Origin of the sequence: Paenibacillus thiaminolyticus, assembly GCF_007066085.1 — a bacterium.
In the GTDB taxonomy this organism is placed as follows: Bacteria; Bacillota; Bacilli; order Paenibacillales; family Paenibacillaceae; genus Paenibacillus_B; species Paenibacillus_B thiaminolyticus.
Window position 1 is genome coordinate 5385687 of sequence record NZ_CP041405.1, and the last position, 99314, is coordinate 5485000.

General features: G+C 55.3%; 94 protein-coding genes, 1 tRNA gene and 2 other annotated features (1 of these 97 only partly in view). Of the genes, 79 read left to right on the forward strand and 16 right to left on the reverse strand.

Going from position 1 to position 99314, the window contains the following annotated elements; genetic code table 11:
- The 11 genes from rfbB to FLT43_RS23905 form a co-directional block, all read left to right on the forward strand.
- Positions 1 to 432 carry the end of a dTDP-glucose 4,6-dehydratase gene (rfbB, locus tag FLT43_RS23855; protein ID WP_087441188.1) on the forward strand. 561 nt of this gene lie to the left of the window's left edge, so only the last 432 of its 993 coding nucleotides appear in the window; its start codon lies off the left edge, out of view; its stop codon occupies positions 430 to 432.
- Complete coding sequence (locus FLT43_RS23860; protein WP_244194080.1) at positions 432 to 581, forward strand: GT-D fold domain-containing protein; 150 nt, start codon at positions 432 to 434, stop codon at positions 579 to 581. The genes rfbB and FLT43_RS23860 overlap by 1 nt, the downstream gene beginning before the upstream one ends.
- 15 nt (positions 582 to 596) lie before the next feature.
- Positions 597 to 1973: a glycosyltransferase family 2 protein gene (locus tag FLT43_RS23865; protein ID WP_087441187.1), complete on the forward strand. Its 1377-nt coding sequence runs from the start codon at positions 597 to 599 to the stop codon at positions 1971 to 1973.
- 197 nt (positions 1974 to 2170) lie between these two features.
- Positions 2171 to 2332, forward strand: coding sequence for a hypothetical protein (locus FLT43_RS31010; protein WP_479691903.1), 162 nt, complete (start codon positions 2171 to 2173; stop codon positions 2330 to 2332).
- Positions 2333 to 2446: 114 nt separating this feature from the next.
- Positions 2447 to 2716: a hypothetical protein gene (locus tag FLT43_RS23875; protein ID WP_244194079.1), complete on the forward strand. Its 270-nt coding sequence runs from the start codon at positions 2447 to 2449 to the stop codon at positions 2714 to 2716.
- Positions 2717 to 2932: 216 nt separating this feature from the next.
- Positions 2933 to 4072, forward strand: coding sequence for a CgeB family protein (locus FLT43_RS23880; RefSeq protein WP_164776617.1), 1140 nt, complete (start codon positions 2933 to 2935; stop codon positions 4070 to 4072).
- 95 nt (positions 4073 to 4167) lie between these two features.
- Positions 4168 to 5709, forward strand: a complete 1542-nt coding sequence (locus FLT43_RS23885; RefSeq protein WP_244194078.1) for a glycosyltransferase family 4 protein — start codon at positions 4168 to 4170, stop codon at positions 5707 to 5709.
- Between the two features lie 150 nt (positions 5710 to 5859).
- Positions 5860 to 7017 carry an ABC transporter ATP-binding protein gene (locus FLT43_RS23890; RefSeq protein WP_087441186.1) on the forward strand — a complete coding sequence of 386 codons (1158 nt, stop codon included), beginning with the start codon at positions 5860 to 5862 and terminating at the stop codon, positions 7015 to 7017.
- Positions 7010 to 7723 (forward strand): ABC-2 transporter permease, encoded by a 714-nt coding sequence (locus tag FLT43_RS23895; protein WP_087441185.1) that lies wholly within the window; start codon positions 7010 to 7012, stop codon positions 7721 to 7723. Before FLT43_RS23890 ends, FLT43_RS23895 begins: the two co-directional genes overlap by 8 nt.
- Positions 7724 to 7730: 7 nt before the next feature.
- Positions 7731 to 9113 (forward strand): GldG family protein, encoded by a 1383-nt coding sequence (locus FLT43_RS23900; protein WP_087441202.1) that lies wholly within the window; start codon positions 7731 to 7733, stop codon positions 9111 to 9113.
- A complete protein-coding gene (locus FLT43_RS23905) occupies positions 9110 to 10081 on the forward strand; it encodes a DUF4340 domain-containing protein (RefSeq protein WP_087441184.1) in 972 nt (323 codons plus the stop codon). The genes FLT43_RS23900 and FLT43_RS23905 overlap by 4 nt, the downstream gene beginning before the upstream one ends.
- 66 nt (positions 10082 to 10147) lie before the next feature.
- Here FLT43_RS23905 and FLT43_RS23910 read toward each other — a convergent pair whose 3' ends face one another.
- Entirely contained in the window at positions 10148 to 11149 is a 1002-nt protein-coding gene (locus tag FLT43_RS23910) for a ketoacyl-ACP synthase III (protein WP_087441183.1), read from the reverse strand.
- Between the two features lie 238 nt (positions 11150 to 11387).
- On the opposite strand from FLT43_RS23910, the gene FLT43_RS23915 reads away from it, so the two are divergent.
- Together FLT43_RS23915 and FLT43_RS23920 are read left to right on the forward strand one after the other, a co-directional pair.
- Positions 11388 to 12557: a YhcN/YlaJ family sporulation lipoprotein gene (locus FLT43_RS23915; RefSeq protein WP_164776616.1), complete on the forward strand. Its 1170-nt coding sequence runs from the start codon at positions 11388 to 11390 to the stop codon at positions 12555 to 12557.
- 235 nt (positions 12558 to 12792) lie between these two features.
- Positions 12793 to 13017 (forward strand): helix-turn-helix domain-containing protein, encoded by a 225-nt coding sequence (locus FLT43_RS23920; protein WP_006288225.1) that lies wholly within the window; start codon positions 12793 to 12795, stop codon positions 13015 to 13017.
- A gap of 246 nt (positions 13018 to 13263) precedes the next feature.
- On the opposite strand, the gene nagA is transcribed toward FLT43_RS23920, so the two are convergent.
- The 4 genes from nagA to FLT43_RS23940 all read right to left on the reverse strand — a co-directional run bounded on the left by nagA (position 13264) and on the right by FLT43_RS23940 (position 17164).
- Entirely contained in the window at positions 13264 to 14448 is a 1185-nt protein-coding gene (gene nagA / locus FLT43_RS23925) for an N-acetylglucosamine-6-phosphate deacetylase (protein ID WP_087441181.1), read from the reverse strand.
- Complete coding sequence (nagB, locus tag FLT43_RS23930) at positions 14441 to 15169, reverse strand: glucosamine-6-phosphate deaminase (protein ID WP_087441180.1); 729 nt, start codon at positions 15167 to 15169, stop codon at positions 14441 to 14443. The genes nagA and nagB overlap by 8 nt, the downstream gene beginning before the upstream one ends.
- A gap of 10 nt (positions 15170 to 15179) precedes the next feature.
- Positions 15180 to 16037, reverse strand: a complete 858-nt coding sequence (locus FLT43_RS23935) for a MurR/RpiR family transcriptional regulator (RefSeq protein ID WP_087441179.1) — start codon at positions 16035 to 16037, stop codon at positions 15180 to 15182.
- A gap of 269 nt (positions 16038 to 16306) precedes the next feature.
- Positions 16307 to 17164 carry an AraC family transcriptional regulator gene (locus tag FLT43_RS23940; RefSeq protein WP_087441178.1) on the reverse strand — a complete coding sequence of 286 codons (858 nt, stop codon included), beginning with the start codon at positions 17162 to 17164 and terminating at the stop codon, positions 16307 to 16309.
- Between the two features lie 209 nt (positions 17165 to 17373).
- Between FLT43_RS23940 and FLT43_RS23945 the strand changes: the two genes are divergently transcribed.
- The 8 genes from FLT43_RS23945 to FLT43_RS23980 all read left to right on the forward strand — a co-directional run bounded on the left by FLT43_RS23945 (position 17374) and on the right by FLT43_RS23980 (position 24502).
- On the forward strand, positions 17374 to 18132 hold the full coding sequence (locus FLT43_RS23945) for a sugar phosphate isomerase/epimerase family protein (protein ID WP_087441177.1): 759 nt from the start codon (positions 17374 to 17376) through the stop codon (positions 18130 to 18132).
- Positions 18133 to 18215: 83 nt separating this feature from the next.
- Positions 18216 to 19298, forward strand: coding sequence for a Gfo/Idh/MocA family protein (locus FLT43_RS23950; RefSeq protein ID WP_087441176.1), 1083 nt, complete (start codon positions 18216 to 18218; stop codon positions 19296 to 19298).
- A gap of 69 nt (positions 19299 to 19367) precedes the next feature.
- On the forward strand, positions 19368 to 20336 hold the full coding sequence (locus tag FLT43_RS23955; protein WP_087441175.1) for a sugar phosphate isomerase/epimerase family protein: 969 nt from the start codon (positions 19368 to 19370) through the stop codon (positions 20334 to 20336).
- Between the two features lie 123 nt (positions 20337 to 20459).
- Positions 20460 to 21182, forward strand: coding sequence for a ThuA domain-containing protein (locus FLT43_RS23960; protein WP_087441174.1), 723 nt, complete (start codon positions 20460 to 20462; stop codon positions 21180 to 21182).
- Positions 21183 to 21351: 169 nt separating this feature from the next.
- Positions 21352 to 21885, forward strand: coding sequence for an ABC transporter permease family protein (locus FLT43_RS30300; RefSeq protein ID WP_174818229.1), 534 nt, complete (start codon positions 21352 to 21354; stop codon positions 21883 to 21885).
- 26 nt (positions 21886 to 21911) lie between these two features.
- The gene (locus tag FLT43_RS23970; RefSeq protein WP_087441173.1) at positions 21912 to 22646 is read left to right on the forward strand and encodes a class I SAM-dependent methyltransferase; all 735 of its coding nucleotides are present in this window, start codon (positions 21912 to 21914) and stop codon (positions 22644 to 22646) included.
- Positions 22647 to 22787: 141 nt separating this feature from the next.
- Positions 22788 to 23810: an MBL fold metallo-hydrolase gene (locus FLT43_RS23975; RefSeq protein WP_087441172.1), complete on the forward strand. Its 1023-nt coding sequence runs from the start codon at positions 22788 to 22790 to the stop codon at positions 23808 to 23810.
- A gap of 485 nt (positions 23811 to 24295) precedes the next feature.
- Positions 24296 to 24502, forward strand: a complete 207-nt coding sequence (locus FLT43_RS23980) for a hypothetical protein (protein ID WP_140399028.1) — start codon at positions 24296 to 24298, stop codon at positions 24500 to 24502.
- 630 nt (positions 24503 to 25132) lie between these two features.
- On the opposite strand, the gene FLT43_RS23985 is transcribed toward FLT43_RS23980, so the two are convergent.
- Entirely contained in the window at positions 25133 to 25702 is a 570-nt protein-coding gene (locus tag FLT43_RS23985; protein ID WP_087441170.1) for a phosphatidylglycerophosphatase A family protein, read from the reverse strand.
- 238 nt (positions 25703 to 25940) lie between these two features.
- On the opposite strand from FLT43_RS23985, the gene FLT43_RS23990 reads away from it, so the two are divergent.
- From FLT43_RS23990 to FLT43_RS24005, 4 genes are all read left to right on the forward strand, one after another.
- Positions 25941 to 27011, forward strand: coding sequence for a GerMN domain-containing protein (locus tag FLT43_RS23990; RefSeq protein ID WP_244194077.1), 1071 nt, complete (start codon positions 25941 to 25943; stop codon positions 27009 to 27011).
- 85 nt (positions 27012 to 27096) lie between these two features.
- Positions 27097 to 27870 (forward strand): ribonuclease PH, encoded by a 774-nt coding sequence (rph, locus tag FLT43_RS23995; RefSeq protein WP_087441169.1) that lies wholly within the window; start codon positions 27097 to 27099, stop codon positions 27868 to 27870.
- Positions 27867 to 28550, forward strand: a complete 684-nt coding sequence (locus tag FLT43_RS24000) for an XTP/dITP diphosphatase (RefSeq protein ID WP_087441168.1) — start codon at positions 27867 to 27869, stop codon at positions 28548 to 28550. The genes rph and FLT43_RS24000 overlap by 4 nt, the downstream gene beginning before the upstream one ends.
- Positions 28551 to 28727: 177 nt before the next feature.
- Positions 28728 to 30023: a homocysteine synthase gene (locus FLT43_RS24005; RefSeq protein ID WP_087441167.1), complete on the forward strand. Its 1296-nt coding sequence runs from the start codon at positions 28728 to 28730 to the stop codon at positions 30021 to 30023.
- A gap of 140 nt (positions 30024 to 30163) precedes the next feature.
- Here the strand turns inward: FLT43_RS24005 and asnB are convergent, their stop codons facing one another.
- Positions 30164 to 32011, reverse strand: a complete 1848-nt coding sequence (gene asnB / locus FLT43_RS24010; RefSeq protein ID WP_087441166.1) for an asparagine synthase (glutamine-hydrolyzing) — start codon at positions 32009 to 32011, stop codon at positions 30164 to 30166.
- A 192-nt stretch (positions 32012 to 32203) separates the two neighbouring features.
- Between asnB and FLT43_RS24015 the strand changes: the two genes are divergently transcribed.
- The 3 genes from FLT43_RS24015 (at position 32204) to FLT43_RS29485 (ending at position 33105) form a co-directional block, all read left to right on the forward strand.
- Positions 32204 to 32512, forward strand: a complete 309-nt coding sequence (locus tag FLT43_RS24015) for a hypothetical protein (protein ID WP_244194076.1) — start codon at positions 32204 to 32206, stop codon at positions 32510 to 32512.
- 27 nt (positions 32513 to 32539) lie between these two features.
- Entirely contained in the window at positions 32540 to 32887 is a 348-nt protein-coding gene (locus tag FLT43_RS24020; RefSeq protein ID WP_087441165.1) for a carboxypeptidase, read from the forward strand.
- A 77-nt stretch (positions 32888 to 32964) separates the two neighbouring features.
- Positions 32965 to 33105: a hypothetical protein gene (locus FLT43_RS29485; RefSeq protein WP_164776523.1), complete on the forward strand. Its 141-nt coding sequence runs from the start codon at positions 32965 to 32967 to the stop codon at positions 33103 to 33105.
- Between the two features lie 71 nt (positions 33106 to 33176).
- On the opposite strand, the gene FLT43_RS24025 is transcribed toward FLT43_RS29485, so the two are convergent.
- Positions 33177 to 33479: a magnetosome magnetite crystal formation protein family gene (locus FLT43_RS24025; RefSeq protein WP_087441164.1), complete on the reverse strand. Its 303-nt coding sequence runs from the start codon at positions 33477 to 33479 to the stop codon at positions 33177 to 33179.
- Positions 33480 to 34055: 576 nt separating this feature from the next.
- Between FLT43_RS24025 and FLT43_RS24030 the strand changes: the two genes are divergently transcribed.
- The 3 genes from FLT43_RS24030 (at position 34056) to FLT43_RS30305 (ending at position 34801) form a co-directional block, all read left to right on the forward strand.
- Positions 34056 to 34166 (forward strand): XkdX family protein, encoded by a 111-nt coding sequence (locus tag FLT43_RS24030; RefSeq protein ID WP_087441163.1) that lies wholly within the window; start codon positions 34056 to 34058, stop codon positions 34164 to 34166.
- Positions 34167 to 34279: 113 nt separating this feature from the next.
- Positions 34280 to 34660, forward strand: coding sequence for a peptidoglycan recognition protein family protein (locus FLT43_RS24035; RefSeq protein ID WP_307719717.1), 381 nt, complete (start codon positions 34280 to 34282; stop codon positions 34658 to 34660).
- An 18-nt stretch (positions 34661 to 34678) separates the two neighbouring features.
- Entirely contained in the window at positions 34679 to 34801 is a 123-nt protein-coding gene (locus tag FLT43_RS30305) for a YjcZ family sporulation protein (protein ID WP_244194075.1), read from the forward strand.
- Between the two features lie 835 nt (positions 34802 to 35636).
- On the opposite strand, the gene FLT43_RS24040 is transcribed toward FLT43_RS30305, so the two are convergent.
- Positions 35637 to 35984: a ChbG/HpnK family deacetylase gene (locus FLT43_RS24040; protein ID WP_087441161.1), complete on the reverse strand. Its 348-nt coding sequence runs from the start codon at positions 35982 to 35984 to the stop codon at positions 35637 to 35639.
- Between the two features lie 292 nt (positions 35985 to 36276).
- Positions 36277 to 36353 (reverse strand) — tRNA-Arg (locus FLT43_RS24045).
- A 572-nt stretch (positions 36354 to 36925) separates the two neighbouring features.
- On the opposite strand from FLT43_RS24045, the gene FLT43_RS24050 reads away from it, so the two are divergent.
- The 5 genes from FLT43_RS24050 to ispG all read left to right on the forward strand — a co-directional run bounded on the left by FLT43_RS24050 (position 36926) and on the right by ispG (position 42687).
- Entirely contained in the window at positions 36926 to 37873 is a 948-nt protein-coding gene (locus FLT43_RS24050; protein ID WP_087441160.1) for a hypothetical protein, read from the forward strand.
- Positions 37874 to 38072: 199 nt separating this feature from the next.
- Positions 38073 to 39356 (forward strand): trigger factor, encoded by a 1284-nt coding sequence (gene tig, locus FLT43_RS24055; protein ID WP_087441159.1) that lies wholly within the window; start codon positions 38073 to 38075, stop codon positions 39354 to 39356.
- A 335-nt stretch (positions 39357 to 39691) separates the two neighbouring features.
- A complete protein-coding gene (clpP, locus tag FLT43_RS24060) occupies positions 39692 to 40288 on the forward strand; it encodes an ATP-dependent Clp endopeptidase proteolytic subunit ClpP (RefSeq protein ID WP_087441158.1) in 597 nt (198 codons plus the stop codon).
- A gap of 12 nt (positions 40289 to 40300) precedes the next feature.
- Positions 40301 to 41548, forward strand: a complete 1248-nt coding sequence (clpX, locus tag FLT43_RS24065) for an ATP-dependent protease ATP-binding subunit ClpX (RefSeq protein WP_087441157.1) — start codon at positions 40301 to 40303, stop codon at positions 41546 to 41548.
- 41 nt (positions 41549 to 41589) lie between these two features.
- Positions 41590 to 42687: a flavodoxin-dependent (E)-4-hydroxy-3-methylbut-2-enyl-diphosphate synthase gene (gene ispG, locus FLT43_RS24070; RefSeq protein ID WP_087441156.1), complete on the forward strand. Its 1098-nt coding sequence runs from the start codon at positions 41590 to 41592 to the stop codon at positions 42685 to 42687.
- A 61-nt stretch (positions 42688 to 42748) separates the two neighbouring features.
- Here ispG and FLT43_RS24075 read toward each other — a convergent pair whose 3' ends face one another.
- Together FLT43_RS24075 and FLT43_RS24080 are read right to left on the reverse strand one after the other, a co-directional pair.
- The gene (locus FLT43_RS24075; RefSeq protein WP_087441155.1) at positions 42749 to 43162 is read right to left on the reverse strand and encodes a bactofilin family protein; all 414 of its coding nucleotides are present in this window, start codon (positions 43160 to 43162) and stop codon (positions 42749 to 42751) included.
- Between the two features lie 38 nt (positions 43163 to 43200).
- Positions 43201 to 44220, reverse strand: coding sequence for a M23 family metallopeptidase (locus FLT43_RS24080; RefSeq protein ID WP_087441154.1), 1020 nt, complete (start codon positions 44218 to 44220; stop codon positions 43201 to 43203).
- Positions 44221 to 44494: 274 nt separating this feature from the next.
- Between FLT43_RS24080 and lonB the strand changes: the two genes are divergently transcribed.
- The 12 genes from lonB to hemB all read left to right on the forward strand — a co-directional run bounded on the left by lonB (position 44495) and on the right by hemB (position 59335).
- On the forward strand, positions 44495 to 46225 hold the full coding sequence (lonB, locus tag FLT43_RS24085; protein ID WP_087441153.1) for an ATP-dependent protease LonB: 1731 nt from the start codon (positions 44495 to 44497) through the stop codon (positions 46223 to 46225).
- 89 nt (positions 46226 to 46314) lie between these two features.
- Entirely contained in the window at positions 46315 to 48642 is a 2328-nt protein-coding gene (gene lon / locus FLT43_RS24090; RefSeq protein ID WP_087441152.1) for an endopeptidase La, read from the forward strand.
- Between the two features lie 1009 nt (positions 48643 to 49651).
- Entirely contained in the window at positions 49652 to 50275 is a 624-nt protein-coding gene (gene yihA / locus FLT43_RS24095) for a ribosome biogenesis GTP-binding protein YihA/YsxC (protein ID WP_087441150.1), read from the forward strand.
- A 239-nt stretch (positions 50276 to 50514) separates the two neighbouring features.
- Complete coding sequence (locus FLT43_RS24100; RefSeq protein ID WP_087441149.1) at positions 50515 to 51096, forward strand: non-ribosomal peptide synthetase module; 582 nt, start codon at positions 50515 to 50517, stop codon at positions 51094 to 51096.
- Between the two features lie 303 nt (positions 51097 to 51399).
- A complete protein-coding gene (gene speD / locus FLT43_RS24110) occupies positions 51400 to 51798 on the forward strand; it encodes an adenosylmethionine decarboxylase (protein ID WP_087441148.1) in 399 nt (132 codons plus the stop codon).
- 155 nt (positions 51799 to 51953) lie between these two features.
- On the forward strand, positions 51954 to 52493 hold the full coding sequence (locus FLT43_RS24115) for an S-adenosylmethionine decarboxylase (RefSeq protein ID WP_087441147.1): 540 nt from the start codon (positions 51954 to 51956) through the stop codon (positions 52491 to 52493).
- 189 nt (positions 52494 to 52682) lie between these two features.
- Positions 52683 to 54068, forward strand: coding sequence for a glutamyl-tRNA reductase (gene hemA / locus FLT43_RS24120; RefSeq protein WP_087441146.1), 1386 nt, complete (start codon positions 52683 to 52685; stop codon positions 54066 to 54068).
- Positions 54069 to 54095: 27 nt separating this feature from the next.
- Entirely contained in the window at positions 54096 to 54911 is an 816-nt protein-coding gene (locus FLT43_RS24125) for a cytochrome C assembly family protein (RefSeq protein WP_087441145.1), read from the forward strand.
- 15 nt (positions 54912 to 54926) lie between these two features.
- Positions 54927 to 55568 (forward strand): precorrin-2 dehydrogenase/sirohydrochlorin ferrochelatase family protein, encoded by a 642-nt coding sequence (locus FLT43_RS24130; protein WP_087441144.1) that lies wholly within the window; start codon positions 54927 to 54929, stop codon positions 55566 to 55568.
- 157 nt (positions 55569 to 55725) lie between these two features.
- Positions 55726 to 56646, forward strand: coding sequence for a hydroxymethylbilane synthase (gene hemC, locus FLT43_RS24135; RefSeq protein WP_087441143.1), 921 nt, complete (start codon positions 55726 to 55728; stop codon positions 56644 to 56646).
- 15 nt (positions 56647 to 56661) lie between these two features.
- Complete coding sequence (gene cobA / locus FLT43_RS24140; protein WP_087441142.1) at positions 56662 to 58227, forward strand: uroporphyrinogen-III C-methyltransferase; 1566 nt, start codon at positions 56662 to 56664, stop codon at positions 58225 to 58227.
- A gap of 103 nt (positions 58228 to 58330) precedes the next feature.
- Positions 58331 to 59335: a porphobilinogen synthase gene (gene hemB / locus FLT43_RS24145; protein ID WP_087441141.1), complete on the forward strand. Its 1005-nt coding sequence runs from the start codon at positions 58331 to 58333 to the stop codon at positions 59333 to 59335.
- An 86-nt stretch (positions 59336 to 59421) separates the two neighbouring features.
- On the opposite strand, the gene FLT43_RS24150 is transcribed toward hemB, so the two are convergent.
- Positions 59422 to 60099, reverse strand: a complete 678-nt coding sequence (locus tag FLT43_RS24150; protein ID WP_087441140.1) for a Crp/Fnr family transcriptional regulator — start codon at positions 60097 to 60099, stop codon at positions 59422 to 59424.
- Positions 60100 to 60180: 81 nt separating this feature from the next.
- Here FLT43_RS24150 and hemL point away from each other — a divergent pair, with 81 nt between their 5' ends.
- From hemL to FLT43_RS24165, 3 genes are all read left to right on the forward strand, one after another.
- Positions 60181 to 61482, forward strand: a complete 1302-nt coding sequence (hemL, locus tag FLT43_RS24155) for a glutamate-1-semialdehyde 2,1-aminomutase (RefSeq protein WP_087441139.1) — start codon at positions 60181 to 60183, stop codon at positions 61480 to 61482.
- A gap of 155 nt (positions 61483 to 61637) precedes the next feature.
- Positions 61638 to 62525 (forward strand): RluA family pseudouridine synthase, encoded by an 888-nt coding sequence (locus FLT43_RS24160; RefSeq protein WP_087441138.1) that lies wholly within the window; start codon positions 61638 to 61640, stop codon positions 62523 to 62525.
- 143 nt (positions 62526 to 62668) lie between these two features.
- Positions 62669 to 64633 (forward strand): LysM peptidoglycan-binding domain-containing protein, encoded by a 1965-nt coding sequence (locus tag FLT43_RS24165; RefSeq protein ID WP_087441137.1) that lies wholly within the window; start codon positions 62669 to 62671, stop codon positions 64631 to 64633.
- Positions 64634 to 64718: 85 nt separating this feature from the next.
- Here FLT43_RS24165 and FLT43_RS29490 read toward each other — a convergent pair whose 3' ends face one another.
- Positions 64719 to 64883, reverse strand: a complete 165-nt coding sequence (locus FLT43_RS29490) for a hypothetical protein (RefSeq protein WP_164776601.1) — start codon at positions 64881 to 64883, stop codon at positions 64719 to 64721.
- 157 nt (positions 64884 to 65040) lie between these two features.
- Positions 65041 to 65325, forward strand: a binding site (T-box leader).
- Between the two features lie 35 nt (positions 65326 to 65360).
- On the opposite strand from FLT43_RS29490, the gene FLT43_RS24170 reads away from it, so the two are divergent.
- The 4 genes from FLT43_RS24170 (at position 65361) to FLT43_RS24185 (ending at position 72464) form a co-directional block, all read left to right on the forward strand.
- The gene (locus tag FLT43_RS24170) at positions 65361 to 68030 is read left to right on the forward strand and encodes a valine--tRNA ligase (RefSeq protein ID WP_087441136.1); all 2670 of its coding nucleotides are present in this window, start codon (positions 65361 to 65363) and stop codon (positions 68028 to 68030) included.
- Between the two features lie 91 nt (positions 68031 to 68121).
- The gene (locus tag FLT43_RS24175; RefSeq protein WP_087441135.1) at positions 68122 to 69507 is read left to right on the forward strand and encodes a bifunctional folylpolyglutamate synthase/dihydrofolate synthase; all 1386 of its coding nucleotides are present in this window, start codon (positions 68122 to 68124) and stop codon (positions 69505 to 69507) included.
- A gap of 6 nt (positions 69508 to 69513) precedes the next feature.
- Positions 69514 to 70890, forward strand: coding sequence for a UDP-N-acetylmuramate--L-alanine ligase (murC, locus tag FLT43_RS24180; protein WP_087441134.1), 1377 nt, complete (start codon positions 69514 to 69516; stop codon positions 70888 to 70890).
- Between the two features lie 245 nt (positions 70891 to 71135).
- Positions 71136 to 72464 (forward strand): SPOR domain-containing protein, encoded by a 1329-nt coding sequence (locus tag FLT43_RS24185; RefSeq protein WP_087441133.1) that lies wholly within the window; start codon positions 71136 to 71138, stop codon positions 72462 to 72464.
- 74 nt (positions 72465 to 72538) lie between these two features.
- Here the strand turns inward: FLT43_RS24185 and FLT43_RS24190 are convergent, their stop codons facing one another.
- Positions 72539 to 73489: an aldo/keto reductase family protein gene (locus FLT43_RS24190; RefSeq protein WP_087441132.1), complete on the reverse strand. Its 951-nt coding sequence runs from the start codon at positions 73487 to 73489 to the stop codon at positions 72539 to 72541.
- Positions 73490 to 73819: 330 nt separating this feature from the next.
- Here FLT43_RS24190 and FLT43_RS24195 point away from each other — a divergent pair, with 330 nt between their 5' ends.
- From FLT43_RS24195 to obgE, 16 genes are all read left to right on the forward strand, one after another.
- The gene (locus FLT43_RS24195) at positions 73820 to 74422 is read left to right on the forward strand and encodes a Maf family protein (protein ID WP_087441199.1); all 603 of its coding nucleotides are present in this window, start codon (positions 73820 to 73822) and stop codon (positions 74420 to 74422) included.
- Between the two features lie 74 nt (positions 74423 to 74496).
- On the forward strand, positions 74497 to 75183 hold the full coding sequence (gene radC / locus FLT43_RS24200; RefSeq protein WP_087441131.1) for a RadC family protein: 687 nt from the start codon (positions 74497 to 74499) through the stop codon (positions 75181 to 75183).
- A gap of 42 nt (positions 75184 to 75225) precedes the next feature.
- Positions 75226 to 76260: a rod shape-determining protein gene (locus tag FLT43_RS24205; protein ID WP_006676686.1), complete on the forward strand. Its 1035-nt coding sequence runs from the start codon at positions 75226 to 75228 to the stop codon at positions 76258 to 76260.
- Between the two features lie 87 nt (positions 76261 to 76347).
- A complete protein-coding gene (mreC, locus tag FLT43_RS24210) occupies positions 76348 to 77247 on the forward strand; it encodes a rod shape-determining protein MreC (protein WP_174818221.1) in 900 nt (299 codons plus the stop codon).
- Complete coding sequence (gene mreD / locus FLT43_RS24215; RefSeq protein WP_087441129.1) at positions 77247 to 77768, forward strand: rod shape-determining protein MreD; 522 nt, start codon at positions 77247 to 77249, stop codon at positions 77766 to 77768. The genes mreC and mreD overlap by 1 nt, the downstream gene beginning before the upstream one ends.
- Positions 77769 to 77987: 219 nt before the next feature.
- Positions 77988 to 78644 (forward strand): septum site-determining protein MinC, encoded by a 657-nt coding sequence (minC, locus tag FLT43_RS24220; RefSeq protein WP_087441127.1) that lies wholly within the window; start codon positions 77988 to 77990, stop codon positions 78642 to 78644.
- A gap of 7 nt (positions 78645 to 78651) precedes the next feature.
- Complete coding sequence (gene minD / locus FLT43_RS24225; RefSeq protein ID WP_006676691.1) at positions 78652 to 79446, forward strand: septum site-determining protein MinD; 795 nt, start codon at positions 78652 to 78654, stop codon at positions 79444 to 79446.
- Between the two features lie 6 nt (positions 79447 to 79452).
- The gene (locus FLT43_RS24230) at positions 79453 to 80604 is read left to right on the forward strand and encodes an FtsW/RodA/SpoVE family cell cycle protein (RefSeq protein ID WP_087441126.1); all 1152 of its coding nucleotides are present in this window, start codon (positions 79453 to 79455) and stop codon (positions 80602 to 80604) included.
- Between the two features lie 1135 nt (positions 80605 to 81739).
- Positions 81740 to 82696, forward strand: a complete 957-nt coding sequence (locus FLT43_RS24235) for a M23 family metallopeptidase (protein WP_087441124.1) — start codon at positions 81740 to 81742, stop codon at positions 82694 to 82696.
- Positions 82689 to 83549: a M50 family metallopeptidase gene (locus tag FLT43_RS24240; protein WP_087441123.1), complete on the forward strand. Its 861-nt coding sequence runs from the start codon at positions 82689 to 82691 to the stop codon at positions 83547 to 83549. Before FLT43_RS24235 ends, FLT43_RS24240 begins: the two co-directional genes overlap by 8 nt.
- 135 nt (positions 83550 to 83684) lie before the next feature.
- Entirely contained in the window at positions 83685 to 84932 is a 1248-nt protein-coding gene (locus FLT43_RS24245) for an Rne/Rng family ribonuclease (protein ID WP_087441122.1), read from the forward strand.
- A gap of 73 nt (positions 84933 to 85005) precedes the next feature.
- Positions 85006 to 85091: a sequence feature (ribosomal protein L21 leader region), on the forward strand.
- 13 nt (positions 85092 to 85104) lie between these two features.
- Positions 85105 to 85416 carry a 50S ribosomal protein L21 gene (gene rplU / locus FLT43_RS24250; protein ID WP_087441121.1) on the forward strand — a complete coding sequence of 104 codons (312 nt, stop codon included), beginning with the start codon at positions 85105 to 85107 and terminating at the stop codon, positions 85414 to 85416.
- A 10-nt stretch (positions 85417 to 85426) separates the two neighbouring features.
- Complete coding sequence (locus FLT43_RS24255; RefSeq protein ID WP_087441120.1) at positions 85427 to 85762, forward strand: ribosomal-processing cysteine protease Prp; 336 nt, start codon at positions 85427 to 85429, stop codon at positions 85760 to 85762.
- 14 nt (positions 85763 to 85776) lie between these two features.
- Positions 85777 to 86088, forward strand: coding sequence for a 50S ribosomal protein L27 (rpmA, locus tag FLT43_RS24260; RefSeq protein ID WP_006284685.1), 312 nt, complete (start codon positions 85777 to 85779; stop codon positions 86086 to 86088).
- Between the two features lie 153 nt (positions 86089 to 86241).
- Positions 86242 to 86997 (forward strand): Spo0B domain-containing protein, encoded by a 756-nt coding sequence (locus tag FLT43_RS24265; protein WP_087441119.1) that lies wholly within the window; start codon positions 86242 to 86244, stop codon positions 86995 to 86997.
- A 12-nt stretch (positions 86998 to 87009) separates the two neighbouring features.
- Positions 87010 to 88323 carry a GTPase ObgE gene (obgE, locus tag FLT43_RS24270; RefSeq protein ID WP_087441118.1) on the forward strand — a complete coding sequence of 438 codons (1314 nt, stop codon included), beginning with the start codon at positions 87010 to 87012 and terminating at the stop codon, positions 88321 to 88323.
- A gap of 51 nt (positions 88324 to 88374) precedes the next feature.
- Here the strand turns inward: obgE and FLT43_RS24275 are convergent, their stop codons facing one another.
- Positions 88375 to 89235, reverse strand: a complete 861-nt coding sequence (locus FLT43_RS24275; RefSeq protein WP_087441117.1) for an aldo/keto reductase — start codon at positions 89233 to 89235, stop codon at positions 88375 to 88377.
- 246 nt (positions 89236 to 89481) lie between these two features.
- Here FLT43_RS24275 and FLT43_RS24280 point away from each other — a divergent pair, with 246 nt between their 5' ends.
- The 8 genes from FLT43_RS24280 to FLT43_RS30310 all read left to right on the forward strand — a co-directional run bounded on the left by FLT43_RS24280 (position 89482) and on the right by FLT43_RS30310 (position 98903).
- Positions 89482 to 90621, forward strand: a complete 1140-nt coding sequence (locus tag FLT43_RS24280) for a GntR family transcriptional regulator (protein WP_087441116.1) — start codon at positions 89482 to 89484, stop codon at positions 90619 to 90621.
- A 254-nt stretch (positions 90622 to 90875) separates the two neighbouring features.
- On the forward strand, positions 90876 to 91313 hold the full coding sequence (locus tag FLT43_RS24285; protein ID WP_087441115.1) for an ACT domain-containing protein: 438 nt from the start codon (positions 90876 to 90878) through the stop codon (positions 91311 to 91313).
- A 117-nt stretch (positions 91314 to 91430) separates the two neighbouring features.
- Positions 91431 to 92717 (forward strand): homoserine dehydrogenase, encoded by a 1287-nt coding sequence (locus FLT43_RS24290; RefSeq protein ID WP_087441114.1) that lies wholly within the window; start codon positions 91431 to 91433, stop codon positions 92715 to 92717.
- Positions 92718 to 92770: 53 nt separating this feature from the next.
- The gene (gene thrC, locus FLT43_RS24295; protein WP_087441113.1) at positions 92771 to 93838 is read left to right on the forward strand and encodes a threonine synthase; all 1068 of its coding nucleotides are present in this window, start codon (positions 92771 to 92773) and stop codon (positions 93836 to 93838) included.
- Entirely contained in the window at positions 93838 to 94803 is a 966-nt protein-coding gene (gene thrB / locus FLT43_RS24300) for a homoserine kinase (protein ID WP_087441112.1), read from the forward strand. Before thrC ends, thrB begins: the two co-directional genes overlap by 1 nt.
- Before the next feature lie 16 nt (positions 94804 to 94819).
- Positions 94820 to 95680 (forward strand): prephenate dehydratase, encoded by an 861-nt coding sequence (pheA, locus tag FLT43_RS24305; protein ID WP_087441111.1) that lies wholly within the window; start codon positions 94820 to 94822, stop codon positions 95678 to 95680.
- A gap of 27 nt (positions 95681 to 95707) precedes the next feature.
- Complete coding sequence (ilvE, locus tag FLT43_RS24310) at positions 95708 to 96586, forward strand: branched-chain-amino-acid transaminase (protein WP_087441110.1); 879 nt, start codon at positions 95708 to 95710, stop codon at positions 96584 to 96586.
- A 163-nt stretch (positions 96587 to 96749) separates the two neighbouring features.
- A complete protein-coding gene (locus FLT43_RS30310) occupies positions 96750 to 98903 on the forward strand; it encodes a LysM peptidoglycan-binding domain-containing protein (RefSeq protein ID WP_244951364.1) in 2154 nt (717 codons plus the stop codon).
- The last annotated feature ends 411 nt before the right edge of the window (positions 98904 to 99314 follow it).

Consider the following 99314-nt stretch of genomic DNA (forward strand, 5'->3'; position numbering starts at 1 on the left):
CCGGAGAAGCTTATCCCTACCATTATTACGCAAGCGATCCGGGATCAGCCGATTCCCGTGTATGGGGACGGCTCCCATGTGCGTGACTGGCTCTTCGTCAACGATCATTGCGCAGCCATTGACGCAGCGCTGCGGCATGGGCAGCCGGGCGAGGTCTATAATATCGGCGGCCACCAGGAGCGCACGAATCTGGAGGTTGTCCGAATGGTGCTGAACGAGCTGGGGAAGCCAGAGTCGCTGATTGCCTTCGTCTCCGATCGCCCAGGTCATGATCGGCGTTATGCGATTGATCCTGCCAAGACCGAATGCGAGCTCGGCTGGACTCCGAGCGTAAGCTTGGCCGAAGGGATGAAGCAGACAATATCTTGGTATGTGAACAACCGCCCGTGGTGGGAACGTGTCCTGTCCGGAGCGTATTTGGAAGGAAGATAGTGTTTGATTTGGCTGTTGTCGCTGCAGGCATTCCTGCCGTCATTCTGGTTCAGCGCCTTGCCGAACAGTTCTGCAAGGCCGCCATTGATTTTGGACATTTGGCGAATCTCATAGTAGAAGGCAATATTCAAATTTCTTACTTCAAATGAAGGAGGTGCGCCGAGATGCCACCAGTGCGTTCCCGCCGTGACATTCGCCGTGTACACGCAGGCAAGCGGCGCGTCCCCGCATCTTCCATGCGGGCTGCATCCGGACGGAGCAGACAACAACGATACGATCGAGGATATGCCCGCGGCTATGCGGAAGGGTTACGTGTCGGGCAGGCCCAATACGGAGTTCCCTTCGACGGCACGAGCATCATCATCCCGACGTATAACAAGGCCGACCTGTTAGAGCAGTGTATTGCCAGCATCGAGGACCATACATCGATCCCCCATGAAATCATCGTCGTCGACAACGCCTCGACAGATGGCACCGCTGCCTATCTTCACCGGAATACCGGGAAGCTTCGCTTCCATATCCATGAGCATAACCGCGGCTTCGCTGGAGCGGTTAATACGGGGCTGATGATGGCGAAGGGACAGACGATCTGTATTCTGAACAACGATATTCTCGTAACTCCGAACTGGCTCAACAATCTTCTTGACTGCCTCCAGAGCGATGACAAAATCGGAATGGTCGGGCCGGTGACGAATTTCATCAGTGGAGAACAACTGATTGAAGTTCCTTATCAAAGCATTGAGGATATGTATTCGTTCGCAGCGACACATAATGTGCCGAATGCGGGAAAATGGCAAGGAACGGATCGGATCGTCGGGTTTTGCCTCATATTCCGCCGGGAACTGTTCGAGGCGACCGGCTATCTCGACGAAGGCTTCGAGATCGGCAATTTCGAAGATGAAGATTATGTGCTTCGTGTTCGCCTGAACGGACGCAAGCTCGTGATTGCGCGGGATACGTTCATCCATCATTACGGCAGCGTAACGATTAGGGAGCTCGGGGACCAGATTGAGAGTATCAATGACAAAAACGCGGCATTTTTCCGTGACAAATGGGGAAATTCATTCAACTTGGTGCAGCGCGCGAGGGAAGCGAACGGTGGTTCGGGACTTACCCGATGCCATGATTTCTACCCGACGCATGTTGCGGTCACCGGATTGACCGATACGGTCTATTGGGTTGAGCACGGCACGAAATATCCGCTTGCCGGCCATATCGGTGTCCCGATCGTAACCGTCTCGCAAATCGATCTGCGGGGCTGGCCGACAGGACCGGTCATGGATGCAGGGGTTGCCCGTGACAAATGGCAGCGCCAATCCGAACCGAATGGGGATATCGCAGATGGGGCCGTCTTCACGACCGATGCGGGAAAATGGTACCAGCGTCAAGGAGAGAAGTACCGCGAAATTATTAGCGAGCATGCCCTCCGCAGATGGCAGTTGGAGAACCGGGTGCAGCCGCGAACGGATAAAGAGAGAGACGAATTGAAAGAGGGGCCTCCGATCATTCCAGCGCCGGTTATTACCTCCTTTCACTTGTAAGCTTTGACTGCCGATGAGGCTGGGCTTCAGGAAAGGCGGCGGTTGTGGGCAGTTTTGGGCGGATGGCCCGTACACACTTGCCTGTGGCCCGCATATGTTAAGACAAGGAAGTGGAGCTATCACCTGTGCGCGATCCGAGGGAGCACTCCTATCATCTTATACTGGATGCGATAGCCAAGATGCAGTGGAATGCCGCCATGATTTTGGAAGCCAAAGCGATGGAAGCAGAAAAAACGCGAAATTGGATGCTCAATCATTTGACGGAGATCGCTTTACCGAGCATGCGGAAGGCTCCGTCAAAGGAATTAAAGAGGATATCCGGCTGCTGTCGAACTACTAGCTGGAGCTATGCGGCATGATCACCGGCTGGCATTCCCGTCACAAGACAACCGGGACTCCTGAACGCCCTGGTTCAATCCAGCCTATTTCGACAGAGCCGTACTTGACCCGAGGAGTACAGGAGGGAGAATCTATTGGAAAAGCGTTCACACACACGAAGACTGGGGCGCAACACCGTACGCAGCGGCCCCGTTCGCGCGCCCAAAGGAGCTCGCCGGCGTCTATCCGGCCGCTCCCACAACCTGCGGAGAAAGGGGCTGCGAATCGTCCGCCGGGGGAGGAGAGGTTCTTCTCAATCCCATAAGAAGGGCTATGACGGATCTTATCAAGCAGGGTACAATGCCGGCTTTGCCAAAGGCTTCGAGGACGGCCACCAGTTGAAATATTCCGAACATACCGGATAGGCCTATGAACAGTCAGATGCTTGCCGCAATCGGCGGCCGCTGGCTGTTTTTATTTGTTCGGAAGCCCTTTTTGACCATGGATGGATAACCGTCCATGATGCACCTGACGGAGCGGCATATGATGAATAGATGTTAGACTACCGATGCAGCATTTGCGAGGCGGCATCTGCCGCAGCATGTCAATTAGAAATGATGAATGTAAAAAGGAGCGATCGCATGCGTACATTACGCTCACGCAGGCAGCAAGCCCGAATTCATATGAATCAGCAATTACGATACAACGCCCGTCATCAAGGACGCGTCGCAGGGTTCAATGATGGATTCCAGGAAGGCTATGTGCGCGGACGGGCGGATGTCATTATGAAGACGCCGAGGGAGCCTATACCGATGCGGCCGCTCCATGTCTGCTATGTGACAACCGGCAAAGGGTATCCTTATGCCCCGCTGGATGAAGGCATGCGCAACACATGGAAGGAACTGGTCAGCCAAGTGTCGGTATGCGGGCCGGGGGAAGGCGTTGCCGCCGTGGCGGACCAACAGCGGCCCGATTTGGTTTTTGCCCTAGACGGAATGGATCTTCCGGTGGAGCAAGTCGATGCCGTCAGGGCGCTTGGGATCCGAACCGCCCTATGGATTACGGATGATCCCTATTACACCGATATGATGAGCTCCATAGTGACGCATTATGACTATGTTTTCACTCTCGAAGCGAACAGCGTCGAGTATTACCGTTCGCTTGGGGCGAACGTGCACTTTTTGCCGTTTGGCGTCTATCATGGCCATTTCCGGCCTCTTCGCAGCCCCGCTAAGGTGCGAAGGGGAATCAGCTTCATCGGATCCGCCTATTGGAACCGGATCCGGATGATAGAGCCGATTCTGCCCGAACTGATGAAGCGAGGCTTGGTCCTGACCGGCTTATGGTGGGAACGGCTCTCTCAATATCCTCAATACGCCCATCAGATCGAATTGAACCGCTGGATGGACCCGTACGAGACGTCGGAGGTGTACAACGGGAGCAAGATTGTCATTAATTTGCACCGCGGTTACGACGACGAGTCGAGCAACCAGAACCGGATCAATATTCCGACCCATTCCCCGAACCCGCGAACTTTCGAAATCTGTGCCTGCGGAACGCTGCAGCTGACGGACGTGCGATCGGATATCTCCCAATTCTATACCCCCGGCGCGGAAATAGAGACCTATTCTTCCCCGGAAGAGATGCTGGCGAAGATTGACTACTATTTAAGCCATGAACAAGAACGGCGGGAGATCGCGCTCCGCGCTTTGGCCCGGACGATGCGCGAACATACGTATGCGCATCGCTTGAACCAGGTGCTGGCTACCATATTCGGGTAGAACGGCACGATGGCAGGACGGCGGGCATCCTATGCCAATCCATTGCTTCTGGAGGTGAAGGCTTCCGTATCTCTTACGAGGAACGGGCCACGAAAATGAAACCGACTATGATGTTATTTTCGCATATGTGCAACCAAAATTTTACTACCGGGGCGGAGAAACATCTTCTTTTTCTCGCTCACGAGTTAAGGACCTGGTATGAATGCATTATCATCGTGCCGCAGGAAGGTCGATTATCGGGTCTGGCTCGGGAAGCCGGCATTCAAAGCGAGATTATGCCCTGCCCGCTGATGTACTCTCTCATCCGGCCGGACGCCAATCTCCTGGAGGAGTGGGAGCGTTGGAAGGGGACTCCCGAATTCGAGGCCATCGTCGACCTGCTGAAGTATATGCAGCCCGACATCGTCTTGACGAATACGGCGATCCACCAGCTTCCGGCCGCCGCAGCCGAATCGCTGGGAATTCCAGCCCTGTGGGTCATCAATGAGACCATCGCCGCTACTCCGCACACCTCTCTCGCCGCGGAGCTTATCAGCTCGCATGCCGATGGCATTATCGGCACATCGGAGACGACGCTTCAACCGATCCGCCCTGCGGCGGGGGGCACCCCTCTCTATCTGCTGCCTCCATCTTGGCACCCGAACGCGCTTCAGCCCCGCTCTTGGCCCCGCTTCCGCCGCAGCAAGAGAAAAGAATTGGGGATAGCGGCGGGACATGTGCTGATCGGATATATAGCGGCTGCCCTCTATCCCGAAAAAGGGCTGGACCATTTTATCCGAATGGCGCTTCGAGTGGCGGTTCAGAGGCCGTTCGCCCGCTTCGTCATCCTCGGAGAGCCGACGGATCACGGTTACTACGATGCCTGTCTCGAGATAATTGCGAATTCTCCTTACGCCGATCGGTTCTGGTTCATTCGCTTCGAGGCGTCGGTGCAGCATGTGTATCCTGCGATGGATATTGTCGTGGTGCCCAGCTTGCTGCCGGAGGGCTTCGGGTTAACGGCGCTGGAAGGAATGATATTCGGCAAGGCGGTCATTGCTTACGCGTCAGGCGGATTAGCGGAAATATTAGCGGCGACGGGGAACTCCATGTACTCGATAGAGACCGGGAACGAGGCACAACTGACACAGGCCGTTGTTGATGCAACCCGCAGCCCTTCTGTATGGAAAAGGGCGGGCATTCGCAACGGGAAGAACGCCATTCGGGTATTTGGCCATGCCGTGTTCCGTGATCGGCTGAAGAAGCTGCTTATTAGTCAGGTCCTTCACCATCGGCACAAATACCAAGTCATCCAAGGGGATGCTCCCGATGTGTTCGTCGCCGAATCGGATAGCGGCACTTACCGCTGCGTTACTCCCGGCATGCCGGAATATGCATCACTGCTGCCCCAGGCACGCCGGATTCCCGCCGACATCCTGTACGGCGTTATATCTCCCGCAGGTTCACCGGACGACCAACTGCGGCTGCCCTTGTTCCGCCACCCGCAACTGCACGGCGGGCGGAGAGTGAGGCGGGGCGGGCGATTTCACCGCCGCAGGCGCCATTGGCCGCGGGCGTTGCGAGCCCGCAGGCGGAAGGGGAAGGGGGTCCATCGCTCCCGGATGCACCGAGGCAAGCGTCTTCGAAAAAAGCGATAACCGTTCACAAAATAGACATATTTTTTTAAGTTTCGTTTCATTTCCGTTTAATCTTGCTTTAGGTATTGCGGCTTATGATCGGGAGATAGACTGCGGCGCGCCGCCGGCAGGCGGTGCGACCGTTATCGCAAATGAAACGGGAGGTCTACGATGTTAGAAGTGAACAACGTCAGCAAATGGTATGACGATCGCCGGGGCGTGGAGGATCTTCAATTCGCCATCGAGCAGGGCGAGATAGTCGGCTTCCTGGGGCCCAACGGGGCAGGTAAGACAACGACGATGCGCATGATTACCGGGTACTTGAACCCGACTCGCGGCAGCATCTCGATTGGGGGCTTGACGATGGCGGAGGACGGCGCCCAGGCAAGAAGCAAGATCGGGTACTTGCCCGAGACGCCGCCCCTCTATCCTGACATGTCGGTGAAGGCGTATTTATCGTTTATCGCCGATCTGCGGGGAGTCCCTGTACGGGAGCAGAAGCAGCGCATCGCGGAAATGCTGGACAAGCTGGGGCTGCGCGGAAGAGAAAAGCAGATGATTCGCAGTCTGTCCAAAGGGTACAAGCAGCGGCTGGGCTTGGCGCAAGCCATTATGCATAAGCCCGATCTGCTTGTGCTGGACGAGCCTACGTCCGGGCTTGACCCGAACCAGATTATTGAGATACGCGAGCTGATACGCGAATTGGGAGAGCAGCATACCGTTCTGCTCAGCACTCATATTTTGCCTGAGGTGAATACGTTGTGCAATCGGGTCCTCATCATCCATCAAGGCCGTCTTGTGCTGGATGAACGGCAGGATCGCCTTGGGTTAGTGATGGGGCAGACCTCCTCGCTGCAGCTGGAAGTGAAAGGACAGGAGTCCGAGATCATCCCTATTTTAACAGCCCTTCCCGAGGTAGTGTCTGTTGATGTCCTGGCTGAGGCCGCCGAGCCGGTACCCGGGAACGGGACGGAGCAGAAGAGAGAGACTGGGGATGAAGAGACTGAATCCCGTGCCAGCGTACGCTCCGGCAGTTCAGCTGCGGAGGCGGCGGCAGAATCCGGCATCGCGGCGGAACATGCGGGCGCGAATGAGGCGGGCGCCGGAATAGGAGCCGGGGAAGAGCAGACCGGAGCGTCGCAGCCGGATTCCGGCACTCCGATTGTTGCGCTTCGCGTCATTCCGGCAGAACAGACAGATGCGAGGGAGTCTATTTTTTTCGCACTTGCGAAGGCGGGTCACCCGATTCTCGAGATGAAGCGGGATACGACCAGTCTCGAGGACGTGTTTATTCGGCTTACGACCGAGGAGGAGGTGCAAGATGCGTAGATTTCGGGCGATCTTTCGCAAGGAGCTGCAAGCTTATTTCACCTCGCCGGCTTCTTATGTGGCGTTTGCTGTCTATATGCTTATTTCGAGCATGATGTTTTATTTGAATTTCGTGATGTTCCAGCCCAGTATCATTGATTTCCGGCTCGTCTCGGGCAATGCGGTGTTCATGTATGTCTTCGTCATTCCCATGTTGACGATGCGGCTGCTGGCGGACGAGTTCCACCAAGGCACGGATGAGCTGCTGTTGACCTCACCGGCCCGGCTGAGCCACATCGTGATCGGCAAATATGCGGCGGCGCTTGTCGTGATGGTGCTGCTGGTTGGTCTCAGTCTGCTGTACCCGCTTATCATGTCGTTCTTCGGCCCGCTGGATTGGCCGGTTCTGCTTACTTCGGTACTCGGGATGCTGCTGTTAAGCGCAACGATGGCCGCCGTCGGCTTGTTCGCGTCCAGTCTGTCGCAGCACCAGATGGTGGCGGCAATCGCGGGCGTGGTCATGCTGCTTGCCTTCTGGCTGCTCGATATGCCCGCATCCACCTCTCCGGAATGGGGAAGCTGGATTGCGCCATTTGCCATGAATCTTCGTCTGGAGTCATTTATGAAGGGTGTGATTAGCGGGGCGGACGTACTCTTTTTTGTAACGCTTTCCGCCGTGTTTATCGTGCTGAGTATTCAAGTGCTGGACAGAAAGCGGTGGAGGTAACATGAAGATGAAAACATGGCTGCGTCGTGGCAATGCGGCAATGATCTCGGCCGCAGTAGTAGGTATTTTCGTGCTGATGACTTATATATTTCAATCCTTCTCGGGATGGCAGTGGGACGTGACGAAGAATAAATCCTTTACGTTGTCGGAGCAGACGTTATCGGCGCTCGCTTCCATCGAGAATCCGATCGCCATTAAGCTGTTCACGACCCCGAACGATGATGAGGTGCTTGTTCGCGAGGTCGCCGACATGGCGGAGGAATATGCGAAGCGCAACCGGAATATTTCATTCAAGCGGTATGATCTGCTGAAGGAGCCTTCGCTTGCGGAGCAGTACAAGCTGACGGCAAGTTCGATTGTATTCGAACAGGGAACCCAGCGGAAAACGGTTGGCTTATTTGAAATGTTCCAAGCCGGGGATGGATATTCGTATCAGTTCAGCGGCGAGGAAAAAATGACACAGGCGCTGCGAAGCCTGGCTTCAGACAAAAAGTCAAAGGCTTACGTTCTTAGCGGTCATCAGGAATTGCCGCTGGCGCAAATGAATGTGCTCCGGACAAGCTTGGAGGAGGACAATGTGGAGCTCGAGGATCTGAACCTGCTGCAGAAGGGCAGCATTCCAGAGGATGCCAATCTCATTATGATAATTGGGATCAAGCAGGATTTGAGCGACAAGGAAGCAGAACTGCTGCAGAAGTATGTGGAGGGCAATGGAAAGCTGTACATTGCGCTCGGGTTCAATGAAAAGATGGCCACGGAGTGGACGAATATCGATGGTCTGCTCAAGTCGCTCGGCGTCGAAAGCACGAACTCGGTCGCCGTCGAGCCATCGGAAGGATTGCTGTATGATCCGTTCACGATTATGCCGGATTATAACGAGCATCAGATGACAGAGAAGCTTATCCAATACCGGATGATGATGACCTTGTCGTTAAGCATTCCGCTGAAGCTTAGCGAGAACGATACGTATGAAGTGCAAGAAATATTGCATACGACGGAACAAGCGTACGGAGAGACGGATATTCCGCGCCTGGTTCAAGAAGGCAGCGAACAGGATGATAAGGATATTGCAGGTCCATTGACACTCGGATCGGTCGTCGAGTCGAAGGACGGGCAACCGAAAGCTGTCATAATCGGCGGCTCCAGCTATATGGCGGATGCTTATATTTATACGCAAGGCAATCGCGACTTCGCGTTGAACAGCATCCACTGGCTGGGGGAGAATCAGGATCAGGTAACGATCCGGCCGCGCGAGAAGGATGCCTACCAGCTTGCGTATTTAAGCCCGGTTCAAGGAAAAACGATTTTGTGGGTGACCGTCATCGGATTTCCGGCCGTGCTGCTTCTCATTGGAGCGGGACTATGGTGGAGAAGGAGATATGCGTCATGAAGAAGCTGATGCCGGCCGCACTGCTGCTTATTGTCTTCGGCATTCTGTACTGGTATGCATCGGCGAATCATTTTTTCATCGATATAGACAAGGAAGCGGAAGCCGTGCCTGTCCTCGTGAAGGCGGCGGCCGAACAAGTAGATGCCATTGAATTGGAGACCGAAGGGAAGCAGTTGAAGCTAATAAAAGTGAAGGAAGAATGGAAGGTGGAGGGGAACGAGGATTATCCGGTAAGCTCTTATGCGGTATCCGATTGGATCACGACGTTCACCGGCGTTGCGGGACAATCCGTTGTGGAAGAGGAAGCGGCGGATATGGCCAAGTACGGCCTTGATCATCCCGTTGCGGTGTACTCCATTCAAGAAGGAGGGAACGTCCGCCAGATTGAGGTCGGAGAGAATACCCCGGTTCCCGGAACGGTCTACGCCCGGGCAGATGGCGGGAAGACAGTCTATCAAGTGTCTGAATCCGACTTGTCGGGCCTGAAGCGCTCTGCCTTTGACTTTGCCCGGAAGGAACCGTTGACGTTCACGCTGGAGGAAGTTCGGGAATTCAAGTGGTCATGGGAAGGACAAACTTATGATCTGAAAAAGGAGCCAACAGCGGAAAATTCGGGCGATGAAACAGAGAATTGGAGCCTGAACGGCAACAAAGTGACGCAAGAAAAAGCGGTCTCGCTTATCAATGCTTTCCGCTTCCTGATGATTGATCGCGAGCCAGAACGGGCACAGGCTATATCCGGATCCGGTGCGAAGGAGGATTGGCCGCTGACGATTACGCTGCAGCCAGAGACAATTGACCAGGTACAGCAGGAAGAGACAGCGGTGACGAAGCGATATGGCGGCTACATGAAAGAGGGGCATATGTGGATAACGCCGGAAGGCGGCGCATGGGCTTATCCGGTTGATGAGTCATCCTTCAATGAAGCGATTCAGACGTGGCAGGATGACGGCACACAGGATGAATGACAATCCAATCCAAAGTAAAATCAGACACGGCTGCCGTTCACGGGCAGCCATGTCTTCTTATTGAACTTATTGCACTTCAGGCCAGCGGAGCAGAAGCGCCGCTTGGGAGAAGCCGCCTCCGAACCCGTACAGCAATGTCGTATCGCCAGGCTTCAGCTTCCCTGCGGCCAGGGCGAGGGAGATGGCTAGCGGAATGCTTGCCGCTGATGTATTGCCATAATAGGTGACGCTCGTTAAGGTCCGTTCCATGGGAATGCCGCTTCGCTCACTAATCGCTTCGATCATTCGGAGGTTGGCGCTGTGCGGAACGAACCAGTCCACCGCATCCGCTTGCAGTTGAAGCTGGGACAGGATCTTTCCGACGCCGATAGGGATTTGCTGCAGCGCCCATTTATATAGTACGCGGCCGTTCTGCACCAATTTCCCATCCTCTCTAAGTTCTACATCTCCAATGCGGTCGGCGGTGGCGCGACGGTACAAGACCGCTTCCGTATCCCCCGTCGTAGCCGACAAGGAGGCCATAAAGCTGTCTCTTCGATCATCCGCCTCGAGCAGCATCGCTCCAGCGCCATCGCCGAACAATATGCAGGTGCTGCGATCGGTGTAGTCTACGGTCTGGCTCAGCACTTCCGTTCCGATCACGAGGACGCGCTGATGCAGGCCTGCCTCAATTAAGCCAATCCCTACCTGAAGTCCGCTAACGAAGCCTGCGCAGGCATTGGAAATATCGAGAGCCAATGCATGATGCATCCCGAGCCGAGCCTGGACAAGAGCCGCCGTATTCGGGAAAAAAGCATCCGGAGTGGATGTGGCAACCAATACCGCATCCACCTGCCGCAAGTCAATTCCGTGGCGCTCCGCCAAGTCATTGGCCGCCTTCACCGCCAGATCGGAGGCGTAGACGCCCGGATCCGCGATCCGGCGTTCCTTCATTCCAGTACGCGTAACGATCCATTCATCATTCGTGTCCACCATCGCGGCCAGTTCGTTATTGGTCAATCGACGCTCGGGGACAAATGAGCCAAAAGCGGTAATGCGGGCTTTCGTATGCAAACGTGTTATTGGCATAGGTTTCCCTCCGGTATGCTGATATTAGTACCTGGTACTAAATAATAATGCTCCGATGCCGCCTTGTCAACGAAATTTGCAGCCGCTAAGGAAGAGATCTTGTCTGTCTGCGGAAATTTGCATAGTACAGAAAGGAGTGGCAAGGGCGGTAAAACCTATCGGCATAACATCCCGGCCTCGGCGCATGCTAAGTGTGGTGATAATCCACTTGAAATCATCTACACAAGGAGGAAAAGCGATGCGTAAAAAGATGGTTCTGCTCACATTGGCAGCGGCAATGGTCATGTCCATGGGGTTGACGGGCTGCGTGACGACCAAAGACAATGTCACGACGAGAAGCACCAAAAATAACATGCGTACCCGCACAACCCATGACGGAATCTACCCTCTTGGCATGAATCCGAATTTGGACACCAACGCGAACAAATATCACGGTACCCGCTACGGAACCCGAGGTTATGGAGTAGACGGAGTTCGCGGCTATGGAGTAGACGGTACCCGTACTCGAGGCTACGGCGTAGACGGCATCGGTACTCGCGGCTATGGCGTTGACGGCATGGGCACTCGCGGCTACGGCGTAGACGGTATCCGAGGCTTGGGCCGTGGCTTGGGCATGGACGGAATAGGCACCCGTGGCTACGGATTAGACGGAATGCGCGGCTACGGCGCAGATGGAGTCGGCACCCGAGGCTATGGTGTTGACGGATCTACCCATGGTTATGGCACCCATGGCTATGGTACGCATGGTTATGGTACGCATAACTATGGCATAACCGGCTATGGAGTTGACAGCAGCCGTCTGCACGGCTACGGCACCGGTACTCATTCCATGACCAACATGCACATGAACAAGAAGATCGCTGATAAAATTGCCCGCATGAAGGGAGTCAAATCGGCGAACGTTATGTTGACCAACAATAATGCGTATGTGGCTGTGTCGACTGACGGCCATATGAAGACAAAAGGAACTGCAAAGGGAACTCATCACCTGAAGACAACAGGAACTCATCACCTGAAAACAAAGGCTACCCATCACCGTGGAACAGGCGCTAAAAGCCTGAGCAGCAAGGGCGGAACCGGAAATCTGAATGCGCGTTCCAAGACCCATGCACATAATATTGGCACAACCGGTGATGTGTCAGAGGACTTGAAAAAGCGCATTGCCGAGATTGTTAAAAAAGACGCGCCGCAATGCAATCAAGTATACGTGTCAGCCAACCCTGATTTCGTCCAACAGATGAATCAATTCATGAAGAGTTCGGCAGCCGGCCATCCGTTAACCGGATTTTCGAGCCAATTTCAAGACATGGTTCATCGTATTTTCCCAACTCAAGAAGCCGGAAAAACAACTCAGATGAACGTCAGCCATCCGAAGCGAATGCACAAAATGGCTCCTGGGGTAAGATAACAAACGGAAAGGTACCGCGTTCTGCGCTCTTGGCAGACAGGCGCGGTCCTTTTCGCTACATACGGTTTATCGTGCAGCATTCTGCCCGAATTTATGCAATAGTGACGGGGAACGCAGAGGATAGGCCCATTTTTGAGAAGCACCGCACCAAGTGATAACGCCCTTCATACTATAACTTTGACTGTATCCCTTAACCTTGTTAAATAACAAAAATCCGGGCAAGGAGGGGTGACACTTGAAGGGTAGCGATCACAAAAGCAAGTTCCTGTTGACGAACCGTGAACGCGAAGTCTTTGAATTGCTTGTTCAAGACAAAACGACCCGCGACATCGCGCAACTGCTGTTCATTAGCGAGAAGACAGTCCGAAACCACATCTCCAACGTGATGCAAAAATTAAATGTGAAAGGTCGGTCGCAAGCGGTTGTCGAACTGATCAAGCTTGGGGAGTTAAAAATCTGATGATAAGCCCATCGCCCTGACCATTGCAAACTTCTGCTCCTGCGGCAGCGCCTGACCCAAGGACAGAAGTTCTTGAATGAGCAAGTCGCTATGGCTTGCATTCAATAGATCACAGCGTCGTCTGCCGGCTGCCCGCACACTGGGTCTGGCAGTTAGACGCTAATTTTTTTGCCTCTAACTGCACAGAAAGAGAAGGCCCATGCTGCAGGAGCAAAGGCCTTGGAATAGCGTGAATTTGACGAGGGTTTAGGCTTGCTGCATATGGCTGCGGCCCTTGACCCAGACTTGCCGGATATTCAGATCGCCGTCAGTCCAGACAAGATCGGCTTGCTTGCCGACTTCGATGCTGCCGGTCACGTCATCGATGCGGAGTTGCTTCGCCGGATTGATGCTGGCCAGACGGGACGCTTCCACGAGGGACAGGCCTACCTGCTCGATGACGAAGCGGACAGCGCCGATCATCGTCAGGGTGCTGCCTGCCAGCGAATTGCCTTCCGTCAGCCGGGCTACTCCGTCCAGCACGGTAACTGGAAGGCCGCCCAGCTCGTAAGCTCCGTTCGGCATGCCCGCCGCGGACATCGCGTCCGTGATGAGCACGAGCTTGCCCGGCGCTTTGGAGCGGGCGAGGAGCTTGATGCATGCGGGATGTACGTGATGGCCGTCCGCAATGACCTCAGCCGCAATCCGATCGTCGGTCAGGACCGCCCCGGCGACGCCCGGATTGCGGTGATGAACCGGCGACATCGCGTTGAAGGTGTGCACTGCCTGGTTCAGGCCGGCATTGACCGCCTCGGTCACCTGCTCGAACGTCGCGTCGGTATGGGCGGCCGCCACATTGATGCCGTGAGCCCGCGACCAGCGAATCGCTTCGATCGCATGCTGCCGCTCCGGAGCGAGGCTCAACTGCTTCATGACGCCCGGATGGTTCTTCTCCCATGCTTCCAGCCACTCGATTTGCGGATCAAGCATATAGGCTTCGTTCTGCGCTCCTTTGTACTTCGGATTGACGAACGGTCCTTCGAGGTGAAGGCCCGTCAGCTGCGCATAAGGCATATCCTGCTTCATATAGGCGTCTACGGCAGCGACGACTGTGTCCAGCGCTTCGCGGGACTGCGTCATAGACGTGGCGAGCATCGCCGTCGTGCCATGCTCCATATGGAAGCGTGTGATCGTATCATAGGCTTCCGCGGTCGCGTCCATGAAGTCGGCGCCGAAGCCGCCGTGGACGTGCACATCGATGAAGCCGGGCAGCACATATCCGCCTTCGGCATCGATGGCCTCGTCAAGCCATATGCGTTCCTTATCCGACAATTGTCCCGATGTGCCGATGAAGGCAATGCGCCCTTCCTCCACGCGGACGACGCCATCCGCCAGGATGCCGTTCGGCGTCACGACGTTAGCTTGCTTCACCGTAAATGTTGACTTACTCATGGAAATGTTTTGCCGCCTCCTTGTCGAGTAATACGACGACGTTCGGGTGAGTCTGAAGAAGAGAAGCCGGGAGATCCGTCGTAATCGGGCCGGTCAGCGCGCGGTGAACGATATCCGCCTTATCCGCGCCGCGGACGACGAGCATGATCATTTTCGCCTTCAGGATGGAGCCGACGCCCATCGTAATCGCCTGCGTAGGCACTTCGTCAATCGATTTGAAAAAGCGCTTGTTCGCCTGGCGCGTCTCTTCTTTTAGCGTGACGACATGCGTGCCGCTCTGCAGGTGGCGGTCCGGCTCGTTGAAGCCGATATGCCCGTTATGGCCCAGGCCCAGCAGCTGGAGGTCGATGGAAGCGTCGAAGAGCTTTTGGTCGTAGCGCTTGCTCTCTGCCTCCAGATCGGCCGCGTTGCCGTCGGGCACATGCGTATTCTCTTGATCAATGTCAATGTGATCAAATAATTGCTTGTTCATGAACGTGCGGTAGGTCTCCGAATGATCGGAAGGCAGACCGACATATTCATCCAGATTGTACGAGGTGACCTGCTTGAAGCTGACATATCCTTTCCCGCAGAGCCGGATCAGCTCCTGGTAGATACCGATCGGGGTGCTTCCCGTAGCCAGCCCGAGCACGGCATGAGGCTTCGTCTGCACGAGGCTGGCAATAATGCTGGCCCCGTTCTGGTTCAATTCTTCATTGGTCTCGAACGTCAAAATATTCATTGTGTTGGTGTTACCTCCCTTTAGCTTTACGATACTTCCGTACCATCCGGTACGAGTGTTCCAGCATCGGAATACGCTCGTGGAACTCCTCACTCGTCATCCCCGCGAACAGGATATCGATGATATGCAGCTGCGCAATGCGCGATGCCATATCGCCGCGCCGGATGCCCTCCTCGAGCGAGGAAGCGAACAGTCGAATGTCTGCCAACGAGGCAAGACGGTTCGGTCCGACCTTCGTCAAGGAAATGGTGGTCGCTCCCTGTTCCTTCGCGCACAGCAGCGCCTCGATCGTCTCCGGCGTCTCGCCGGAATAGGAGATGGCGAAGGCTACATCCCCCGGACCGAGCCGGGAAGCCGATGTAATCTGCATATGCGGGTCGGAGAAGCAGGATGCCTGCTTGCCGATGCGAATGAGCTTCTGATAAAAATCCAACGCCACGATTCCGGAAGTGGCCATGCCGTAAAGATCGGTTTGCCGCGCGTGAAGAAGCGCATGCAGGGCCTGCTCCAACGTCTCCAGATCCAACAATCCGGTCGTATCGGAGATCGAGCGGATATGGTTGGTCTCGATAGCGGCAATGATGTCTGGCAGCGGGTTGCCTGCAATGATGTCTTGGTAAGTGAGCGGAACGCTCTGTTGGGCCAGGTCGGCAGCGAGCTTCGTCTTGAAATCGGGATATCCCCGGAAGAGGAGCGATTTGCAGAATCTCGTTACCGTCGCGGGCGAGGTGCCTGACTGTTCGGCGAGGTCCGTAATGCCCATCGTCACTACATTTCCCGGAAATTGCAAAATGTAATCGGCAACCTTCCGCTCCTGCGGGTGATATTCTTCGAATTTTTGCCGGATCGCCTGCAATATTGTGGACAAACCAATCATCCTTTTACGGTCAGATAGAATGAAAAAAATTTTGATAGATTTATACTTTAACATGAAAATTATTTCACTATTATCATAGTCAATTGGCAAGGAGAATACAAGGCGAACGGAAGGAAATACACAAATATATCGGTTTTTGCTTAGGTTCGGAACGGGGGTTCGTACAATGGCGTTCCATCGCCTCCAGAAGAGGATGAAAGAAAGAGCGGAAGACTTGATCTTCCGCTCCGTCCGGCCAGTTGGCAGGAGGACCAGTTTCCTCAGGATTCGGTGGACAGCTGGCGCTGATCCCGGAATTGGCGCGGGGATAATCCCATCCGATTTTTGAAGGTTCGGTAAAAATAGGTGTAGCTCTGAAAGCCGCACATCTCGGCAATCTGCTCCAGCGGCATGTAGCCGTGCAGTATTCGTTCGCAGGCGAGCGTAATCCGGACCTGGATCGCATAATCCATAATCGATTGCTGGAAGGTCTCTTTGAACACATGGGATGCCCGCGAGACGCTCAGTTGAACTGAATCGGCGGCATCCTGGAGCGAGAATGGCTCCGTCGCATGCACTTCGACATATTGCTTGATGCTGTGGGCCAACTGGGCCGTCCGGTTCATATTCAGGAAAGACGGATGCGTCCGTTCCGTCAGCGTCCGCCCGAGTATGCCGAAGAAAGCGAAGGTGAGATGCTTGACAATATCGTTCACCTTAATCGAACCGAAGAGGCGCTGCTCCTGCATAATCTCGCGCCAGAGCGACAACAGATGGTCGTCGATTCCGATCGCGGACTTGCCGGGGCGCTCTTGCTTCGCCCACCATTGGTTGACCCAGGGGCCGTTAAGAATCATGTAATAATCCAGACTGTGCACTTTGCGAAGCGGATCGGATACGTTCGGATTGCGGTAGCCAATCTTCAGATCATAATACCCGCCCGGGGCGAGCATCAGGAGATCGCCGGGCTTCAACTCCTGATACCCTCCGTCCAGCCAGGCGTGGCCGCTGCCCTCCAGCTGGATCCGGACCAGGTAGTGCTTCAGATCGGGAATGACGAGCGTCATCGCTTTGCTGTGCCGGGCATGTCCGGCGAACAGCAAGGAGATGTCCTGCCGCGGTTCACTGGACTGAGACATGTAAATCCCCCTGTTATTCTTGTTCTCATATACCTCGATTATATCAGACAATAGCAAGATTGTTCATGTAAAAATGATATCCTTCATTCACAGTCCGGGTACAATGTGGCACAATGAATGAAGTCCGATGTAAACCTTTTCAGAGGAGTGCTCGGCGAATACAATAAGGCAGCCTGTCCAATATTCAATTTAAAAGAGGTGCTTGGTCCATGAAAATCGGAGTGCAGCTTTATACGGTGAGAGACGAGACCGAAAAGAACTTCATCGGCACGCTGGAAAAGATCGCGGAAATGGGCTACGAAGGCGTAGAATTTGCCGGCTACGGCGGATTGAAGCCGCAAGAACTGGAGGACGCGCTCAAGCGTCTGAATCTTGCTGCCGCAGGTTCCCATGTCAGCATCGAGCAGCTTGTCGATCACCTCGACGAGCAGATTGAGATGAACACGGCGATCGGCAACCGGTACATTGCGTGCCCGTGGCTTCCGGAATCGCGGTACAACTCTCTCGAAGCCTTGCTGCATACGGCAGAGCAACTGGCGAATGCATCCGACCGGCTTGCTGAGCATGGAATTAAGCTTGGCTATCATAACCATGATTTCGAATTTACGAGAAAGCTCGGAGAAGATACGGTATTCGATACATTGTTCCGGCTCGTACCCGCAGGGAAGCTCTTCACGGAGCTCGATGTCTGCTGGGTGCAGTATGCCGGGCATGACCCGCTTAACGTCATCGCAAGCTACAAGGGACGAATTCCGTTAGTCCATTACAAAGATCTGCGGCGCGACGAGCATGGGCGCCCGCTTACCGTCGAGCTGGGAGAAGGCGAGCTCGATCTTGTCTCCATTGCCCGTGCGTCGAAGGAAGCCGGTGCGGAGTGGCTCATTGTCGAGCAGGATGAATGCCAGCGTCCAAGCCTGGAGAGCATACGCAACAGCAGACAATGGATCAAGGCCAATCTGGACCAATAAGACTGCCGACTACCATCGGCTTATAAAAATAGTAATACCAACCAGTTAATTATACCGAACATGCCTATAGGAGGAAAATGAATATGTCTAACATCTACAAGATCGCAATTATCGGCTGCGGGGGAATCGCGAACGGCAAGCATATGCCAAGCCTCAAGAAGCTGGACAACGTGCAAATGGTCGCATTCTGCGATATTATCCCGGAGCGTGCGGAAGAAGCCAAGGCGAAATACGGCATGGAAGACGCGAAAGTATACAGCGACTATAAGGAGCTGCTGAAGGACGGCAGCATCGATATCGTTCACGTCTGTACGCCGAACGACTCCCATGCGGAGATTACGATTGCCGCCCTGGAGAGCGGCAAGCATGTCATGAGCGAGAAGCCGATGGCGAAGACGGCAGTGGATGCGCGTCGCATGGTAGAGGCCGCGAAGCGCACAGGCAAGAAGCTGACCGTCGGGTATAACAACCGCTTCCGCTCGGACAGCCAATATTTGAAGCAGCTGTGCGAGGACGGAACGTTGGGCGACATTTATTATGCCAAGGCTCATGCGCTCCGCCGCCGCGCCGTTCCAACCTGGGGCGTGTTCTTGGATGAAGAGAAGCAAGGCGGAGGCCCGCTTATCGATATCGGCACGCATGCGCTTGATTTGACGTTGTGGATGATGAACAACTACGAGCCTAAGATCGTGCTCGGATCTTCCTTCCATAAGCTCGGCAGCCGTCCGAACGCGGCAAACGCATGGGGATCCTGGGATCCCGAGAAATTCAAGGTCGAAGATTCCGCCTTCGGCATGATCGTCATGAAAAATGGCGCAACGATCGTACTGGAGTCGAGCTGGGCGCTGAACGTGGCGCAGTCTGGAGAAGCGAAGTGTACGCTGTGCGGTACCGAGGCGGGTGCCGACATGTGGAATGGCCTCAACATCAACGGAGAGAAATACGGCCGCCTGTATGACCAGAAGATTGAATTGACCGCCGGCGGCGTCGACTTCTATGACGGTGAGGCCGAGAACGCTCCTGACCTGGAGATGCGTCTCTGGATCGAAGCGATCGAGCAGGACAAGGAGCCTGTCGTTACGCCGGAGCAGGCTTGCGTCGTCTCGGAAATTTTGGAGGCCATTTACGAATCGTCCCGTACGGGCAAAGCCATCTACTTCGATTAAGCCATTAAGCCATAGATTAGACAGCGAAAACATTTATGAGGAAGCAGCATAACTGAGGGAGGCAGCGACGTGAAATTAGGCGTATTTTTGGTACTGTATGGACAACTGTCATTGGAAGAGGCGCTCGATACGGTAGCGGCCAAAGGAGTCGAGGCGGTAGAGATCGGAACAGGCGGCTACCCGGGCAACAAGCATTGCAATCCGCATGAGCTTCTGGCTGACGAGGCCAAGCAGCGGGCATTCAAGGAAGCGGTCGAGTCCCGGGGCTTAATCATCAGCGCATTGAGCTGCCACGGCAACCCGCTCCATCCGCAGAAGGATATCGCCAAGGCATTCCATGATGATTTCATGGCGACGATTGATCTGGCAGCGAAGCTGGGCGTGCCGGTCGTCAACGGCTTCTCCGGGTGTCCGGGAGATCACGAGGGCGCGAAGTACCCGAACTGGCCTGTAGCGCCATGGCCGAACGATTATCAGGAGATTCTGGATTGGCAGTGGAATGAAAAGATTATTCCTTATTGGAAGGAAGTCGGCAAGTATGCCCAGGATCGGGGCATTAAGATCGGCCTGGAGCTGCACGGCGGGTTCTCCGTGCATTCCCCGGGCACGATGCTTCGCCTGCGCGAAGCGACTTGCGACGCGATTGGAGCCAATCTGGATCCGAGCCATATGTGGTGGCAGGGCATCGACCCGGTACAGGCGGTCCGCATTCTCGGCAAGGAAAATGCGATTCATCACTTCCATGCGAAGGATACGACCATCGATCCGATCAATGTGAACAAGCATGGGGTTACGGATATGCAGTCGTATACGATGATGCTCGATCGGGCATGGCAGTTCCGTACCGTGGGCTATGGACATGACGTGAAGACGTGGGCGGATATCGTCAGCGCGCTTCGTCTCGTCGGCTACGATTATGTCGTTAGCATCGAGCATGAAGACGGCTTGATGTCCATCGACGAAGGCTTCACCAAAGCGGTGCAGAACCTGGAGCCGCTGCTGATGAAAGAGCCGCTCGGCGAGATGTGGTGGGTGTAATCCGTTCGCGGAGAAGACAATACAACAGATGATCTCAACATAACGATGGAAGGCGCGACCCGCAAGCCCGTCATCCACCCGATACATGGCGGGCCTGGCGGGACGCGAAAGGAGCATACAACGATGACACAGCGACGCAAAGTAACGATCTGGAATGAGTACCGGCACGAGCAGAACAATCCCAAAGTCGCCGAAGTGTACCCGAAGGGCATTCATCAAGCAATTGGCGAGGGGTTGGGCTCGGGTTACGATATCCGCTACGCTACTCTCGACATGCCGGAGCATGGCCTCACTGTAGAGGTGCTGAACGATACCGATGTCCTTATCTGGTGGGGGCATATGGCTCACCACGAGGTGGATGACGCTATCGTCGAGCGCGTGCATCAGCGGGTGCTGCACGGCATGGGGCTAATCGTTCTGCACTCGGGCCACTTCTCCAAAATCTTCAAAAAGCTGATGGGTACAGGCTGCGATTTGAAATGGCGCGAGGCGAATGACAAGGAGCGTCTATGGGTCGTAGCTCCGAACCATCCGATTGCCGAAGGAATCGGGGAATACTTCGAACTGGAGCGGGAGGAAATGTACGGCGAGCACTTCGACATTCCTCAGCCGGACGAATTGGTATTCGTCAGCTGGTTCACGGGCGGCGAGGTATTCCGCAGCGGCTGCTGTTACAATCGCGGCATGGGCAAAGTGTTCTACTTCCGTCCGGGCCATGAAACGTATCCTACGTATTACAACGAGAACGTGAAGCGGGTTATCGCCAATGCGGTGGAATGGGCGGCCCCGACGAAGCGGGCCTATCCGGCATACGGCAATGCGAAGCCGTTGGAACCGATGAACTGAAACCAGGACGATAACATATAGTTACGCCATGGCTGCCTTGGGCAGAGAGAGGACGGACTCCGTTCTTTCCGCCCAGGGCTTTTTGCTGATCCGGGGAAAGTAAAATAATCCAGGTGATTCCAAAGACAAAGATGTTCTATGTTCTGCCGCAGGCGAATGCGGCAGAGGGATGGCGAAGTCCTCGCTGATTACCGTCATCATTTTTAACTTCATGGCCTCGCGGAACGAGTACATTATGGCGCTGTTGTTCCTCTTGACGGAGACGAAGCGGACGCAGACACTGGGACTGACCTGTCTGATGGAGGTCCAGTGCTTCGCGACGGATTGGGGCGCCCTGTTCGCCGGACTCGTCCTCGTGATGATCCCGACGATAGCCGCCTACGCCCTGCTGCAGCGCCAGATGGCCGCAGGCAACAGCATGGGCAGATTGGAGGGCGAGGGGGCTTGTGCTCCCGTTGAGGATAGGGGCGTTATCCGGGCGCCGCTTAATGGTAACGAAAGTATAGGAACCCCGCTGGGACAGCGGGGTTTTGGGGTTGCCGGCGGAAGGGGTGAGGCCTTTATGCGGCGAGCTGACCCTTCCTGGCGTGACATATGGAAAAACACTGCCGTTATTCCGAACGGTCAGGACAGACCGGCGGACGAGCAGCGCCCACACCTATGCAACACACCTATGCAAAAGCGGGTACAGCCGTTACAATGAGGTAGAGAATAGATGAGGTGATTGCAGTGACAGAATGGTATGAACGAAGCTTCGGCCGCGATTATTTGCTCGTATACCGCCATCGGGATTTTCAGGGCGCAACGCAGGAAGTGCACGGAATGATGGAGTGGCTTCGGCTGCCGCAGTCTGCATCGATCCTCGATTTGTGCTGCGGCATGGGCCGGCATGCGCTGGCTCTCGCGGAAGCGGGCTACCGGGTAACCGGGGTAGATTTGTCCGAAGTGCTGCTGGAGGAAGCGATGGCACACGACACCCGCGGCCAGGTGAAGTTTCTCCGTGGCGATATGAGAGAACTCCCTGTAGAGGGACCGTTTGATGCGGTCGTGAATTTATTTACGTCTTTCGGCTATTTTACAGACAATGAGGACAATGCCCGCGTCTTCCAGGAAATCCATCGCGTTTTGAAGCCGCAGGGCCGCTTTATCGTCGATTTCCTGAATCCGTCCTATGTCCGGCAGCATCTGGTGCCATATTCGGAACGGGTGGACGGCGGGACGCGCATTGAGGAGCGGCGCCAGATTGAGAACGGGTTCGTCAAGAAGGCGATCACGCTGACGGATGCATCGGGCAGGGGGCCGCGTCAATATGAAGAACGTGTCCGGCTGTATGAATTGGCGGATTTCCGGAACATGATGGATAAGGCCGGGCTTGTCATCGATCAGATTCATGGCAGCTATGATGGCGCCGCTTATGATGAAGAGCAGTCCAAGCGCATGATTATGGTTGGACACCGGCCATAGCTCGCCGTTGGCTGCACACGCCAGACTTCGGCTCCTGTGGTCTTGACGGCGGCGATGGAACTATGGATATAGGCTTCGGCTGCATGCTTCCGCAGAGCGCTGCCGGAGGCGTCTCCGGACCGGAAAGCGAGGTATACATAGATGAACGATAACGATATCCGACATCCACAAGAGGAAGGCGCCCATCCGGCTCAGTTGCACCGGCCGGCTGATGGGGTGCTGCAGGCGCGTATTCCGCTTCCGTACTCCCTTCGCTGGGTGAACAGTTATCTGTTGAAAGGGCCGGAAGGGTATACGATTGTCGATCCGGGCTTGGGGACTGAAGAGGCCGAAGCCTGCTGGGCGGCGCTGTTGAGCGAGCTGGACGGGCCCGTCGCCCGCATTGTCCTAACCCATTACCATCCGGATCATCTCGGGATGGCCGGGCGGCTGCAGCGGCAGCTTGATATCCCGGTTCTGATCTCGGAGACCGGTTGGGAGCATGCGCTGCGCCTGTGGGGGCCGGGTCAGCGGATGTCCGAAGCGATGATGGCCTTATTCGCGGAACATGGCGTTCCGGCCCCGATCGTCGCGTCCACCGAGGCGCATATGGACGGCTTCCTTCCGCTCGTCGCGCCGCTGCCTCAGGTGGAGTTCCTTGGCGACGGCGAGCAGACCGCGTTCGGCGGCCGGACCTGGGACGTGGTCGAGACGGCCGGGCATGCCCCTGGGCATCTCAGCTTCTATCATGCCGCCAGCGGCTTAATGCTGGCAGGGGATCATGTCCTGCCGCAGATTTCGCCGAATGTGAGCTATATGCCGGGGAGTGACCCCCAGCCGCTCCAATCGTATTTGGAGGGCCTCGCACGGCTCAGGAGCTGCCAGGTGGAGCTCGCGCTGCCGGGCCACCGCCATCCGTTCCGGCATTATGCGGCCCGCATCGATGAGCTGCTGCGCCACCATGAGGAGCGGCTGGCAGCGATTGCAGCGCTGCTGGCGGAGGAAGCGCGCACCGCTTACGACGTATGCGTGCGATGCTTCGGCAGTCCGGAGCGCCTCACCATCCATCAATTCCGCTTCGCGATGGGCGAAGCGCTGGCCCATCTGCTGGAACTGGAGCGGAGGGGAGAAGTGCGGCGGACTCCGTTGTCCGCATCGGCACCGGTCCGCTTCCATTCCTGCTGACACAATATGGGTGTCTCGCAAGCATTGCAAAAAGATTGGGACGACGAGCGAACAGAGATTGTGGAGGCCGGTAAAACAGCGGCGAGTACACCGAGATTGTGCAGGCGGGAAAAATGGCTACGGGCTCGCGAAGCGGGCAAAGCTGGGGAAGATGGGTGAGGCAGTGAAATCCTGCGTGAATGCAGCAATTTACTCTATCTGAGCCGCTATTTGATGAAAGTCCTGCAAAAGTCAGGCCGTTGGAAAACCCCTGTTTTTTACGAAGGGGTGGAGATTCTCCATTTCCTAATCAAAACTTGGCTCTCAGAGCGTTTTAAATCGATTTTTTCTACTGAGAGACGAGATCCACCACGTAAAAAATGAAGTGCCGAAAATTCCCCTGGACTTTCTCACCGGCCTCATTTTACGGGATCCAAGAGACCGCGTCGGATCCTGGGGGCATCATCGCCTTCAAGAGGCATCGTTGCCTCCTGGGGTTTGAACATGTGGAGGGAATTGCTGCTATTTTACAGGAATTTCGGCTCAATGAGTCACATCCCGAGGAATTGCTGCAAATCTACATCATTTTAGGCCCTTTTGCTTCAAGTCGAAGCGAAACGGGTGAAATTCCTGCAGTTTTGCAGGATTCTCTTTCTGGGAAAGTCGTCCATATCGAATTGCTGTATTTTCGCAGGATTTCGCTTCCTGAATAGGTGTAGAAATCGTGCAGTTTTGCAGATTTCGCTTACCGAATAGGTGTGTCTGGAGAAATCGTGCAGTTTTTCGGATTCCGCCTACCGGATAGACGTATCTAGGGAAATGGTGCAGTTTTCAGGCCGTTGGAAAACCCCTGTTTTTTACGAAGGGGTGGAGATTGTCCATCTTCCTGCTCACAACTCGGCACCCATAGCGTTTTAAATCGATTTTTTCTACGGAGGGACGAGATCCACCACATAAAAAAATGAAGTGCCAAAAAATCCCTTGGACTTTCTCAACAGCCTGAGTTTTGCAGCAAGTGCTGTAACGGAGTACCCGTCATAAAGGGAAACTGCATTATCACAGCTTTTTAGCAGGCTGAGGTGTGGTGAGCAGGCTAAGCTGTGTTCAACAGGCTGAACTAGGTTCAGCGGGCTGAGTTGTGTTCAACAGACTGAGGTGTGTTCAGCAGGCAAAGCTGTCTTCAGCAGGCTGAGTTGTGAGAAGCAGGGGGGCGGGGTTGTCTCGCTATGGCTAAACACTGCTTACGGGTATATTATAGGGACAGCCCCTGGCGTCAAGCCCGGTTCCGATGAACCGGGCTCTGTCCGCATGCGCTTCGTTCCTGAATGCCCGGAACGGCGGAGTTACGATTCCAGCGCTTTCATCTCTTCCTCGCGCTCCGCCTGCTTGCGGTGCGCGATGCGGCTGCTGGCCGCCGCGGCGATGGCTCCGACGATATCATCCAGGTACGTATGAATCTGGCCGTCGCTTTTATCGTTCAGCTTCTTCAGTATGCCCGGCTTCATTTTGTCTACATATCCGTAATTGGTGAAGCCGATACTGCCGTACACGTTCACGATGGAGAAGGCCAATATTTCATCGACGCCGTACAGGCTCTCGTCGTTCTCTATCATTTCCTGCAGGGCCGGAATGAGCTTGCCCTCCTCCGCCAAAATATCGAGCTGGATGCCGGTCAGCACGGCATTCTGTACTTCCCGCTTCAGAAGCACCTGCTCGACGTTATATTTGCAATATTCTATCGTCAGCTCCGGGAAGTACTGCCGCTGCAAAAACATGACCAGATCGGCGATCTGGTCCACCGTAATACCCCGCTTATGGAGCCATTCGCGAGTGGCGTTCTCGACTTTATCACTGTCCAGACTATAAGGCTTTTTGGCCTCGGCGGGCACGTTCACATCTGTCGGTTGATTCATCGTTGAGCACCTCTTTTTTCTTCATTTCCATAGCGTGTGGATTCATCACATCACTTATGTATTCGACAGCGAACACCCATAACCTTCCTTCCCAAGCATGAAAAACTTGGACGAGTGCCCGCAACCGAAATCCGGCCAACAACTTGTCATGAAGCGGACAGCTTGCTCGTATACATAGGACAAACGGGGGGAGACTTCACCGTCTCCTGCAACGAACTTGAAGGAGGTTGTATCGCTCATGAGGCGGACAAGTGGTTGGCGGCAAGGAAGTCTGGCGGTAATTCTGACACTCCCTTTTCTATTGAGTGCCTGCGGAGGCGGCGACGGGGCCATTGACGCGCCTCCATCCGATATCGAAGCGAGGATGATGGCGGAAGTGGAAGGCGGATCGGGTTCCCCCGGCACGAGTCTAACTGGGCAGGAGGATGCGCAGATGGACGCCAACATGACGGTCTATCTGCGGGATCGGAACGGTTATCTGGCCCCGATCTCCTACCAATGGGATGCGTCGGATGCGAAGGGCCTCGCTCAAGTCTCGCTGGAGCTGCTCGTGAAGCAGGGCTTGCACAGCGCCAAGCTTCCTGCCGGATTCGAGGCGGTGCTGCCCCAAGGAACAGGTGTTACGAATGTGACGTTGAAGCCGGATCAGAAGCTGGCGATTGTGGAGCTGTCGAAGGAGTTCGCCAATTATGAGCCGGCCGAGGAACGGCAGATGGTAGAAGCGATAACGTGGACGCTGACATCGCAGCCGGACGTGGAGAACGTCCAGCTGTGGATGGATTCGCATAAATTGAATGAAATGCCGAAAAACGGCACGCCATTGGATATCCCGTTGAACCGCCAGTTCGGAATCAATGTGGAGAAATCCAATTCGGTCAATTATTTGCGCTCGATGCCGTTGACTCTTTATTTCTCAAGCTACAGCGAAGAGGGCAAGTCCTACTTCGTGCCGGTCACCCGTCTTGTCGAGCCGTCTGATAATCCGATTGCAGCGACATTGGAGCAAATTATTGCGGGGCCGCTCAATCCGAAGACGCTGGAGCGGGTCGCTTCGGACGAGACGACCGTTAGCGCGATTGCGCAAGAGGGCGATACGCTGACCGTCGATCTGGCCGATACGATGTTCGAGGCGGGCGAGCCGGTGCCGGCCGAGCTGTTGAAGGCCGTTGTTCTGTCGCTGACCGAGCGGGAGGGTATTGCCAAGGTGAGAATCAAGATGAACGGCAACGCGGATATTCAAGGTACCGATAAGAAAAACTATTCGGAGCCTGTGGCGCGGCCGGTCATTAATCCGGCCTGGAAAGGGTAGAACAGGTGATTTTCGCCAAGGTCTTTGATAGAATAAGAAAATGTTCCCTATCGGACGACAGAGTAATGTCAGGAGGCATAAATTCATGAGAAGCAACGGACGACAGGCGGATGAGCTCCGCCCGATTACGATTCGGACGAATACGAATAAATACGCGGAGGGCTCGGTCCTCATCGAGGTTGGCGACACAAGGGTCATGTGCACGGCGTCGATTGACGAGAAGGTTCCCCCGTTCATGAAAGGGCAGGGGAAGGGCTGGATTACGGCCGAGTACTCGATGCTGCCCCGGGCGACGCAGGTGCGCAATCAGCGCGAATCGGCCCGCGGCAAGCTTACGGGACGAACGATGGAGATACAGCGGCTGATCGGCCGCGCGCTTCGCTCCGTCGTCGATCTGCATGCGTTGGGCGAACGCACCATCACGCTCGATTGCGACGTGCTCCAGGCGGACGGAGGCACGCGTACGACTTCGATCACCGGATCGTTCGTTGCGATGGCGATGGCGGTCAATAAGATTGCAACCCAGCACAATCTGTCCAAGTTCCCGATTACCGATTTTCTGGCTTCGGTCAGCGTAGGCATCCTGCAAGGAAAGACGCTGCTCGACTTGAACTATGATGAGGATTCGACGGCCAAGGTCGATATGAACGTCGTCATGACCGGCAACGGGAAGTTCGTGGAGGTGCAGGGCACAGGCGAGGAGAGCCCGTTCTCGCGGCAAGAGCTGAACGATCTTCTTGCCGTGGCGGAGAAAGGCATTTTGGAAATCGTCAAGCTGCAGAAAGAAGCGCTCGGACCAATCGCCGACAAAATTTCCGCTCAAACCCAAGCAGCCGAAGGAGAGACAGCGAAGCCATGAACAGAGGGGCAGCCACGAACAGAGGGGAAGCCATGATACCGCAGCAAGATACGATTATTATCGCGACACAGAACAAGGGCAAGCTGAAGGAATTTCAGCTTGCCTTCCAATCGATCGGCAAGCGTGTGCTGAGCATGGCCGATTATCCGCAGCTTCCCGACATCGAGGAGGACGGCGACACGTTCACGGCCAATGCGCTGAAGAAGGCAAAGACGATGGCCGAGGCGCTGAATCTGCCGGTGTTGGCCGATGATTCCGGTCTGTGCGTCGAACGCCTGGACGGGGCGCCGGGCGTCTACTCCGCCCGATACGCTGGCGGACATGGGGATGACCAGGCCAACAATGCGAAGCTGCTGGCGGAGCTCGGTAAGCTTCCTCCGCTGGAAGCGGACGCGGAAGCTCCGGCCGGCAGCCGTATTCTGAGCCCGGCTCAGTTCGTATGCGTCCTCGTCTTGTATGATCCGGCGCGGCAGTCCTTTGTCGAGGCCGCTGGCAGCGCTGACGGCTATATTATCGACCAGGCCCGGGGGAATCATGGATTCGGCTATGATCCCCTCTTCTATCTCCCGGAGCTGGGACGCACGATGGCCGAGCTTACGCCGGAGGAGAAGGAGCGCATTAGCCACCGCGGCGCAGCCATCCGCCTGATGCTGGAGAAGCTCCGCTCCGGGACAGCCTGACGGCTTCAGACGGGAAGGAACCGGCGGAGACCGCATTTTTTGGACCGCATCGCTTGCTGCGATGCGGTTTTTTATTTATTTTTATATTTTCGATAAGAATACTATGAATTAATACTAGGCAAGAGACGGAAAATATGAGAAAATACGGTCAACACATATCGAGGAGGATGGTTGACGATGACGGATACACTTCGCTCTTACGGATTGGAGACCTTGGCAGTTCATGCCGGACAGGAGGTTGACCCGACGACCCTGTCGCGCGCGGTGCCTTTGTACCAGACGACGTCCTACGAGTTCCGGGATCCGGATCATGCGGCGGATCTGTTCGCACTGAAGGAATTTGGCAATATTTATACTCGTATAATGAACCCGACGACCGATGTGTTCGAGAAGCGGGTCGCCGCCCTTGAAGGGGGAGCCGGCGCATTGGCTACCGCTTCCGGGCAGGCGGCGATCACCTACGCGATTCTTAATATTGCCGGTGCCGGGGATGAGATCGTATCGGCCTCCAGCCTGTATGGCGGAACGTACAATCTGTTCTCGACGACGCTGAAGAAGCTCGGCATTACCGTCCGGTTCGTCGATCCTAGCGATCCGGAGAATTTCCGCAAGGCGATTACCGACAAGACGAAGGCGCTGTTCGCCGAGAGCATCGGCAATCCGAAGGGCGACCTGCTCGATATTGAGGCGGTTGCGGCCGTTGCCCATGAGCATGGATTGCCGCTTATCGTGGACAATACGTTCCCGAGCCCGTTCCTGCTCCGTCCGATCGAGTATGGCGCCGATATCGTCGTGCATTCGGCGACGAAGTTCATTGGCGGACATGGGACCTCCATCGCCGGCATTATCGTGGACGGGGGCAAGTTCGATTGGACCGGCGGCAAGTTCCCGGGCCTTACCGAACCGGATCCGAGTTATAACGGGATCGTCTACACGGAAGCGGTCGGACCGCTCGCGTACATCATTAAGGCGCGGGTTCAACTGCTGCGCGACATGGGAGCCACGCTGTCGCCGTTCAATGCGTTCCTCCTCCTTCAAGGACTGGAGACGCTGCATCTGCGCATGGAGCGCCACAGCGAGAACGCGCTGCGCGTAGCCCAGTTCCTCGAGGCGCATGATGCCGTTGCTTCGGTTAGCTATTGCGGTCTCCCTAGCCATCCTTCCTACGAACTGGCCAAGAAATATTTGCCGAAGGGCCAGGGCGCGATTCTGACCTTCGAGATTAAAGGCGGCGTCGAGGCGGGCCGCCGCGTCATCAATCATGTGAAGCTGCTGTCGCATCTGGCTAATGTTGGCGATTCCAAGTCGCTCATCATCCATCCGGCCAGCACGACGCATCTTCAGCTGAGCGAGGAAGAGCAGATCGCAGCCGGAGTTACTCCTGGCCTCATTCGGTTGTCAATTGGCACGGAATCGATCGATGATATTTTGAACGATCTGGATCAGGCGATCCGGGCAAGCCAATCGGAATAAAGCCGTACACCCGGATAGCCGTTGCCGTCTGGCCGGAATTCGGATGATACAAAGAACACACGCCGCGGGGCGAGGAACCCGTTGGCGTGTGTTCTTTGCTTCTTGTTGGGGAGCGAGGAGGCTGCCGGTGAGACCTGCCGTTACCAGGCGACCCTGATGTTGTATTCACGGAGCCAGCTGTCCACTTGAAGTAAATAAGCGAACAGCTGCGGGCCAGACATCAGCTGCCCGAACCAAGGAAGATGAGAACTCGCATCTTCGGATGCGGCGATTTCACGGATGCGGTCCGCTTGAACGAACTGATGCAGCGGCGAGGCCGGATCGTCGAGCCGCGCCAGCGCTTTGCGGCGAACCGCCTGCAAATAATTTGGATTATGCGTTTTCGGGAACGGGCTTTTTTTCCGGTACAGCACCTCTTCCGGCAGAACACCTTCCATCGCTTTGCGGAGGAGCCCTTTTTCCCGGCCGCCATACATCTTGATGCTCCACGGAATATTGTAGACGTACTCGACAAGCCGATGATCCGTATACGGGACGCGCACCTCCAGCCCTACCCCCATGCTCATGCGGTCTTTGCGGTCGAGCAGGGTCGGCATGAAGCGGGTTATATTGAGGTAGGACATCACCCGCATTTTGGCGGCCTGCGCCTCTTCTCCCGGCAGGGGCGCCACTTCCCGCACTGCATCCGCATACCGGTCCGCGACGTATTCTTCCGCGCGAATCTGGTGCGCGACCTCCGGCTGAAGAAGGCTGGCTCGGAGCGGAGTCGCCAGCGCCCAAGGGAAGGTATCGGCGTTCAACGCATCCTCCCTATGGAACCATGGATAGCCGCCGAACACTTCATCTGCCGCTTCACCGGACAGAGCGACCGTGGCGCCTTTCTTAATCTCTTCACAGAAGAGCAGCAGGGAGCCGTCGATATCGGCCATTCCGGGCATATCGCGCACGCGCACCGCCTGCTGCAGCGAGTTGACCAACTCCGGCGTATCGAACTGAATCCAATGATGGGTCGTGCCGAGCGACTCGATCATGCGTTCAATCCATGGCGCATCGGCGTTCGGTTGAAACGAATGAGCCTTGAAAAATTTGTCATTATCCACATAATCGACGGAATACGTATGGAGATGGCCTAATCCATACCGTTCATAGTGACGGATGGTCAAGGCCGTCAATGCGCTGGAATCGAGGCCTCCGGAGAGGAAGGCGCAGACAGGCACGTCGGAGACGAGCTGGCGCTCCACGGTGTCCTCCAGCAGCTCACGGACCCGGTGCACCGTCTCCTCGGCGGTTGCTTCATGCGGCATGCTCTGCAGCGTCCAGTACGCCTGAATGCGGACGCCGTTGCGGTCATAGCGGAGCGTATGTCCCGGTCGAAGCTCGGCCAGATCGCGATATACCCCGTGTCCGGGCGTCCGGGCGGGGCCAATCATCCATACTTCAGCGACGCCTTCCGCGCTGACCACCGGCTCGATATCCGGATGCGCGAGCATCGCTTTCGGCTCTGAGCCGAACAGGAGGAATCCATTCCCCCGGGCGTAGAAGAGCGGCTTCACCCCGAGCCGATCCCGGGCCATGAATAGACGCTGTTCCGCCTCATCCCATATCGCGAACGCGAAAATGCCGTTCATCCGCTCCACGCAGCTGTCCTTCCATTCCTGATATGCGACAAGCAGCACTTCGGTATCGCATTGGGTCCGGAAGCGGTAGCCGCGGCTGGCCAGTTCATCTCTCAGCTCCTTCGTATTGTACAATTCCCCGTTATAAGTAATGGCATAGGTCCCGCGTTCCGTATGGCGAATCATCGGCTGCGCGCCATTTACCGGATCAATGACGGACAATCTGCGGTGGCCAAGCGCGCACGGACCGGAGATCCATGTTCCTTTGGCATCTGGTCCGCGTGCGGATAACGTTTCAGTCATATGCTCCAAGACGCTGGAATACTGCGTCAAGTCCCTTTTCCAATCGATCCATCCAGTAATTCCACACATGTAACGTTCATCCTCTCCGCATCAATCTCTCCCCGGAAGAATGATGAACCGGGTTCATCGGAAGATTGAGATAATACCATGGGTATGCGAAAAACAGCATAAGATGTATGTCCATCGGGGGAAGATAAAAGAAAAACTCCTGAACATTGCCGGTTGCCATCGCGGCAGGCAGAGCTGGAGCAAGAAAGGGGGATGGCGGTGGAACGGCGCAGAATGTACGTGTCGGTACAGCGGCGTACCATATTTTCCGACCCAGAAGCGGAAAGCTATGAGTTCAAGGTGGATGCCAATGAGGAGGAAATCCAGCATCTTCAAGGCTTGATGGATCAGCTGGGGGAAGCGGAGACCGATGTCATCAGCAATGTCCTGATCTTTACTCCGATCGAGGTCGAGGAAATGCTGAATGTTCCTTATCAACAGCGGTTGAATGCCGTCTATATGTGTATTCACAAATTGGGAACGGCGGATACGAAGCGGTTCATCGAGCAGATGCTTGATTAAGATTAGAATCGACAGGAGGAAGCACGCATGACATGGAAAGCGACCAAATTCCGGCGTCCGGTCGAAATCGACGGACGGCTGTGCGCGGAGATCGGCATGATTCCCGCGGATGAGAGCGCCACGCCGCTGCTCGCCTATATCGCGCCCGTGCGCAACGGCGGGTATGAGCTGGTCCGTACCGTGCGCAACGATGCGGACTATGAGACGGATTGGTACGACAATCCGCTGCATACTGCTTTTGAAGAATTTGCGGCCGAGGATTTCGGGGCCGACGCGCTGGGCGTGGAAATGAACGGCAAAGATATGCTGCTGGACGCCGCGCTCGGCTCGGCGGAGGTAAGAGATGCCGTCGACTATCTTTTCCAGATGGATTAATCGGGCCAATCCCGGATCAGACGAAGCAGGACAATCCGGTTCGAGGAGGATACTCGAGGAGGGGAGGTGATTAGAAGATGGCAGGCGCCAAGGATAACAAAGGGAATAAGTATGAGCAGCAGCCGAACCATGCCGATGCGGTGATCAAAGCCAACCCGAAGCATCCGGCTCAGAAAAACCCGTGGGATGACAGCGGCCGAAAATCCGGCTACGAATAAGGATCACGTGCGCCCGGACCCGGCAGGCAAGGCGTGCGGATCCGGGCGTCCATTTCCTCGGCAGGTGTCCATTAGAAAACACGGCCATCGCGCAGTACGCGTATCCCCATATATACATTCCAGACGACGAGAATCAGCGCGATCGCGCCCAGGAGCAAAATGATCCCGATACTGAAAAACGGATGTACCGCAAATAAGCTGAATAACCCTACGACTACAAAGAAGTACGGCAAAATATGCGAAACAAGTGCCCGCCCCGCATGCCTTCTCACATACTCATCATTGGTTACAAGCATGATGATGAGCGGCAGGATCACCCCGGCAAAAAAGATGCTGAAATAGCTTAGAGAAGCTAATATATAGCGTGTCGACAAGGAAACTCCCTCCTCTCGGAATCCGTTCATTCGTACGCGTAGTGTGCGCGGCCCTGCATCATTCTATTACCCGCATTTCCGGAGGGCGACTACGAAGCGACGGTAACAGTTATGAAGGTGGTTATAATGGCTCTGGTACGCCGAATACACTCCCAAGCACAGCTAATACGACGCATTACAGTGTAAGGCGGGCTTGGCAACCATACCGCCTCCACTACCTAAAGGCGAAGTCAACCGTCGAACCCGTTCGGAATTACGATATGGACGCGATGCTAACGGCAGGCTCCAACACGGTTTAGGTCGGCAGCGGTATTGTGATTCGGGAACGGGCGTATATAGTTTGTCGAGAGCCATGATATACCCCAACGGTAAGGTCCTTGTAGTATCAAACAACGGCGAAACGGCAGACATATTATGGTTGGATGTCATCTCGTTTCAAGCCGAACAATAAAGGAGGCGCGACATGAAAGAAGCAATGATAACCGACCTTGCAGCAAAAGCAGACGGTCGACAGCTTGGGTGCTGAGTTGACGAAGGCCAAGCTTGAAATAATTCGTTGAAGGGAGGACAAACAGCATGAATTTCTGGAAGCTCGCTTTTGAATGCCAGTGGATCGATGCAGAGGGGTTATGCGCATCCGTGAAGACGGAGGCCAATCCTTTCGGTGAGATTACCCCGGAAGAGTAAGAAAAGCTTACTGGGAAAGAGTTCCCGCAGAAGTAAGCGCCGTGCTATGAGCAGGCGCTTTTATTATGCCCTCACGGCAGCGTGGGGGCTATTTCACTTATAGGGAATCAAATATGAGTCATTTGAAAGTCTGGACGGCTGCCCGCTGGAACCGTGAGATCTATCAGCACCTGCGGGACGACGAGCAGGGATGGCATGCCGGCGACGATAGCGGGCCCGGCAATACGCCATCAATCGGGATTGAGCTCTGCATATACCAAGGAATGGACGAACCGAAGGCATGGCAGAGGGCGGCGGAGCTGATCGCAATGCTGGCCAAGCAGGCACTGCATACCGATCAACTGTGTTGTGTCACATCGCCATTGGAGTGGGAAGGCATGTTCGAGCCGGATACTGCCGAGATGGTCGGAGTTTATCAGACAAAGCCTAATTTTCTCTTAATGGGTCCAAGCCAAGTCAAAACCCGGCTCATTTCATATCATATGAGTACCTAGAAGAGAGGAGGTTGGCTTATGAGCGGTGCTGTTGGGGGTATTGGAGGCTTCTCATGTGGATTCGGATGCTTTACTTCAGTTGGTGTAATCTTGGTTCTGTTTATCTTGCTTGTAATTGTTTCTCGTGCATTTATCTTCTAGTAAGATTACTGGCAAGAACCTGCATTTATACTCATGGAGCAGCTTCATTACATGCCCTGCCTCTTCAGCAGGGCTATTTTATTTGGCATAATGTTTACAAATCCGGAGGAACCGGTGAAAAGGAGCTCTGCTGGCGTTATGCTGGGGGGCTCTTTTTTCTGCAAATCAAACATATACGGGAAAAGCCCCGGGATTATTCCGAGGCTTTTTTCTTACGGGTATACACGGGGGCATGGTTCGACGACAATAGGAGTAGTTAGAAACGACGTCTTCTCCGTCTGCACTCTACCAATACTTTTTGACCACGGTGAAGAATAACAGTGATTGCTCTACGACGACGGCTCATTCAAGCCACCTCCTTTCCTAATATTACAATATGAGAGAGTGCTTTAAATGCTTGTACTAAAGCAGGAGGGAAACTAACACAAAAGTTTCGCCGCGGTGAAAAGGAGCACTGCTGGCATATTGCTGGTGGGGCTCTTTTTTTGTTGCAAATCAAACATAAACGGCAAAGGCCTCGGATTAGTCCGAGGCCTTTTCTTACAGGTATACACGGGGTGGAGCATGGTTAGACGGGCGCTCCACAAAAATGAGTAATTATCAAAAATGTCTTTCACAACAATGTCTTTTACGTCTTTTGCACTCCACCAATACTCTTTGACCACGGTGAAGAACAACAGTGATTATTTTTCTCCGATGATGTCTCATTCAACCCACCCCCCTTTCTTAAAATACAATATGAGAAAGTACTTCAAATGATTGGACCAGTATCATAACCAGTTAATAAGGACATACCTATTATGGTTTCTTGCCTTTCCTGACGTATCAGCCTCTGCTACCGACCGAGAGTCAGGACGGAGCGGATGGCTGGGAATTGGCCATAATGTGCGATATCTCGATATGTCCATTCCGCGTGATTCCCGTGAAAGGAGCCTCCAGTCCCAACAAGTGAGGGAACAAGAAGAGGATTCGTCGCAGGTGTTCCATATGTTAAGTTGAAATGCAATCCCACTCCTAATGACGGAGTAGATTTCGCCAATGAAACGGCTTCTAGGAAACCAAGGGTATTGACCATTAAAGAAGCGCTGCTTACTGTTCCGAAACGATGTGCTTCCATAATACCACGATTAATGCTGCACGACAGACCGAAGTCGTCTGCGTTAATAATTACGTACCGAGGCAATTCAATCCCACCTTACTGCATTTGCTAAGAATAGTAAATGCATCTCGGGAGCAATGCTGTGTTCATCCTAAGTAAATGAAATGGCCCATTTACGATGCATTCGGAAATAGATAAGCCCCTGGTATCTCGACGATATTTCTTGTGTAAAAAATGTGTAAAATGATTTTGGGTTCTAACTTTATTTATCGCGAACTTTGAAAGTGAGGAAGAATATAAAAACGCCCATAAACCTTATTGTACCAAGGTTTATGGGCGTTATGCTCAAATATCAATCTTGTTTAGAAGGAAAACATGGCGTCCCAGGAGGGATTCGAACCCCCGACCGACGGCTTAGAAGGCCGTTGCTCTATCCAGCTGAGCTACTGGGACAAGAGAGATAAACTGTTTTTGCAACAATGATGATTGTATCAAAAATTCACTGATCTTGCAACGGTAAAATTAAAAAAATTGCTGCCTAATTGCTGCCTATACATTTATTACAATATTTCTCAGTAAGCAATCAGAAACGAAGATCCAAAACTGATTCATCTCTTTTACCTCATGAATGTTGGGGGGACTATCTCCTTTAAGTATACTATTCTCAAAAAAGAAAATGGATTCGGCAATTTAGTACAAAAGTGGAGCACGGATGACACGGATGAAAAACGATACGTCGTACTATCGGGTATATTACAAATCCGTCTAAAAGAAATAATTTAGGTTTTGCCGCCAACCGAATTGAACAGGCTGTTCATAAAGGGAAACGGGAAGGGGAAGTCTGAATAGAGGGTCCGGGGCTATCCGGCCTATCCCCATGATTCGCAGGGGGAGAACTGCACGGCGATATGGTATAATGGCTTATCGGCGTCACGGATGCCGCCGCTCCCGCATCCCGCGCAAATCATACATAGAATCGATGGATGGCTACAGTAGTCGGCTTGATATAGAAAGAAGGTGCTTGCATGACGGACGATCAGATCCTGCCGGAAAAAAACAATGTCGTTCTGTTTCCGAAAACGCATGATTATTACCAAATCGAATTGACACGCATGCTGGAGTCCGAGCGTTACGGAGAAGCGATCGCGCTCCTCCGCTTCCTGCTGCAATGCGGAGGAGAGGACGATCAGATTAGAGCGGAATGGAACGCGCTGATGCAATGGTTAATAACGGCGTTCCCGGAAGCAGAGCGGACCGCTGAAGAAGGCTTCCCGGAGTCGGAGCCTTGGACCGAGGAAGCCGAGGACAGCGGAGATACGGAACAGGATATGTTGAAGCAGCAGATCCATCAGAAGCTTCAAGCAGACAGTCAATATATCGCAAGGCTGCTTGCCTCGCTGACCGAAGGTGACATGGATGATCGCAAGCTCCTTGTCCTGGAGCAGCTGGCGGCAGCCGAGGATGATTCTATCGATCCTTCGTTGATTCGAATGCTGGAGCATGAGCCGCTGCATCCGCTCTTGCAATTCGGCATTTTGCAGACGCTGAAGCGTCGGGGAATCGAAGGAGAGGTATTTTTTAACCGCGGCCAGGAGCGTGTCATCGTCGACCTCGAAGCGACACCGCTTGATTTGGAGTCCTTTCCTCCGAATGCGGTCGCCCCGGCGGAGCGGGTGAACGAATCCGCGGCGGTGCGGGAGCCGTCGCTAGCCTACTTCGCATCCGAGATGTGGCAGCAGTTCCTTAAGTTGATATACGGCACTTCGATGTACCGCCGTCTCTGCGAAGGGGATGAACGGGAAGCGGATGCGTGGGCGGCCGCCCTGCACCGGATCGTCGCCCGGCTGCTCCATATCGAAGAGGAGGAAGCGGAGGTTAAGACGATCTACGGACTGACCGGGGAGCTGCGGATAAGCTATGAGCGGGCGCTGCGGGCAATTACGCGTTCGCTGAGCGGGGAGCAGGACACCTGAACCGGCGATGAGGCGGGGGAATTCCATCCGGCGGCCCCGTCTCTATGACAGCCGGGGAAAAACATATAATGGCACATAGGAAATGCCTGTAAGCATTGCCTTGAAAAACTTTTCGTAGTCGGCTATACTATAGTGGTTATTCCGGACGTATAATGGTACACTCTAGCCATGTGATCTTTTTTGGAGGGGAAGGCATAAAATGAAAGCAACCTGGGAAAAAATAGAGAAGAACGTTGGGGTATTGGAAGTGGAGGTCGACGCGGAGCGCGTGACGGAAGCGCTGGACCAAGCGTTTAAAAAAGTGTCCAAGCGAGTGAATGTTCCTGGTTTCCGTAAAGGAAGAGTGCCTCGCCCGATTTTTGAAGCCAAATATGGCGTGGAAAGCCTGTACCAAGACGCCATTGACATCATGCTTCCAGAGGCGTATACCCAAGCGGTAAAAGAAACCGACATCAAGCCGGTGGATCAGCCAGATGTCGAAGTGGAACAATTCGGCAAAGGCCAAACATTCAAATTCAAAGCAAAAGTAACCGTGAAGCCGGAAGTGCAGCTTGGCGAGTACAAAGGCCTTGAAGTGGAAAAGCAGTCGGTAGAAGTGACGGAAGAAGAGCTTGACGCTGAACTGAAGCGCATGCAGGAACGTCATGCAGAGCTGATCATCGTTGATGAGGATGTTGCCGCTACAGGCGACAGCGTCGTGATTGACTTTGAAGGCTTCGTAGACGGGGAAGGATTCGAAGGCGGCAAGGCGGAGCGCTACACGCTTGAGCTGGGCTCCAACAGCTTCATTCCAGGCTTCGAGGATCAACTCGTTGGCATGGGAACAGGCGACTTCAAGGATGTCGAAGTGACATTCCCTGAGCACTACCATGCAGAGAACCTGGCCGGCAAGCCAGCCGTATTCAAGGTGAAATTGCATGAAATCAAGCGCAAGCAGCTGCCTGTACTTGACGATGAGTTCGCTAAAGACGTAAGCGAGTTCGACACGCTTGAAGAATACAAGGCAGACCTGAAGCAGCAGCTTCAGTCCCGCAAGGAAAAAGAAGCGGAAGGCGCACGCGAAGCGGCTGTCGTGGACAAAGCGGCAGAGAACGCTGAAGTGGAAATCCCGCACGCGATGATCGAAAGCGAAATCCAGCATATGGTGAAAGATCTGGACAACCGCCTGCGGATGCAAGGCATGAACATCGATATGTTCCTGACGCTGTCCGGCCAGACGATTGCGGATCTGCGCGAGCAAATGCAGAAGGAAGCGGACAAGCGCGTGAAGAACAATCTCGTCCTGGAGCAAATCGCCAAGGAAGAGAACCTCTCCGTCTCGGAAGAAGAGCTGTCTGCTGAATTGGACAAGATGGCTGAAATGTACCAGCGCACAGCTGAAGAAATTCGCGACATCCTGACCAAAAACGGCACGATCGAGAACCTGCGCGAAGAATCATTGATCCGCAAGACGATTGCATTTTTGGTGGAAAACAGCAAATAATCCAATCACATACGATGTCGCAGCAATCTGCTGCTAACAGGATAAGGCACGCACGTTTATTTTTAGCGTGCCTTATTTTTTCCTCTGTCGCTCCGTCTCTCCCATCATCGCTTCTTGGCATACACATAACGTTTCGCTGTTCCGTTTCGAGTGGTACATATTTATAGACAGTCTGACGCATGATGAACATAAGCTGCGCCGGATACATACACGGTTGGCGGGAATAGGCCCCGCTGCCATACATACACTAGTGGTAACTGTTGTGGAAATGACATCTTGTTCAGAAAATGATAAAATAGAAATGTATAGCTTTGTAAAGAAAAGAGGTCGGTACCATGAATTTAATCCCGATGGTCATCGAACAGACAAATCGCGGCGAACGCTCTTACGATATTTACTCGCGCCTGCTGAAGGATCGCATTATTTTTCTGGGAAGCGCCATTGACGATGATGTAGCCAACAGCATCATCGCGCAGATGCTTTTCCTCCAGGCGGATGATCCGGAGAAGGACATTCATCTGTACATCAATTCTCCGGGCGGTTCCGTTACGGCGGGGATGGCGATTTACGATACGATGCAGCATATCAAGCCGGATGTATCCACCATCTGCGTCGGTCTGGCCGCAAGCATGGGCTCGCTCCTGCTGACGTCAGGAGCGCCAGGCAAGCGCATTGCGCTGCCGAATAGCGAGATTATGATTCACCAGCCTCTAGGCGGCGTCCGCGGGCAAGCGTCCGATATTAAGATTCATGCCGACTGGATTATTAAGACGAGACAGAAGCTGAACCAGATCTATGTAGATCGAACCGGGCAACCGTATGAGAAAATCGAACGGGATACCGACCGCGACTACTTCATGAGTGCGGATGAAGCGAAGGCATATGGTCTTGTAGACAGCGTTCTGCATCCGGGAACTCCGGGTTTGAAGTAAGGGGGGATAGGAATGTTCAAATTTAACGAGGAGAAGGGCCAATTGAAGTGTTCTTTCTGCGGTAAGTCCCAGGAACAAGTTCGTAAGCTGGTCGCGGGACCAGGCGTATATATATGTGATGAGTGCATCGAGCTCTGCACGGAGATCGTGGAGGAAGAGCTCGGTCACGAGGAAGAGATCGATCTGAAAGACATTCCGAAGCCGAAGGAGATCCGCGCGATTCTGGATCAATATGTCATCGGCCAGGATCAAGCGAAGAAGTCGTTGTCGGTTGCGGTGTACAATCACTACAAACGCATTAACAGCCAGAACAAAACCGAGGATGTCGAACTCCAGAAGAGCAACATTCTGCTTGTCGGACCAACCGGGTCCGGGAAGACTCTGCTTGCGCAGACAATGGCCAAAATTTTGAATGTACCGTTTGCGATTGCGGACGCCACGTCGTTGACCGAAGCCGGATATGTCGGCGAAGATGTCGAGAACATTTTGCTGAAGCTGATTCAGGCTGCGGATTACGATGTGGAGAAGGCAGAGCGGGGCATCATTTATATCGACGAGATTGATAAGGTGGCGCGCAAGTCCGAGAACCCTTCGATTACGAGAGATGTATCCGGGGAAGGCGTACAGCAGGCGCTCCTCAAGATTTTGGAAGGAACGGTTGCCTCGGTGCCGCCTCAAGGCGGACGCAAGCATCCGCATCAAGAGTTTATCCAGATTGACACGACGAATATTTTGTTCATTTGCGGCGGCGCGTTCGACGGGCTGGAGCAAATTATTAAGCGCCGTGTCGGCAAGAAGATTATCGGCTTCAATGCGGACGGAATGCAGAAGGATCTGAAGGCGGGCGAGTACTTGTCGTTGACGCTCCCGGAAGACCTGCTCAAATTCGGTCTCATTCCGGAATTCGTCGGCCGCTTGCCGGTCATCTCGACCTTGGAGCCATTGGATGAGAATACGTTGGTCCGCATCTTGAGCGAGCCGAAGAATGCGCTGACGAAGCAGTATCAGAAGCTGCTGGAGATGGACAACGTGAAGCTCGAATTTGAACCGAGTGCGCTGGAAGCCATTGCTCTGGAGGCGATCAAGCGGAATACGGGAGCACGCGGACTTCGTGCCATTATCGAAGGCATCATGCTGGACGTAATGTACGAAGTGCCGTCGCGGGATGATATTTCGACCTGCGTCATTACCGAGCAAGTCGTGCGCGAACGAATGATTCCGGAACTGACGACGGATAAGAAGCAGGAGGAAAGCGCCTAATCGGCGCTTTTCCGTCCGTTTCCGGCATGGGAGAGAATGATATGTATTTGCGACATCAGACAAGACCTGTACAAGTAGGCAACGTTACGATTGGCGGAAGCAATGACGTCATCATTCAGAGCATGTGCACCACGAAGACGGCGGACGTTCAGGCGACTGTAGCCGAGATTCACCGGCTGGAAGAAGCGGGATGCCAGGTCGTGCGCGTCACGGTGAACAATGAAGAAGCCGCGGAAGCGATCAAGGAGATCAAGAAGCAGATCTCGATACCGCTTGTCGCGGATATTCATTTCGACTATCGCCTGGCGTTGAAGGCGATTGAGAACGGCATCGACAAGGTCCGCATCAACCCGGGCAATATTGGCCGCCGTCACAAAGTCGAAGCCGTCGTCCAAGCATGCAAAGAACGGGGAATTCCGATCCGGATCGGCGTCAATGCCGGTTCATTGGAACATCATCTGCTGGAGAAATACGGGTATCCAACGCCTGAAGCGATGGTTGAGAGCGCGCTGTTTCATATCGGAATTTTGGAAGAGCTGGATTTCCACGATATTATCGTATCGCTCAAGGCTTCGGACGTGCCGATGGCCATTGCTGCTTACACGAAGGCTGCGGAAGTCATTCCTTACCCTCTTCATCTGGGAATTACGGAAGCCGGAACGCTATTCTCCGGGACGATCAAGAGCGCTGCCGGTCTCGGCGCGTTGCTCTCGCTTGGCATCGGCTCTACCGTGCGCGTCAGCTTGAGCGCCGATCCGGTCGAGGAAGTGAAGGTGGCCCGCGAATTGCTCAAATCGTTCGGGCTGATCTCGAATGCGGCGACGCTGGTTTCTTGTCCGACCTGCGGACGTCTGGACATCGATCTGTTCTCGATTGCCAATGAAGTTGAAGAATATATATCGAAGATCAAGGTGCCGATCAAAGTATCGGTGCTCGGATGCGCCGTTAACGGGCCAGGCGAGGCTCGCGAGGCAGATATCGGCATTGCCGGGGCGCGCGGCGAGGGATTATTGTTCCGGTACGGAGAGATGATCCGCAAAGTGCCTGAATCGGAAATGGTCGCGGAATTGAAAAAAGAAATCGATTATATTGTCGCGGAGTACGAGCGGACCGGTCAGATTCCGGGGCGCAAGCATTAAGCGAATCGATATACAGAGAAGCCGGCGTATCTTACGCCGGCTTCTTGTTCGTATGTACGGACTAGACGGCGCTCTCGCTGGCGGACACGGCCGCGCCGCTATCGTGCGAGACGGAAGCGGAGGCCTTCTTCGCTTCGCCCATGGAGCTCGTTCCATTGAATTGCCCGCCATCCTTAATAATGAAGGCGGAGCAGGTTGCATTGCCGTTCAGTTGGCCGGTCGATTCGATGAGGAGGGAGCCGGAGGCAATCACATCACCGGTCAGCGAGCCGGCGATAACGACGCTCACTCCTTCCACGTCAGCGAAGACAACGCCCGTCTCCCCAATCGTAATATTGCGGCTGCAGCGGATCGAGCCGCGAATGCGCCCCTCTATCCGGAGATCCGTCTCGCAATCTACCGTTCCTTCCAATGTAGTTGCCTGACCGATTAACGTGTCAGTACCAGGCGATCTTTTTTCATTTCTGGAAAACATGTTTCTGCCCCTCTCTTATCCTGTCATCTGACATTTTTCTACTTATCTCCGGGTCCGATATAGATGGCGGGATCGACCGCCTCTTCACCTTGGCGGACCTCGAAATGCAGGTGAGCCCCGGTGCTTCTGCCAGTCGAGCCCATCTTGCCGATCCTCTGCCCTTTATTCACCTGCTCTCCGGAACGGACGCTGCGCTCGCTGAGATGGAGATAACGGGTGGTCAGCGATGAACCGTGATCGATGATAAGGTAGTTGCCCTTCATCTTGTCGAAATTCGAGGCGATGACTTTGCCGTCTGCCGCGGCGTAGACGGGATCGCCCTTGTCCCCTCCAATATCCAGGCCGGCATGGAACGCGCTGCCTCCATAGAACGGGTCGGAGCGGCTGCCGAAGCGAGACGTAATATAGATGCTGTCCGTCGGCCAGAATGTAGGGGTGGAATCGAGCCGCTGCTTGAATGTCTCCGCTTGCGCCAACAGGGCGGGAATTGTTGTCATCCAGTCTCGCCATGTCGCTTCCATCCGGCGTAACTGCCGATGCGTATCTGCCAACGAATTCGAGGGAACAGTCAGCGGATAAAGGCGGGAATCAGAGGGCTGCGCATCATCGGACAGCTTCTGAATATATTCACCGCCCACAGGAAGCTGGCCGGCTTCGCCGAACGAATATGTTTTGCCGGAGGAAGAGCCTGCCGGCGACGGTACCGCTTCTCCGGAGACGCGCAAGTAATGCTGCAGCTGCTGCTCCCACTGCGCGACTTGATCCATTCGCTCCTTCATCCGGTTCGATTCGGTCATAAGCGCGGATAATTGGCGGCGGGCGGTCGCAAGCTGCTCCTGCTTCTCGGTGATATCTGATTCCAGCTTCGCTTGCTCCGCGCGCATGGTATGCAACGATGCCGTCTGGGCGATGAAAAGAATTATCGCTGCCGTAATCGATACAATGATCGCAATGCCGGCAACCGTGATGAGCAGCGCCGGAATGCTGAATTGAACCGCCGGGCGATCAGCCCCGCGAATCAGCATCCATGTCCAACGCTGGCTGCGCTTCGTAGACATATTGCACTATCCTCCTGAGATGGATAATCGGGAAAACAAAACGATCTTCTACAACACTCCTATTGTACATGAGCAGCAGTTAAATGTAACCAATTTCTTGGCAAGTTTTGACGATTGTTCACGATATAACAGATATTTGCCTTGCAGGGAGCTTATCATTTCTCATTCCCTCATCGGCAGCCACTTATAATGCATCCGGCTAAGGGTAATACTACCAAGTATTGAACTTTACCGGATTTCTTGCGCCATGGGGCTGCTACGGGAGGATGAAACTATGAATTTAAGTATTATATTGATGTTGATTAACGCGTTTTTTGCCGTTGTAATCGGGATATATTTCTGGAATCTGCTGCGCAACCAGAAGGGCAACCGGACTGCTGTCGACCGCGAATCGAAAAAGGAGATGGATAAGCTGAATAAGCTGCGTTCCATCTCGTTGACGAAGCCGTTGGCGGAGAAGACGAGACCGACAACGCTGAACGACATCGTCGGACAGCGTGACGGGTTGAAGGCGCTCAAGGCCGCGCTATGCAGCTCGAATCCGCAGCATGTAATCGTGTACGGCCCGCCCGGCGTCGGCAAGACGGCCGCTGCCCGCGTCGTGCTGGAGGAGGCCAAAAAGAATCCAAGCTCTCCATTTACGAAGGAAGCCAAATTCACCGAGATCGATGCGACGACCGCCCGGTTCGACGAGCGGGGAATCGCTGATCCGCTTATTGGTTCCGTTCATGATCCGATCTATCAGGGAGCCGGAGCGATGGGCGTCGCCGGCATTCCCCAGCCGAAGCCGGGCGCCGTCACGAAGGCGCATGGGGGCATGCTGTTCATCGATGAGATTGGCGAGCTGCATCCGATTCAGATGAATAAGCTGCTGAAGGTGCTGGAGGATCGAAAAGTATTTCTGGAGAGCGCCTACTACAATTCGGAGGATTCCAATATTCCGACTTATATCCATGACATTTTCCAAAACGGCCTTCCGGCCGATTTCCGCCTCGTCGGCGCGACGACCCGTTCCCCGCAGGAGCTGCCTCCTGCGCTGCGTTCCCGCTGCATGGAGGTGTATTTCCGCCCGCTGCTGCCTGCGGAAATTGAGTCGATTGCGGAGCATGCAGTGCGCAAGATTGGATTTCCGCCGTCCGAAGCTGCGGTCAATATGGTGAAGCGCTATGCCACGAACGGCCGGGAAGCGGTCAACATGATCCAGCTCGCTGCCGGTCTTGCGATGTCGGAGGGGCGTTCGGCCATTGAAGGCGCCGATGTGGAATGGGTCGCGAACAGCAGCCAGATTCCGCCGCGTCCGGACAGAAAGGTACCAGCCGAGCCGCAGATTGGCCTGGTGAACGGGTTGGCTGTCTACGGACCGAACATGGGCGCCCTGCTGGAGATTGAGGTGAATTCGATTCGGGTCAAAAACGGCACCGGCACCTACACGATTACCGGCGTTGTCGATGAAGAGGAACTGGGGGGCGGCAGCCGCACCCTGCGCCGCAAAAGCATGGCTAAAGGCTCGGTGGAAAATGTGCTTACGGTGCTGCGCAGCCTCGGCTACGAACCGTCCAATTACGATCTGCATATCAATTTCCCGGGAGGATCGCCGGTTGACGGCCCGTCGGCCGGGGTAGCAATGGTTATTGCCATCGCGTCCTCGATGAATGAGTGGCCGGTAGACAACAAGCTGGCGATGACCGGGGAGATCAGTATCCATGGCCGGGTCAAGCCGGTTGGCGGCGTGCTGGCGAAGGTGGAAGCAGCCTTCCAGGCCGGTGCGACACGCGTGCTTATCCCGAAGGAGAACTGGTTGGAAATATTCGCCGATCTGGAGGGAGGGCTCCAGGTCATTCCGATGGAGCATGTGGACGAAGCGTTCGCTCATACCTTCGGCCATGTGATGGAGGAGGGGGCGCATCCGGCGGCGAAGCCATATGAACGGGCAGCAGGGACGGCGATGCCGCTGCTTCATGCGGAAGCATCCGAGAAGGGGGCCCATCCTGATTCGAAGGGATGAGGGCAGGAAATTGGAGTTTTGCTTGAACATTTGATAAAATATTGGTTACATGTGTAATTACAACAAGCATAACCATGGGGGTGCGATCGATGGGGCTTAAACCTATAAAAAGTCGGCGTCTGCCTCTTCTGCCGCTGAGAGGATTGCTCGTATACCCGAGCATGGTGCTTCATCTTGATGTCGGGCGTGACAAATCGGTCAAGGCGCTGGAGCAGGCCATGATGGAGGATCAGATGCTGCTGCTGTGCTCCCAGTCCGAGGTTAGCATCGAAGAGCCGTCTCAGGAAGACATCTATCGCATTGGAACGATAGCCAAGGTGCGCCAAATGCTTCGTCTGCCGAACAGCACCATCCGGGTGTTGGTCGAAGGCGTAGAGCGTGCGGAAATCGCAGAATATGTCCCGAATGACGAATATTACGAGGTCCACGCGACTCCGCTGCAGGATGAAGATCACGGGTCATCATCCGAGACCGAAGCCTTGATGCGAATGGTATTGACTCAGTTCGAGAACTATGTCCATATGTCGAAGAAAGTGACGCCGGAGACGCTGACGGCCGTGACCGATATTGCGGAACCGGGGCGTCTGGCGGATGTCATCGCCAGCCATCTCCCGTTGAAGATGAAGGATAAGCAGGAACTGCTCGAGACCGTCTCTGCTGCCGAGAGGTTGAATAAGCTGCTCCAAATGCTGAACAATGAGAGTGAAGTGCTGGAGCTGGAGAAGAAGATCAACCAGCGCGTCAAGAAGCAGATGGAGAAGACGCAGAAGGAATATTACTTGCGGGAGCAAATGAAGGCGATTCAGAAGGAGCTCGGCGACAAAGAAGGGCGTGCAGGCGAGATCGAAGATCTGCGCTCCCAGCTGGCTGAGCTGGAAGCTCCCGACAAGGTAAAGGACAAAATCCAGAAGGAAATCGATCGTCTGGAGAAAATGCCTTCCACTTCGGCGGAAGGATCGGTAATCCGCAACTATATTGACTGGTTATTCCTTATTCCATGGTCCAAGCGCACGGAAGACGATCTTGATCTCCGCAAGGCGGAATCCATCTTGGATGAAGATCATTACGGGCTCGACAAGCCGAAGGAGCGGGTACTGGAGTACTTGGCCGTGCAGCAGATGGTGAAGCGGATGAAGGGTCCGATCCTGTGTCTGGTTGGGCCTCCGGGGGTCGGGAAGACCTCGCTTGCCCGCTCCATCGCCAAGTCGCTTGGGCGCCAGTTCATTCGTATCTCGCTGGGCGGCGTGCGCGATGAAGCGGAGATCCGTGGCCATCGGCGCACCTATGTGGGTGCGATGCCGGGACGCATCGTGCAAGCGATGAAGAATGCCGGGACGATGAATCCGGTCCTGCTGCTGGACGAGATCGACAAGATGGCCTCCGATTTCCGCGGAGATCCGGCTTCCGCCCTGCTAGAGGTGCTGGATCCGGAGCAGAACAATGCGTTCAGCGATCACTTTGTCGAATTGCCGATCGATTTGTCTCATGTTATGTTCGTCACGACAGCCAATGCAGTACATAATATTCCGCGTCCGCTGCTGGACCGGATGGAGATGATCTCCCTCTCAGGCTATACAGAGCTGGAGAAGCTCGAGATAGCGGCCCGCCATCTGCTGCCGAAGCAGAAGCGGGAGCATGGATTGGAGGAAGGCCAGCTGCATGTCGAAGAAGGCGTCGTGCGCCGGGTCATCCGGGAATATACCCGGGAGGCGGGCGTAAGGCAGCTGGAACAGCAGCTAGCCGCGCTATGCCGCAAAGCCGCGCGCATGATTGTATCGGAAGGCGCAACGGAAGTGACGATTCAAGCTGATGAGCTGACCGGCTATTTGGGTGTTCCTAAATACCGTTATGGCCTGGCGGAGCAGCATAACCAGGTGGGGACGGTCACCGGACTTGCTTGGACCGAGGTGGGCGGCGACACACTCAATGTCGAAGTGAGCGTCGTGCCGGGCACCGGCAAGCTGCTGCTGACCGGTAAGCTGGGAGACGTGATGAAGGAATCCGCCCAGGCGGCGTTCAGCTACATCCGTTCCAGAGCCGCCGAATTCAATCTGGAGTCCGACTTCCATGAGAAGGCCGACATTCATATTCACGTGCCCGAAGGAGCGATTCCGAAGGACGGCCCATCGGCGGGGATTACAATGGCGACGGCTCTCGTCTCGGCGCTGACGAACCGCTATGTCTCGAAGGATGTCGCGATGACTGGGGAGATTACGCTCCGCGGCCGGGTTCTGCCGATCGGGGGCTTGAAGGAGAAGTCGCTTGCCGCCTTGCGCGCCGGCATCAAGACCGTCATTTACCCCGCCGAAAATATGCGGGACCTGAACGATATTCCGGAGAGCGTGCGCCAGGAGATGACATTCATACCGGCGGGGCACATGGATGAAGTGCTGCAGCATGCCTTGCTGGAGCAATAAGGGCAGGTAAGCCCAGTCCTAGGCCATCGCGCAGCGGGAGCCTCAAAAGAGGTGGCCCAGGAGCAGGCCGAGGAAGCGATGAACGCATATTTATCCTAATTGATGAATAGTCGAATATAGGCGCTCGCGCCATCACGTACCGTCCGGCACCAATCCGGACGGTATTTTTCGGTACCGAAGCTGCGCGGCTACTACACTCTATGGGGCTTGTCGCCCAGAAAGCCGACTGCTTCTCTTCAACCTCTATTCAACCTCTTATGGCCAGTATCCCCGTGGCGCAGGAAGCCGAAGTCCCCCGCTGGCTTCTTATGACCAATATCCCCTTAGCACAGGACAGAGAAATAACTGTGGTAGTTCGTTTATAAATAGTTCTCCTTAGAAAATAGGAATGCCAAGGACAGATGTTTCGTTAAATAAACGAATGTAGGTAGGTTGGTTTACCAAATAATAACATGCGCCGTTCCGCTTGCTAACTCATCGAGAAATGCGCGAAACCGAATTGATTTGTTGGGTTGAAGGTTCTCCTGAACGTTGGGGATACCGGATAAAAGGAAGCCGTGCCCTGAGTGCCGGGGAGACTGGCCAAAAGGAAGACGTACCCTGAGAGCTGGGGAGACTGGACAAAAGGATGTTGTGCCCCTGAGTGTTGGGGAGACTGGACAAAAGGAAGCCGTGCCCTGAGTACCGGGGAGACTGGCCAAAAGGATGTTGTACTCTTGAGTGTTGGGGAGGCTGGCCAAAAGGATGCAGCACCCCCTGAGCGCAAGGGAGACTTCACATAAGGAAGCCAGTGGGTGGGCACAAGAGCACAGGTTGCACGGTTAGAATCAGCCCAACCACGTGATTGGGGCTGCATAATCATGTTTTAGGGCTGCTGCCTGAAGTGGCAGCCTTCAGGCAGGGCAATCCGGATTCGCTTCGCAAGGAGGCGCTTTGTGCAGAGTCGTTGAAGTAGTGTACAATAGAGGCACGATTAAGACAGATATACATCGTTAAGGGAGCACGGAATATGAAGATTACGAATGCTGAATTTATTATTAGCGCGGTCGGTCCGGCCCAATATCCGGACGACGGTTTTCCGGAGATCGGTCTTGCTGGCCGTTCCAATGTGGGGAAGTCGTCCCTCATTAATAAGATGATTATGCGTAAAAATCTGGCCCGTACCAGCTCGCAGCCGGGCAAGACTCAGCAGCTTAACTATTACCGGATTAATGATAGTATGTACTTCGTCGACGTCCCGGGATACGGCTATGCCAAAGTGTCCAAAGTACAGCGCGCCGCTTGGGGCAAAATGATTGAGGCTTACTTCCGCGAACGCGACGCACTGCGGCTCGTAATGCTCGTCGTCGATCTGCGGCATCCGCCTACCGAGGACGATTGCATGATGCACCAGTGGCTGACCCATTATGAGGTGCCGGTCGCCGTCGTCGCCACGAAGGCGGATAAAGTGTCGAAGAGCCGCTGGCCCAAGCATTTGAAGCAGGTTCGGACAACACTCGGCCTGGACGCGGATACGCCGCTTGTTCTGTTCTCAGCTGAGACCGGTCAGGGCCGGGAGGAGTTGTGGGATATCATTCTGTCTCATCAATCGTCCGGGGAGACGGAGCAAGAGGATTTGCATCCGGATGAATAATTATGCACGCCGGCTGGATAGGCTATTGCCCAAAAAATCGGTGAGCGCATGAGGGAGACTGCGCTGGAACAGTTATTTAGTGAGGATCATGGGAGAAATATTGGCTCAATTCCGGCTGATTGCGTTTTTTTCAAAAATCCACTCGTATTTGGCGGCTTGTAAACAGGAATTCATATTAGCGCTGTAGTATAATAAGGGTATGATTTTCATGCAGTAAAAACGAATTAAGGAGAGTTTGTATGGCTCGGCGGTTAGCCACAGAGTATGTGAAAGCCAGTTTGCAGTTGACGGAAGCTCAGTTGACCCGATTTTTACAGTCGCTTGCCCTGTATTCCGTTGGGGTAAAAGTATTGGAGAACGGCAATCAAGAGGTAGTTCTTGAGGACGGCCAGGGTGATGAGATTACCTTCCTGTTCGAGAAGCAAGGCAATCGGTATGTCTGTGTAACGTCTTGCCGCTTGGTTCATCCGAAATTGACGCAAGTGATGCATAAGCTTGTGGCGACATTCCGTGGCGAAGCGGTAGTCAATCGCATCTTTGCCGGATTTACGATGACTTATTATTATGAAGACGGTGCAGTACGCAAGATTGAAGAACGGAAGCAGCAAGAGTCGCGTATCATTTACGAGCATAAGGATACCGTGCGCGACCTGCAGAAGATGTTCCAGAAGAACGGCGTGGAGCTTCGCATCGATTCCTTGCAGAAGCAGGTGAATATGTTGTTGGATGAGCGGAATCAGGCGGATTCCACCGAATTGGTCCAACACATCGACGCGCATTTAAGCCGTCTCGCACATCAATTGTTCATACTTGAAGCATAGAAGCATACGATCAAGGGATCATCTGCTGAAGACCCTGCGTTCCTTATGGGAGTGCAGGGTTCTTTTGTACTTGCAGGAAGAACGGATGACCGTACTACAGCAGGATGACAAGCTGCCGAAAAAAAGGGTTGCATTTATGTGCGGAAGATGTTATTTTTAATCTCGTTGAAAACAATATAGGAACCAGGATTCACTCAGGACATTGCATGTTGCGAGAGATTTTTCCCTCGAGAAGTGAATGACGTAGGTCCTAGCGGATGAAATTTTTACAACATTTTATTCCTAGGAAGGGGGAACCGAAAGATGGAATACTCAACTTTCGGAAGACACGTTGCTGTTGACACATGGGGAGTCGACTTTGATTTGCTGAATAATGCGGAATATTTGCAGACCCAGCTGGTTGAAGCCGCCGAGGCGTGTGGAGCAACCGTCTTGTCCGTTCAATCCAAGCAGTTTGAACCACAAGGGGCAACCGTCCTTGTCATGTTGTCTGAAAGTCATCTTTCTATCCACACATATCCTGAACGTGGATTTGCAGCCATCGATTGTTACACTTGCGGCGAGACCGTCGATCCGCAGTTGGCCATTGATTACCTGGTCTCTGTATTGAAACCGGAACGTACCTACGCCAAGAAGCTGATTCGCGGCCTCGGGGAAATGGAAGTCGTCACACCAGACATGAATGTACAGCAATTCGTATAAAATGGAAAATGGCGTTCAGCCCGTTTGCTTGCGATGATGCAGGGAACGGGTTTTTTTATTTTGCCGCAAATAACCATGGATGTCCGCATCTATGGTTATTTGTCCTTCTGCCTTCCCATACGATTAAAGTAAACCACTATGGATAGGAGAATTCGATGAGACCACGCCAATTTCGGACCGGCCCTGTCCTGGCCGTATTATTGTTTTTGCTCGTTCTGTGGCCTGCCATCCAGTTGTATGGAATGTTGAAGCCGTCCCACACTTCATCCGATCCGCTAACGATGCTGTATGAGGTTGCCCAGTTCCAGATTAGCTTATGGCAAGGAACGATGCAGGAGGCGAAGCGGTACGAGTCGACCGCTCCGCTGAATAAAGTGAAACTGGTCGCCTATTCGGCCAACTATACACATGAACGGCTTGTCCGGGCAGTTGGCGGCGACCGGCTGGCCCCGCTTCCCGGTCTAAGCCGGTTCGTCGAATTCATCACGGTCCTGCAGATTAGCGGCGATCGGCAATTGACCGATCTGGAGCGGGAGGTTCTCGAGCAGGCGGCCGCCATCGCGCCTCAGCTATCGGATTGCTACTCCGGCCTGCTTCATTCGTCAGGCAAGATTATCGGTTCGAAGAACGAGGCCCTTCAAGCGGCCGATCAGCGCCTCGCCGAGACGCTGGAGCATTACTTCCATCCTGAATAGCAATCAATCATTTTGCGTGACATCCCTCGCAAGGAATGATAGTATAAGGTTCGCACGGGAAGTACAGACTAATTTTGACATGCATTTCATAATATCTTCAAATTACGCTCCGACGGGCATGTTCAACTATGTTATAATGATTATCAATTGATAATATTCAAAATTTTATCAAAAGCAGGTGAATGGGCAATGCACATCGTGGTCGTCGGCATGAATTATCGTACGGCGCCTGTGGAGATACGGGAGAAGTTCGCGCTGCCGGAGAAGGATTGGCAAGAGGCCATCCGGCAACTGCGGAACACGAAGAGCGTCATGGAATGCGTGATGGTGTCGACATGCAACCGCACTGAAATGTACGTTGTCGTCGATCGTCTGCATATGTGCGGTTATTTCATCCGCAGCTTCATGGAGCAATGGTTCGGAATTCCAAGGCAGCAATTTACGCCTTACTTATATATATATGAAGACGATCAAGCGGTGGAGCATTTGTTCCGGGTCACATCGGGTCTCGATTCGATGGTTATCGGCGAGACACAGATCTTGGGGCAGATTCGTTCGGCCTTTTTGTTCGCGCAGCGGGAAGGAACGACCGGCACCTGGTTCAATACGCTGTTCAAGCAGGCCATTACGATGGCCAAGCGGGCCCATGCCGAGACGAACATCAATGACAATGCGGTCTCGGTCAGCTATGCCGCGGTCGAGCTGGGCAAGCGCATTTTCGGCTCCTTCCAGGGCAAGAAGGTATTGATTCTCGGAGCGGGCAAGATGAGCGAGTTGACCGTTAAGCATCTGTATTCGAACGGCGCGGCCGAAGTGATGGTCGTGAACCGCACGTTCTCGCGCGCCCGGGAGCTGGCCGAGCAATTCCATGGCCGGGCCGGGACGCTAGAGGATGCCGGGAAGTTCCTCCGAGACGCGGATATTGTAATCAGTTCGACCGGAGCCCAGGAGTACATCATGACGGCCCAGGATGTGGAGCGGGTGATGAAGCTGCGCAAATCGCGTCCCCTCTTCCTGATTGACATCGCCGTGCCGCGGGATCTCGATCCCGAGATCGGCGGCGTGTCGAATGTGTTCCTGTACGACATCGATGATCTGGAAGGCATCGTGGAGAGCAATCTGGAGCAGCGCCGCAAGGAAGCCGCCAAGATTGAAGCGATGATTGCCAGCGAGCTGGATGAATATCGCCAATGGCTGAAGATGCTTGGCGTGACGCCGGTCATCCGCGCCCTGCAGACGAAGGCGGAGCGTATCCATCAAGATACGCTGGAGAGCCTGTTCAACAAGCTTCCGGACTTGTCCGAGCGGGAGGCGAAGCTGATTCGCCGTCTCACGAAGAGCATGCTGAACCAGATGATGCATGATCCGATCTTGCAGCTGAAGGAGCTTGCTGCAGAGAAGAACGGGGAAGAGGCGCTTCATCTGTTTACCCAACTGTTCGCCCTGGAAGAGACGATGGTTGCTTCTGAGCCGGACAAGGGAACGAAGCGGGAATCTGCCGCGCTTTCCTCCCGGCGCGATGAAGAGCCGGAACGAACCAAGCCGGTTCTGTCATGGGCCGCGGTAACTTGGTAGACGGCGTTCAGGAGGCGGCGGGTTCATATGTTGACGAATAGCTGGATTTACGATGCGATTATTTACACATATGCCCTGAGCCTTCTGTTTTATTTTTCCGATACCGTGGGGAGGAATCGGAGAGCGAAGCGGATGGGCACAGGGCTTCTTGTTTTTGTATGGGTGCTGCAGACGATATTTCTTGTCGTGCGCATTATCCGCCATCAGGATGTCCCAATCATCAGCAGCTTTGAGTTCATGTTTCTGTTCTCTTGGCTGCTCGTGACGGCGTCCTTGGCGATCAACCGTTTTTTTTCTATCGAGTATGTCGTATTTTTTGTCAATCTGGTCGGGTTTGCGCTGCTGATTATCAATATGCTGAATGATCCGACGTCTTCTTCTGTCATGGTGGAGTGGGAGATGATGCACAATTTGCTTGTCTTTCACATTGCGCTTGCCGCCTGCGGGTTCGCGTCTTTGACCGTGGGCGCGATCTTTTCGGGGATGTACGTCTTTTTGCACCATCGCCTCAAGAGAAAGCAATGGTCGGAAGCGGTGCGGCGCTTGCCTAGCCTGGAGCGGATGGAACGAATGTCTTATTTTGCCGTCATCGTTGGGATACCGTTTTTCCTGCTCTCCTTGGCAGTCGCCATCGGCGTTGTCTTGCTGGGCAACCGGATCGAGCTTTTGACCGATTTCAAGATTTGGTTTACTTTGATCGCCCTTGCTCTTTATTTTTCCTATTTTTGGATAAGATCCCGTGCCGTGCTGACAGGATTTCGGCTCGCCTTGTGGAATGTAGGATGTTATGCATTTATGGTGTTGAATTTCAGCTTGAATTCCTTATCCGCATTTCACCGCTAGATGGGAGTTGGGAATATGGAGCATACGGACGAGTCCTGTCCGCTGTATCCGATAATGCTTCGGCTGACCGGGCGCCGGTGCGTCGTGGTCGGAGGCGGGTCTGTTGCCGCGCGCAAGGTATCATCATTGCTAGCCAGCGGCGCTGATGTCACGTTGGTCAGCCCAAGGGTGACGCCGGAGCTTGGGCGCTTAGCATATGAGGGCCGGATCGTTCATCAGGAACGCGAATACAAGCCGGCCGATGTGGAGGGCGCCCTGCTCGTATTCGCGGCCACAGACCGTCCGGCCGTGAACGATCAGGTGGCTGAGGATGCTCACCGGGCCGGAGCGCTCGCCAATGTGGCGCATCATCCGGAGGGCGGCGACTTCGCCAACCCTGGTTCCGCGCGGAACGGGATGATTCAGGTGGCGGTCTACGCGGGCGGAGCGAGCCCGACGTTGACCCGCCGGCTGACGGCGAAGCTGGCAGGGCAAGTAGATGACGGGCTGGCCAATCTGGCAGCCCGTCTCTCGTCGGCCCGCCGGGATACTAAAGCCTGCATCGAGACGCCGGAGCGCCGGCACGAGCTGCTGCGCCGGTATGCTGGCGACTGCTGGGAGGCCTATGAGCAGGGCAAGGAAGCTCCCGCCTGGGAAGAGTGGCTCGATCGCTGTTGACCGGGTACGCCGCGTTCGTGTGGCACGAATGGAGCGCCTGGTAAGGAAGAACCGCCTGGCGCGAAAGCGGAGCCGAACGGCAAGGCGCCGTGAGGGTGGGGCAGCAGCTGCCGAACAGGAATAGCAGGCTATCAGGCAGGCAATAAGGAGGATTCATATGCGTACAATTATCGTTGGAACCCGGCAAAGCGCCTTGGCGCTTACCCAGACCGGCCATGTCATCTCCGCGCTGGAGGCGATCTGCGCGCGGAAGAGCTTGCCCTACCGGTTCGAGATTCGGAAAATCGTAACCAAAGGGGATCGCATCCTGGACGTTACGTTATCGAAGGTCGGCGGCAAGGGATTGTTCGTGAAGGAGATCGAGCAGGCGTTGGCGGATCGCGAGATCGATATGGCGGTCCACAGCATGAAGGACATGCCGTGGCAGCTGCAGGAAGGGCTTATGGTTGGAGCCATTCCGAAGCGGGAGGATCCGCGCGACGGCTTGATTATGAAGGCGGGAAGCTCCTTCCACGATCTGCCGCAGGGCGCAACCGTCGGCACGAGCAGTCTGCGCCGCTCCTGTCAGCTGCAGGCACTGCGGCCTGACTTGAAGATTGAGCCGCTGCGCGGCAATATCGACACCCGCCTGCGCAAGCTGGAGACGGAGGGGCTGGATGCCATTGTACTGGCGGCGGCCGGGCTCCATCGCATGGGATGGCAGGATCGCATCACCTCCTATTTGTCCGAGGAGGAATGCGTGCCCGCGGTAGGGCAAGGCGCCCTCGGCATCGAATGCCGCGAGGAGGATGTAGATCTGCGCAAGCTGCTGGAATGCTATCATGATGCGGATACCGCCCGCACGGTGCAAGCGGAACGGGCTTTTCTCGGGCGGCTCAACGGCGGCTGCCAAGTGCCGATCGGCGCGCATGCAGAGCTCGTCGGGTCCGGAGGAACGGTGCGGCTGACCGGATTGGTCGGTTCTGCCGAAGATGGAACGATATTGAGAGAAACGATGGAAGGGGAACATCCCGAATCGCTCGGTGTTGCGGTCGCTCAGCGGCTGTTGGATCGCGGCGCGGACCGGATGCTGCCTTAAAAGGGGAGATTTCGGATGGAGCAGCACCCCCGCCCGAAGGGCGTCGTCTATCTGGTCGGCGCCGGGCCCGGAGATGCCGGATTGATTACGGTAAAAGGCCTGCGCTGTCTGCAGGAAGCGGATGTCGTCGTCTATGACCGCTTGGCAGGCCCGCGTCTGATGCAGTTCGCCAAGCGCGGAGCCCGTAAAATTTATGTAGGAAAGCTGCCGGATCGCCATGCGATGAAGCAGGAAGACATTAACCGGCTGCTCGTCGAGTTGGCCTTGGAGGGCCATACGGTAACCCGTCTGAAGGGCGGAGATCCTTGCGTATTTGGACGTGTCGGCGAGGAGGCGGCCTTGCTGGCGGAGCATGGCCTCCGCTATGAGATCGTCCCTGGCGTAACCTCCGCCGTGGCGGCGCCGGCGTATGCCGGAATTCCGGTGACCCACCGGAGTCGAGCGTCGTCCTTCTGTGTCGTTACCGGCCACGAGAGTCCGGATAAGCTGGACGAGATGATCGAGTGGGACAAGCTGACGCAAGCGACAGGGACGCTGCTCTTTCTGATGGGTGTAGCGAAGCTGCGCTATATAGCCGAGCGGCTGATGGCTTACGGACGCGCTCCGGATACGCCGGTGGCGCTCGTCCGCTGGGGAACGCGGGCGGAGCAGGCGACGATAACCGGCACGCTGGCCACGATTGCCGATGAGGTGGAGCGGGCCGGCTTCGCTTCGCCGGCCGTCATCGTCGTTGGCGAGGTCGTGCGGGAGCGGGAGCGTCTGCAGTGGGCGGAGAGCCGCCCGCTGTTCGGCCGGCGCGTGCTGGTGACGCGCGCCCGGGACCAAGCGAGCGAGTTGACGCGCCGGATTGAGGATGCCGGCGGAGAGCCGTATGAGTATCCGGTTATCGAGCTCAGAATGCCGGAATCGCCGGCCTCACGTGAAGCGCTGCGTCAGGCGCTCGCCCAGCCGGACGCGTATGATTGGCTCGTGCTGACGAGCGTCAACGGGGTCCGCTTCTGGTTCCGCCATCTGCGGGAGCACGGGGCGGATATCCGCCAGTGGGCCCATGTGCGCATCGTCTCGGTAGGGCCGAAGACGACGGAGGCGCTGCAGGAATATGGAATCCAACCGGATATTGCTGCGTCCCAGTTCAGCCAGGAGGGCGTCTGGGAAGCGCTGCGCCCACATGCCGCAGCCGGGCAGCGGGTACTGCTCGCGCGCGGAGATTTGTCCCGATCGTGGCTGAGGGAGACGATGGAAGCGCATGGACTGCATGCGGACGAGGTAGATCTGTACGAGACAGTGCTGCCGGAGGAAGACGACCCGGAACTAATCGAGATGCTGGAGCAGCGGATGATTCATATCGTGACGTTCACCAGCTCTTCGACTGTGACCAACCTGATGGCGGCGCTGCGCCGGATGGGGTTAGATGATCCTGCGCAGGCGCTGGGCGTCGCCCGAATCGCCTGCATCGGAGAGATTACGGCGCGGACGGCCCGGGAAGCCGGCCTGCATGTTGACGTAATCGCGGCTTCCTCGACGATCGATGGACTGATGGAGGCCATGTTGGAGTTAGGCAAGATGAAGAAGACAGTATAAGGGAGAGTTCAAAAAGCCAGTATGCAGCACCAGGAAGGTAGTCAGAACTCGAAGCGCAGGCTTTTTTGAATAACCTCGATAACTATCCAAGGAGGCAATCAGTATGGCATATCCTACAACACGGCTCCGCCGCCTGCGCGGGACGGCGGCCATTCGTAATATGGTGAGAGAGACGGTGATTACCCCGCATGATCTCATCATGCCTGTATTTGTAACCTGCGGCACCGGAATCAAGGAAGAGATTGCATCGATGCCGGGTGTATACCATTTCTCGCTCGATCTCCTCGATGCGGAAATCGATGAGATCGCGGCGCTCGGCATTCCGGCGATCGTGCTTTTCGGCGTGCCGGAGACGAAGGATGCGGTAGGCAGTTCCGCATTTGAAGAGGATGGAATCGTGCAGCGGGCGACGCGCCAGATCAAGGCCCGCCACCCGGAGCTGCTCGTTATCGCGGATACATGCCTGTGCCAATATACGGATCATGGCCATTGCGGCATGATTCATGTGCATGAGGCCAACGGCGTGAAGACCGGAATCGTGGACAATGACGAGTCGCTCGCTTATCTGGTGCGTACGGCGGTGTCCCAAGCCGCGGCGGGCGCGGACATTATCGCGCCCTCCAATATGATGGACGGCTTCGTGCATGCCATTCGGGCCGGCTTGGACGAGGCGGGCTTCGAATCGGTTCCGATTATGTCCTATTCGGTCAAATACGCCTCCGCTTTCTATGGCCCGTTCCGGGATGCGGCTCATTCCGCTCCGCAGTTCGGCGACCGCAAGACGTACCAGATGGATCCGGCCAATGCGCGTGAAGCGCTGCGCGAAGCGGAAGCCGATGTCGCCGAAGGGGCGGACATGCTGATGGTGAAGCCGGCGATGGCCTATATGGATATTATCCGTACGCTGAAGGAACAATTCGATCTGCCGGTCGTCGCGTATAATGTCAGCGGCGAATATTCCATGATCAAGGCGGCTGCCCGCCTGGGCTGGATCGATGAGAAGGCTGTGACGCTGGAACTGCTGGTCGGGTTGAAAAGAGCGGGAGCAGATACGATCATTACTTATCATGCGAAGGACGCGGCCCGCTGGCTGAAGGAAGCGGAGTAAGGCACCGGGTTCTCCCGGCATCAAATAACCCCCGGACGGTCCGCCATGGCGGCCATATCCGGGGGTATGAATTATCGCTTAGAGCGTCAGTTCATATACGGGCTCTGGAACAGCTTAGACACGTCAATCGTGTATTGCAAATGGCCCAGCGACAAAATGCGCTGCTGTTCCAAATCACGGATTACCTGTTCCAGCACGGTGCGGTGCACGCCGGCCAGTCCAGCCATCGCGTCCGGATCGAATGCATGGGGAATGTGGATCTTGTCGCCCTGCCGCTTCCCTTCATGCTGGGCGATGCGGACAATGTTCTTGACGACCCGGCTTGGCGCGTCAAGGAATGTCAGCTCCGAGACATGGCCGTTCGTCGAGCGCAGACGGTTGCAGAGCTGGATCATAATCTGCTTGGCGATATCGTAATGCGCGCGCATCATCAGATGGAAGCTCTCGGAATTGACAGTGAGCAGCACGGTCTCTTCCAGCGTCTCGGCCGTCGCGGAGCGCGGCTTGCCGTCAATGAGGGCCAGCTCGCCGAAGCTGTCTCCTGCCTGGAAGACGGCGAGCGTCTTCTGCAGGCCTTGCCGGCTGGAAGTATAGATTTTGACCGTCCCCCGCATGACGATACAGAATGTATCGCCCGGCTCGCCTTGCTGGAAGAGCGTCGTATGCGGGTGATATTCGCGGCGAGAGGTGATGGAAGCGACGATATCGAGCTGTTCATCGCTGAGATCTGTGAATAATGGAACCCTTTTCAGTAACTCTATCATGTCTACTCCCTCTTTTGTCCGTAAGCATTTTGTACTAGTTTATCACACATCTGATGAATAAATATAGAAGGAGCGATTCCCATGACGGAAAATTTTTCTACGCGCCGCGATGCCCGTTCCCGGGCCGCATTTGAGGAAGCTAAGCAGTACATACCTGGCGGCGTGAACAGTCCGGTCCGGGCGTTCAAATCGGTCGGCTTGACTCCGGTCTACGTAGAGCGCGGCAGCGGCTCCCGCATTTATGATATCGATGGCAACGAATTTATCGATTATGTCTGCTCTTGGGGTCCGCTTATTGTCGGGCACGCCCACCCGCAGGTTGTGCAGGCGATTCAGGAGACAGCGGCCAAAGGTACGAGCTTCGGCGCTCCGACCGAGCTGGAGACGATGATGGCCAAGACGGTGGTGGAGCGGGTGCCTTCCGTCGATATCGTACGCATGGTCAATTCCGGCACGGAAGCGACGATGAGTGCGCTGCGTCTCGCCCGCGGCATTACGAAGCGAAGCAAAATATTAAAGTTCGAAGGCTCCTACCACGGACATGCGGACAGCTTGCTCATTAAGGCGGGATCCGGCGTGGCTACGCTGGGCCTCCCTGACAGTCCGGGCGTGCCGGAAGGCGTGGCCAGCAATACGATTACGGTGCCTTACAACGACCTGGAAGGCGTCAAGCTTGCGTTCGAACGCTTCGGTGAGGAGCTGGCATGCGTTATCGTCGAGCCGGTCGCAGGCAATATGGGCGTCGTGCCGCCGCAGCCTGGCTTCCTGGAAGGGCTTCGGGCATTAACGGAACAATACGGAAGCTTGCTTATCTTCGATGAAGTCATGACCGGCTTCCGCGTTGGTTACCATTGTGCGCAAGGACGCTTCGGTGTTACGCCGGATCTGACCTGCTTCGGCAAGGTCATCGGCGGAGGCTTGCCGGTCGGCGCTTACGGCGGCAAGCGGGAATATATGGAGCAGGTGGCGCCGAGCGGGCCGATTTATCAGGCGGGCACGCTGAGCGGCAACCCGCTGGCAATGGCGGCTGGCTATACGACGTTGTCGCTGCTGACGCCAGAAGCGTACGAAGAGCTGGAGCGCAAGGCAGCCAAGCTCGAGGAAGGCTTCCTGCGCAATGCGCGGGATATCGGCATTGCCTGCACGATCAACCGGGTCGGCTCGATGGTCTGCCCGTTCTTCACGGAGCAACCGGTCACCAACTTCGATTCCGCGCGCATGTCCGACCTGGATCGCTTCCGCAGTTATTTTGCCGAGCTGCTTCATCGGGGCGTCAACATCGCGCCATCCCAATTCGAAGGGATGTTCGTCTCGACGGCGCATACCGATCAAGATCTGGATGCGACGATCGAAGCGCACTATGAAGCGTTGAAACGTCTGTAAAAGCATATCCGGCCCCGGTGTCAGCCGAAGCTGACACGGCGGCCGGTTTTTTGTGAGCAGGATCGAGCAGCGGCTCCCATGGCGGACTGGTACTCTGCAACGGCAAGCCGAGCGGGAAGCCTAATTTGATTCGGATAAAAAGGAGGCTCTTGAAGATGGCGATCGGATGGAAGCGGCGGGGGGAGTGGGCGGAGTTCATGCCGGAACGCCGCATTCTGGCGTCGGAGGATGCGCTCCGCACATGGCTGTTGGAGACGCTTCGCATGCCGCCGAATATGCTGCGCCAGATGATGGCGGAGGACAAGATCCGGACAGCCGGAGATCGGCTGCGGATACATCTCTTCCCGGAGGAAGCGATGACGATGGAGCCGGCGGATGAACCCGCCGAGATTTTATATGAAGACGATGCGGTGCTGGTCGCTTACAAGCCTGCCGGGATGGCCGTGCATGCGACGACGGCAGAGCAGGAGCAAAGGCGGGGCAGTCTGGCGCATGCCGTCGCATGCCATTACGCCTGGACGGGCCAATCGCTGCGCGTCCGCCATATTCACCGCCTGGATACGGATACAACCGGCCCTGTGCTGATCGCGAAGCATGCGCTGCCGCACGCGGTCTTGGATGCCGACATGCGAAGCAAGTCGATTCGCCGCAGCTATGCGGCGATCGTCCACGGCTGCCCGCGCACGCGCGTGGGGACGATCGATGCACCGATCGGCAAGGATCGGCATCATCCGTCGCGCCGCCGGGTGAGCCCGACTGGCTCCTCTGCTGTAACCCACTACGCCGTCGAGCAAGCCGGCCGGGAGCTGTCGCTGGTGAAGCTCCGGCTGGAGACCGGGAGGACGCACCAGATTCGCGTCCATATGAGCCATATCGGCCACCCGTTGGCCGGAGACACGATGTACGGCGGGGATGGGCGGCTGTTCGGGCGGCAGGCGCTCCATGGGGAAGCGCTGACCTTCCGCCATCCGCTGTCGGGCGAATGGCTGGAGATTCAGGCACCGTGGCCCGAAGACATAGCGTGTCTGCGCCAAAAAATATAGTCATGCTCCTCCTTTTCCGTCCATATACATGAAGTAGTGAACCGAGTCTGATGTCGCGCCAGCCAGCAAGACATGCATCCGGGTCAGGGGAAGATTCGCGATCACGGCGGAGATCAGAAGTACTGCGGGAGGAGGAGCAGTCCGTGTATGAGGAAGCATATGGCTTAAGATTTGATATTTATGAACGTGTTCATTTATCCGACGAATGTGTCGGTATCGACCAATTGGAAGAGGTTGAACTGACGCCCCATATTCAGGTGATCCCGGCCGGAGACCAAGTAACGGTGCGGGGCAGCCTGCTGTTGGCAGGCGTCTATCAGGGAGATGACGAAGGCCGGGGCAGCCAGACGCTGGAGCATTGGATTCCGGTGGAGATTACGCTGCCGCTCAACCGGATTCGAAGCTTGGAGGATATTTCGGTCGACATTGAGCATTTCGATGTCGATCTGTTGTCTGCCCGCTCTCTTAACATTACGGGCATTTTGTCGCTTAAGGGCATTGCGATGGAGCCGGCCGAACCGTCCAACTGGGAGCCGGAGCAATTCACTGTCGTCCATCAGGCGGAGGAGGAGCGCGGATCGGATGAACCGGAATGGCTTCGGGATTATGGAGAAGCAGCGGCACGGCCCCCGAGCCCGGAGGCGCTTGATGCCGTGGCCCGGATCCGTTCCTTGGCCGACGGCGACGAGCGGCGCGAAGAAGAATGGCAAGCTGTCCCCGAACCGGAGGCCGATCTTGTTCGCGAGCGCGAGAAGACGTATTCCGAATATCTTGATAAGATAGAAAAATCGAAGAAGGCTGCGGCGGCGGAAGCGGAAGAGTCCGAACCGGAGAAGGACCCGGACCGGACCGAGCTCACCTGGAATCACGCACCATGGGCCTCTCCAAGCGTACAAGATTCGCCGCCAGCCGCACCGAAGGCCGTGGCCGAAGCGGAGGCATTGGCTCCTGAGAGCGACCAGCAGGGTGAGCCCGAGGACCGTGGGCTGGACGAGGAGGAAGCCGCTGAGCAGGAAGCGAAGGAGAAGTTGGCTGAAGCGTCTGCAGGGCATATCGAGGAGAAGCCGGCTGAAGCGTCTGCAGGGCATACCGAGGAGAAGCCGGTCGAAGTGTCTGTAGGCCGAACCGAGGAGAAGCCGGCAGAAGTGTCTGCAGGGCATACCGTGGAGAAGCCAGCCGAAGCGTCTGCAGGTCGAACCGGTGAGAAGCCGGTCGAAGTGTCTGTAGGCCGAACCGAGGAGAAGCCGGCAGAAGTGTCTGCAGGGCATACCGAGGAGAAGCCAGCCGAAGCGTCTGCAGGGCATACCGAGGAGAAGCCGGTCGAAGTGTCTGTAGGCCGAACCGAGGAGAAGCCGGCAGAAGTGTCTGCAGGTCGAACCGGAGAGAAGCCGGCCGAAGCGTCAGCAGGTCGAACCGAGGAGAAGCCAGCGAAGTGGAAAATGCCGCAGCCCCAGAGTTGGGCCGCCTCAGCTCCAGCGCCAGAGCGGGAGCCTGCGCCCGCGCCGGAGCCTGCAATCGAGGTGCAGGCGGAGCCCCGGGCGGAAGAGAAGCCGGCTGAAGTACCTGCATCAGTGGCCTCTACTACGGTAGCCACCACCACTGAAGCCACTGTCGCCGAAGCCTCCGTCGCGGAGTCGGGCGGAGCCGATGCGGGACTGGAGGCCGAGCCGGCTGAGGATGCCGCAGCGGCCGCTGCAGGCGCTGCGGACGCCAAGCCGGAGATGAAGATTGCAATCAACAGCTCCAAGCCGGCAGACGCGCCGGCCGCGAGCGGAGTCGGCCTCAGCTCTCTGCTGCAATCAAGCCGGCAGACGAAGGAGCGGGAGCAGCGGGAAGCCGAGACAAAGCAGGCCGAGGAAGAAGCCGCGCTCGAAGCGGCTAAAGTGACGACCGGCGACGACGTCAAGTGGCAGTCCCTGTTCCTGCAGCGGGTGAACGAAGAGCAAGGCTTCAAAAAAGTTCGCCTGTGCATCGTGCAGCGCGAGGAGACGCTAGATACGATCGCGGATCGCTATCAGATGAATACGAATGAAATCGTGCTGTATAACCGCCTGTCCGATCAGAACATTACGGAAGGCCAGGTGCTGTATATTCCGGTCACCTCCTGAACCGGGACACAATAGACCCGTCTCGCGAATCTCGCGGACGGGTCTTGTATGTGGTATGCGCATGCTGGGAAGGTTTGCGGCGAACTCAGTATACATCGAGCAAAAAGCCGAGATACACGAGGAACAGCGCGAACAACAAAAACACATCGAGCCCGGTTGGCAGAAGCAGCGTCCGGACAAACTGCAGGCAGATGAGCGGAAAGATTACTCCTTTTACCGAATGTCGAATACGCCACCACCAACGTTCCATGTGAGGATCACCTCCTATAGTACATGTTATGAGAGTGGAAAAACGGGATATGACTAATACAAAGAACGATTTCAAGCCGTCTATTGACTCATCTGGAGAGCGAAGGTAAAATATATCGTAAACATGTGGTTGTCAGCGCTTGGGCTGAAGCCATGGAGTAAAGACGTCGAACAGGAAGAGTAAGCGTCAAGGCCCCTTACAGAGAGCAGAGCGATGAGGTGTAACGCCTGCAGGAGCGTCCCGCTGAAGTCACCTGGGAGTTGCCCGTTTGAACGCGTCACGGCAGTGTATGAGCCCGGTGCTCGGCATGTGCCCCGCGCGCTAGAAGGGGACGGCCGCATCCGTTACATGCAGTGGAGTGCCGCCGCGTTCATGAGATGTTCATGAGACGCTTGGCGGAATTAAGGGTGGTACCACGGAAGTCGAACCTTTCGTCCTTTGCGGCGGAAGGTTTTTTTATTTGTCATAACGGAGGGAATGCTTATGTCAGAGAATCAGGAACAGTTATCCATGCCGACCACATATGATCCGAAGGCGGCGGAACAGAAATGGTACGCCTATTGGCAGGAAGGCGAATATTTCAAAGCCGGGCGCCAGCCGGATGCCGAACCATTCACGATTGTGATCCCGCCGCCGAACGTAACCGGGATGCTGCATATCGGGCATGCGCTCGATTTTACTCTGCAGGACATCATTATCCGCTCCAAGCGGATGCAGGGCTATGATGCCCTCTGGCTGCCTGGTTCGGACCATGCCGGTATCGCGACGCAGACGAAGGTGGAGCAGAAGCTGCGGGAAGAAGGGCTCACTCGCTACGATCTGGGCCGCGAGAAATTTCTGGAGCGAGTATGGGAGTGGAAAGGCATCTATGCCGAGACGATTCGCGAGCAGTGGGCGAAGATGGGCTTCTCGCTCGACTATTCCCGCGAGCGCTTCACGCTCGATGAAGGGCTGTCCCGCGCGGTTCGGGAAGTATTCGTCAAGCTGTACGAGAAAGGGCTCATTTATCGCGGCAAATACATCATTAACTGGGATCCGGCAGCCCGCACAGCGCTGTCCGATATCGAAGTCGAATATAAGGAAGTGCAGGGTCACCTCTATCATCTGGAGTACCCGCTGAAGGACGGCAGCGGCTCGATCACGGTCGCGACGACCCGGCCGGAGACGATGCTTGGCGACACCGCAGTAGCCGTTCATCCGGAGGACGAGCGTTACAAGCACATGATTGGCAAGATGCTGGTACTGCCGATAGTCGGCCGGGAGATCCCGATTATCGCAGACGACTACGTTGACAAGGAATTCGGCAGCGGCGCCGTGAAGATTACGCCGGCGCATGACCCGAATGACTTCGAGATGGGGCTGCGCCACGATCTGCCGCAGATCAATGTCATGGAAGAGAGCGGTACGATGAACGAAGCGGCCGGCTCCTACCAAGGGCTGGATCGCGCGGAGTGCCGCAAGCAGATTGTCAAGGATCTGCAAGCGCAAGGCGTACTCATCAAGATTGAGGATCATGTTCATCAGGTCGGGCACAGCGAGCGGTCGGGCGCGGTCGTCGAGCCGTATTTGTCGACGCAGTGGTTCGTCAAGATGAAGCCGCTGGCCGAAGCCGCTATCGAGGCGCAGAAGAACGGCCAAGGTGTCCGCTTCGTTCCGGAGCGCTTCGAGAAGACCTATCTGCAGTGGATCGAAAATGTGCGCGACTGGTGCATTTCCCGCCAGCTCTGGTGGGGACACCGCATTCCGGCATGGTACTGCGAGGACTGCGGACATATGACGGTCGGACGCGAGGATGCCGCTTCCTGCTCTTCCTGCGGCAGCGCAAAGCTGAGACAGGACGAGGATGTGCTGGACACGTGGTTCAGCTCCGCCCTGTGGCCGTTCTCTACGCTTGGCTGGCCGGAACAGACGGACGATCTGAAGCGTTACTATCCGACCAACGTGTTGGTGACCGGCTATGACATCATATATTTCTGGGTTGCCCGCATGATCTTCACCGCGCTTGAATTCACGGGCGAGATCCCGTTCAAGGATGTGCTCATGCACGGCTTGGTGCGCGATGCCGACGGGCGCAAAATGTCGAAGTCGCTCGGCAACGGCGTCGATCCGCTCGAAGTTATCGAGAAATACGGCGCGGATGCGATGCGTTTCATGATCTCGACGAGCAGCACGCCGGGACAGGATCTGCGCTTCCGTTGGGAACGGGTGGAGCAGGCCCGCAATTTCGCGAACAAGATCTGGAATGCGTCCCGCTTCGCCTTGATGAACCTGGAAGGGTTCACTTATGAAGACATTGATCTGTCCGGCAAGCTCGGCACAGCGGATCGCTGGATTCTGCACCGTCTGAACGAGACGGCCCGCGACATTACGCGTCTCATGGACGCCTATGAATTCGGGGAGACCGGCCGCGTCCTGTACAATTTCATCTGGGACGATCTGTGCGACTGGTATATCGAATTCGCCAAGCTCAGCCTGTATAACGGGGATGCGGCGGCCAAGAAGACGACACAATCGGTGCTTGCCTACGTTCTCGATCGGACGCTGCGCATGATTCATCCGTTCATGCCATTCATCTCCGAGGAGATCTGGCAGCATCTGCCGCATCAGGGCGACTCGATTACGCTGGCGGCCTGGCCGGAATACGACGCCGCCTTCGAAGCGCCGGATGCCGTGGGCGAGATGTCGCTACTTATGGATATGATCCGGGCAGTGCGGAATATTCGGGCGGAAGTGAACGTGCCGATGAGCAAAAAGATTGAGCTGCTCGTCAAGCCGGCGAATGCGGAGTATGACCGGAATATCAACAACAATATCGAGTACGTGGAACGCTTCTGCGGCACTTCCAAGCTGTCCGTCGACCTGAATGCGTCCGCCCCGGGCAAGGCGATGACTGCCGTCGTGACGGGAGCCGAACTGTACCTTCCGCTGGCGGGCCTCATCGACATCGAGCAAGAGATCGCCCGGCTGGAGAAAGAGGCCGAGCATCTGAACAAGGAAGTGGAACGCGTCGAGAAGAAGCTGTCCAACGAGGGCTTCATGGCGAAGGCGCCAGAGAAGGTCGTGGCGGAAGAACGCGCGAAGCTGCAGGATTACAGCGGCAAGCGTGACAAGGTGATGGCGCGCATTGCGGAATTGAGAGAAGTGTAATCGACACTGCCATTGAACGGCCGAACCGGTGGGGATCCGTCTCCATGTCGGTTCGGCCGTCGATGAGTTCATAGGTAAGGATGAATTGCTTATGTCGGACAACCAACGAACGAACCTGCCTGCTGCCACGGACTCCTTTGCAACGGCGGAAGCTGCGATTGATTGGATCAATTCTTTGATTCCTTTTGGCATTCGTCCCGGATTGGAGCGGGTCGAGCTCATGATGGAGAAGCTCGGCCATCCGCATCGCCGCCTGAAGTTCATACATGTGGCCGGTACGAACGGCAAAGGCTCCACCTGCGCGCTGCTGACCAGCGTGCTGATGGCCAACGGCTACGATGTCGGCACCTTCACTTCGCCGTACATTGAGAAATTTACGAACCGTTTCAAATACAATAATGAAGATATTCCGGAGGAGACGCTGCTCCGCTTGGCCAATGAATTGAAGCCTCTGGTGGACGAGATCGCGGCGACGCCGCTCGGCTCGCCCACGATGTTCGAGGTATCGACGGTGCTGGCGATTTGCTACTATGCGAAGGTGGCATATCCCGACGTTGTCGTCCTGGAGACCGGATTGGGCGGCCGGCTTGACGTTACCAATATCGTGACGCCTATCGTATCGGTTATTACGAATATCGGGCATGATCATATGGATATTTTGGGCGACACGATCGGGCAGGTGGCGGCGGAGAAGGCTGGCATTATCAAGCCTGGCGTGCCGATTGTCAGCACGGTGGAACAGCCGGAGGCGATCGAGGTTATCCGCCGTACGGCAGGGGAACGGCGCTCTACGCTCTACTTGATGGGCGAGCAATTCCGCTTCGAGGGGCTACATTCCGAGGAGAACGAGCAAACCTTCCATTTCCGCGGTCCGTTCCGTGAGCTGGAGAACTTGGCGATTACGCTGAACGGCGCGCATCAGATGAAGAATGCCGCCGCGGCGCTAATGGCACTCGAGGTGCTGAGACAATATATGGCCTTCCGGGTAGATGACGAGGAGCTCCGGGCGGGCCTGCGCAGCGCGGCCTGGCCGGGAAGACTGGAGATGGTAAGCGAACATCCCCGCATCCTGCTGGACGGAGCTCATAATCCGGAAGGGGCGGAGACGCTCGCTCAGGCGCTGCGCGATACGTACCGTTACAAGCGGCTGCATGTGATGATGGGGATGCTGTCCACCAAGAATCATCATGATGTCCTGCGTCATATACTTCCTTTAGCGGATACTCTTATTTTTACGGAACCTGATTTCCGCAAGAAGATGAGTGCGGAGAACTTGAGTCATATTGCAGAAGAATTGCTGGCTACAGCCTCGCGCCGCCCACAGATTGCAGTAGAGCCGAGCTGGCGCGAGTCCCTAGAACGGCTCAAGGCGATGACCGAACCAGGCGATCTGGCGGTGGTCACCGGCACATTATATCTGATTGCGGACGTTCGCTCGTACGTTTTGCATCGGACCGAATCGGAAAAAGGTTGGTGAGTTCGTGTGAAGACGACGGAACATATTCATTTTATCGGCATCGGGGGCTATGGGATGAGCGCCATCGCCCGCGTCATGCTGCAAATGGGATACACCGTCTCCGGGTCCGACGTCGCCGCATCCGAGGCGACGGCGAAGCTGCAGGCGGAAGGAGCGACGGTACATATCGGGCATGATGCCGGATATGTCGGAGATGCCGGCATTGCCGTATACTCTACGGCTTGCCCTGTTGATAATGTGGAGCGGATCGCGGCGGAGCGGCGGGGCATTCCCGTTCTGCATCGCTCCCAGATGCTGGCGAAGCTGCTGAATGCGAAGAAGGGCGTGGCGGTTGCCGGGGCGCACGGCAAGACGACGACATCGTCGATGATTGCGTTCGTGCTGGAGCGCTGCGGCGCCGATCCGACTTATATTATCGGGGGAGAGGTGACGAACCTGGGCACGAACGCCCGGGCGGGCAGCGGCGAATTCGTCGTAGCCGAAGCCGATGAAAGCGATGGCTCGTTCCTCGCTTACCATCCTTATATTCCCGTGATTACGAATATTGAAGCCGATCATTTGGAGAACTATGATGGAGATTTCGAGCGGCTCAAAGCGGCATATGTCCAATTCCTGTCCCAGCGCAGTCCGAACGGGATCGCCGTCCTGTGCGCCGATGATCCGATCTTGCGGAGCATGGCTCCGCGGCTTGGTCAAGGGGTGGTCACCTATGGGATCGATGAGGCTGCCGATTATATGGCGGACGATATCCAAGCTGAGGGTCGCGGCATGACGTTCCGGATGCGCCATCACGGCAATACGCTGGGCAGCGTGCGGCTGTCCATACCGGGCCGGTATAATGTGCTGAACGCGATGGCTACGCTGATCGTCGCAATGCAGGCGGGCGTCTCCTTCGAAAGTGCCGCCGAAGCGATCACCGACTTCATCGGCGCGAAGCGCCGCTTTCAAGTTGTCGGGGAAGAGGGCGGTATTCTGGTCGTCGATGATTATGCTCATCATCCGACAGAGATTGCAGCGACCCTGACGGCGGCCAAGGCGACCGGGCGCCGGCTCGTGGCTGTATTTCAGCCGCAGCGCTATTCGCGGACTTATTTCCTGTTCGAGCAGTTCAGCCGCGCCTTCACGGAGGCGGATGAACTGATTGTGACCGATATTTATTCGCCAGCAGGAGAGAAGCCGATTGAAGGCATTACGGCGGCCGCGCTCGTGAACCGCATTCGGGAGAACAGCAACGGCCAGGCGCAATATATCGCCAGCAAGGACGATGCGCTGGAGCGGCTGAAGGCGCTCGTGCAGCCGGGGGATTTGGTGCTGACGATGGGCGCGGGCGATATATGGAAGACCGCGTACGCGCTAAAAACTTTGTTGCAGACGAAGGCATAACCGATTAGCGAGAAGACCATTCCAATAGCGGAATGGTCTTTTGGCATTTCATATCGAGGATAGATTACGCCAAATCCCCCTTTCCGATGTTCTATCGTATGTTTTTCCCCCTTGATAGGGAGCACCTCGTCGAATCTAGCATGCGATATGCCTTTTTTCATTTTCATAGACAGAGAAGGTTCTAATGCCAAGGACTCTATCATAGATTTCATAGTAAAGAAGAGGACAAGGTGAGGTGGAGCAGGATGAATCGTACGCACAGCAAAATGACATTCCGGTTCGGCGATTCCGGAACGACAGCCGGACGGGAGCAGAATGAGCAGAACGAGCGGGACGGACGGAGACAGTCGGACCTTGAGCAGACGGGCTATGCCATAGATACGATTGCCGAAGTGGAAGGGGCGCTGCCAGACGGTCCGGAAGTCGAAGAAGCAGCGGAAACGCACGGGCACCCGCATCCGGTACGGGAGGATGAGCCTGCAATCCTGGGTGGCGGGGACGAGGACGAGATACACCGAATTGAGAGCTTCATCCGGGAGTCGGACAAACAGTCCGCCCAGCGCTATCCGCTTCCGGTCTCTATCGCCGATCCGGCGGGCGAACCGATGAGCGAGCAAGGGGAGTGGGCGTGGAATGGGGTGCATACCCGTACCCGCAAGCCGTCGCTGTGGAAGGTAATCGCTTCCGTGGCCGGGGCGCTGGCGACGGGAGCGGTGTTCGGCTTCATCGCGCTCTCTCTGTTCAAGGGGGAAGTGAGGCTGCCCGATCCGACGGCGGGGCTGCCGAATCTATCCGGGCAAGCGGAGCAGACGTCGGATGGCGGGAAAGTGGTTCAGACCGCCTCGGATAAGCAACCGGCGGACTCTGCTGCCATTCCGGCCACCGCCCAGCCAACTGGCAAGGGGGACAAGTCGGAAGCGGCTTGGCAAGCGACAGGCGTCTACGTCACCGACGTGAACATTCCGGAGAAGACGTTCTATATGCTTCAATATGGAGTCTTCGACAAGCCGGAGGGAGCTAAGACGGCGATAGGCGAGCTGCGGGACAAGGGAATGGCGGCGATGGAGGAGCAGGCGGGACAGCATCGCGTCTACGCGGCTATCGCTTCCGCGCGCGAGGATGCGATGAGCTTGAGCCAGCTGCTGAAGAACCGGCAGATCGACATGTACGTCCGGGAGATGAGCCGGCCGGCCTTGACGCAGCTCGCCTTCCAGGGGAATGCCGCTGATGTGGAGCAGTTCATGGAAGACAGCGACGCTGTCATCAGCTGGCTAACGGCGCAATCGGTTGCCCATCTGGAAGGAACCGAATCCGCCGCCTTCGCAGTGGAAGACACCGAGCAGCTGCGGAAGCAGCATCTGCAGTGGACCCAGCACATGAGCAAGGTGCAGAAGGGTCAGCCGAAGCAGTCGGCCGATGCCTGGACGAAGCTCGTGCAAGCGATGAACACGGCGATTAGCGCCGTCAATGAATACAATAAGCAGCCGTCCGCCTCGCATCTGTGGAGCATTCAGCAAGCGGTGATGCAGTATCTGTCTGCGGAACGCTCTTGGCTGGATACGATGAAGGCGTAGCCTCTTGAGGCGTACAGCAAGCAAGAAGCCGGCATCAGCCGGCTTCTTCTTTGTACAGGAGGGGCGTTAGGGGATCAGTTGGCGGGAGGAGCCATAATTTCTTCGATGCGCGACAGCACGTCCTGCGTCAACGCAATGCCGGAAGCGAGGACATTCTCCTTCACTTGCTGCGGTCGGCTGGCTCCGACGAGGGCGCTGGCTACGTTGCTCTGGCGCAGTATCCAGGCAATGGCCAACTGGCCGACCGTCATATCCAGCTCTCCGGCCAGCCCGGCGAGCATCCGAACCTGCTCGATCCGTTCCGGCGTAATGCCTTTGCGCATCCCTTCCAGCTTGGAGGCGCGGCTGTCTTCCGGGAATGCCGAGGAGGAGCTGTATTTTCCGGTCAGCAAGCCTTGGGCCAACGGCGAGTAGACGACTTGTCCAATCCCGTTCCGCTCGCTGAACGGAATGATTTCCTTCTCGATATGACGGTCGAACAGATTGTACACGGGCTGGTTGACGACGATCCGGTCCAGCAAATAGCGATCGGCGATGGCCAGCGCTTCCGCCATCTGCGCCGCCGTCCACATGCTGACCCCGACATACAAAATCTTGCCTTGGCGGAGTAGATCGTCGAGGGCGCGAAGCGTCTCTTCCATCGGCGTCTGATCATCGAAGCGGTGGCAGTAGTACAGATCGATATAATCATGCCCGAGCCGCTTCAAGCTTGCGTGGCATTGCTCCGTAATATGCTTGCGGGACAGCCCGCGATCGTTGGGACCGTCGCCCATGGCGCCAAATACTTTCGTTGCCAGCACATAGGATTCGCGCGGATAGGCCTTCAGCGTCTCACCGACGACCTTCTCCGCCTCGCCGCGCTCGTACACATTGGCGGTGTCGAAGAAGTTCACGCCCAGTTCATAGGCGTTCTCTATCGCCTGCACGGCGTTTTGGCGTTCAACGTATCCACCGTAGGTCAGCCAACTTCCGAGACTGATCTCGCTTACTTTCAGCCCGCTTGCTCCCAATCTGCGATATTGCATGCTTCCAACCTCCTAGAGTCCGTTATGGATGATCATAGTTCAGATAGACCTCATTCTATTGTAAAAGAAGTCATCTGCGTTTGGAAAGCGGTTTGATCCGAACGATTGGCGATAATCTCAACATTTTCCTCCGTAACTTTGAGGCTAGCCGCACGTCTAACATAAGGATAAAACATGCCCCCTTCATTGCCCCGGCACGCTTCTGAAACATTTCCACAAACTCCCTCCATTTTTTGCGTCAAATGGAACAGGAAGCGTTTGTTTCAAAGTCAACTTCCGCGTATAATAAAAATGGTGTCAAAAAATGGCGAGGAGCGGATGAACATGGCAATGCAGACACAACAACAACCGGAATTGATTTTGGCTTCATCCTCCCCTCGCAGGCAGGAATTGATTCGCGCTCTGGGCCTTCCTTATTCGGTCCAGCCCAGTGATGCTGACGAGACGGTGCCTCCCGGGTGGCCGCCCGATCGCATCGTCGAACAATTGGCCTTGCGCAAGGCTGAGGCTGTGGCCCGCATGCGTCGCAGTGAAGGGAAGGGCGGCATCGTCGTCGGCTCGGATACGATCGTCGTGCTTGACGGCGCGGTACTCGGCAAGCCGGAGAACGAAGCGGATGCGGAGCGGGCGCTGACGGCGTTTCAGGGACGATCGCATGAAGTATACACCGGCGTCGCGCTCGTCCATGTATCCGACGGGCGGACAGGCGTGAGCCATCGTGCCACGGTCGTACATATGAAGCCCTGCAGCACGGAGCGGATCCGCCGCTATATCGCGACGGGAGAGCCGATGGACAAAGCCGGCTCCTACGGTATACAAGGAGTCGGAGCCACGTTAGTCGAGCGAATCGAAGGTTGTTATTTCAATGTAGTAGGTCTTCCGTTATCGCTCCTGACCGATATGCTTGAGCCATTCGGAATCAGAGTGCCATAGAACGCCGGGAGTCCGGCAGGCAAGAAGCTTGGGATAGGAATGCCGCAAATCCACGATTCAGGAGGTTGTGCGACATGGAACATCACCCGCTTCTTCGTGATCTGCCCCATGGCGAGCGCCCGAGAGAGCGCATGCTGCAATACGGGGCGGAAGCGTTAAGCCATGCGGAGTTATTGGCGATTTTGCTGCGGACGGGGACGAAGGACGAATCGGCCGTCGTCCTGGCGCAGCGCATTTTGAACCGGGCAGGCCATTTGCGTTACTTGCCCGATCTGTCGGTGACCGAGTTGACCCAGACCCGGGGTGTGGGCCTCGCGAAGGCGATTCAGCTCAAGGCCGGCTTGGAGCTTGGCAGGCGAATGGCGCGATCGCGCAGTGACGATGCGATTACGATCCGGCGGCCGCAGGATGCGGCGGAATGGCTGATGGAATCAATGCGGTACTATCAGCAGGAGCATTTTGTTTGTCTTTTCTTGAATACGAAAAACCGGATTATTGCTCAACAAACGATTACGATCGGCATATTAGACGCCTCTCTCGTTCATCCGCGCGAAGTGTATCGCGCCGCCTTGAAATACGGGGCGGCCTCCATCATTTGCGCGCATAATCATCCGAGCGGGGATCCGACGCCAAGCCCGGAAGACGCGGCCATCACTAGACGGCTCGTCGACACGGGCGAGATTGTCGGCATCGATCTGCTGGACCACTTGGTCATCGGAGATAATCAATATGTGAGTTTGAAGGAACGCGGACTCATGTAATATAATGATTGAGATTGAGGCTATAAAAAGGAGATTGACAACATGCTAGGTGGCTTTACAAAAGACTTGGGAATTGACTTGGGAACAGCCAATACATTGGTATATATTCGTGGCAAAGGAATCGTTGTACGCGAGCCGTCTGTCGTCGCGATCCGGACGGATACGAAGACGATCGAAGCGGTTGGTGAAGCCGCCAAGAAGATGATCGGCCGCACGCCGGGCAATATCCGGGCTATCCGTCCGATGAAGGACGGCGTTATCGCCGACTTCGACACGACCTCCACGATGATTAAATATTTCATTCGGCAAGCGCAGAAGCAGCGTTCGCTCTTCCCGCGCCACCCGAATGTAATGGTCTGTGTGCCGTCGGGCATTACGGCCGTCGAGCAGCGTGCGGTGGAAGACGCGACGAAGCAAGCGGGCGCCAGAGACGCCTACACGATCGAGGAGCCGTTCGCGGCGGCGATCGGGGCCGATCTGCCGGTATGGGAGCCGACAGGAAGCATGGTTGTCGATATCGGCGGCGGTACGACGGAAGTCGCCGTCATCTCGCTCGGCGGTATTGTCACTTGCCGCTCTGTTCGGGTTGCGGGCGATGAGATGGATGAATCGATCATTCAATACATCAAGCGCCAGTATAATATGATGATAGGGGAGCGCACGGCAGAGCAGCTGAAGATGGATTTGGGCTCTGCAATGGAGTTGGATGAAGTGGAGACGATGGAGATTCGGGGCCGCGATCTGCTGACCGGATTGCCTAAGACGCTGTCCATCTCTTCGAATGAGATTACCGACGCGCTGCTGGATACGATCAACTCGATCGTGGAAGCGGTCAAGGTGACGCTGGAGAAATGTCCGCCGGAGCTGGCAGCCGATATTATGGATCGGGGCATCGTTCTCACGGGCGGCGGAGCGCTGCTTCGCAACCTCGACAAGCTGCTTGCGCGGGAGACCGGGATGCCGGTCATCGTGGCGGAGAACCCGTTGGATTGCGTTGCTATCGGCACCGGTCGGGCACTCGACAATATTCACTTGTTCAAGGGACGCGGAAGCTCCGGCCTTCGCTCCAAGCGATAACCATGCTATTGGCCCCGCGCTGATCCGTTCCCTCGGCGCGGGCTCTATTTCGAGGAGGAACGAGTACCGCTTTACGATGAGAAGGTGTTGATACTGTTTAAGCTGTTGGGGAACAAACGGTTAATCATTCTATTGTTCGGACTTATTTTGTTTATCGCATTGATGGGCTTTACCTTGGGCGGGCGGCTGAAGATGTCGTGGCCGGAGAAAATCGTGCACGATACGGTCACCTTCGTGCAGCAACTGGTGTATAAGCCGGCTTCCTATGTATCGAATTTTTTTCATGATATCGCGACTTTGAAGGAACTGCATGAAGAGAATGAGCGTCTGAAGATTGTGGAGGCCCATTACATACGGGACAAAGCTTATTACAGCGAAGTTCAGGCAACGAACGAACGGCTTATGGAGGAGCTGAAGTTCACCGAGCGCCAGAAGCAGTTGAACCTGCCGTATGAGTACCGGATTGCGCAAGTGTCCTCCATTAACGTAGCCGATCCGTTCAACCAGACGCTGAACCTCAATCTTGGGGAGATCAACGGCGTCCGCCAAGGGATGCCCGTCATTTCTGTCGATGGCGTAGTCGGGACGATCAGCCGCGTGTATGAATTCTCCTCCACCGTGCAGCTGTTGACCAATCTGGACGAGAAGGACCCGAATTCGCGCCCGATTTCGGCGACCGTGCTTGGCAAAAGCGATTCCTTCGGTATGATAGAGTCGTACGATCACAGCAGCGGCACCTTCACGATGACACGGATTGAAGAGAACGACAAGGTGAAGGTGGGAGATACGATTATTTCCTCCGGCTTCGGCGGAGTATTCCCGGGCGGACTAATTATCGGCACCGTTGTCTCTTTGCAGCAAGGAGACCTGGGACTGACGCGGACTGCTACCATCGAACCGGCAGCCACCTACCGCGACTGGCGCGAGCTATTCATCGTCTTCACGCCGGATCCGGAAGACAACGCATCGAAGAAAGAGGATAAGTGATGAACCGGAATTGGATGATTGGCTTCATGTTCGTGCTGTTCGTATTGGAGGGGACGCTGCTTCCACTCATCATTCCGGATATGTGGCAGGGGCGCATTATTCCGCAGTTCATATTCATTGTAGTGCTCTATCACGGCATCTATCAGCATCGTCACACGGCGCTTATTATGGGACTTGCGTTCGGATTTTTGCAGGATATCGTATACTACGGGCATATGATTGGTCCGCATGCGTTCAGCATGGGGCTGCTCGGCTATTTGGCGGGGCTTCTCTTTCCCGGACGGAACATCACACTCATACCGATGATGGCAGCGGCGGTCTTGGGAAGCTTCTTGTACCAGACGATATTGTTCGCTATCTATTCGCTGTTCAACTTGAGCAAAATGACGTATGAAGTTGCGATTTTCGACTATTTGATTCCGAGTCTGTTCGTACAGCTGCTGTTCGCGCTGACGATCTATGTTCCGATGCGGAAATGGTTCGATCTTCAGTCGGGAACCGCTGAAAATGAACAAGACTAAGCAGCCGTCTTTGGGCACTTCGTCCAGGCGGCTGATGCTGTTTTCAAGCGCAGTTCCGGTGCTGCTGCCGGGCGGGGAAGGAGAGGTGTTCACCAGCCTCGGTTGGCGATCGCTCTTCTTCGAGGGGCTTCGACAGAGGTTTTTCTTACGATTCACGGCTTTCTTGCAGGAACTTTTCTTATCCGTCACGAAAAAGATAACCGTGGGGAGGGACATTTCATGACGGCCAAGCCATTGGTAACGATAAAAGGCATGAAAGACGGCCTCGTGTTCCTGCTTGACGATCAGTGCGAATTTACAGACTTGTTGCAAGAATTGCGCGACAAGCTTGACCATACACCGCATTTTTTCGACGGACCGCTTGTGTATGTCGATGTCAAGTTAGGAGCCCGTACCGCTGCCGACGAGCAAAAGACAGAGATGCTCAACATTTTGCGGCAGCGGGGGAATCTGCTAATCCGATCGCTGGAATCGGATGCCGATGTCAAGAAGGAAGCGCAAGGGTACCGCGTTCATACGATGACCGGAATGGTTCGCTCGGGGCAGGTGCTCCGCCATGACGGGCATCTGCTGTTCCTTGGCGACGTCAATCCGGGCGGAATGATCATAAGCAGCGGAGACATATTCGTCTTTGGAGCCCTGCGGGGCACAGCCCATGCCGGCGTCGATGGAGAGACCGGCGCGGTTATCGCCGCCTCGCTGTTTGCGCCGACGCAGCTGCGCATCGCGGATGTCATAAGCCGACCGCCGGACGAATGGGGAGTAGCGCAGGCTCATATGGAATTTGCGTATATCCATGACGGCATGATGCAAATTGACAAAATCTCGCAACTTCATCGCGTCCGCAAGGACATTACTTTGTTCAAAGGAGTGTAGAAGAACTATGGGAGAGGCTATCGTCGTCACTTCGGGGAAAGGCGGCGTCGGCAAGACGACGACGTCGGCGAATTTGGGGACCGCGCTTGCCCTGCTCGGCAAAAAAGTATGCATGGTCGACACCGATATCGGCTTGCGCAACCTTGATGTCGTTATGGGGCTGGAGAATCGCATCATCTATGATATTTGCGACGTGGCCGACGGCCGCTGCCGATTGAATCAAGCGCTTGTCAAGGATAAGCGGTTCGATGAATTGTACATGCTGCCTGCCGCCCAGACCAAAGACAAGGATGCGGTCTCGCCGGAGCAAGTAAAGGATATCATTCTCGAATTGAAGAAGGAATATGAATATATTATTATCGACTGCCCTGCCGGCATCGAACAAGGCTTCAAAAACGCCATCGCCGGTGCAGACCGCGCGATTGTCGTTACGACACCGGAGAATGCGGCTGTGCGTGATGCCGATCGCATTATCGGTCTGCTGGAAAATGCGAATGTCGGCTCGCCGAAGCTAATCGTGAACCGCATCCGCTCCAGCATGGTGAAGAGCGGGGAGATGCTGGATCTGGACGATATTTTGCAGGTGCTAAATATCGAACTTCTCGGGATCGTGCCGGACGATGAGCTCGTCATTCGGGCCGCGAATGCAGGGGAGCCGACGGTGATGAACCCGGATTCCCGCGCAGCGGTTGCTTACCGCAATATCGCCCGGCGCATTCTTGGGGATACGGTTCCGTTGATGCCGCTTGATCAGAAGAAGGGCGTGCTGACTCGGATGAAGAAGTTTTTTGGGATGGGTTGATGCGCATTGCTGAACAAACTAAAACGGATTGATTGGGTTATCGTTGGAATCTTGCTTGTGTTTTCGGTTTTCAGCCCGCTTGTCATTTATAGTGCGACCTACGGGGGAGATCCGAGCTTTGCCAATACGGCGATGAAGACGGTTGTTTTCTTCGCGGCCGGATTTGTCATCATGTTCGCAACCGCGTTGTTCGATTACCGAATTTTGCTGAAAATATGGCCGATTACGTTGGGAGTAACGGTCCTGCTGCTCGTCGGCATCTTCTTCTTCGGCTCTAATCTGAACGGTGCGATTGGCTGGTACAATTTTGGAGCATTCTCGTTCCAGCCGGCGGAGATTGCCAAGATTGCGCTTATTTTCGCCCTGGCCCAGCTGCTCGGGCGGCGCGGCGGGGATCCGCTTACGTTCACCAAAGACTTGGTACCGGTGGCGCTTGTAACGCTCGTGCCGTTTACGCTTGTCGTAGTCCAGCCGGATTTGGGAAATGCGATCATTTATATTGTTATTTTCATCGGCATGCTCTGGATCGGCGGGATTAAGCTGCGGCATGTGCTGATTGGTCTTGTGGCGGTCTCGTTGCTGGCCGGGTCGGTCTATGTTTCCTTTACGACGTTCCGTGAAGAGACCAAGGCATTTTTCACCGATGTCGTCAAGCAACAGCACTGGTTCACGCGCATCGATACGTTCATCAATCCGTCCTTGGCGTCGGACGATGCCAACCATCAATCCAAATACGCCATGATCGCGATCGGTTCCGGAGGGTTGTCCGGAGATGGGTACATGAAGGGGGAATTGAAGCGAAGAAGCTTCATTCCGTATACGTATTCGGACGCGATCTTCGTCGTCATCGGTGAGGAGTTCGGCTTCCAAGGCTCATCGATACTGCTGCTGCTTTACTTCTTACTGATTTACAGGATGATTCTCATCGCCTTCCAGTGCTATGACATGAGGGGCTCCTATATCATCATCGGAATCGTGTCGATGTTCGTCTTTCAGATTCTTGAAAATATCGGCATGATGATTGGCCTGATGCCGGTGACCGGAATCACGCTGCCCTTCATCAGCTACGGGGGGACTTCCCTGCTGCTGAATATGTTTTGCATCGGATTAGTGATGAGCATACGTATATATCAAGAGAAGTATCAGCTTGAAGATTGAAAATTGAAAATTGAAGAGTGAAGAGTGAAGCTTGAAGGATTGAAGCCGGAACCAAATAGGCTGTTAAGAAGAGGCTTTACTGTCTGCATCCGCTTGGGGGATATAGACAGTAAGGCTTTTTGTGATTGAAGATTGGGGGAGCCGAGCATCTTTTAGGCCTCTTAAGGTGAGTATCCCCATTATTCAGGAAAAACCAAATGCTAACGTCCCCAAAGACATGTGCAAATAGTTGCATGGATGAATAAGCCCCCTGACTCCTTATAACCGATATTCCTAAAGCTCAGGAGCTTATGACCACGAAGTCTCTAATAGGTAGCACTCCAGTAGTAGTCAGAAGTCGAATGGACCGCTTTTGTCCCCTATGCACAGTATCCTCGAAGCTCACTTTAGAGGCAGCACATTTCTCTTCAGGCTAAGGCAAGTATCCCCTTAACTCAGAAATGGAATCAGGAATGATACCAGGAATAATGCAGGAATAATATCGGGTATGATGGGTCGAGGAAGAGAAAGTTCAGAAATGGTGGATTTAAAAATGATGGATCGAGAAAAACAAGATAAATTCTGAGCAGTATATAAAGCTCCTTAAATGAATAAAAAGGTAATTTCAATGTGGACGGATATTCAAGTGAATTAATCTGGGATTGCTGTGTAATATCAGAGCGGTGAATGGGAGATCGGGCGTAAGTTTACCCGGGGATCCCATACAAATCCTGAGCGCTTGGGAGAATCATCGTAAGGCCGCACAAGGCGAAATGCTAAGGCGCAATCCTGAGCGATTGGGAGGGCGATCAAATGAGCACCGAATGGACATTGAGCAGTCATAAAAATCATCCGGAGAATCACGAAAAGGTAACCTGAACGAGTGGGAGACTGTGCAAAAGACCGCGATCAGCATGTATCCACGTGACGGCAAACGAAGGGTACAAGGTGTACAGGTAATGCCAAGAACGAATGAGGCGAAAATAGGTCCCGAGGCAATGCCAAGAACGAATGGGTTAGAACACAATCTGAAGGGTGAGGGCTTGTTCATAACCGGTGATAGCTTGTCATACATATGGGATATAAGCAGTCGTTTGTTTAGGGATGAAGACCTGATTGTGGATACAGCAGATATCAAGGAAGGGATGAGAAAGCAATGATCGAGGACATTCGCCGTCGGCGGCAAGAACGAATTCGGGAAATCATCAGTCAAGAACAGCGATTATCCGAGGCGGAACCCCTGCATGAGGCCGGCACGTCCTTCCTGCCCGTCCAGCACATACGGCAGGAGCCGCCGATCACTCGGCCCGCCCAGACGACTGCACCTAGGACGGTCGAGATTCCCGGAGATAGCGAAGAGATGGGCGGGCATTCTCCAATTCGCTTTGACGAGATGGAGATTCTCGCCGCCGATTCGACTGATCCGGAAAGGCTGTGGAAGGCATCGCAGCGGCAATGGCATGAACGCTACGGGTGGGAGCAGGAACGGAAAGGCGGGTTCTGGCGATCGTTCCGCACGCGAATTGTGCTGTCCGTCCTGCTGTTCGCCGCCGCGTTTGCGATTTTCCGCTTCCCTGCGGATTGGAATGAGCCGGCGCGGCAATGGATCGGAAGGAGTGTGACCGAGGAAATGGACATGCGCCCGATCGCGGCCTGGTATGAACGGACGTTCTCCGGCTCGCCCTCCTTCATCCCGCTTTTCCAAGGGAATCGGAAGGAAGCGGCATCCGTTCAAGGGGGACTGTCGCTGCATCCCCCTGTCAAGGGGACGGTGCTGCAGCCGTTCGATATGAACGGCAACGGGATCCGGATTGCTGCCGATACCGGGGCTGCGGCGTATACCGAGGTAATGAGCGTGGCGACCGGACGGGTTACGGGAGTGAATCGCCGGGCCGAGGATGATATCCAGATTACGGTTCAGCATGCTTCGGGCGTGGTCAGTATATACGGCGGGCTCGCCGCCAGCGAAGTGAAGGTGAACGATTGGCTCGAGGAGGGAGAAGTTGTGGGCATGCTGGAAAGTCCGGCGGAAGACCGTACGGCGGCGCTCTATTTCGCTCTCTTACGGGATGGAGAGTACATTGATCCGACGGATGTGATTGCTTTTGATTAAATGGGGAGGAACCGTCTATACGCTGCATCCTTTGTTCATCCTCCTGCTGGCCATGGCGGCCGTGACGGGTTATATTTTGGAGCTGCTTACCCTGTTCGTTATCGTGATTGTCCATGAAATGGGGCATGTCACTGTGGCGCGCATGTTCGGCTGGACGATAACGGAAGTGAAGCTGCTGCCCTTCGGCGGCGTAGCGGAGACTGAAGACGGAAGTCTGGCTCCGGCCTGGCAAGAGTGGCTGGTCATGGCAGCAGGGCCGCTGCAGAACGGTATCATGATCGGACTTGCCCTATTATTTGAGCAGTGGGGGTGGTGGGAGAGCGCTTGGACGAACGATTTCATTCGAGCGAATGCGTTTATCGGATTGTTTAATTTGCTGCCGGTACTGCCGCTGGATGGCGGGCGCATGCTGCAAGCCGCCGCTTCGTTATGGTTCAGCTATTATAAGACACTGCTTATCGGGGCCAGAGTCAGCATGGCGGTGAGCGCTGCGATTGCGGTATACAGCATCATTCCGCTATTCACGGGCGGGAAAGTGAATTTGAACCTGCTCATGCTGGGACTCTTTCTTTTGTGGTCCAACTGGGAGGAGTGGAAGAACGTTCCTTACCGTTTCCTGCGCTTCCTGATGGCCCGTCCCGCCCGGCTGCGTAAATGGGAACGGAGCGGTTGCCTCGGCCGGCCGATCGTGGCGGAGAACGGCTGGCCGCTATCCGGGCTGCTGCGCTTGCTTCGCCGGGATGAATATCATTTTATTTATGTCATGGACCCGGAAGGGGCGATTAAGCGCATCATTCCCGAGCAGCGGGCGATTGATGCCTATTTCGACGAGCCCGGGGGGCGACGGAAGTAGGCGCCCGGCGCAGTTGGGCGGGGCCCACTTCCATTTTTCTATTATTTTGATCGGAAAGCATATGGGTTTGGTATGTTCACTGCCTCCTGCTTCATGTTACAATGGAAGATGACGCGCTGTAGCAGAGGTGATACCATGAAACAAATGATTGTTCACTGCGAGGAACAAATCACGCAAATGGCATTGTTGGAACATGGTCGGCTCGTCGAATATGCAGTCGAACAAGCCACGGGAACTACGTCGGTCGGAAGCTTTTACAAGGGCCGCGTAGTGAATGTTCTTCCGGGAATGCAGGCTGCATTTGTGGACATCGGTCAGAAGAAGAACGCATTTCTGTATGTTGATGATTGTTTGCACCCGCATTTGGAGAAGCAGCCGAAGCAGAAACCTCCAATAACCAGCTTGCTTCGAGTTGGACAGGAGCTTATCGTCCAAGTGATGAAGGAGGCGCTGGGGGGCAAGGGCGCCCGTGTGACGACCCATTACTCGCTGCCAGGCCGCTATTCGGTCTATATGCCTAACGCCGATTATATCGGAGTATCCAAGAAGATTGAGCAGGAAGCGGAACGAACCCGCCTGAAGCAGCTTGCTGAAGAGCTGCGCGAGAACGAGGAAGGCATGATTATCCGCACCGTGGCGGAGGGAGAGTCGCGAGAGACGCTGCATGGCGACATCGAGACGCTCCGCGAGCTGTGGAACCGGATTACGCTTCGTTCGGCGCAAGCGGAAGCGCCTGCCCTGCTGCACCATGATCTGAACATGGTGGAGCGGCTGGTGCGGGACGCGTTCTCGCGGGATGTCGATCAACTGCTGATCGACAATGTCCGCCAAGCCGAGCGGTTACATACATTCGTCCGATCGGTCGCCCCTGATTTGGAGAACCGGATTCATACGTATAAGGAAGCGGAGCCGCTGTTCCGGCGGTATCATGTCCAAGAACAGCTGGACAAGGCGTTCCAGCGCAAAACTTGGCTGGAAAGCGGCGGCTATTTGGTATGGGACCAGACGGAAGCTTTAACCGTTGTTGATGTGAACACGGGGAAATATACGGGGACAAGCCATCTCGAAGAGACCGTGTATCTTACGAATATGGAAGCTGCGGAGGAAATCGCGCGTCTCATCCGTCTGCGGGATATCGGAGGCATCATCATTGTCGATTTCATCGACATGGATACGGAAGAGCATCGCCAACACGTGGTCGAACGGCTGGAGACGATGATGAAGAAAGACAGGACGAAATGTCTGGTCGTCGGCTGGACGAAGCTTGGCTTGCTGGAGCTGACCCGCAAAAAAGTGCGGGAACAGGTGATGAACCAGTTCCTGCAGCCATGTTCCTCATGCGGGGGAAGCGGATGGGAGCCGGCACAAATTCCTAACCGTTAAAGGAACGCAAAAGGTTGTATTTTGTAATCAATTGTGCTACAATCTATAAGTATGTGTCTAGTGAAGTTGCTTACACATGCTGTAACCGCTCCGGACAGGTTCCAAGCATGAGGCTGCGAGCAGCGTCATCACCTGATTCAGGCGAGTCTGAGACATGAGGAGGTGCAACACAATGTATGCAATTATCGAAACTGGCGGCAAGCAGTACAAAGTTCAAGCGGGCGATGTATTGTACATCGAGAAGCTGAACGCTGCAGAAGGCGACAGCGTAACATTCGACCGCGTATTGGCGGTATCGAAGGACGGCGGCCTCGTTACAGGAACACCGGTTGTATCCGGCGCTGCGGTAACGGCGAAGGTAGAGAAGCATGGAAAAGGCGCGAAAATTGTCGTGTACAAGTACAAAGCGAAAAAGAACTACCGTCGCAAGCAAGGTCATCGCCAACCGTACACAAAAGTAACGATCGAGAACATTCAGGCGTAAGAGGTGCCGGATGATTCACGTTACAGTTAGGCGGAAGCCGGATCGATCTATCGCGGGCTTCTCGATTGAGGGCCATGCGGAATATGCTCCCCATGGAGAGGACATCGTATGTGCAGGTGTCTCTGCCGTGTCGGTGGGCGCAGTCAATGCCATTGAAGCTCTGACTGGCGTTGAACTGGAGTGCGAGATGAAGGACGGCTTCTTGAGCGGAACGGTTCCGTTCATCGAGCGGAAGGACATTGAAGCTCAGGTTCAGCTGCTGCTGGAATCGATGATCATTGGGTTGCAAAGTATCGAAGCTTCATACGAATCGTATCTTCAAATAGAAGAACTAATGACAACATAAAGGAGGTAGACAACATGTTGAAACTGAATCTTCAGTTGTTCGCATCCAAGAAGGGCGTAGGCTCCACGAAGAACGGCCGTGACAGTATTTCCAAGCGTCTTGGCGTGAAGCGCGCCGACGGCCAAGTGGTTACAGCCGGCAGCATCTTGGTCCGCCAACGCGGCACGAAGGTCCATCCAGGCAACAACGTGGGCATCGGTAAAGATGACACGCTGTTCGCAAAAGTGGAAGGCGTCGTGAAGTTCGAACGATGGGGTCGCGACCGTAAAAAAGTGAGCGTCTACCCGGTGGAAGCTGCACCTGTTGCAGCAGCTGTGGAGAACTAAGATGATAGAAGAAACCCTCGGTTAGTGCCGGGGGTTTTTTTTAACCGGCTGCGGTTCATTTTTCTTGGACGCCTTCCCTTGCGCATGATATACTGAAGATTGGGGAGTTTGTACATAAATGGAAGAATGGAATGATGAACGGGGAGCCGGAATATGAATAGTTTGCGATTGAAGCTAGGAGGCTGCATCGCGGCAGCGGCCGTATGCGCCGTCATTGTCATTGGATGGCCTTTATCATTCACTTGGAGATTCGTGCTTATTCTCGTCATGGCGGTGATGCTGAGCCTGTGCGGGTTCTTGTTATACCGGGAAGAGCGGATGCGGCGGAAGCGTGTAGAGCGTTCGCTGGCGACATCTGCCCTCGAGCTGATGAACCATCAGCGCCATGACTGGATGAATGATCTGCAGTTGGTGTATGGTTACGTTCGATTGAAGAAGTTCGATAAATTGCCGGAATGTGTAGAGACTATAAAAGAGCGAATGGCGGAGGAGAGCCGGATTGCCAAGCTTGGCGTGCCGGAGCTGGTGATGTTCCTGATGCAGCAGCGGCTGTCAGGGAGCATGATGCCGCTCCGAATCGAGATGCCGGAACCGATTGAATTGAACCGGATGGACTTGTCCGTCGATCCGTGCAAGTTGGCCGAGTCGGTCATGGCTTCGGTTCAAACGTTTCGCTTTGCGGCAAAGGCGCATCATGACGGAATGAATCCGCTTAGCGTCGAATTTGCCAAGGAGGCCGGCCGGCTCGTCATTCGTTATCAATACGAAGGCATCTTATTGAATCCGGATGAAGTGGAATCCAAATTGAAGCATATCGCGTCTGTAGGCGGCCTGCGGCTGGAGCAATCGTCAGCGCAGCAGAACGAAGAGCACGAAGCCTACCGGATTGTCGTGCCTTGCAACGCATAATGGGGTGACAGCATGTTTGTAGATAAGACGAAAATATACGTTAAAGGCGGGGATGGCGGCGATGGTCTCGTCGCGTTCCGCCGGGAGAAGTATGTTGCGATGGGCGGACCAGCCGGCGGCGATGGAGGGCATGGCGGCGACGTCATTTTCCGGGTTGACGAGGGGTTGCGTACACTGGTCGATTTTCGCTACCAGAAGCACTTCAAGGCGAGCCGCGGAGAAAAGGGGCGGAACAAGAGCCAGCATGGCGCCAACGCAGAGCATATGATTGTCCGGGTCCCGCCGGGAACGGTCGTGATCGATGATGATACGCAGGAAGTTATCGCTGATCTGACCCGTAACGGGCAAGAGGTTGTTGTCGCCAAGGGCGGACGCGGAGGCCGAGGAAATATGCGCTTCGCGACTCCGGCGAATCCGGCGCCGGAGCTGGCGGAGCATGGAGAAGAAGGCCAGGAGCGCTGGGTTGTGCTTGAGCTGAAGGTGATGGCGGATGTCGGCCTGGTCGGCTTCCCGAGCGTCGGAAAATCGACGCTGCTGTCCGTCGTCTCGGGCGCGAAGCCGAAGATCGGGGCCTATCATTTCACGACGATTACCCCGAATCTGGGGGTCGTTGACATCGGGGACGGACGAAGCTTCGTCATGGCGGACCTGCCGGGCCTTATCGAGGGTGCTAGCGAAGGAGTCGGATTGGGACATGAATTTCTGCGCCATATTGAGCGTACCCGGATTATTATCCACGTTGTGGACATGGCGGGAACCGAGGGGCGAGATCCGTTCGACGATTGGGTCAAAATTAACGATGAATTGAGACAATATAACGAGAAGCTGGCGGAACGCCCGCAGATCGTGGCGGCGAACAAAATGGACATGCCTCAGGCGGAGGAGAACCTGGAAGCGTTCCGCGAGCAGGTGCGGGCGCTGAAGGGCGACGAGATCGAGATTATGCCGATCTCCTCCTTGACGAAGCAGGGAATCCAGGAGCTGCTCTACAAGGCTATGGATATGCTGGAACGTCTTCCAGAGACTCATGTCGAAGAGGTCGCAGACGTTGAGGAGCGCAAAATCTACCGCTACAAGAAGAAAGAAGAGAAGCCTTCCTTTACGATTCGGCGAGAGAATGACACATTCATCGTCGAGAGCGAGGCGATTGAAGGCATGTTGAAGCGGATGCAGATGACATCGCATGATGCGATTCTCCGGTTCGCGCGAACGCTTCGCCGGATGGGGGTAGACGAAGAACTGCGCAAGCGCGGCGCAGAGGATGGCACCATCATCCGGATCGGCGACTTCGAATTCGAATTCGTCGAAGGCAGCAGCTATTACTGATGACATGAAGGAGACCGCATGCCTTTGAACAGGCATGCGGTCTTTTCGCTGTTATCCCTGCGCCGGTGAAGGGGTATCATGCGCATCCAGCTTCGCGAGATCTTCCGGAGTGAGACGAAGCCGGGCGGCCTGAGCGTTGTCGCGGATCGATTCCGGCCGGGTCGCTCCGGGAATCGGGATCAACTGCGGGAAGCGGGCCATCATCCACGCCAGCACGATCTGGTATGGGCTCGCCTCATAGGCGCTGGCCAGATCTTGGAGAAGCTGATCATGCCGCAGTCTGGACGATTGCCCCGGGCCGCCGAACGGGCTGTAAGCGACGAACAGAATCCGGCGCGACTCGCAGAAGGTTAGTACGTCCAAGGAGCTTCGGTCGAACAAGTGGTAACGGTTCTGGACCGCCGCTACGCCGGCGATGTCCAAGGCCGCCTCGCATTCGGCAACCGACACGTTGGACAGGCCCAGATGCTCGATCTTGCCTTCCTCCTGCAGGCGGCTCAATTCTCCGAACGATTCCTCGAACGGAACCTCCGGATCCGGGGCATGCAAATAATACAGCGGATGCACGTCCCGCCGCAGCAGGGTGAGACTGCGTTCGCATGCGGCTCGCAGCGATCGCGGATGTGCGCTCCGGGTCCATGCGCCGTCCGGGCGGGCGAGCCCGGACTTAGTGGCAATCACGCACCCGGGGACTGGCGGCAGCGCCTCTGCGAATAACTCCTCGTTATGACCGAGATCATGCTCGTTCAAGCTGTATGTATCTGCCGTGTCGAAGAAAGTGATGCCGTTCTCCCAGGCTTCCTTAATCGTCTTCAGGGCACGTTCTCGATCCGGTCTTCCCGGTACGGAGAGCGGAGCTCCGCCGAAGCCGATCGCCGAGATTCGGTAGGAACCCAATTGTTTGTCCTGCATCAATATCCACCTGCCTTGTCATTATTCATTCCGGACCGATGCTACTGGAAAACATGATAGGTTTGTATACTAGTACGTCCGTAATGGGAAAAAGTTCCGGTTGAATGGGGTTATCGTCGACTCGTAAAGGGATGGGGAAACAGGGTATGCCTTTGTCTTGCTGCACGACATGATATCCTATAATATGGTGCTAGCAGCAGCTTTATAGCATGTACAATTCAGTATGAAGCGGAGAAGTGAACAACTGTGGAACCGGGAAACAAACCGTTATACGCTCTCATCATAGATGACATAAAGCGGAAAATAGAAGAGGGGATGTATACTGTCCATCAGCAGATTCCGACCGAAATGGAGCTGGCCTATCAGTTCGGGGTGAGCCGCATTACCTCCAAGCGCGCCCTGCTTGAGTTGGAACGGGGCGGATATATTTACCGCAAGCGGGGGAGCGGCAGCTACGTCAAGGAACGAGCCGGGGACAAGGAACCCTTCCTTGGCGGCACATCCAGTGCGCCGCAGCGTATCATCTCGATGATCCTGCCTTATATGGCGGCGAATGGACACTTGGATTACATGAGAGGGGCAACAGAATATTTGGAGAGCAAGGGATATTATTTGAGCATTCATTGTACAGACTGGAATCCGGAGAAGGAGAAGGAACTGCTGACACGCCTTCCGAAGCATGGATTTTCGGGCATCATTTTGTATCCGATCAGCTCCATTCACAACATGGAGGTCCTGAATCTTCAATACATCGACCAATATCCGATTGTGACGATGGACCAATATTACGACAGCATCCCGGTGCCGAGTGTCTGTTCCGATAATTTCCGGGGCGGATACATCGCGGCCCAAAGATTGATTGAGCTGGGGCATCGGCGCATTGCCTTCGTGTCAAGCATCGGAATCGAGTACCGGAGTTCGGTTCGCGATCGCTATTTTGGCTACTGTCAGGCGCTCAAGGACGGCGGCCTTCCAAGCGATGCCGAACTGGTCATCACCGATTTCTACCGGCAGGTGAACGAGGAGAATAAGGAAGCATTCTACACGGAAATGATCCAGTTTCTCCTGGGAAGAAAAGCGACGGCGATTCAAGCCGAGCATGACGAACTGGCGCTTGATCTGCTGAAAGTGTGCTTGGGCTCAAATATACAGGTGCCGGAGCAGCTGTCGCTCGTCGGATTCGACGACGAGGAAGTGTCGCGGCATTTCGAAGTTCCGCTCGCGACGGTGCTGCAAAACAAATACGAGATTGGACGGCGGGCAGCGGAAGCGGTCATTGATCTGCTCGAAGAGCGCAAGCTAGCGGTGAAGCGGATGCTTATCCCGATTATGCTGCAGGAGAGGCAATCGATTGGCCCCTTAGCTGGGGAGCGACTAATGTTGTAAGCGGAATCATGACGGTGCGGAAGCCACAAGCCTTTTACAGAACAGCCAGGGAAACGGTTCAACAAGTAAAAGGCTCTTTGTGATGCCATGAAAAAATTTCATTGATAACGAAGGAAAAGGCATTGATTTGATTCAAATTCGTGTATAATGAATCCAATTTCAATTGTTGGCTCATCTCCTATTGCCAATTCGCATACGAATCCGCTATAATGTCCTCTATAAGAAAACAAAAGTCTTTTTGCGGAGGACTGCAAATGGCAGAGCGATACTACTTGGTACGGGAAGATATTTTACCGGATGCGGTGGTGAAGACGGTACGGGCGAAGCAGCTGCTTGCCGCCGGCGAGGTCAAGACCGTTCACGAGGCTGCGGAGCGGGTCGAGCTGAGCCGCAGCGCGTTCTATAAATATAAAGACGGCATCTTCCCCCTCAACCAGTTGGAGCGGGAGCGTATCGTGACGATTTCGCTTGATTTGGAGCACCGCTCGGGCATCCTCTCGAAGGTGCTCAGCTCGGTGGCCGTGTACGAGGGGAATGTGCTCACGATCCACCAGACGATTCCGCTTCAGGGAATGGCGAACGTGGTTCTATCGGTGGAGACATCTCTTATTGCCGAACCGTTCGGCATGATGCTTGAAACGCTGCGCGACATTTCGGGCGTCAAGCGGGTACAGGTTATCGGGCAAGGATGAGACGGGCCGCTTGCCGGCGCAGGCCGTGAACGCCGGACGTGAACGAGTGACCCCCGGACATAATAGTTCTTTATCAATACACATAGACAGATGCGTCACGCGAAGGGGAGGAACGAGATGAAGCCAATCAAAGTAGGACTGTTGGGGTTGGGCACCGTAGGTACAGGTGTCGTTCGGATTGTTGAAGGTTATCAGGAGGATCTGGCCAGCCAGGTCGGCTCGCCGATTCAGATCGGGAAGGTGCTCGTCAAAGATGTGAGCAAGTCCCGCAGCATTCACGTGCCGGATCATCTGCTCACGGAAAATGCGTGGGATATTATCGACGATCCGGAAATCGACGTGGTCGTCGAAGTGATGGGCGGCATTGAGCCGACCAAGGAGTATCTTATGGAAGCGTTGGATCGGGGCAAGCATGTGGTGACCGCGAACAAGGATCTGATCGCGCTCCACGGGCGCGAGATCAAAGCGAAGGCGAAGGAGAAGCGCTGCGATGTGTTCTACGAGGCGAGCGTCGCCGGCGGCATCCCGATCATCCGCACGTTGATGGAAGGCTTCTCTTCCGACCGGATTACAAAGATTATGGGTATCGTCAACGGGACGACCAATTATATTTTATCGAAAATGAGCCAGGAAGGGGCCGGCTACGAAGAGGTGCTGCGGGAAGCGCAGCAGCTAGGCTACGCGGAAGCGGATCCGACCTCTGATGTGGAAGGATTGGACGCGGCGCGCAAGATGGCGATTCTCGCGACGCTTGGATTCCATGCGGACGTCGCTTTGGAAGACGTAGAAGTGCGCGGCATCTCCCGGATTAAGAAGGAAGATATCGCTTTTGCCAAAAAACTGGGTTATGAAATGAAGCTCCTTGGCATCGCAGAACGGCAGGATGATCAGATCAGTGTCGTCGTGCAGCCGACGATGGTCAGCACAGCGCATCCGCTCGCTTCGGTGAACGGCGTGTTCAATGCGGTATATGTGTACGGGGAAGCCGTGGGTGAGACGATGTTCTACGGACCGGGCGCCGGTGAGATGCCGACGGCCACCTCGATCGTGGCGGATCTGGTCGCCGTCATTAAGAACATGAAGCTCGGCGTCAACGGACAGCGCGCCTTGACTCCGTACAAGGAGAAGAAGCTCAAATCCGATGAGCAGATTGCTTATAAAAACTTCATTCTGCTTCACGTCGAAGACAAGGCAGGAGTGCTCGCGCAAATTACGCAACTGTTCGCCGAGTACGATGTGAGCCTCGATTCGGTTGTGCAGCAGCCGAATCCGAACAACCCGGATGCCGAGATTATCATTATTACGCATTACGCCAGCCGGGCGAACATGAATAAGGTATTTGAGCATTTCGAGCAGCTGTCCGTCATCAAGTCGATTAAGAGCGCTTATCGGGTCGAAGGTTGATCGAGCAGATGCGCATCATCGGTTGAAACCATACGCAAAGAGGGGAAAAAGAAATGAGATATATGGGATTGCTGGAGACCTACAAGCGCTATTTGCCGGTTAACGAAAATACGCCCATGCTGACGCTGCAGGAAGGCAACACGCCGCTCATCCGGGCGGAGCGCCTGTCCGAGGAGCTCGGGCTGAATATGTATTTGAAATATGAAGGCTTGAATCCGACCGGATCTTTCAAGGATCGCGGCATGGTCATGGCCGTAGCGAAGGCGATGGAAGAAGGGAGCCGCACGATTATGTGCGCCTCAACCGGCAACACGTCCGCGGCTGCAGCCGCTTATGCCGCCCGGGGCGGACTGAACTGCATCGTGCTGATCCCGAACAATAACATTGCGCTTGGCAAGCTGGCGCAAGCGATGATCTACGGTGCCAAGGTGATTGCGATCGAGGGCAACTTCGACCGGGCGCTGGAGATTGTGCGCGAGATTACGGCGAAGCACCCGATTACGCTCGTCAATTCGGTCAACCCGTACCGGATCGAGGGACAGAAGACAGCCGCCTTCGAGGTATGCGATCAATTGGGAGCCGCGCCGGACGTACTCGCCATTCCTGTGGGGAATGCGGGCAATATTTCCGCTTACTGGAAAGGGTTTAAGGAATATCATGCGACAGGTCATACAGACCGCCTGCCGAAGATGGTCGGCTTCGAAGCGGAAGGCGCCATGGCGATTGTGAAAGGCGAACCGATTCCGAACCCGGAAACGCTGGCGACCGCCATTCGAATCGGCAATCCGGCGAGCTGGAAGACCGCTGTCGAAGCGGCCGGGCAATCCGGCGGTCAGATTAATTACGTGACCGACGATCAAATTATCGAAGCGTATCAGCTGCTGGCGGCGAGTGAAGGCGTCTTTGCCGAGCCGGCCTCGGCGGCTTCGGTGGCCGGCGTGCTGAAGCTGCACCGGGAAGGGTACTTCACCGGAGGAGAATCAGTTGTATGCGTGCTGACCGGACATGGGCTCAAGGACCCGAACATCGCCATCCAGACGGCGGCGAAGGAGCCGCTCGTCGTGCCGGACACAGAGGAAGCGGTCATGGCGGCGATTCGTCAGCTGGAGGGTGAACAATAATGTGGAAGGAAGAGGGCGTGCTCGTGCGCGTGCCTGCCAGCACGGCTAATCTTGGCCCCGGGTTCGATACGCTGGGTATGGCGCTCGAGCTGCATTTGTGGGTCGCGATGAAGCCGGCGGAGCAGATGCGAATTCGCCTTCACGGTTCGGAGCTTCACGGCCTTCCTGCCGACGAGCGCAATCTGATCTACCGGACGGCTCAAGCGGTATTCCGGGAGGCGGGAGTGGAAGAGCGCCCGCTCGCCCTTGACGTCTATAGCGAGATCCCGCTGACGCGCGGGCTCGGCAGTAGCGCCTCCGCCTTGATCGGCGGGCTTGCCGCCGCCAATTGGCTCATCGGGCAGCCGTTGACGGATCAACGGCTGTTCGATATGGCGACGGCCATCGAGCGTCATCCGGACAATGTGGGGGCCTCTCTGTTCGGCGGAATTATCACGGCCATGTGGGATGGCGAGCAGGCTCATCATATACGGCTCGATCCGCCCGCCGGCCTCGGAACGGTGGTGGCCGTCCCTCAGTTCGAGCTTGAGACGAAGAAGGCGCGGCATGTGCTGCCGGAGCGCATCGACATGGCGGATGCGGTATACAATATTAGCCGCTCCTCCGTTCTCGTCGCGGCTCTGGCCAGCGGACGGACGGAGCTGCTGGGGGAAGCGATGCGGGACCGGCTTCATCAGCCGTATCGGGCATCGCTCATCCCGGGCATGCCGGGCATATTGGAGGAGGCGGTTCAGCACGGAGCGCTTGGCGTGGCGCTGAGCGGCGCGGGCCCGACGCTTCTCGCCTTCGTTGACAACCGGAACGAGCACGATTCGTTGCAAGCATATATGAAGCAAGCGCTTCGCGATCACGGGGTCGAGTCCCGGGTTATGCCGCTCGGCATAAGCAAGGAAGGAGCCGTGCGCTGCGGAGTGTGGGACGATATGGCGGCGGTCGTCGCTGAGCGTGCCGATTCATCACGATAGAAGGAGTTAACTCATTATGGCTAGAATTGCGCTTTTGCCTGAAGGTTCCGTGTCGCATGAGGCCGCGGTCCATCTCATCGGGGAGCAGCATCAGTATGATCACTATGCCTTGATATCGGACGTATTCCTGTCGACCGCCCAGGGCAAGACGGATTACAGCGTCATTCCGATCGAGAATACGATCGAGGGCTCGGTGAATCTGCATATGGATTGGATTGTCCATGAGGTGGACATTCCGTTCCAGGCGGAGTGGTTCTATCCGTCCATCCAAAATATTATCGGACGCCGCGCCGAAATCGAAGGAGACTGGTCCCGGGTCGTCAAGGTGATGTCTCATCCGGTCGCAATGGCGCAATGCATGAACTTCATCCGGACATATCTGCCGCATGCCGAGCTGGAGCATACGGGCAGCACCGCCGAAGCCGTTCACAAGGTCAAGCAGCATCCCGGCAGCGGCTGGGTGGCGATCGGAACCAGCCTGGGAGCGCGTACCCACGGTCTCGATGTACTGGCATCGGAAGTAACGGATCATAATAATAACTATACGAGGTTCGTCCTTATCGGCAAGGAGCCGCTGAACCTGGAGCGTTCGGGCAAGCCGAAGACCACGATTCTGGTCACGCTGCCGGAGGATTACCCGGGTGCGCTGCACCAGGTGCTGTCCGCCTTTGCGTGGCGGCGAATCAACTTGTCGCGTATTGAATCGCGTCCGACGAAGCGCCGGCTTGGCAACTATTATTTTTATATTGATGTGGAAATGGGGCTGAACACGGTCTTGCTGCCTTCCGCTTTCGCGGAAATTGAAGCGATTGGCTGCCAGGTTCGCATCCTCGGATCGTACCCAAGCTATACATTTGAACAAGCTGTACCCAAGTGAGGGCCAATATACGGAGGTGCTTTTGCCATGTCGCAATGGATATATTTGAACGGACAATATGTGACCAAAGAAAATGCAACGATTTCAGTATATGACCACGGTTTTCTGTACGGGGACGGGATATTTGAAGGTATCCGCGTCTATAGCGGCAATATATTTAAATGCCGCGAGCATCTCGAGCGGCTGTATGACTCGGCGAAATCGATTATGCTTGACATTCCGCTGACGCTGGATGAAATGCAGGACGCGATGGTGGAGACGATTCGGCGCAATGAGCTGCGTGACGGCTATATCCGGCTCATCGTCTCCCGCGGGGCCGGCAATCTCGGCCTCGATCCGCGCCGTTGTCCGCAGGCGAGTGTCATTATTATTGTCGAGCAGCTCGCCATTTATCCGGAGGAAGCTTACCGCAACGGGCTGCGCACCGTCTCGGTGTCCCAGCGCCGCAATATCCCGGATGCCTTGAATCCGAAGATCAAATCGCTGAACTATTTGAACAATATTCTCGTCAAAATTCAGGCGAACCTGGCTGATGTCGGGGAAGCGATTATGCTGAACGCGCAAGGGTATGTAGCCGAAGGCTCCAGCGATAACATTTTTGTTATCAAAAAAGGCGTCGTCTACACCCCGCCATGCTACTTGGGTGCGTTGGAGGGTATTACGCGGGCGGCGATCATGGAATTATGCGGCAAGCTGGGCTATACGCTCAAGGAAGAACCGTTCACTCTCCACGATGTGTATGTCGCGGATGAAGTGTTCTTCACGGGAACGGCTGCCGAGGTCATTGCTGTACGCGAAGTTGACGGTCGCATCATCGGTTCCGGACAAGCCGGTCCGATGACATTGAATCTGCTTAAGCATTTCCGTGAGATCGTTACGCAGGATGGCGTCAAGGTATACGAATAAAGGCTGTAGCTGCGAAGCAGACAACTCCTCCCTGACCATCGGGGAGGATTTTTTTATATGAAGGGATGTCAAACGCCCATCATCTGCATAGGATGTAGTAATTGATCCTAGGGCAAGTGTCCCGTAGCACAAAGGATGATGAACGTTTGGGAGGTTACAACACGTGAAAATCCATATTGTCAAGAACGGCGAGTCGTTATATTCCATTGCGAAAAAATACGATGTTCCTTTAGAGGAATTAATCAAGATGAATCCGCAGCTCAAAGACCCGAATGAAATCGATGTCGGGATGAAGATTAAAGTTCCTTCCTCGAGCCACCCGCAAACAGGGCACGAAATTGTGCATAAGCATGTGGTCAAGGAAGGGGATACGTTATGGAAGCTGTCGAAGGCATGGGGCGTTCCTTTGCAAGAGATGATTGAAGCGAATCCGCAATTGAAAAATCCAAATGTTCTTGTGATCGGGCAAGTTGTCAATATTCCTAAGGTCTCGGGAATGACGCCGCCTTCATCGGATTCTATGCCGATGCATCACGGCAAAGGCGAGATGACGGCACCGAAGTCCAAGGAAGAGTTGACCGCGCCGAAGCCGATCGTGGAAATCATGCCGCCTAAAGCGGAACTGACCAAGCCTAAGCCAGAAGTTACGGCGCCGAAGCCGAAAGTCGAGATTACTTTGCCGAAGTATGAACTCGAGTTCGAAATGGAAAAAGTGGAGTATGTCAAGCCGGAAAAACCAAAGCATGAATATCCGCTCTGTCCTCCTGCGCCAACGCTGCCGATTCCGGCCCCGCCGATTCTGGAATGCCCGGAGCCTCCTGCCATTCTTCCGTACATGGAAGAACAGCCTAAGCCATTTTATTCGTGTTGCCCTGAACCGTATGCTCCGATCAAAGAAATACCGTGCGGCTGCGGAGAACACCACCATCACCATCCATTCGCTCAGTATCCGGTACCGGCAGCGGAGGTTGTCGCTCCTGCGGCAATGCCACCGGTTTATGCGGATTGTCCGCCTTGGCAGGCATTTCCGATTATGCAACCGCCGCATGTATGCGATGGCGGTTATCCAATAATGCCGTATTCGCATTCTTCCGGGCAGCCTGTATTTGTCTCTCCAGGCGCCATGGCGGATCCGGCGCCGGCCGAGTGGTCGCCTTCCATGCCGGGTCAACATGAGATGGAGCATGGGACATGGAATCCCCATGATGGGATGATGGAGCATGGGAAATGGCACCCGCATCACGGAATGGGTGAACACGGGAAATGGCATCCGCATCATGGAATGGGTGAACACGGGACATGGGAGCCCCATGATGGGATGATGGAGCATGGGAAATGGCACCCGCATCACGGAATGGGCGAGCACGGGAAGTGGGAGCCCCATGATGGGATGATGGAGCATGGGAAATGGCATCCGCATCACGGAATGGGGGAACACGGGAAATGGCATCCGCATCATGGAATGGGTGAACACGGGACATGGGATCCCCATGATGGGATGATGGAGCATGGGAAATGGCACCCGCATCACGGAATGGGCGAACACGGGAAATGGCACCCGCATCACGGAATGGGCGAACACGGGAAATGGCACCCGCATCACGGAATGGGCGAACACGGGAAATGGCACCCGCATCACGGAATGGGCGAACACGGGAAATGGCACCCGCATCACGGAATGGGCGAACACGGGAAATGGCACCCGCATCATGGAATGGGCGAACACGGGACATGGGATCCCCATAATGGGATGGCGGAGCATGGGGAATGGCATCCGCATCACGGAATGGGTGAACACGGGACATGGGATCCCCATGATGGGATGGCGGAGCATGGGGAATGGTACCCGCATCATGGAATGGGCGAATCCGGAGAATGGTACCCGCATCATGGAATGAGCGAACACGGGGGATGGCACCCTCACGGAATGACCGGACATGGGGAGTGGCTTTCTCATACCGGTAATGTCTACCAGGGGATGCATCAGACTTATCCTACCTATATATCGCCGGAAGCAGGCTGGCATAATCCGGAGCCATGCTGGGGCATGCCTCACTGGCAGATGGATGGTTGGGAAAAAGGAAAGGCCTGCGATGGCAGCGTTCATGAGCGCGAAGAGGAGCTCGAAGCAGAGACAGCAAATGCTTCCTCCGCCGAGAATGGCGAGTCGGAAGAAAGAATCGGGAATTCAAGCGATACGGAGAAAAAAGCGACGATTCGCAGCGCTTCCGGGAAAAAGAGCCCCCGGAACGCGCAGAAGGCCAAAGCTTCAAGCAGGAAGCAGCGTCCGCAAGGTATGCCGTGGATTGGCGGCTAATGCCGATAACTTAGAAGCAACAGGTAATATCCCCTGTTCTATTAAGAAGAGATAGATGGGTGGGTATTACCTGTTGTTGTGATGTCAATCTATAAACCAACTGGGATTAAGCCTTCGCATGATGTTCCTTTTTAAGATGCCGTAGCGAGTGGAGAAAAACAATAGATTTAGGGGTTGCTTTTCTATTAGAAGCATGATATATTTATATTCCTGTCTTCGACAGAGCGGCATTAGCCGCCTGAAGCGAAAAAGATTTTTTAAAAAAGTGCTTGACGCTGAAACGAAGACATGATATATTATAAAAGTCGCCGCTGAACGGCGGTGAAGAAAAGAAAGCAACTTACTGATGAGGTTGGTTGCCGGATTGTTCTTTGAAAACTGAACAACGAGTGATGTTTGTGCAAGAGGTCA

Coding starts and splice junctions, on each gene's coding strand:
- FLT43_RS23865 (WP_087441187.1), top strand. CDS start 597: ATGCCACCAGTGCGTTCCCGCCGTGACATTCGCCGTGTACACGCAGGC.
- FLT43_RS31010 (WP_479691903.1), top strand. CDS start 2,171: ATGATTTTGGAAGCCAAAGCGATGGAAGCAGAAAAAACGCGAAATTGG.
- FLT43_RS23880 (WP_164776617.1), top strand. CDS start 2,933: ATGCGTACATTACGCTCACGCAGGCAGCAAGCCCGAATTCATATGAAT.
- FLT43_RS23885 (WP_244194078.1), top strand. CDS start 4,168: ATGAAACCGACTATGATGTTATTTTCGCATATGTGCAACCAAAATTTT.
- FLT43_RS23890 (WP_087441186.1), top strand. CDS start 5,860: ATGTTAGAAGTGAACAACGTCAGCAAATGGTATGACGATCGCCGGGGC.
- FLT43_RS23895 (WP_087441185.1), top strand. CDS start 7,010: ATGCGTAGATTTCGGGCGATCTTTCGCAAGGAGCTGCAAGCTTATTTC.
- FLT43_RS23900 (WP_087441202.1), top strand. CDS start 7,731: ATGAAAACATGGCTGCGTCGTGGCAATGCGGCAATGATCTCGGCCGCA.
- FLT43_RS23905 (WP_087441184.1), top strand. CDS start 9,110: ATGAAGAAGCTGATGCCGGCCGCACTGCTGCTTATTGTCTTCGGCATT.
- FLT43_RS23910 (WP_087441183.1), bottom strand. CDS start 11,149: ATGCCAATAACACGTTTGCATACGAAAGCCCGCATTACCGCTTTTGGC.
- FLT43_RS23915 (WP_164776616.1), top strand. CDS start 11,388: ATGCGTAAAAAGATGGTTCTGCTCACATTGGCAGCGGCAATGGTCATG.
- nagA (WP_087441181.1), bottom strand. CDS start 14,448: ATGAGTAAGTCAACATTTACGGTGAAGCAAGCTAACGTCGTGACGCCG.
- nagB (WP_087441180.1), bottom strand. CDS start 15,169: ATGAATATTTTGACGTTCGAGACCAATGAAGAATTGAACCAGAACGGG.
- FLT43_RS23940 (WP_087441178.1), bottom strand. CDS start 17,164: ATGTCTCAGTCCAGTGAACCGCGGCAGGACATCTCCTTGCTGTTCGCC.
- FLT43_RS23945 (WP_087441177.1), top strand. CDS start 17,374: ATGAAAATCGGAGTGCAGCTTTATACGGTGAGAGACGAGACCGAAAAG.
- FLT43_RS23950 (WP_087441176.1), top strand. CDS start 18,216: ATGTCTAACATCTACAAGATCGCAATTATCGGCTGCGGGGGAATCGCG.
- FLT43_RS23960 (WP_087441174.1), top strand. CDS start 20,460: ATGACACAGCGACGCAAAGTAACGATCTGGAATGAGTACCGGCACGAG.
- FLT43_RS30300 (WP_174818229.1), top strand. CDS start 21,352: ATGGCGAAGTCCTCGCTGATTACCGTCATCATTTTTAACTTCATGGCC.
- FLT43_RS23975 (WP_087441172.1), top strand. CDS start 22,788: ATGAACGATAACGATATCCGACATCCACAAGAGGAAGGCGCCCATCCG.
- FLT43_RS23985 (WP_087441170.1), bottom strand. CDS start 25,702: ATGAATCAACCGACAGATGTGAACGTGCCCGCCGAGGCCAAAAAGCCT.
- FLT43_RS23990 (WP_244194077.1), top strand. CDS start 25,941: ATGAGGCGGACAAGTGGTTGGCGGCAAGGAAGTCTGGCGGTAATTCTG.
- rph (WP_087441169.1), top strand. CDS start 27,097: ATGAGAAGCAACGGACGACAGGCGGATGAGCTCCGCCCGATTACGATT.
- FLT43_RS24000 (WP_087441168.1), top strand. CDS start 27,867: ATGAACAGAGGGGCAGCCACGAACAGAGGGGAAGCCATGATACCGCAG.
- FLT43_RS24005 (WP_087441167.1), top strand. CDS start 28,728: ATGACGGATACACTTCGCTCTTACGGATTGGAGACCTTGGCAGTTCAT.
- asnB (WP_087441166.1), bottom strand. CDS start 32,011: ATGTGTGGAATTACTGGATGGATCGATTGGAAAAGGGACTTGACGCAG.
- FLT43_RS24015 (WP_244194076.1), top strand. CDS start 32,204: ATGGCGGTGGAACGGCGCAGAATGTACGTGTCGGTACAGCGGCGTACC.
- FLT43_RS24020 (WP_087441165.1), top strand. CDS start 32,540: ATGACATGGAAAGCGACCAAATTCCGGCGTCCGGTCGAAATCGACGGA.
- FLT43_RS29485 (WP_164776523.1), top strand. CDS start 32,965: ATGGCAGGCGCCAAGGATAACAAAGGGAATAAGTATGAGCAGCAGCCG.
- FLT43_RS24030 (WP_087441163.1), top strand. CDS start 34,056: ATGAATTTCTGGAAGCTCGCTTTTGAATGCCAGTGGATCGATGCAGAG.
- FLT43_RS24035 (WP_307719717.1), top strand. CDS start 34,280: ATGAGTCATTTGAAAGTCTGGACGGCTGCCCGCTGGAACCGTGAGATC.
- FLT43_RS30305 (WP_244194075.1), top strand. CDS start 34,679: ATGAGCGGTGCTGTTGGGGGTATTGGAGGCTTCTCATGTGGATTCGGA.
- FLT43_RS24050 (WP_087441160.1), top strand. CDS start 36,926: ATGACGGACGATCAGATCCTGCCGGAAAAAAACAATGTCGTTCTGTTT.
- tig (WP_087441159.1), top strand. CDS start 38,073: ATGAAAGCAACCTGGGAAAAAATAGAGAAGAACGTTGGGGTATTGGAA.
- clpP (WP_087441158.1), top strand. CDS start 39,692: ATGAATTTAATCCCGATGGTCATCGAACAGACAAATCGCGGCGAACGC.
- clpX (WP_087441157.1), top strand. CDS start 40,301: ATGTTCAAATTTAACGAGGAGAAGGGCCAATTGAAGTGTTCTTTCTGC.
- ispG (WP_087441156.1), top strand. CDS start 41,590: ATGTATTTGCGACATCAGACAAGACCTGTACAAGTAGGCAACGTTACG.
- FLT43_RS24075 (WP_087441155.1), bottom strand. CDS start 43,162: ATGTTTTCCAGAAATGAAAAAAGATCGCCTGGTACTGACACGTTAATC.
- FLT43_RS24080 (WP_087441154.1), bottom strand. CDS start 44,220: ATGTCTACGAAGCGCAGCCAGCGTTGGACATGGATGCTGATTCGCGGG.
- lonB (WP_087441153.1), top strand. CDS start 44,495: ATGAATTTAAGTATTATATTGATGTTGATTAACGCGTTTTTTGCCGTT.
- lon (WP_087441152.1), top strand. CDS start 46,315: ATGGGGCTTAAACCTATAAAAAGTCGGCGTCTGCCTCTTCTGCCGCTG.
- yihA (WP_087441150.1), top strand. CDS start 49,652: ATGAAGATTACGAATGCTGAATTTATTATTAGCGCGGTCGGTCCGGCC.
- FLT43_RS24100 (WP_087441149.1), top strand. CDS start 50,515: ATGGCTCGGCGGTTAGCCACAGAGTATGTGAAAGCCAGTTTGCAGTTG.
- speD (WP_087441148.1), top strand. CDS start 51,400: ATGGAATACTCAACTTTCGGAAGACACGTTGCTGTTGACACATGGGGA.
- FLT43_RS24115 (WP_087441147.1), top strand. CDS start 51,954: ATGAGACCACGCCAATTTCGGACCGGCCCTGTCCTGGCCGTATTATTG.
- hemA (WP_087441146.1), top strand. CDS start 52,683: ATGCACATCGTGGTCGTCGGCATGAATTATCGTACGGCGCCTGTGGAG.
- FLT43_RS24125 (WP_087441145.1), top strand. CDS start 54,096: ATGTTGACGAATAGCTGGATTTACGATGCGATTATTTACACATATGCC.
- FLT43_RS24130 (WP_087441144.1), top strand. CDS start 54,927: ATGGAGCATACGGACGAGTCCTGTCCGCTGTATCCGATAATGCTTCGG.
- hemC (WP_087441143.1), top strand. CDS start 55,726: ATGCGTACAATTATCGTTGGAACCCGGCAAAGCGCCTTGGCGCTTACC.
- cobA (WP_087441142.1), top strand. CDS start 56,662: ATGGAGCAGCACCCCCGCCCGAAGGGCGTCGTCTATCTGGTCGGCGCC.
- hemB (WP_087441141.1), top strand. CDS start 58,331: ATGGCATATCCTACAACACGGCTCCGCCGCCTGCGCGGGACGGCGGCC.
- FLT43_RS24150 (WP_087441140.1), bottom strand. CDS start 60,099: ATGATAGAGTTACTGAAAAGGGTTCCATTATTCACAGATCTCAGCGAT.
- hemL (WP_087441139.1), top strand. CDS start 60,181: ATGACGGAAAATTTTTCTACGCGCCGCGATGCCCGTTCCCGGGCCGCA.
- FLT43_RS24160 (WP_087441138.1), top strand. CDS start 61,638: ATGGCGATCGGATGGAAGCGGCGGGGGGAGTGGGCGGAGTTCATGCCG.
- FLT43_RS29490 (WP_164776601.1), bottom strand. CDS start 64,883: ATGGAACGTTGGTGGTGGCGTATTCGACATTCGGTAAAAGGAGTAATC.
- FLT43_RS24170 (WP_087441136.1), top strand. CDS start 65,361: ATGCTTATGTCAGAGAATCAGGAACAGTTATCCATGCCGACCACATAT.
- FLT43_RS24175 (WP_087441135.1), top strand. CDS start 68,122: ATGTCGGACAACCAACGAACGAACCTGCCTGCTGCCACGGACTCCTTT.
- FLT43_RS24185 (WP_087441133.1), top strand. CDS start 71,136: ATGAATCGTACGCACAGCAAAATGACATTCCGGTTCGGCGATTCCGGA.
- FLT43_RS24190 (WP_087441132.1), bottom strand. CDS start 73,489: ATGCAATATCGCAGATTGGGAGCAAGCGGGCTGAAAGTAAGCGAGATC.
- FLT43_RS24195 (WP_087441199.1), top strand. CDS start 73,820: ATGCAGACACAACAACAACCGGAATTGATTTTGGCTTCATCCTCCCCT.
- radC (WP_087441131.1), top strand. CDS start 74,497: ATGGAACATCACCCGCTTCTTCGTGATCTGCCCCATGGCGAGCGCCCG.
- FLT43_RS24205 (WP_006676686.1), top strand. CDS start 75,226: ATGCTAGGTGGCTTTACAAAAGACTTGGGAATTGACTTGGGAACAGCC.
- mreD (WP_087441129.1), top strand. CDS start 77,247: ATGAACCGGAATTGGATGATTGGCTTCATGTTCGTGCTGTTCGTATTG.
- minC (WP_087441127.1), top strand. CDS start 77,988: ATGACGGCCAAGCCATTGGTAACGATAAAAGGCATGAAAGACGGCCTC.
- minD (WP_006676691.1), top strand. CDS start 78,652: ATGGGAGAGGCTATCGTCGTCACTTCGGGGAAAGGCGGCGTCGGCAAG.
- FLT43_RS24235 (WP_087441124.1), top strand. CDS start 81,740: ATGATCGAGGACATTCGCCGTCGGCGGCAAGAACGAATTCGGGAAATC.
- FLT43_RS24245 (WP_087441122.1), top strand. CDS start 83,685: ATGAAACAAATGATTGTTCACTGCGAGGAACAAATCACGCAAATGGCA.
- rplU (WP_087441121.1), top strand. CDS start 85,105: ATGTATGCAATTATCGAAACTGGCGGCAAGCAGTACAAAGTTCAAGCG.
- FLT43_RS24255 (WP_087441120.1), top strand. CDS start 85,427: ATGATTCACGTTACAGTTAGGCGGAAGCCGGATCGATCTATCGCGGGC.
- rpmA (WP_006284685.1), top strand. CDS start 85,777: ATGTTGAAACTGAATCTTCAGTTGTTCGCATCCAAGAAGGGCGTAGGC.
- FLT43_RS24265 (WP_087441119.1), top strand. CDS start 86,242: ATGAATAGTTTGCGATTGAAGCTAGGAGGCTGCATCGCGGCAGCGGCC.
- obgE (WP_087441118.1), top strand. CDS start 87,010: ATGTTTGTAGATAAGACGAAAATATACGTTAAAGGCGGGGATGGCGGC.
- FLT43_RS24275 (WP_087441117.1), bottom strand. CDS start 89,235: ATGCAGGACAAACAATTGGGTTCCTACCGAATCTCGGCGATCGGCTTC.
- FLT43_RS24285 (WP_087441115.1), top strand. CDS start 90,876: ATGGCAGAGCGATACTACTTGGTACGGGAAGATATTTTACCGGATGCG.
- FLT43_RS24290 (WP_087441114.1), top strand. CDS start 91,431: ATGAAGCCAATCAAAGTAGGACTGTTGGGGTTGGGCACCGTAGGTACA.
- thrC (WP_087441113.1), top strand. CDS start 92,771: ATGAGATATATGGGATTGCTGGAGACCTACAAGCGCTATTTGCCGGTT.
- thrB (WP_087441112.1), top strand. CDS start 93,838: ATGTGGAAGGAAGAGGGCGTGCTCGTGCGCGTGCCTGCCAGCACGGCT.
- pheA (WP_087441111.1), top strand. CDS start 94,820: ATGGCTAGAATTGCGCTTTTGCCTGAAGGTTCCGTGTCGCATGAGGCC.
- ilvE (WP_087441110.1), top strand. CDS start 95,708: ATGTCGCAATGGATATATTTGAACGGACAATATGTGACCAAAGAAAAT.